General features: G+C 42.0%; 91 protein-coding genes, 2 tRNA genes, 2 other RNA genes and 2 pseudogenes (1 of these 97 cut by a window edge). 60 read left to right on the top strand and 37 right to left on the bottom strand.

What is annotated here, in order from left to right; genetic code table 11:
• The 3 genes from rpsD to FWE23_01020 all read left to right on the top strand — a co-directional run.
• Positions 1 to 558 carry the 3' portion of a 30S ribosomal protein S4 gene (rpsD, locus tag FWE23_01030; GenBank protein MCL2844025.1) on the top strand. It extends 54 nt beyond the left edge of the window, so the window shows 558 of its 612 coding nt (coding positions 55-612); its start codon lies off the left edge, out of view; the stop codon is at positions 556 to 558.
• A 70-nt stretch (positions 559 to 628) separates the two neighbouring features.
• Positions 629 to 1,007, top strand: an RNA gene (rnpB, locus tag FWE23_01025) — RNase P RNA component class A.
• Between the two features lie 585 nt (positions 1,008 to 1,592).
• The gene (locus FWE23_01020) at positions 1,593 to 1,916 is read left to right on the top strand and encodes a hypothetical protein (GenBank protein ID MCL2844024.1); all 324 of its coding nucleotides are present in this window, start codon (positions 1,593 to 1,595) and stop codon (positions 1,914 to 1,916) included.
• 247 nt (positions 1,917 to 2,163) lie between these two features.
• On the opposite strand, the gene FWE23_01015 is transcribed toward FWE23_01020, so the two are convergent.
• The gene (locus tag FWE23_01015; GenBank protein MCL2844023.1) at positions 2,164 to 2,874 is read right to left on the bottom strand and encodes a 1-acyl-sn-glycerol-3-phosphate acyltransferase; all 711 of its coding nucleotides are present in this window, start codon (positions 2,872 to 2,874) and stop codon (positions 2,164 to 2,166) included.
• 217 nt (positions 2,875 to 3,091) lie between these two features.
• Between FWE23_01015 and FWE23_01010 the strand changes: the two genes are divergently transcribed.
• Positions 3,092 to 3,781 (top strand): hypothetical protein, encoded by a 690-nt coding sequence (locus FWE23_01010; protein MCL2844022.1) that lies wholly within the window; start codon positions 3,092 to 3,094, stop codon positions 3,779 to 3,781.
• Between the two features lie 178 nt (positions 3,782 to 3,959).
• Entirely contained in the window at positions 3,960 to 4,658 is a 699-nt protein-coding gene (locus FWE23_01005; GenBank protein MCL2844021.1) for a hypothetical protein, read from the top strand.
• A gap of 107 nt (positions 4,659 to 4,765) precedes the next feature.
• On the opposite strand, the gene FWE23_01000 is transcribed toward FWE23_01005, so the two are convergent.
• A complete protein-coding gene (locus tag FWE23_01000; GenBank protein ID MCL2844020.1) occupies positions 4,766 to 5,731 on the bottom strand; it encodes a PAC2 family protein in 966 nt (321 codons plus the stop codon).
• 199 nt (positions 5,732 to 5,930) lie between these two features.
• Here FWE23_01000 and FWE23_00995 point away from each other — a divergent pair, with 199 nt between their 5' ends.
• The 8 genes from FWE23_00995 (at position 5,931) to rsmA (ending at position 12,156) form a co-directional block, all read left to right on the top strand.
• The gene (locus tag FWE23_00995; protein MCL2844019.1) at positions 5,931 to 6,578 is read left to right on the top strand and encodes a redox-sensing transcriptional repressor Rex; all 648 of its coding nucleotides are present in this window, start codon (positions 5,931 to 5,933) and stop codon (positions 6,576 to 6,578) included.
• Positions 6,579 to 6,611: 33 nt separating this feature from the next.
• Positions 6,612 to 7,706: a 3-phosphoserine/phosphohydroxythreonine transaminase gene (gene serC / locus FWE23_00990; GenBank protein ID MCL2844018.1), complete on the top strand. Its 1,095-nt coding sequence runs from the start codon at positions 6,612 to 6,614 to the stop codon at positions 7,704 to 7,706.
• Between the two features lie 135 nt (positions 7,707 to 7,841).
• On the top strand, positions 7,842 to 9,008 hold the full coding sequence (locus FWE23_00985) for a phosphoglycerate dehydrogenase (protein MCL2844017.1): 1,167 nt from the start codon (positions 7,842 to 7,844) through the stop codon (positions 9,006 to 9,008).
• Between the two features lie 188 nt (positions 9,009 to 9,196).
• Positions 9,197 to 9,287, top strand: a tRNA-Ser gene (locus FWE23_00980).
• A gap of 7 nt (positions 9,288 to 9,294) precedes the next feature.
• An RNA gene (gene ffs, locus FWE23_00975) (signal recognition particle sRNA small type) lies at positions 9,295 to 9,393 on the top strand.
• Positions 9,394 to 9,414: 21 nt separating this feature from the next.
• Positions 9,415 to 9,876, top strand: coding sequence for a L,D-transpeptidase (locus FWE23_00970; GenBank protein ID MCL2844016.1), 462 nt, complete (start codon positions 9,415 to 9,417; stop codon positions 9,874 to 9,876).
• Positions 9,860 to 11,356 (top strand): Mur ligase family protein, encoded by a 1,497-nt coding sequence (locus FWE23_00965; protein ID MCL2844015.1) that lies wholly within the window; start codon positions 9,860 to 9,862, stop codon positions 11,354 to 11,356. The genes FWE23_00970 and FWE23_00965 overlap by 17 nt, the downstream gene beginning before the upstream one ends.
• 2 nt (positions 11,357 to 11,358) lie before the next feature.
• A complete protein-coding gene (gene rsmA / locus FWE23_00960) occupies positions 11,359 to 12,156 on the top strand; it encodes a 16S rRNA (adenine(1518)-N(6)/adenine(1519)-N(6))-dimethyltransferase RsmA (GenBank protein ID MCL2844014.1) in 798 nt (265 codons plus the stop codon).
• A 135-nt stretch (positions 12,157 to 12,291) separates the two neighbouring features.
• Here the strand turns inward: rsmA and FWE23_00955 are convergent, their stop codons facing one another.
• Positions 12,292 to 15,012, bottom strand: coding sequence for a valine--tRNA ligase (locus tag FWE23_00955; protein ID MCL2844013.1), 2,721 nt, complete (start codon positions 15,010 to 15,012; stop codon positions 12,292 to 12,294).
• A 213-nt stretch (positions 15,013 to 15,225) separates the two neighbouring features.
• Between FWE23_00955 and FWE23_00950 the strand changes: the two genes are divergently transcribed.
• From FWE23_00950 to FWE23_00930, 5 genes are read left to right on the top strand one after another with little or no spacing between them, the layout of a single operon-like run.
• Positions 15,226 to 15,705, top strand: coding sequence for a ribosome maturation factor RimP (locus FWE23_00950; GenBank protein ID MCL2844012.1), 480 nt, complete (start codon positions 15,226 to 15,228; stop codon positions 15,703 to 15,705).
• Between the two features lie 12 nt (positions 15,706 to 15,717).
• Complete coding sequence (gene nusA, locus FWE23_00945) at positions 15,718 to 17,022, top strand: transcription termination factor NusA (protein MCL2844011.1); 1,305 nt, start codon at positions 15,718 to 15,720, stop codon at positions 17,020 to 17,022.
• Between the two features lie 23 nt (positions 17,023 to 17,045).
• Complete coding sequence (gene infB, locus FWE23_00940; GenBank protein MCL2844010.1) at positions 17,046 to 19,901, top strand: translation initiation factor IF-2; 2,856 nt, start codon at positions 17,046 to 17,048, stop codon at positions 19,899 to 19,901.
• 1 nt (position 19,902) lies between these two features.
• Positions 19,903 to 20,265, top strand: a complete 363-nt coding sequence (gene rbfA, locus FWE23_00935) for a 30S ribosome-binding factor RbfA (GenBank protein MCL2844009.1) — start codon at positions 19,903 to 19,905, stop codon at positions 20,263 to 20,265.
• A complete protein-coding gene (locus FWE23_00930; protein ID MCL2844008.1) occupies positions 20,252 to 21,217 on the top strand; it encodes a bifunctional oligoribonuclease/PAP phosphatase NrnA in 966 nt (321 codons plus the stop codon). Before rbfA ends, FWE23_00930 begins: the two co-directional genes overlap by 14 nt.
• Here FWE23_00930 and FWE23_00925 read toward each other — a convergent pair.
• Positions 21,165 to 21,902 carry a 1-acyl-sn-glycerol-3-phosphate acyltransferase gene (locus FWE23_00925; GenBank protein MCL2844007.1) on the bottom strand — a complete coding sequence of 246 codons (738 nt, stop codon included), beginning with the start codon at positions 21,900 to 21,902 and terminating at the stop codon, positions 21,165 to 21,167. The two genes, FWE23_00930 and FWE23_00925, sit on opposite strands and share 53 nt — an antisense overlap.
• Before the next feature lie 160 nt (positions 21,903 to 22,062).
• On the opposite strand from FWE23_00925, the gene FWE23_00920 reads away from it, so the two are divergent.
• The 3 genes from FWE23_00920 to FWE23_00910 all read left to right on the top strand — a co-directional run bounded on the left by FWE23_00920 (position 22,063) and on the right by FWE23_00910 (position 27,977).
• Positions 22,063 to 22,139: transfer RNA gene (locus tag FWE23_00920), tRNA-Pro, on the top strand.
• 32 nt (positions 22,140 to 22,171) lie between these two features.
• Positions 22,172 to 25,477, top strand: coding sequence for a translocation/assembly module TamB (locus tag FWE23_00915; GenBank protein MCL2844006.1), 3,306 nt, complete (start codon positions 22,172 to 22,174; stop codon positions 25,475 to 25,477).
• Between the two features lies 1 nt (position 25,478).
• Positions 25,479 to 27,977: a BamA/TamA family outer membrane protein gene (locus FWE23_00910; protein ID MCL2844005.1), complete on the top strand. Its 2,499-nt coding sequence runs from the start codon at positions 25,479 to 25,481 to the stop codon at positions 27,975 to 27,977.
• Here the strand turns inward: FWE23_00910 and FWE23_00905 are convergent.
• The 3 genes from FWE23_00905 to FWE23_00895 form a co-directional block, all read right to left on the bottom strand.
• A complete protein-coding gene (locus FWE23_00905) occupies positions 27,974 to 29,671 on the bottom strand; it encodes an ATP-binding protein (GenBank protein MCL2844004.1) in 1,698 nt (565 codons plus the stop codon). The two genes, FWE23_00910 and FWE23_00905, sit on opposite strands and share 4 nt — an antisense overlap.
• A gap of 170 nt (positions 29,672 to 29,841) precedes the next feature.
• The gene (locus tag FWE23_00900; protein MCL2844003.1) at positions 29,842 to 32,772 is read right to left on the bottom strand and encodes a T9SS type A sorting domain-containing protein; all 2,931 of its coding nucleotides are present in this window, start codon (positions 32,770 to 32,772) and stop codon (positions 29,842 to 29,844) included.
• 235 nt (positions 32,773 to 33,007) lie between these two features.
• On the bottom strand, positions 33,008 to 33,616 hold the full coding sequence (locus FWE23_00895) for a recombinase family protein (GenBank protein MCL2844002.1): 609 nt from the start codon (positions 33,614 to 33,616) through the stop codon (positions 33,008 to 33,010).
• 294 nt (positions 33,617 to 33,910) lie between these two features.
• On the opposite strand from FWE23_00895, the pseudogene FWE23_00890 reads away from it, so the two are divergent.
• The 5 genes and pseudogenes from FWE23_00890 to FWE23_00870 all read left to right on the top strand — a co-directional run bounded on the left by FWE23_00890 (position 33,911) and on the right by FWE23_00870 (position 37,809).
• Positions 33,911 to 34,324 (top strand): annotated as a pseudogene (locus FWE23_00890) (OmpA family protein).
• Positions 34,325 to 34,550: 226 nt separating this feature from the next.
• The gene (locus tag FWE23_00885) at positions 34,551 to 35,180 is read left to right on the top strand and encodes a tetratricopeptide repeat protein (GenBank protein MCL2844001.1); all 630 of its coding nucleotides are present in this window, start codon (positions 34,551 to 34,553) and stop codon (positions 35,178 to 35,180) included.
• The gene (gene murB, locus FWE23_00880; GenBank protein MCL2844000.1) at positions 35,180 to 36,148 is read left to right on the top strand and encodes a UDP-N-acetylmuramate dehydrogenase; all 969 of its coding nucleotides are present in this window, start codon (positions 35,180 to 35,182) and stop codon (positions 36,146 to 36,148) included. The genes FWE23_00885 and murB overlap by 1 nt, the downstream gene beginning before the upstream one ends.
• 74 nt (positions 36,149 to 36,222) lie before the next feature.
• Complete coding sequence (locus FWE23_00875) at positions 36,223 to 36,846, top strand: MBL fold metallo-hydrolase (protein MCL2843999.1); 624 nt, start codon at positions 36,223 to 36,225, stop codon at positions 36,844 to 36,846.
• Between the two features lie 15 nt (positions 36,847 to 36,861).
• Positions 36,862 to 37,809, top strand: a complete 948-nt coding sequence (locus FWE23_00870) for a tyrosine recombinase XerD (GenBank protein ID MCL2843998.1) — start codon at positions 36,862 to 36,864, stop codon at positions 37,807 to 37,809.
• A 3-nt stretch (positions 37,810 to 37,812) separates the two neighbouring features.
• Here FWE23_00870 and FWE23_00865 read toward each other — a convergent pair whose 3' ends face one another.
• The 3 genes from FWE23_00865 to FWE23_00855 form a co-directional block, all read right to left on the bottom strand.
• Positions 37,813 to 38,952 (bottom strand): MFS transporter, encoded by a 1,140-nt coding sequence (locus FWE23_00865; GenBank protein ID MCL2843997.1) that lies wholly within the window; start codon positions 38,950 to 38,952, stop codon positions 37,813 to 37,815.
• A 116-nt stretch (positions 38,953 to 39,068) separates the two neighbouring features.
• Entirely contained in the window at positions 39,069 to 40,022 is a 954-nt protein-coding gene (gene bamD / locus FWE23_00860) for an outer membrane protein assembly factor BamD (GenBank protein ID MCL2843996.1), read from the bottom strand.
• Between the two features lie 102 nt (positions 40,023 to 40,124).
• The gene (locus FWE23_00855; GenBank protein MCL2843995.1) at positions 40,125 to 41,414 is read right to left on the bottom strand and encodes an ATP-binding protein; all 1,290 of its coding nucleotides are present in this window, start codon (positions 41,412 to 41,414) and stop codon (positions 40,125 to 40,127) included.
• Positions 41,415 to 41,691: 277 nt separating this feature from the next.
• Between FWE23_00855 and FWE23_00850 the strand changes: the two genes are divergently transcribed.
• Genes FWE23_00850 through FWE23_00825 form a run of 6 tightly spaced genes read left to right on the top strand, consistent with a single transcriptional unit; the run spans position 41,692 to position 47,025 of the window.
• Positions 41,692 to 42,585: a decaprenyl-phosphate phosphoribosyltransferase gene (locus FWE23_00850; GenBank protein ID MCL2843994.1), complete on the top strand. Its 894-nt coding sequence runs from the start codon at positions 41,692 to 41,694 to the stop codon at positions 42,583 to 42,585.
• 1 nt (position 42,586) lies between these two features.
• Complete coding sequence (locus FWE23_00845; GenBank protein MCL2843993.1) at positions 42,587 to 42,943, top strand: EamA family transporter; 357 nt, start codon at positions 42,587 to 42,589, stop codon at positions 42,941 to 42,943.
• A gap of 12 nt (positions 42,944 to 42,955) precedes the next feature.
• A complete protein-coding gene (locus FWE23_00840) occupies positions 42,956 to 43,702 on the top strand; it encodes a class I SAM-dependent methyltransferase (GenBank protein MCL2843992.1) in 747 nt (248 codons plus the stop codon).
• Positions 43,703 to 43,704: 2 nt separating this feature from the next.
• Positions 43,705 to 44,679, top strand: a complete 975-nt coding sequence (locus FWE23_00835) for an NAD(P)-dependent oxidoreductase (protein ID MCL2843991.1) — start codon at positions 43,705 to 43,707, stop codon at positions 44,677 to 44,679.
• Complete coding sequence (locus FWE23_00830; GenBank protein MCL2843990.1) at positions 44,676 to 45,281, top strand: HAD-IB family hydrolase; 606 nt, start codon at positions 44,676 to 44,678, stop codon at positions 45,279 to 45,281. The genes FWE23_00835 and FWE23_00830 overlap by 4 nt, the downstream gene beginning before the upstream one ends.
• A gap of 43 nt (positions 45,282 to 45,324) precedes the next feature.
• A complete protein-coding gene (locus FWE23_00825) occupies positions 45,325 to 47,025 on the top strand; it encodes a glucosyltransferase domain-containing protein (GenBank protein ID MCL2843989.1) in 1,701 nt (566 codons plus the stop codon).
• A 187-nt stretch (positions 47,026 to 47,212) separates the two neighbouring features.
• Here the strand turns inward: FWE23_00825 and fusA are convergent, their stop codons facing one another.
• The 5 genes from fusA to FWE23_00800 form a co-directional block, all read right to left on the bottom strand.
• Positions 47,213 to 49,333: an elongation factor G gene (gene fusA, locus FWE23_00820; protein ID MCL2843988.1), complete on the bottom strand. Its 2,121-nt coding sequence runs from the start codon at positions 49,331 to 49,333 to the stop codon at positions 47,213 to 47,215.
• Between the two features lie 131 nt (positions 49,334 to 49,464).
• Positions 49,465 to 50,256 carry a sugar phosphate isomerase/epimerase gene (locus FWE23_00815; protein ID MCL2843987.1) on the bottom strand — a complete coding sequence of 264 codons (792 nt, stop codon included), beginning with the start codon at positions 50,254 to 50,256 and terminating at the stop codon, positions 49,465 to 49,467.
• A 72-nt stretch (positions 50,257 to 50,328) separates the two neighbouring features.
• Positions 50,329 to 52,557 (bottom strand): InlB B-repeat-containing protein, encoded by a 2,229-nt coding sequence (locus tag FWE23_00810; GenBank protein ID MCL2843986.1) that lies wholly within the window; start codon positions 52,555 to 52,557, stop codon positions 50,329 to 50,331.
• A 33-nt stretch (positions 52,558 to 52,590) separates the two neighbouring features.
• On the bottom strand, positions 52,591 to 52,794 hold the full coding sequence (locus FWE23_00805; protein ID MCL2843985.1) for a SlyX family protein: 204 nt from the start codon (positions 52,792 to 52,794) through the stop codon (positions 52,591 to 52,593).
• A gap of 12 nt (positions 52,795 to 52,806) precedes the next feature.
• Positions 52,807 to 53,994 (bottom strand): LysM peptidoglycan-binding domain-containing protein, encoded by a 1,188-nt coding sequence (locus FWE23_00800; protein ID MCL2843984.1) that lies wholly within the window; start codon positions 53,992 to 53,994, stop codon positions 52,807 to 52,809.
• 123 nt (positions 53,995 to 54,117) lie between these two features.
• On the opposite strand from FWE23_00800, the gene argJ reads away from it, so the two are divergent.
• Positions 54,118 to 55,332, top strand: coding sequence for a bifunctional glutamate N-acetyltransferase/amino-acid acetyltransferase ArgJ (argJ, locus tag FWE23_00795; protein ID MCL2843983.1), 1,215 nt, complete (start codon positions 54,118 to 54,120; stop codon positions 55,330 to 55,332).
• A gap of 289 nt (positions 55,333 to 55,621) precedes the next feature.
• Here argJ and FWE23_00790 read toward each other — a convergent pair whose 3' ends face one another.
• From FWE23_00790 to FWE23_00765, 6 genes are read right to left on the bottom strand one after another with little or no spacing between them, the layout of a single operon-like run.
• Positions 55,622 to 56,536 carry a glycosyltransferase gene (locus tag FWE23_00790; protein ID MCL2843982.1) on the bottom strand — a complete coding sequence of 305 codons (915 nt, stop codon included), beginning with the start codon at positions 56,534 to 56,536 and terminating at the stop codon, positions 55,622 to 55,624.
• 11 nt (positions 56,537 to 56,547) lie between these two features.
• Positions 56,548 to 57,675 (bottom strand): glycosyltransferase family 61 protein, encoded by a 1,128-nt coding sequence (locus FWE23_00785; GenBank protein ID MCL2843981.1) that lies wholly within the window; start codon positions 57,673 to 57,675, stop codon positions 56,548 to 56,550.
• A gap of 15 nt (positions 57,676 to 57,690) precedes the next feature.
• Complete coding sequence (locus FWE23_00780; GenBank protein MCL2843980.1) at positions 57,691 to 58,689, bottom strand: hypothetical protein; 999 nt, start codon at positions 58,687 to 58,689, stop codon at positions 57,691 to 57,693.
• A complete protein-coding gene (locus FWE23_00775; GenBank protein MCL2843979.1) occupies positions 58,686 to 59,645 on the bottom strand; it encodes a capsular polysaccharide synthesis protein in 960 nt (319 codons plus the stop codon). The genes FWE23_00780 and FWE23_00775 overlap by 4 nt, the downstream gene beginning before the upstream one ends.
• A gap of 13 nt (positions 59,646 to 59,658) precedes the next feature.
• The gene (locus tag FWE23_00770) at positions 59,659 to 60,435 is read right to left on the bottom strand and encodes a glycosyltransferase (GenBank protein MCL2843978.1); all 777 of its coding nucleotides are present in this window, start codon (positions 60,433 to 60,435) and stop codon (positions 59,659 to 59,661) included.
• Positions 60,432 to 61,613 carry a winged helix-turn-helix transcriptional regulator gene (locus FWE23_00765; protein ID MCL2843977.1) on the bottom strand — a complete coding sequence of 394 codons (1,182 nt, stop codon included), beginning with the start codon at positions 61,611 to 61,613 and terminating at the stop codon, positions 60,432 to 60,434. The genes FWE23_00770 and FWE23_00765 overlap by 4 nt, the downstream gene beginning before the upstream one ends.
• Before the next feature lie 142 nt (positions 61,614 to 61,755).
• On the opposite strand from FWE23_00765, the gene FWE23_00760 reads away from it, so the two are divergent.
• The 7 genes from FWE23_00760 (at position 61,756) to FWE23_00730 (ending at position 69,113) form a co-directional block, all read left to right on the top strand.
• Positions 61,756 to 62,694, top strand: a complete 939-nt coding sequence (locus FWE23_00760) for an FkbM family methyltransferase (GenBank protein MCL2843976.1) — start codon at positions 61,756 to 61,758, stop codon at positions 62,692 to 62,694.
• Positions 62,695 to 62,697: 3 nt separating this feature from the next.
• Positions 62,698 to 63,597 (top strand): DUF268 domain-containing protein, encoded by a 900-nt coding sequence (locus FWE23_00755; protein ID MCL2843975.1) that lies wholly within the window; start codon positions 62,698 to 62,700, stop codon positions 63,595 to 63,597.
• Complete coding sequence (locus tag FWE23_00750; GenBank protein MCL2843974.1) at positions 63,590 to 64,963, top strand: hypothetical protein; 1,374 nt, start codon at positions 63,590 to 63,592, stop codon at positions 64,961 to 64,963. Before FWE23_00755 ends, FWE23_00750 begins: the two co-directional genes overlap by 8 nt.
• 66 nt (positions 64,964 to 65,029) lie before the next feature.
• Positions 65,030 to 66,163: a dTDP-4-amino-4,6-dideoxygalactose transaminase gene (gene rffA / locus FWE23_00745; protein MCL2843973.1), complete on the top strand. Its 1,134-nt coding sequence runs from the start codon at positions 65,030 to 65,032 to the stop codon at positions 66,161 to 66,163.
• Positions 66,164 to 66,676, top strand: a complete 513-nt coding sequence (pseH, locus tag FWE23_00740) for a UDP-4-amino-4,6-dideoxy-N-acetyl-beta-L-altrosamine N-acetyltransferase (protein ID MCL2843972.1) — start codon at positions 66,164 to 66,166, stop codon at positions 66,674 to 66,676.
• A 1-nt stretch (position 66,677) separates the two neighbouring features.
• Positions 66,678 to 68,018, top strand: a complete 1,341-nt coding sequence (locus FWE23_00735; protein ID MCL2843971.1) for a hypothetical protein — start codon at positions 66,678 to 66,680, stop codon at positions 68,016 to 68,018.
• 12 nt (positions 68,019 to 68,030) lie between these two features.
• Positions 68,031 to 69,113 carry a glycoside hydrolase family 99-like domain-containing protein gene (locus FWE23_00730; protein MCL2843970.1) on the top strand — a complete coding sequence of 361 codons (1,083 nt, stop codon included), beginning with the start codon at positions 68,031 to 68,033 and terminating at the stop codon, positions 69,111 to 69,113.
• 8 nt (positions 69,114 to 69,121) lie between these two features.
• Here the strand turns inward: FWE23_00730 and FWE23_00725 are convergent, their stop codons facing one another.
• The 5 genes from FWE23_00725 to typA form a co-directional block, all read right to left on the bottom strand.
• Positions 69,122 to 70,039, bottom strand: coding sequence for a capsular polysaccharide synthesis protein (locus FWE23_00725; GenBank protein MCL2843969.1), 918 nt, complete (start codon positions 70,037 to 70,039; stop codon positions 69,122 to 69,124).
• 8 nt (positions 70,040 to 70,047) lie between these two features.
• Positions 70,048 to 70,920, bottom strand: coding sequence for a DUF4422 domain-containing protein (locus FWE23_00720; GenBank protein MCL2843968.1), 873 nt, complete (start codon positions 70,918 to 70,920; stop codon positions 70,048 to 70,050).
• 30 nt (positions 70,921 to 70,950) lie between these two features.
• Positions 70,951 to 71,790 carry a hypothetical protein gene (locus FWE23_00715; GenBank protein MCL2843967.1) on the bottom strand — a complete coding sequence of 280 codons (840 nt, stop codon included), beginning with the start codon at positions 71,788 to 71,790 and terminating at the stop codon, positions 70,951 to 70,953.
• A 164-nt stretch (positions 71,791 to 71,954) separates the two neighbouring features.
• On the bottom strand, positions 71,955 to 72,797 hold the full coding sequence (locus FWE23_00710) for a glycosyltransferase family 2 protein (GenBank protein MCL2843966.1): 843 nt from the start codon (positions 72,795 to 72,797) through the stop codon (positions 71,955 to 71,957).
• A gap of 579 nt (positions 72,798 to 73,376) precedes the next feature.
• Positions 73,377 to 75,173 (bottom strand): translational GTPase TypA, encoded by a 1,797-nt coding sequence (gene typA / locus FWE23_00705; GenBank protein MCL2843965.1) that lies wholly within the window; start codon positions 75,171 to 75,173, stop codon positions 73,377 to 73,379.
• A 174-nt stretch (positions 75,174 to 75,347) separates the two neighbouring features.
• On the opposite strand from typA, the gene FWE23_00700 reads away from it, so the two are divergent.
• Entirely contained in the window at positions 75,348 to 77,282 is a 1,935-nt protein-coding gene (locus FWE23_00700) for a hypothetical protein (GenBank protein MCL2843964.1), read from the top strand.
• A 39-nt stretch (positions 77,283 to 77,321) separates the two neighbouring features.
• On the opposite strand, the gene FWE23_00695 is transcribed toward FWE23_00700, so the two are convergent.
• On the bottom strand, positions 77,322 to 77,825 hold the full coding sequence (locus FWE23_00695) for a TonB family protein (GenBank protein MCL2843963.1): 504 nt from the start codon (positions 77,823 to 77,825) through the stop codon (positions 77,322 to 77,324).
• 175 nt (positions 77,826 to 78,000) lie between these two features.
• Here FWE23_00695 and rpmB point away from each other — a divergent pair, with 175 nt between their 5' ends.
• The 4 genes from rpmB to FWE23_00675 all read left to right on the top strand — a co-directional run bounded on the left by rpmB (position 78,001) and on the right by FWE23_00675 (position 80,775).
• Entirely contained in the window at positions 78,001 to 78,183 is a 183-nt protein-coding gene (gene rpmB / locus FWE23_00690) for a 50S ribosomal protein L28 (protein MCL2843962.1), read from the top strand.
• A 21-nt stretch (positions 78,184 to 78,204) separates the two neighbouring features.
• The gene (locus FWE23_00685; protein ID MCL2843961.1) at positions 78,205 to 79,086 is read left to right on the top strand and encodes a metal ABC transporter substrate-binding protein; all 882 of its coding nucleotides are present in this window, start codon (positions 78,205 to 78,207) and stop codon (positions 79,084 to 79,086) included.
• 151 nt (positions 79,087 to 79,237) lie between these two features.
• On the top strand, positions 79,238 to 79,558 hold the full coding sequence (locus FWE23_00680) for a helix-turn-helix domain-containing protein (GenBank protein MCL2843960.1): 321 nt from the start codon (positions 79,238 to 79,240) through the stop codon (positions 79,556 to 79,558).
• Positions 79,555 to 80,775: a type II toxin-antitoxin system HipA family toxin gene (locus tag FWE23_00675; GenBank protein ID MCL2843959.1), complete on the top strand. Its 1,221-nt coding sequence runs from the start codon at positions 79,555 to 79,557 to the stop codon at positions 80,773 to 80,775. The genes FWE23_00680 and FWE23_00675 overlap by 4 nt, the downstream gene beginning before the upstream one ends.
• Positions 80,776 to 80,902: 127 nt before the next feature.
• Here FWE23_00675 and topA read toward each other — a convergent pair whose 3' ends face one another.
• The 3 genes and pseudogenes from topA to FWE23_00660 all read right to left on the bottom strand — a co-directional run bounded on the left by topA (position 80,903) and on the right by FWE23_00660 (position 84,594).
• Positions 80,903 to 83,260: a type I DNA topoisomerase gene (gene topA / locus FWE23_00670; protein MCL2843958.1), complete on the bottom strand. Its 2,358-nt coding sequence runs from the start codon at positions 83,258 to 83,260 to the stop codon at positions 80,903 to 80,905.
• Between the two features lie 27 nt (positions 83,261 to 83,287).
• Positions 83,288 to 83,863, bottom strand: a pseudogene (purH, locus tag FWE23_00665) (bifunctional phosphoribosylaminoimidazolecarboxamide formyltransferase/IMP cyclohydrolase).
• Complete coding sequence (locus FWE23_00660; GenBank protein ID MCL2843957.1) at positions 83,863 to 84,594, bottom strand: hypothetical protein; 732 nt, start codon at positions 84,592 to 84,594, stop codon at positions 83,863 to 83,865. Before FWE23_00660 ends, purH begins: the two are co-directional and overlap by 1 nt.
• 155 nt (positions 84,595 to 84,749) lie before the next feature.
• Here FWE23_00660 and FWE23_00655 point away from each other — a divergent pair, with 155 nt between their 5' ends.
• Complete coding sequence (locus FWE23_00655) at positions 84,750 to 85,913, top strand: hypothetical protein (protein ID MCL2843956.1); 1,164 nt, start codon at positions 84,750 to 84,752, stop codon at positions 85,911 to 85,913.
• A 4-nt stretch (positions 85,914 to 85,917) separates the two neighbouring features.
• Positions 85,918 to 89,730, top strand: a complete 3,813-nt coding sequence (locus FWE23_00650; GenBank protein ID MCL2843955.1) for a hypothetical protein — start codon at positions 85,918 to 85,920, stop codon at positions 89,728 to 89,730.
• A gap of 10 nt (positions 89,731 to 89,740) precedes the next feature.
• On the opposite strand, the gene FWE23_00645 is transcribed toward FWE23_00650, so the two are convergent.
• Genes FWE23_00645 through FWE23_00630 form a run of 4 tightly spaced genes read right to left on the bottom strand, consistent with a single transcriptional unit; the run spans position 89,741 to position 92,073 of the window.
• Positions 89,741 to 90,940, bottom strand: a complete 1,200-nt coding sequence (locus tag FWE23_00645) for a S41 family peptidase (protein ID MCL2843954.1) — start codon at positions 90,938 to 90,940, stop codon at positions 89,741 to 89,743.
• Complete coding sequence (locus FWE23_00640; protein ID MCL2843953.1) at positions 90,937 to 91,680, bottom strand: outer membrane beta-barrel protein; 744 nt, start codon at positions 91,678 to 91,680, stop codon at positions 90,937 to 90,939. The genes FWE23_00645 and FWE23_00640 overlap by 4 nt, the downstream gene beginning before the upstream one ends.
• A gap of 10 nt (positions 91,681 to 91,690) precedes the next feature.
• Complete coding sequence (locus FWE23_00635) at positions 91,691 to 91,840, bottom strand: hypothetical protein (GenBank protein MCL2843952.1); 150 nt, start codon at positions 91,838 to 91,840, stop codon at positions 91,691 to 91,693.
• The gene (locus tag FWE23_00630) at positions 91,840 to 92,073 is read right to left on the bottom strand and encodes a hypothetical protein (protein ID MCL2843951.1); all 234 of its coding nucleotides are present in this window, start codon (positions 92,071 to 92,073) and stop codon (positions 91,840 to 91,842) included. Before FWE23_00630 ends, FWE23_00635 begins: the two co-directional genes overlap by 1 nt.
• 603 nt (positions 92,074 to 92,676) lie before the next feature.
• Here FWE23_00630 and FWE23_00625 point away from each other — a divergent pair.
• From FWE23_00625 to FWE23_00605, 5 genes are all read left to right on the top strand, one after another.
• Positions 92,677 to 94,086 carry a polysaccharide deacetylase family protein gene (locus FWE23_00625; protein ID MCL2843950.1) on the top strand — a complete coding sequence of 470 codons (1,410 nt, stop codon included), beginning with the start codon at positions 92,677 to 92,679 and terminating at the stop codon, positions 94,084 to 94,086.
• Positions 94,073 to 95,050 carry a hypothetical protein gene (locus FWE23_00620; GenBank protein ID MCL2843949.1) on the top strand — a complete coding sequence of 326 codons (978 nt, stop codon included), beginning with the start codon at positions 94,073 to 94,075 and terminating at the stop codon, positions 95,048 to 95,050. The genes FWE23_00625 and FWE23_00620 overlap by 14 nt, the downstream gene beginning before the upstream one ends.
• Positions 95,034 to 95,888, top strand: coding sequence for a hypothetical protein (locus FWE23_00615; GenBank protein MCL2843948.1), 855 nt, complete (start codon positions 95,034 to 95,036; stop codon positions 95,886 to 95,888). Before FWE23_00620 ends, FWE23_00615 begins: the two co-directional genes overlap by 17 nt.
• A 140-nt stretch (positions 95,889 to 96,028) precedes the next feature.
• On the top strand, positions 96,029 to 97,096 hold the full coding sequence (locus tag FWE23_00610; GenBank protein ID MCL2843947.1) for a type IV pilus twitching motility protein PilT: 1,068 nt from the start codon (positions 96,029 to 96,031) through the stop codon (positions 97,094 to 97,096).
• A 2-nt stretch (positions 97,097 to 97,098) separates the two neighbouring features.
• Complete coding sequence (locus FWE23_00605; protein ID MCL2843946.1) at positions 97,099 to 98,301, top strand: type II secretion system F family protein; 1,203 nt, start codon at positions 97,099 to 97,101, stop codon at positions 98,299 to 98,301.
• 69 nt (positions 98,302 to 98,370) lie between these two features.
• Here FWE23_00605 and tadA read toward each other — a convergent pair whose 3' ends face one another.
• Positions 98,371 to 100,272, bottom strand: a complete 1,902-nt coding sequence (gene tadA, locus FWE23_00600; GenBank protein MCL2843945.1) for a Flp pilus assembly complex ATPase component TadA — start codon at positions 100,270 to 100,272, stop codon at positions 98,371 to 98,373.
• A gap of 105 nt (positions 100,273 to 100,377) precedes the next feature.
• Between tadA and FWE23_00595 the strand changes: the two genes are divergently transcribed.
• The 6 genes from FWE23_00595 (at position 100,378) to FWE23_00570 (ending at position 109,045) form a co-directional block, all read left to right on the top strand.
• Positions 100,378 to 102,612: a patatin-like phospholipase family protein gene (locus FWE23_00595; GenBank protein ID MCL2843944.1), complete on the top strand. Its 2,235-nt coding sequence runs from the start codon at positions 100,378 to 100,380 to the stop codon at positions 102,610 to 102,612.
• Between the two features lie 167 nt (positions 102,613 to 102,779).
• On the top strand, positions 102,780 to 103,700 hold the full coding sequence (locus tag FWE23_00590) for a helix-turn-helix domain-containing protein (protein ID MCL2843943.1): 921 nt from the start codon (positions 102,780 to 102,782) through the stop codon (positions 103,698 to 103,700).
• Positions 103,664 to 104,476: a TatD family hydrolase gene (locus tag FWE23_00585; GenBank protein ID MCL2843942.1), complete on the top strand. Its 813-nt coding sequence runs from the start codon at positions 103,664 to 103,666 to the stop codon at positions 104,474 to 104,476. Before FWE23_00590 ends, FWE23_00585 begins: the two co-directional genes overlap by 37 nt.
• Positions 104,477 to 104,493: 17 nt before the next feature.
• A complete protein-coding gene (gene ftsH / locus FWE23_00580; GenBank protein ID MCL2843941.1) occupies positions 104,494 to 106,917 on the top strand; it encodes an ATP-dependent zinc metalloprotease FtsH in 2,424 nt (807 codons plus the stop codon).
• Entirely contained in the window at positions 106,914 to 107,741 is an 828-nt protein-coding gene (folP, locus tag FWE23_00575; GenBank protein MCL2843940.1) for a dihydropteroate synthase, read from the top strand. Before ftsH ends, folP begins: the two co-directional genes overlap by 4 nt.
• A complete protein-coding gene (locus FWE23_00570; GenBank protein MCL2843939.1) occupies positions 107,738 to 109,045 on the top strand; it encodes a DUF1576 domain-containing protein in 1,308 nt (435 codons plus the stop codon). The genes folP and FWE23_00570 overlap by 4 nt, the downstream gene beginning before the upstream one ends.
• On the opposite strand, the gene FWE23_00565 is transcribed toward FWE23_00570, so the two are convergent.
• Entirely contained in the window at positions 109,037 to 111,529 is a 2,493-nt protein-coding gene (locus FWE23_00565; protein MCL2843938.1) for a hypothetical protein, read from the bottom strand. The two genes, FWE23_00570 and FWE23_00565, sit on opposite strands and share 9 nt — an antisense overlap.
• A gap of 120 nt (positions 111,530 to 111,649) precedes the next feature.
• On the opposite strand from FWE23_00565, the gene FWE23_00560 reads away from it, so the two are divergent.
• Positions 111,650 to 112,909: an MFS transporter gene (locus FWE23_00560; GenBank protein ID MCL2843937.1), complete on the top strand. Its 1,260-nt coding sequence runs from the start codon at positions 111,650 to 111,652 to the stop codon at positions 112,907 to 112,909.
• Positions 112,910 to 112,972: 63 nt separating this feature from the next.
• Here the strand turns inward: FWE23_00560 and FWE23_00555 are convergent, their stop codons facing one another.
• On the bottom strand, positions 112,973 to 113,839 hold the full coding sequence (locus FWE23_00555) for an RNA polymerase sigma factor RpoD/SigA (protein MCL2843936.1): 867 nt from the start codon (positions 113,837 to 113,839) through the stop codon (positions 112,973 to 112,975).
• A 163-nt stretch (positions 113,840 to 114,002) separates the two neighbouring features.
• Here FWE23_00555 and FWE23_00550 point away from each other — a divergent pair, with 163 nt between their 5' ends.
• Complete coding sequence (locus tag FWE23_00550) at positions 114,003 to 115,340, top strand: LPP20 family lipoprotein (GenBank protein ID MCL2843935.1); 1,338 nt, start codon at positions 114,003 to 114,005, stop codon at positions 115,338 to 115,340.
• Positions 115,341 to 115,343 lie beyond the last annotated feature (3 nt).

Below are 115,343 nucleotides of genomic sequence, written 5' to 3'. Positions count from 1 at the left end.
ATCTTCGGTAATGAAAAATTTCAACGTCTTTTGGATAAAAGACCAAACCCACCCGGACCGCTGAAACAACATAGAGGTCGTTTGAGCGAATACGGTATTCAGATGCGCGAAAGACAGAAATTGCGTTTTGCTTACGGACTTACCGAAAAACAATTCCGCAATACTTTCTTGAAAGCAAAACAAATGCAAGGCGTTACAGGGGACAACCTGCTTATCCTTTTGGAACGTCGTTTGGACAACGTAATCTTCGCAATGGGATTTGCAAAATCGCGCGCGCAAGCAAGACAAATTGTAAACCACGCTCACATCAGAGTAAACGACAAAAAGGTTGATATTCCGTCTTACAAAGTGTCTGTAGGCGACAAAATCACTATTGCGGCAGGCGACGACAGAAAGAAATTTTTGCACGCACTTGTAGCGGATAACACAAGAAGCGTACCCGAATGGTTAGAATTTTCAAAAGTGGATTTGAAAGGCGAGGTAAGACGCCTCCCCGAGAAACACGATATAGAAGTAATCGCAGACGTTCAACTTGTTGTGGAACTCTACTCCAAGTAATAGTTGCGAATATTTTTTACATAAATGGGGTCTTGAGAATAAAAATTTCCGAGACCTTATTTTTTTGAGGAAAGAGAAACGGACAGTCGCGCTTGCGTTTTTGCAGGTGAGGAAAGTCCGAGCAACAAAGAACAGGACGCCGAGCGAAAGGTCGGAAATGAAATTTTAGTTTTGTTAGCGAGCAAAGTTCGCAAATAAATCTAAGTTTCGTTATGGATAGTGTCGCAGAGAACAGTCCGCTCTCATTTAGTTGGGGGTGAGTGGTGAAAAGGCGGTGTAAGAGACCGCCGTTTTGTTTGGCAACAAGCAAAAAAGAAAAACCCCGTCCGTTGCAAGACCAAACAGAAATTGAGTTGTTCGCTCTATAATTTCAGGTAGGTCGCTTAGATAAATGGCTGTCAAGGGTGGAAACATCTGAACAAAACTCGGCTTACAGTTTCTCTTTTCTCTTTGTTTTACTCTTATAAACATCGCCCTTCCATTCAAATTTGGCAAAAATTCCGCAGATTACCGAATAAATCGTTATGAATAAATTCAGCGGTGAAGTCCAGATTATATGTGGCAGGAGATTTTTTTCGTCGAAAATTGCCAATCCCCTGCGCATAAAAAACAGTTCGCCGATAATTTTTACGATAAAAAGAATGGGAAAGACAAATATAAAGCAATAAAACATGAAAATAACAGCGAGGATTGCCGTTTGTTTCGGCAAATAAAAGCGCGTTTCCGAGCCCCATTTTTTGCGCTGATTTATTAGATTTTTCCACGAATATTCGGGTTGTGTTTCTACGATTGAGTTTGCGTTGAAATGTATTTTTTTGCCGCTTTCCCATATTTTTTGCATTAAAAGACCGTCGTCGCCGCCTACAGCTTGAGTTAGATTTCCGTAGCCGCCCGATGTTTCGTAGTCTTTTTTGCGAAAGGCGAAATTGTTGGCATTTGCGTTAAGCGGAATGTTTTTTCCGATACTCGCGGCGGCTACAATTCCGTGAGAAAGAAAGTCGAAGTTTTGGTAAACTTTAAGAATTGGCGAAATTTTGTTGCCTTTGTCAAAGCGATATTTTACAATTCCTTGCGAAAGTGCAATTTTTTCATTAGCGAAAGGCGCAACAGATTTTTCTATCCAGTCGTTCGGAACAATGCTATCTGCGTCGGTTTGCAAAATAATTTCGCCGACGGCAATTTTTATTGCTTGCTCGAACGCGTATTTTTTTGGAGAAAAGCCCTCCCCTGTTCGTGTAATTCGGATAAGCGAGAGATTTTTTAATTTTTCTTTGAAAGACAAAACTATTTCGGCGGTGTTGTCGGTGGAACGGTCGTCGGCGACTATAATTTGCAGTAATTCGGGTGAATATGTTTGAGAAAGCAAGCAGTTAAGAAGATGTGAAATGTTTTTTTCTTCGTTTCGCGCGCAGATTATTATGCTTACTGCAGTGGTGGCTTCGACAGGCTCAGCCACCGAATTAGCGAATGAAGACGGTAGCTTATGTCGCGATGGCTCAGTCTCGGTGGCTGAGCCTGTCGAAGCCACATTCTTAAGCCCACGCGACAAATAAAAGCAAACTGCTAAATAAAGCGAAGAAACAACTGCGCCGACTGTAGCAAAAATCATTGTTTTTTCGCCGCCGAAACTATAATTGAGCGGATTTTTGCGGCTATTTCTACAGTTTCCATATCGGCTATTTCGCTAAATTCGATTCTGGGATGAACGACGACAGATACAATTTTTGATTTATTCCGACCCTCCACAATTCCGCTTCCGTTGATGCTTACAGGAACTATGGGAACTTGGGCTTTTATCACGAGTTTTAATGCGCCTGCCTTAAAATCCGCAATTTCGCCGTTTTTACTGCGCGTGCCTTCAGGGAAAATTGCCATCGGATGTCCGCTTTGCAACTGCTTTGCGGCTTTGCCGAATACACCGACGGCTTTTCGGGCGCTTTTTCTGTCTAAAAAGATACAGCCGAGCGCAATCATCCAAACATTTAATACAGGAAGGTAGCGCAATTCTTTTTTGGTGATAAACCCTAAAGTCCAAGGGGAAATGCGCATTAAAATCGGAATATCGAGCATTCCCTGATGGTTGGCGACAATACAATAAATGTTGTCTTTGGGAACATTTTCTACGCCCGTAAACTTAACTTTTGCACCCGAAGAAAAAAGGCAGAAACGAGAGCAAAACCACTGAACAAAATAAGCCAAGCGCTGTTGTTGCTTGTTCAGTACAGGAAGAAACATAATAGTGTATGGAATGAGCATTACAAAGCAAAACACCACAAAAAAACCAAGAGACAAACACACCAAAATCCTGTTAAACATAATTTTTCCTTTCTTTTTTTGGTAAAAATACGTTATCGCCGAATTGATTTCGGATAAATATAATACAAAATTCAACAAAATGCTCAAATATTTACTTTTTTTACAAATTTTTCTCTTTTTTGTTTCGGCAAATAGTAATTTTTCGCCGAATTTTTTTAATGGTTATCTGTTTTTATTAACGTAAAACGTCGGTGTTTCCGACAAAAAGGAGTGTTTTATGAAAAAGGTTATCAGTTTATTGCTTGCAGGTTTGGTATGTGTTGCTTGGGCTCATCCGTTTGCAACATCAACAGCTGAATTGGTCGGAAACGACGAAATCGAAATCGAAACTTCCATCGGGACTGGTTTTGTTGATAGTTCTCGCATTGGTATCGGCTCACATATTACTTATGGAATAGGTGAAAGATTTAACATCGGTATCGGCAACAATTGGACAATAAACAATGTCAACGAAAAAGACCGTGGTTTTGAAGCGCCTGAATTTAGCTTGAAATTCGGATTGATACCCAATGTTCTTGCTATAGAAACTTTTGGCACTCTCAGCACCTTTGGCGAATACGGCGCATCTTTAATTTACACTTGGGAGCTTAATTCCGGAATGCAAATGAATTACAATGTAGGTTTTGCAAGCAATCCGGATTACTATGAGACCGGAAATGCGTTTGCTTGGGGATATTCTGTAGTTAAGCCGATTGGCTCAATGTTTGTAGGTGCTGAAATTTTCGGACACGTTTTTGACGGAATGAGCGACGCTGACCTTAGCGGAGATTACACATTCTGGAACTTTGGTTTTGGCTACGAATTAGGCAACTCGTCTGTTATATCTCTCGGTTTCGGCGGCAACTTTGAAACCAACGACGCATTGAATATGTCTCTCGGATTTACTTTCACTCTCGGCGGAAGATAATCTAAGATAATATTTCAGACAGTAAAAATAAAAAGAGAGGTGTGAAAACGCCTCTCTTTTTTGTTTTAAGAAGCAATATTTTCAACATTCTTACACACTTTACTTGCGGCAAATAATATTTTCCGCGCAATTATTTAATTATTACTCAAAATCTGAGGTTGCTCAGTGAAAGGTTTTTATGAAAAAGATTATTTTTGCATTATTATTTGCAGGGATTGTATGCGCAACGCAAGCGGGCGGCACCAGACATCCGTTTCAAACGCAAGACGCGCAAACGCTCAAAGGCGGTTCAATCGCTGTTGACGCAAGATTTGGGATGTCTCATCTCGGCGGTCCCGGAGACGTGGTGTTAAGTTTGTCTAATATTGCCGCTTATTACGGCATAAACGACAGATTAGAGGTCGGACTTTCTGTCTTGGGTTGGGGTATTCCTACCGACGACGACGACAAAATATGGTTTAAACCGATGGAGCTTCACGCAAAACTCGGGATTATTTCCGACTTATTGGCGCTTGAATTGAATATGCCGTGGAACTTTACAAGTAGCAGACGCGCAGACAAAGACAGAGGTTTTGAACTTGACGGGCGCGCAATTCTTTCTATTATGATGTTTAACGCAAATATCGGTTTTGACGTAATGAACCTTGGCGAAACTTCCGGTAATTTCATTTATGGCTTGGGAGTAGTTCCGTCTGTCGGTCCCGCTTTTGTCGGCGCTGAATTTACAGGAAACAGTTCGGGCGACTACGGCTGGGGAATAGGCGCAGGTATTGACGTCAGAATCCTTCGACTTTCTTTAGGCTTTGGCGGTAATTTTGAAACTAACGAAGCTTTGGGCTGGTCTCTCGGTCTCAGAGTAGCTTTCGGCGGTAAATAATTTGCGAAATCAGCGTAAGGGCGGGTTTGAAACCCGCCCCTACAGATGGCGACGATATTTGGGCGAATGATTATTCGCCCTATTTTATTTATTTGCACTCTTATTATTTATTTAAACAACTGTAAAAACCTGTCTTCGTAGAGTTCGAATATGTTCCATCTGTCCAGCTCTTTTTTTAGAGAATTCGCCTTACCGCGGTCTCCCTGCGCATCCTGAAACATACGCTCTATTTTCTCCATAATCGTCTGCGGAATAGTGTCTGTGTTTGGCGCGCCGTCCGATTGAACTCCCCACAAACCGTCCCCCGCAGGATTAAAAGGAAGCCCCGACATTTGCTCCAAATTCCCGAAGATTGAGCCCGAAAATTGACGAATTCGCTCTTCGATTGCGCTGAATTGACTGTCGGTTATCGAAATACTTTCGTTGATTTCGGTTTTGTCGATGTCTATATTCAGTAAATCTTCCACCAATTCTATAATCTTCAGCGAAGTTTTCGGGTAATTTAAGTTCGTCGCAAAAAGCGGAATTGTTCCCAAAAGGCAACCCGCCTCTATTGAGTGCGACTTGGCAATCCCCAAAAGCACGCCGTTAAGCCCTGCGATATATCCCTCGGTCATAGATTGCACGCCTAACGACTGAAATTCCGCCAAAAGATCATTGCTTGTGAATGCGCCGTAAATATGCGCGGCGGTTTTGTGCGAAATATTCTGCGGAAGCGCCGCGGTTGTGTAAGCGCGCCCTACGCCGACGTCCGCGGCAAATCTCATAAGCGATTTTGTTATGGCAAGCCCTTCTTTCCCCATTATCTGCGCGTCCGACTCAAAAATAAGCAAATCGGGACGCTGGCAGTAATAAATTCGGGAGGTCGGCAATCTCGGAAGTTCGGCAATTCCGTTGCGCACCATAATCGCGTCGGGTATAAAATACGGCGCCATATCAATTTCGGCGATTGGCTGCGCGCCCATTTTGCTTCTTAAATAGTTGGTTGCGATAAGTCCCACGTTTCCCATCCCGGGCCACGAAGCAATAAGTGTAGGCGGAGTTTCAAATTTTACATTCTGAAATATTCTCATAAATTCTCCTTATTACATAATAAATATAATATCCGCGAATTGCCGAGTGCGCATTTCAGGAAAAATTTACAAAATTTCAGCAATTTATACAAAATTTCCCCACTTTAATTTCGCAAATATTATATTCTGTGAAAAAAAATGCTCGCGCAGTAAATTTCACTGCGAAAGAGTGTGAAAAAAAACACATGAAAGGTGAGGGATGATACCGAAAGCGACTATTGAACGGCTTTGTGTTATACATAATTTGCTTGAACAAATAATGCTCAACGGCGACAATGGTGTGTGCATATCGCACGTTTCATCAACCAGAATAGGCGAGATTATCGGCGTTCCGTCGCATACGGTTCGCAAAGACATCAATTTTCTGGAAGGTATAGGACAGCTCGGAAAAGGGTATTCGGTTAAAGAATTGCGAGCGCTTATCGCTGAAAAGCTTGGGCTTAAAAAACGGAAAGCGGCGGTTATCGGGCTTGGAAAAGTCGGCACTGCCATTATGGAATACGAAAAATTCTTGTCGGCGGACATAGAAATCGTAGCGGGATTTGACTCTACAAACAAAATTGACACGACAAAATCTGCAATTCCGCTTTTCCCGTCGCTCGAAATCAGCGAAATTGTTAAGCAAAAAGGCATAGAAATCGCGTTTTTGACATCGTCGCCCGAATCGGCAAAGACCTGTTTTGAGCGGCTTGAGACGGGCGGGGTTAAGTCGATTTTGAACTTTACGCCTACTTTTTTAACGAGCGAAAAAATCCATATCCGCAATATAGATTTGGTTTTGGAAAGCACGATTTTGTCGGCTATGATGGGGCTTGACGAACTCGAATTAAGCAATAAACAACAATAAAACAAACATAAAACTTTTGAAAGGAGTTTTACAATGGCAAGAGTATTGAATTTTTCGGCGGGACCGGCGCAGTTGCCGCTTGCAGTTCTCGAAAGAGCGGCAAAAGAGATGACGGATTACGGCAACACAGGCACTTCGGTTATGGAGATGAGCCACCGTTCCAAGGCGTTTGAGGGCATTCTTCACAAATCAAAAGACGATTTGCGCAAACTTATGGCTATCCCCGAAAATTACGACATTTTGTATATGCAGGGCGGCGCTTCCACACAATTTGCGGCTGTTCCGCTTAACCTTTTGGGCGACAAAACCGCGGCGGATTACGCTGACACGGGCGCGTGGTCGGACAAAGCGATAAAAGAGGCGAAAAAATATTGCGACGTTAACGTTGTAGCGAGTTCCAAGGCGGAAATTTACAACCACATTCCCGATTTGGACAAGAGCAAATTTAATCCCGAAGCGGCGTATTTTCATTTCACTTGCAACAACACAATTTACGGAACAAAGTGGACAAACTTGCCCGAAGTCGGAAACGTGCCGCTTATAACCGATATGTCGTCGAGTATTTTGAGCGAGCCTGTTGACGTGTCGAAATACGGCGTAATTTATGCTGGCGCGCAGAAAAATATCGGACCTGCAGGGCTTGTTATCGTTATTATCCGCAAAGATTTGCTTGAATTGAGCAAAGAAAAAGCGAAAAAGATGACCCCGACAATGCTCAGATACGACATTTGCGCCGAAAACGACTCTATGTATAACACGCCCCCAACCTATTCCATATATATAGCGGGATTGGTTTTTGAATATTTGCTCGGATTGGGCGGTTTGGACGAAATGAAAAAGCGCAACGTTGCAAAAGCCGACTTGCTTTACGGTTTCTTGGACAACTCCAAGATGTTTAAGGCGACCGTTCGCCCGCAAGACCGTTCTTTGATGAACGTTCCGTTTATAACAGGAAACGAAGAATTGGACGACAAATGCGTAAAAGCGGCGACTGCGGCGGGAATGATTAACCTTAAAGGACACAGAAGCGTAGGCGGATTGCGCGCGTCGATTTACAACGCAATTGATTTGGACGGCGTAAAAACACTCGTTAATTTCCTCGAAAAATTCGAGAAAGAAAACGCATAATTTGTATCTGTAGGGGCAGGTTTCAAACCTGCCCAAATAAAGGCAACGTAAATGGGAATAGTTGGGCGGGTTTGAAACCCGCACCCTACATAAAATAAACAGGTGAAGAAAACACCGAAAGAAAGGGCTAGAAAAATGTATAAAATTCAAACGTTGAACAAGATTTCAACAATTGGTCTTGAAAAACTCCCTCGCGAAAACTACGAGGTTGCGGGCGAAATGGCAAATCCCGACGGAATAATTCTGAGAAGCTTCAAAATGCACGATATGGAAATGCCGAAATCGCTTAAAGCGGTGGCTCGCGCGGGCGCGGGTGTAAACAATATTCCAATCGAAAAATGCACGGAAAAGGGAATTGTGGTTTTCAATACTCCGGGAGCAAACGCAAACGGCGTTAAAGAACTTTGTATTGCGGGAATGCTCATTGCCTCGCGCGACATTGTCGGCGGCGTAAACTGGGTGCATACCCTTAACGGCAAAGGCGAAGAAGTGCCGAATATCGTGGAAAAAGAAAAAGCAAACTTCGGCGGCTACGAAATTCAAGGCAAAACTTTGGGCGTAATCGGACTTGGCGCAATCGGCGTTTTAACGGCAAATGCCGCCGCTAACTTGGGAATGAACGTTATCGGCTACGACCCTTACATCTCGGTGGAAGCGGCTTGGAATTTGTCGTCCAACGTTAAAAGAGCGAACGCGCTCGAAACACTTTTGCGCGAATCTGATTTTATTTCGCTTCATATTCCTTTCATAAACGAAACAAAAGGAATGTTTAACGCCGAAAAATTGTCGCTTTGCAAAGACGGCGTAAAAATTATAAATATGGCGCGCGGCGGACTTGTTGTAAACAAGGATATGAAAGCGGCGCTCGAAAGCGGAAAAGTGGCAAAATACGTCACCGATTTCCCCGACGAAGAAGTGATTACCTACAAAAACGTAATTCCGCTTCCTCACATCGGCGCTTCCACAGAGGAGTCGGAAGACAACTGCGCAATTATGGCGGCAAATCAACTTCGCGACTACTTGGAAAACGGAAACATCAAAAATTCCGTAAATTTCCCAGCAGTTTCGGTTGACAGAAACCCTGCAAACACGCGTATTACCATAGCAAACAAAGACGTTCCGAATATGGTCGGACAAATTTCGACCACGCTTGCCGCGGCGGGAATAAATATCTGCGAAATGGTAAACAAAAACCGCGACGGTATTGCATACAACATTATCGACACCAATTCCAAAGTCGGCGACGATATTGTAGCAAAAATTTCGGCAATCGACGGAGTTATTGCGGTCAGAGTGATTTAAAGCCTATCGCCGTAGGGGCAGGTTTCAAACCTGCCCTTACAAAAATCACAAATCGAAAAACAGATAATTTAAGTTAAAAAAGAGTGGGAATTTCTCGCTCTTTTTTTATTGCCAAACATCATTTTTCGACAAAATTAAAAAAAATGGCTGGCGACCGTCGCCCAAATAGTATTTTACCCACGATTTTTGGAGAGATGTCCGAGTTGGTCGAAGGAGCACGCCTGGAAAGTGTGTGTATGGGCAACTGTACCAAGGGTTCGAATCCCTTTCTCTCCGCCACTTTTAGAGTTGGGTCCCGCGCAATTGAATCTTGTGAACCCCGCCAGATTCGGAAGGAAGCAACGGTAAGCAATGTATTTGGTGTGCCGCGGATAACTCAGCTCTTTTTTAGGAAAATTATAAATTTATGAAAAATAAAAACTTAGCAACAATTTCTTTCGATGATTTTTCGTTGGTTTTGCTTAAGAACGGCGAAAAGTTTGCTTTCCCTATATCTTGCGCAAAAAAAGGACGAGGCGAAAAGAGCGGCTCCAATAAAACCCCGCGCGGAATGTTTGAAATTCACAAAAAAATCGGCAAAGGAGCCGAAATCGGCGCGGTATTCAAGTCCCGCAAACAAACAGGCGAGGTCTGGAAAAGCGGCGACATATACAAAGAAAATGCAATCACAAGCAGAATTTTATGGCTTTCGGGGCTCGAAAAACACAACGAAAACACGCAATCGCGATACGTATATATTCACGGCACGGACAAAGAAAACGAGGTCGGCAAAAGTCATTTTTCGCACGGCTGTATCGTAATGAAAAACGAAGATGTAATAAAACTTTTTGATTTAATGAAAGCGGGTGATTATGTCTTTATTTATTGACGAAAAAGAGATAAATTCCTTTCATTTCGTCGGAATTTTGGGCATAGGAATGAGCGCGATTGCCCAATACTTGGTAAAAGACTGCGTAATCAGCGGAAGCGACAGGTCTGTGAATGGCAACAGCGAAGACGAAATCATACTGAAATCACAGGGAATTTCGCTGTTCTTGCAAGACGGAAGTGGAATTTCACCTAAAACTCAAGCGCTTGTAGTTTCGACGGCAATAGAAAACGATAATCCCGACATAAAAAAAGCAAACGAACTGAATATCCCGATTCTTCACAGAAGCGAAGTTTTGGCGGCGATTGTAAAAAAACACCGCACAATTTCGATTACGGGAACGAGCGGAAAAAGCTCGGTCTCGGCAATGATTTTTCACATTTTGGACTTTGCGGGTAAAAAACCGTCGTTTATCGGTGGCGCAAACCTACACTCTCTGCGAGGAACAACTGTAGGGGCGTATTGCATACGCCCAAAAACCGCTGCCAATGGGCGTATGCAATACGCCCCTACATTAGGCAACGCGTTCAGAGGCGACGGTGAATTTTTGGTGATTGAAGCCGACGAAAGCGACGGAACGGTTGTGCGATATTTCCCCGAAATTTCGGTTTTGCTGAATATTTCCCGCGACCACAAAGAAGTCGGCGAAGTTGTAGATTTGCTGAAAACCGCTTCCGCTCAATCAAAACTAACGATTTTCAATAAAGATGACGAGCATTTTACAGATTTTAACGGTAAAACATTCGGATTTTCGCGAGAAGCGGATTATTTTCCGATAAGATACAGTTGCGCTGAGAATTCTTCGACGTTTACATATTGCGATTGCGGTAAGGGTGGGTTTAAAACCCACCCCTACGGAGATGGTGCAAGTACGGGCGAAAAATGTTTCGCCCCTACGCAAAACACAACATTTGTGCTAAATTTTACGGGGGAACATACCATAAAAAACGCACTTGCGGCGCTTGCTGTTTGCAAAGAATTGGGAATTGACGAAAAAACTATCGCCGAAGCGCTTGCGACTTACAGTGGAATTGCCAGAAGATTTGACAAATACCCTGCTTCAAAAAACATACTCGTAATTGACGATTATGCGCACAATCCCGACAAAATATCGGCGGCAATATCAGCCGCCAAGATGCGGAAAACGCCGCTTTCGGTGGTGTTTCAGCCGCACGGTTTTGGACCGCTTAAATTTATGTTCGACGACTTAAAAACAATGTTTTCCGAATATATCGGCGAAAATGACAAACTGTATTTGCTTCCCACATTTTATGCAGGCGGAACAGCTGATACAAGCACAGACAGCGACAAACTCGCCGACGAATTAGGCGATAAAAACCGCTTTGTTTTTGTCGAAAATCGCGAAAAATTAACTGAAATACTGAAAAAAGAAGTAAAAGAAAACGAAACTATTTTAATATGCGGCGCGCGCGACAATTCGCTTGCCGTTTTTGCGAAAGACTTAGCGGAAAGTTTGTAAAAATGTCAGTCGCGCCAAAAAAACAATTCGGACAGAATTTCTTAATTTCGCAATTTCATATCGACAAAATCATTGAAGCTGTCGAAGCTAAAGCAGGCGATACGCTTATCGAAATCGGTCCCGGAAAAGGCGCGCTGTCTAAAAAACTTATCGACAAAAACTTCAACTTTATTATGATTGACGCAGACCGTGATATGGTTGAGCATATAAAAACCGAATTTGGCGAGCGTGAAAACTACAAAATTTTCAACGCCGACGCGGTAAAATTCGATTATTCGCAAATAGACGGCGATTTTTTTGTCGTGGGAAATTTGCCGTATAATGTCGGCAATCTGATAATTAAACGCCTGCTTTTTGAAAGTCCGCGATTAAAGTCGATTGTTTGTATGCTTCAAAAAGAAGTAGCCGACAGAATTTGCGCCACACCAAAGGGAAAAGACATTGGCTTTTTGTCGATTTTGTGCCAATATTTCGCCGATATAAAAAAAGTGTGCGTTGTTCCGCCCGGCGCGTTTTTCCCTGCGCCGAAAATACAGTCCGCCGTAATAAAATTAGATATAAATCCGCAGAAAACTTCCCGTATTCCTCGCGACAAATGGGAGAATTTCTTCGCATTTGTAAGTTTGGGCTATTCGCAGAGACGTAAAAAACTGCTCAATGTTATTTCCGATGAATTTTCGTCCAAAGAAGTGGCAAAAGTCGCTTTTGAAAAGCAAGGTTTTGACGAAAATATTCGCGCAGAAGAGTTGAGTGATGAGGATTGGGTTGGGTTGTATGGCGCGAAGAAGATTGGTTTGTAGCAATGTGTGTGGAAAACAATATTACCTCACAAGGCAGAACAATGGACTTTGCAATAGAAAACCTGAAAGAAGCGTTGGCATTGTATTATGAAGATTAAAAACAGGCAAACCTATAAAGATTTGCCTGTTTTAATTTTATCCCAAATTCGCCCGCAGTTTCTCCAAGGTCTCCAACACATTCGCATACTTCGCCTTTTCCGCTTCTATCACTTTCGGCGGGGCTTTTTGGGTGAACTCTTCGTTGTTCAGGCGGGCTTCAAAACCTTTGGCGGCGTTTTCGAGGCGGGTGATTTCTTTGGCAATTTTTTCTTTTTCGGCTTCCAAGTCCACCAAGCCATCCAAAATTACGTAAATTTCGGTTTTGTTTATTACGTTTTGTCCTGCAAAAGACGGTTTTTGCGCTTTTCGCGAAATGATAAGATTATCTGTTTTAACGAAGTATTTTATCAAATGGTCGCACGACTTTAAAAAATTTTCTTTGAGGTCGTCAAACGGAATGATTACCACCGAGACCTTTTTTTCGGGCGGAACGTTGTTTTCGCTCCTTATTGTTCGCAACCCTGTAATTATTTCTCGCAAAAAATCAAGAAAACCACCTTCCTCTTGAGGAAGTATTCGTAGATCATTATCATCAAATATTGGAAATTTCTCAAGCATAATCGAATTGCCATTAATTTCGCTGTTTTGCACTTTTTCGCGCAAATGTTGCCAAATTTCTTCGGTTACAAACGGCATAAAGGGGTGCAGAAGTTTTAGGATTACCGAAAGCGTGTAAGAAGCACAGTTAAAAGCATTTTCTCTAATTTCGTCTCTTTCAACCGTAAAAGGCTTGCCGTTGGGAATGTAAGGCTCAGGTCTATAAAAATCATCTTTTTTCGCCTCAATATACCAATCGCAAAAATCTTTCCATATAAAGTCATAAAGAATATGGCTCGCTTCGTTAAAACGATATTTGTCGAGTGCACTACGCACGTTTATAACTGTTATAATGAGACGACTGATTATCCAGTTGTCTTCTGGTTTTAACCGCTCTTTTGGCGGCAAATTATCGAATTTTAACGGATTTTCAATATTCGAAATCAAAAATCTTGAGGCGTTCCACAATTTATTTGCGAAATTTCGTCCGATGTCGAAACTGTCTTCTCCTATGAATATGTCTGTTCCTGCGGCAGTGTTCATCATCATTGAAAAACGAAGCGAATCCGCGCCGTGAGAGGCGATTATTTTGAGCGGGTCGATTATGTTTCCGAGTGATTTGCTCATTTTTCTGCCTGTTTTGTCGCGCACCATTCCGTGCAAAATAACGTCGCTGAACGGGACTTCTTTTGTGAAATACAAACTTGCCATAACCATTCTTGCAACCCAGAAAAACAAGATGTCGTATGCGGTCGCCAAGACACTCGTCGGAAAGAATTTCTTCAAGTCGTCCGTGTTCATATCTCCGCCCCAGCCCATTGTCGTAAAGGGCCAAAGCCACGACGAAAACCAAGTGTCCAAAACGTCGTTTTCTTGATTTAGTTTTGCGCTTTTGCACTTCGGACAGTCCGTCGGGTCGGTTTCGCTTACGATAATTTCGCCGCAATCTTGGCAATACCAAACGGGAATGCGATGTCCCCACCAAATTTGGCGCGAAATACACCAATCGCGAATGTTTTCCATCCAATCGGCATAGATTTTTTTCCAGCGGTCGGGGTGAAATTTTACGTCTTCCTTAAGCGCGGCTTCAAGCGATTTTTCGGCGAGCGGCTTCATTTTTACGAACCATTGGTCGCTGTAATACGGCTCGATAACGGTGTCGCAACGATAGCAATGTCCGACTTTATTTTCGTGTTTTTCTATTTTTTCGAGCAAGCCAAGTTCCTCAAATTTTTCTACGATTTTTTTGCGCGCTTCAAATCTGTCGAGCCCGATGTATTCCGCGGGAATTTCGCCCGACATTTTTCCGCCCTCGTCCATAATTACAACGGGAACAAAATTGTGCCGAAGCCCCATCTGAAAGTCGTTTGGGTCGTGCGCAGGAGTGATTTTTACCGCGCCCGTTCCGAATTCTTTTTTAACGTAATCGTCCGAAATCAGCGGAATTTCGCGGTTTTGTATGGGCAACATCAGTTTTTTGCCGATTAAATCCTTGTATCGCTCGTCTTTGGGATTGACCGCAACGGCAACGTCCCCGAGCATTGTTTCGGGACGGGTGGTCGCGACAACAACATATTCTGCGCTTCGGTCGTTGAGCGGAGCCGAAACGGCAAATGGATACCTAAAATACCACAAATTGCCCTCTTTATCTTGGTGTTCTACCTCGTCGTCGGCGAGGGCGGTGCGGCATCTGGGGCACCAGTTTACGATGTATTTTCCGCGATAAATCATTTTGTCTTCGTATAATTTAACGAAAACTTTGCGGACGGCTTTCGACAAGCCCTCGTCCATTGTAAATCTTTCGCGCGACCAATCGCAGGAACTTCCGAGTTTGCGAAGTTGCGTTGTTATGGTTTTGTGATATTCTTCTTTCCACTCCCAGACCTTTTCGACAAATTTTTCTCGCCCGATTTTATGACGACTGCTGCCCTCTTTGGAAAGTTTCTTTTCGACGACGTTTTGCGTGGCAATGCCTGCGTGGTCGGTGCCGGGTATCCAGAGCGTTTCAAAACCGTCCATTCGTTTGTAGCGGGTCAAAATATCCTGAATTGTGTTGTTCAGAGCGTGTCCCATGTGCAAAATCCCTGTGACATTCGGCGGCGGAATAACTATTGAAAACGCAGGTTTATTTGATTGAGCATTTGCGATAAAATACCCGTTTTTTTCCCATTCTTCGTAAATTCTCTGCTCGACGTTTATCGGCGAATATTGTTTTTCCATTTTGATAACTCCTTAATTAGGGCGCATACTTTGGTTTTCGATTTATTTTCTGAGGGAAAATACTATTTGGCGAGCAAAAATCGAGGTTAATACGCCAATTTCCTGTAATATAAAATTTTTTCTTTAACTTTTTTCAAAAAATCACAGAAAATTCCGCCAAACGCTTATAGCAAATAGTATATTCACGACATAATTTTTGCAAATCGGGTAGAAATGCCCGATTTTTTGTATCTTAATTCGGGGCAAATGATGAAACTTGACGAAAAAGTTATTGAGGAAATTGAAAAAATCGTAGTAGGTTGCAACGCGGAACTCTTCGATATTAAATACTTTTTTTCGGGAAAAACGGCAATTTTGCGAATTTTTGCCGACACTCCTAACCGCATAACGCTTGACGAATGCTCCGAAATCAGCAGAAAAGTCTCGGATTATCTCGACGAAATCGATTTCTCAAACGGCGCATATACGCTCGAAGTTTCGTCGCCGGGGATTACGCGAGTACTCGAAAGCGTAAAGGATTTTGAGCGGGTAATCGGCAAAGATGTTAGCGTTCGATACAAAGACGACGACAAAAAATCGCGGAAAAAAGTGGGCGTATTAAAATCGGCAAGCGCGGAAAAACTTGTGTTTGAGGACGGCGAAGAAGTAAAATTCGGCGCAATATTAAACGGAAAATTAACAATAAATATATAAAAGGAGCGTGTTTTGGCAAAGAAAGACAAAGAACTTAAAAAAGGTATTGAACTTGCCACATTTTTGGCGGAGTTGGGAAAGGATACAAAGGCGTTTAACCCCGATAAGGGTGCGAGTTTGAGCCGCGTGTTGGAACTGCTTGAAGAATCGTTGGCGACAGTGGTGCAGAAATCTCTCGAAGACAAGCCTGCCGTTTCCGTCAAAATTAACAAAAACACGGGCGAAATTGTCGCTTATTCTTATTTGACCGTTGTCGGCGACGAGGATATGACCGACCCGTACACCCAAATTACCGTAAGCGAAGCAAAAGAAGAATACGACAGCGCCGCCGAAGTAGGCGACGAAGTTATTTTGGACGACGATTTGGATGTAAGCCAATTCGGAAGAATGGCGATGTTGCACACCAAACAGCTCCTTTCGCAAAAGGTTAAAGACAGCGAACGCGAAAAAATCAAAGAAGAATTTTCGACAAGAATGGGCGAATTGGTTTCGGGCGACGTTCGGGCTATCGAAAAAGGCAACATTGTTATCGACCTCGGAAAAACAGACGCGATACTGCCGAGAAATCAGCAGATTAAGGGCGACAGATACTCGCAGGGCGACAGAGTTAAGGCGGTTATTCACGACGTAAAAGACAGCACAAAAGGCGCGCAGGTTATCCTTTCGCGCACAACGCCGACGTTCTTACAACGCCTTTTGGAAGTGGAAATTCCCGAAATTTACCAAAAGACAATTCGTATCGTGAAAATAGAAAGAAATCCCGGTTTCAGAGCAAAAGTTGCGCTCGAAACAAGCGATTCGCGAGTTGACCCCGTGGGCGCGTGTTTGGGTATGCGCGGAAGCCGTATTCAGACCATCGTTCGCGAACTTGCAAACGAGAGAATTGACGTTTTTGTCTGGGAAGACGACGTTGTAAAACTCGCAAGAAAAGTGCTTGCTTCGGCAAAAATTTCAAATGTAATGCCTGTAGGCGAAAAGAAAGTGGTTTTGGTTGTTCCCGACGAAGAACTTGCAAAAGCTATCGGAAAAGACGGTTCTAACATTAAACTTACCTCAAGATTTTTGGACAGAGAAGTGCTTATTTACGGCGAGGACGAATTTGACGACTTGAGCGAAGAAGAAAGAGCAAAAATTCTCTCGCCAAGAGGAGACGACATTGAAATGGTTGACGCCGACGACGTTATTTTTAACGAAAATTCGGACAACGACGAAACTCACGAGACAGGTGTTGCAAACAATGACGAAAATTCGCTCGGCGCGCAACTCGTGGAAAACGGTGCGGCAAAAGCGCTTGACGACTTAGCCGCCGAAAAATGAGAAAAGAAAGATGAGAAAATTATATGGCAATAGTAAAAGTGTCTCAATTGGCAAAAGAAATGGGTTTGCATACCGATGCAGCCATTTCTATGCTACATAAACTCGGACACGCAGAAATTAAGGCGCACAATTCGACTATCGACGACTCCGTAAAGTCCCAAATTTTGGAAAAAATGAAAGAAGGCGCGGAAATAGCGAAGCAGAGATTTGCTAATTTTGAAAGCCGCGCCGAAAAAAGAAAAGCGTTTATACCGCCCGCAGGCGAAAAAAGCGCCAATTCGTCAACAAAACCGTCGGAAGGCGGCGCTCGTCCTCCGAAACAGCAAGAAGACGGCGAAAATCGTGCGCTGAAATTATTTCAAGGCGGAGGTTTCGGCAACGAGGTTAATCGCGACCGAAACAGAAATCGAGGCGGCGAAAATCGTGGACGCGGACAAGGCGAAAACAGAGGCGAAAGAAATGACAGGGGCGACAGAGGCGGCGAAAAAAGAGATTTCGGAGACAGAAAACCATTTGGAGACCGTCCTTTCGGCGACAGGCAAGGCGCTCCCCGCGGAGACAGACCACACTTCGGCGGACAAGGCGAAAACAGAGACGGTCGCCCTCCGCGTCAGTTTGGCGACAGACCCGACAGACCACAAGGAGACAGACCATATCAACCGCGTGGCGACAGACCGTTTGGCGGCGCGCCAAGAGAAGGCGGAAATTCATTCGGCGGTCAAAGAGACGGCGGCGGACGCGGAGGTTTCGGAAATCGCGACGGACAAGGCGGCGGTCAGCGCACAAACTTCGGAGACAGAAAACCTTTTGGAGACAGAGGTGAAAGAAGAGATTTCGGCGCGCCAAGAGACAGTGGCAACAACGTAATCGACGCGGCGCTCGCAAAAGAATTAGCGGACAAACAAGCGCTTCTGCAAACCAACGAAGACAGCGGCAACAGAAAAAAGAAAAGCAACAACAAAAAAAGTTCCGCAAAAGACAAATTCGAGAGACGCAAAGAGCAAGAAATCGAAATGAAAGCAAATGTCCGCAAAATCACCAATAAAATAGACAGCGGAAGCAAAGGCAAAAAGAAATACAAAAAAGAACGTAGCGAAGACGGCGAACTCGAAGAAGAAAGCAACATAATTCAAGTCAGCGAATTCATAACAGTGGCGGACTTTGCGAAAGAAGTAGATGAAGAACCATCTACAGTCATTGCAAAATGTATAGATTTAGGGCTTTGGGTCACAGTAAATCAGCGGATTGACTTTTCGACCATCCAACTTTTAGCGGAAGAATTTGGCTTTGAAGCGCAATTGTCGGAAGAATTTGAAGAGCAAGAAAGCGAAGAAAGTGAAGAAAATCAATACGAAGCGCACCCCTGCCCGCCGGTCGTTACGGTTATGGGACACGTTGACCACGGGAAAACCTCGCTTTTGGACTACATTCGTAAAACAAACATAATACAAGGCGAATCGGGCGGAATTACTCAGCATATAGCGGCGTATTCGGTAAAAACAAAACACGGCTATGTTACATTTTTGGACACTCCCGGACACGAAGCGTTTGCGGCAATGCGCGCTCGCGGCTCGCAGATTACCGACGTTGTGGTGCTCGTTGTAGCGGCGGACTCAAGCGTTATGCCGCAGACAAAAGAGGCGATTGACCACGCAAAAGCGGCGGGAGTTCCGATAGTTGTAGCTATAAACAAAATTGACCTTCCCACGGCAAACCCCGACAAAATAAAAGGCGAGCTTGCAAATTACGGCGTTTTGGTGGAAAGCTACGGCGGACAGGTGCAAAGCGTAGAAATCTCCGCAAAAAAAGGACAAGGCGTAGATGATTTGCTCGACCTTTTGGCATTAGAAACAGGAATGCTCGACCTTAAAGCGCCCATTGAAGGAAACGCAAAAGGCGTCGTTATAGAATCCGAACTCGACAAAGGAAAAGGCGCGCTTGCGACCGTTCTTATTCAGTCGGGAACGCTCAGAAAAGGCGATGTGTTTTACACGGGCGTTCACAGCGGAAAAGTGCGCGAAATGCTCAACGAACAAGGGCAGAAAATCAAGGAAGTAAAACCGGGACACCCCGCGGTGGTCCTTGGACTTTCGGGAACTCCGCAGGCGGGCGACAACTTCAGAGTGTGCAAAACCGAAAAAGAAGCGCGCGAAATTGCGGCGAAACGTCGTCTTGCGGAAAAAGAGCGCGAACTGAGAAATATGCAGAACGTGGTATCTTTGGCAAACCTTTCGCAGAAAATTAAAGACGGGAAAATGCTTGCGCTTAACCTCATAGTTCGCGGCGACGTGGACGGTTCGGTGGAAGTGGTTGCGGGTGAATTGCAGAAACTTTCGACCGATGAAATTAAGGTTAATATAATCCTTAAAGGCGTTGGCGGAATTAAGGAAACCGACATTATGCTTGCGCGCGCTTCGGGTGCGATAATAATAGGATTTAACATAAATCCCAACCCGAAAATTAAGGCGAGCGCAGACAATTCGGGCGTTGAAATTAAGACGTTCCGCGTAATTTACGAGCTCATAGACCAAGTAAGAGCGGCAATGATAGGAATGCTTGCGCCCGACATAAAAGAAGAGGTTATCGGACAAGTGGAAATTCGCGAAGTGTTCAAAATTCCCAAAATCGGAATTGTGGCGGGTTGCTACGTTCTGGAAGGAAAAATCGAGCGCGGCGCATTGGCGCGGCAAATTCGCGACGACATCGAAATTTCTCACACTAAAATCGACACGCTTCAGCGATTTAAAGACCAAGTTAAGGACGTTGCGGCAGGATTTGACTGCGGCTTAACGCTTACAAAAGTGTCCGATTATCGAATTGGCGACCGAATTGAAGTGTATAAGAACGTAGAAATTAAACGTAAGAGCTTGGAGCGGTAAAATGCCTCAGAATTCTTGGTACGGAGAGCGAACGAGCGAAAATTTAAGACGCGAGATTTTGTGGGTCGTTGCAAATGAAATGAACGACCCGCGACTTGCGGCGGCTATGATAACCATTCCAAGCATAAATCTTGCCAAGGATAACCGAAACGCCACTGTTTTTGTATCGATTATGACAAGCGACGTCGAACGGAATGCGATAATAAAAGCTTTGAATTACGCGGCGGGATTCATTCAGACCACTGCCGCCAAAAGAGTGAAAATGCGCCATTTCCCGAAACTGTTTTTTAAGTTGGACAAATCATTTGAACACAGCAGTAAAATAGACGAAATTTTGGAGAGGGTAAAAGATGACTTGGAGTGATTTAACGCAAATCGTCGAGCAAAACCATTCTTTTTTGATTTGCGCGCACGAAAATCCCGACGGCGACAGCATAGGCTCGCAGTTGGCGTTTTACAAATATCTGAAAAATCTCGGCAAAGAAACGGTTATCTGCAATAAAGACAAAACGCCGAAAAAACTTTCCTTTTTGCCGAATTCCGATACTATATCCAATAAATTACCGAAAAAGAAATTTGACGTTTTGCTTATTTTGGATTGTTCTAATCAGCATAGACCGAATATTGAAAACCTTACAAGTTTTGCGCCGAAACTTGTAAATATCGACCACCACCGCGACAATAAAAGTTATGGCGACCTTAATTTTGTTGACGGAAACAGTGCGGCGACCTGCCTTATTTTATACGAATATTTTAAGCAAACAGACGTAAATATAGACGCCGATAGGGCAAATTGTCTGCTGGCGGGAATTTTGACTGACACAGGCAGATTTGAATTCAACAACGCCGACGGTTCGCTTTATTTGGTCGCCAATGATTTGGTGAAATTCGGCGCCGACAACGGAAAACTTTTCAAAAAAATATACGCCGAAAGCAGTCCTGCCGACCTTAAAGTTCGCGCAAAAGTTTGGGGAACGCTTGAATTTTTCGCAAACGGCAAAATAAGCGTTATTTCGATGCACAAAAAACTAATAACCGATTTAGGCGCAGACACTTCGGCAACCGAAGGACTTTCAAACGAAGTTATGGGTTGCGAGGGCGTGGAAGTCGGAATTTTTGCTAAATACGACAAGCAAGAAGTGCGCTTTTCGCTTCGTTCCGCAGGTAAAATTGACGTCGGCGAAATTGCGGCGGAATATCCTGTCGGCGGCGGGCATAAGTTTGCGGCGGGTTGCACTGCCAAAAAGGTAGGTCTCAGAGAAGCTATTGACGCAATTGTTGATAAGATTTCTCTACGGTTTCCTGCGATTTCGTAAGTAATCTTCCGGTTGTCTCGAAATCTTTAGGACAAATCGCGGGCAAAATACTGATTTTCACATCGACTTTTTCGCTAAACTTAAAACTTTCGCCGCTTTTGCTCATAATCGGTTTTGAATAATGAATTACAAGCGGAAGTATTGCGGTATCCGTATCTTTTGCGATTTTGAACGCAAGAGATTGAAATTTTTTGATTTTGCCGTCTAAACTTCGCGTGCCTTCGGGAAAAACGCAGATAGTTTCGCCGCGCTCAATCAATTTGCGGATTTTTTTGTCCGCCTCCGCAACGCCTTTTGTCGTAGGCTTTAAACTTACAAAATCAAAAAGTAATGCTACCCAAGTAAAAAGCGGATTAAATTTATACGACGACTTTATCAGCGGAATGCTCGGAATATGTCCCATAACAATAAATCCGTCGAAAAAACTTTGGTGGTTAGAAATAAGAATGGCATTTTTTCGGATATTTTCAAGTCCTGTGATTTGAGTAATTTCGAGAACGCCGAAAAATTTAAGCGCGTCGCTCACCGCCCATTTCATATATTTGGAAAGTTGCGCGGAAAAAACTTTTTTATGCTTTCCGAAAGGCAAAAACAGCAAAGAAACAGGAACGGCGAAGAGCAAAAAAATCCCGCCTGTAAAAATGTATGCCAAAAGTATAAAAAGTGATTTGAGTATTCCGAACATTTCGTTTTCTCCGTTTTTTAAGCTTAATATAATTTATTTCTGCCCGTCAATTTGCGAATTCCGAAAAATTTAAGAAAAAACACAAAAAAATCCCATTCGGCAACGGGAAAATATTATTTTAGCCTCGCATATATTTCTTAATATGCTTATTCAAAATTATCGGAGTGTAGCGCAGCCTGGTAGCGCACCACGTTCGGGACGTGGGGGTCGGAGGTTCAAATCCTCTCACTCCGACCATAAATAAACAACTGTAATTATAGCGGGAAAAAGTGAAAACTGTAAAAATTATTTTTGTAATTATCATATTTATCGCGCTTACAGTAATTACCGCGACGTGTTTTTTATTGTTTTCGAGTTTTGGACAACAGAAAATCATTTCTATTGTCAATACAAAAATAGACGGAGAAATCGCCGTTGAAAAATTGTCGCTGAACTTTTTTGAATTTTCCGTCAAAATAAAAAACGCGAGTTTTTCTATGCCCGAAAACGGAATGTTCGCCTCGCTTGAAAGCCTTAGAGCCGCCGTAGATTTTAACGCTCTTGTAAGAAACAGAAAAATAATTGTTAAGTATTTGGAAATTGACAACCCCGCGCTAAATTTAGAATTACACGACAACGAAGAAGAAAAAAACGACGACTTTGATTTGGAAGATTTTCTTAATACGGGAGTTTTCGACTTATTGGCAAAAAGAGTAGAAATAAAAAACGCCCAAATTACGCTTAAAAAAGAAGAGGAACTTTCGCTTTTTGCCTCCGAACTTAATTTACTTGCCCAAAACATTGATTTACGGGAATTATCGCTCGACTTGCAAGTTAATTCCAACAAAATCTTACTGAAAACGGATACGCTGAATGTTGCTTTAGACGCGCTTTCGCTTAAAATAAGCGGCTCGCCCAAAAGCATAAACCTGAAAGAAATTTTTGTCGTAAGTTCCGTCAAAGATACGATACAGCTTTCGGGAAGCGTTGAAAATCCGATAAAACTCGAAAATTTTAAGCTCGATTTAGCGCTAAACTCCTCGCTTAAATCTTTGTCGGAGTATAACCTGCAACTTTTGCCGAAAGAAAATACTTTGAACTTGCGCGCAAAAGTAAATTTAAGCGGCTCGCTTGCAAAACCTACGGCTAATGTCGTAATTGACGTGGACAATATAAGAATTTTCGATGTCTCGGCGAAAGATTTAAGGGCGCAAATTATTCTCGACAGAGAAATATTAAGAATAGACTCTTTGAATGTTCGGGACATAAGCGCCCAAAATTTTGTCGGAGATATTTTTTTGAAAACTCTGATAAACGTCCCGCAGATAGACGATTTTAACGATTTTTCCATTGATAAACTTTCGGGAGTAATCGAAACAAAAGTAAAAGTTAAAGAAACAACAACAAACGAATTATTAAATTTGGCGGCAAAAGCGCAACTCAAAAACTCCGTTGTAAACTTGGATTTTCTTAAAGTAAACGCAAGAAATCTCGATTTGCTCGAAGTCAGGGGAAAATATAACATAGAAAAAGAAATTGTCGCGGCTAATGTTCGGGTTTTTCCGCAAAATATAAACGATTTCAGCGATTTTTTTGAAACGCCTCTTGAAAGCGCGATAATATCCGCCGATATTGCGGTTGCGGGAAGCATAAATTCCCCAAAACTTGACTTTTCGGCGGTCGCGGAAAAAATTAAATTTGAAGATTTTTTTGTGGACAGAATTGAAGTTGCGGGAAATTATTCGGGAACTCTCGGCGCAGGAAGCGGAAATATTTCCGTGAAATCGGACGCTTTGGAAAATCCGTTTCAAAGTATTTCGCAGTTTTTGGCGGAAATTTCGATTAAAGACAGCCTTATAAATCTGGAGAACTTGTCTTTCTTTATTACACCCGACGATATTGTGCAAATTTCGGGAAGCTATAATCTCAACGGCGAATATTCCGTTTTTCTGAGAATTCCCAATCTGAATTTAGAGGAGATTGCGGCAATTTCCGAGCTTGAAGTATCGGGGGTCGGAAAAATTGAGATTTCGGCGGCGGGCAACATAAACGAAGAAATTCCGCTTCCGAAAACCGCAAATATCGCGCTGGAATTTAACGCCTTAAATTATCAGAATTTTAGCGAATTCGGATTTGGAAATTCGCAAAATATTTACGCCGAAATCAAAAACAATAAAATTTTTTTGGCGGCAAACGGTATTATTACAATGAAAAACGACAGCCTTAACAAAATCACTTTTAATGAAAACGGCGAAATAAAACTTTACGATTTTCCCGTAATTTTAATAGAGGAGTGGAAAATAAATCTTTCGGGAGGCGGAAATTTTCTTACGAACGAGTTTTCGTTAAGCGCCAAAACGGAAATTCCACTGAAAAGATTTTCGCCGATGGTCGAGGAGTTTTTGGACTCTTTGGACGGAACGGCGAACATTAACGCCAACGTCGAAATCAGCGCAGACAGAGAAATTCCTAAAATAGAAGCCTTTGTTTTTCTGCAAAATATTTCGGGAAATATAGCTTATTTAGAGCAAAAACTGCATAGTTTTTCAGGAAAAATCACGTATAAAGACGATATTGCAAAAATTGAAGACCTGAGCGGAATGATTGACAACGGCAGGTTTTCGATTGCGGGCATTGTAAATTTGGAGGATATGCAAAACCCTCGCGGAAACATTGACGTTATAATCGAAAGAATACTTGCGAATTATCAGGATATGGGAAGCATTACGGTGGACGGCAAAATTTCGGCGGCGCTTTCGCAAAATTCGGCGAGTGTTAGCGGAAATATCGATATTCTCGACGCAATTTTCTTTCAGGACGTAAACACCAATATTTTTAACGTTTCGGGTATCGCCAACCAAAGAACGGCGTTTGGAAACGTGCGGGAAGAAGCTTCTTTGAGGGCTCGGCAACAATCGAATTTTCCTATAGACCTGAACTTAACCATTCGCCAGCGAGGGGACATTATCGTCGATAACAACTTGGCGTATATGTCGTTGGTTCCCGACATACTTATAGGCGGCACGGCGCAGTTTCCAAGCGTTAGCGGGCGCTTAACCGTTGAAGACGGGGAAATCCATTTTAACAGAAACACATTCCAGATAAGTCAGGGAATTATTGACTTTACCGACCCTTTTTCGGTGCGCCCCGAATTAGACATCGTCGCCGAAACGGAGATAGACGACTACGAAATAACTATGCGAATTTCGGGCGACCCGCAGTCCGAGCTGTTTTTTGAGTTTTCGTCGCAACCCGCGTTGGACGACAACGATATTTTGTCGCTTATATTATTCGGACGGATAGGATTTGAAATGCGCGACGAAATAGCAAACGTTCTTTTGGACAACTTAATGGGCAGAACGGACAGTCGAGACCTCCGAATTTCGTACAGAGACGGCGATATTTCTATGGCGATGACAAGAAATCTGTCGCGAAGACTGTCGCTTGAATATTCGGCGCAAACGGTTGGCGGCGAAGCGGTACAAACGGGAACTGCGACGTTCAGATTGTCGGATTTTCTCAGGTTAAAGGCGTACTCTTCGACTAACGATCAGGCGGGAGTTCAATTGGAGGCGGCGTTTGAAAGGAGAAGGTAGAATGATTAAGTTTTGTTTTGTTGTTTTTTTGCTTTGCTTTTCGGCTTTGGCAGAAGATTACGCACCCGAATTTTGGGTTGTGGAAAGCGTTCGTTTTAAGGGAATTTTCCCGCTTTTTATTTCGGATATAGAACGTCCGCTGAACATCAGGCGCGGCTCGCTTATTAACGACAGCATAATCGAAATCAGGGTTGGGGAACTGAGGCAAATTATGGAAAATCTCGGGCTGAAAAACGTCGAATGCCGCATAGAAGCAGAGAAAAATCCCGAAACGGGAAGCGTAAGCTTAACAATAATTAAAGACCACTCCGAAAACAATATAGTAAGGGCGATACGCTTTGAGGGAAACAGGTATTTCAGCGACCGTCAATTATTTCGCGCTTTTAACGGAAGAAAATACAGAAACCGCCGATTAAACAGGGTGGAACTTCCAAGCGACATAAGAAATTTGCGCGAAAAATATCTTGAACACAATTTCGCGGACGTGGCAATAAGGGATACCGTCGTCCAAACCATAGACGGGCGCAGTGAAATTATTATAAGTGTGGACGAGGGAAGAAAATATAGTTTATCGATAGAAAACAGAGGCGTTTTGAGAAGAGGAGTTATCAGAAACGAATTGGATTTTTCAAATTCCAACCGAAACGACAGAATAATAAGGACGGGCAGAAGAAACCTCGAAAACAAGCTTTTGGGAATGGGATATTACAGCGGAAAACTGGAAATTTCGGATACTACAATAAGCAAAAGAAGGCGCGACGAACGCAGAGTTTCCGTTTGGGTTAAAGCGGGAGACCGGATTTCTTTGGACGAAATAAATTTTAGCGGAAACGAATTTTTTACGGACGAAGAATTATTGCAGATTATGCAATCCGAAGTTAAAGGCAAAAGAATTGCAAGAAGCGGAGAAGGCTCTTTTGTCGCAAGAGTTGTAAGAAACGACGGAGTTTTAATTGAAAACAGGTATTTTGAAAACGGCTTTTTGAACGCCGAAGTAAAAACAACATATCGGCGCGCGGAAAACTCGGCGGTCGTAAACATATCGATAACGGAGGGCGTGCGAACCATAATAAGCAACGCGCCTTTCCCCGATACGCCGTTTAATCCGTCCGCGGTGGATAGTAGCGTTCAGAACAAACGAAACGCTTTGATTGAAGACGGTTTTGCAAACGCCAAAGTAAGCGCGAACCTTGAATTTAGCGCGGATAGTTCGGAGGTGGAAATAAATTTTGACGTCGATAAAGGCGAGCGTATTTTCTTCGGAAACATAGAATTTATCGGAAATTTCAAGACCCGAGACGAATACATAAACAGGTTTTTCAGGATTGAAGAGGGCGACGTTTTTTCTAACAGGGCGCTGTTTGACAACTTAAGGCAAACGCGCAAAATTAACGCGTTTCGCTCGGTTTATTCGATAACGACTCCAAACGGCGATACTAACGATATATCGCTGTTTTTTGAGGAAGTTTATCCGTTTTTGCTGAATTTTTCGGTAGGATACAACAACGAACAACGCGTTTATTCGAGAGTAAAACTAACCAATCGCAATTTTCTGGGATTAAACAAGACATTGTCGGTCGGGGCGGGAATATCGGTAAAAGAATATTATGGAGAAGTGAATTTTACAGACCCGTTTTTCTTCAACGAAAAGCTTTCGTTTAACGCGGATTTATATTCCCGATGGAACGAGGTTATGGAGCGAAAATTTTGGTCGCGGGCAATCGGAAGCGGTTGCGGAATTTCGTTTTCTCCAAACAGCAAGCTTAATTTTGGAATGGGACTAAACTACGAAACAAGATATTTGTACCCGTTCAAAAACTACGCCTACAACGAATTCGATACAAGCGACGTCGTCGATCTTTCGCTTATTAACGAACTGCGGCACGTAGTTTTGATAAGTCCCAACGCAAGCTTTGATTTTCGCGACTCAAAAATCCGTCCGAGAATTGGCGGCGTAATATCGACGCAATTTACCGCTTCGCACGGATTTAATTCGCTTCAGGACGATTTTGTTAAGGCGGAAGCCGACGTGCGATTTTTTCTGCCCGTATCGAAATTTACGACTTTGGCGCTGCGAGGCGCGGGCGGAAAAGCAATGCCCTACGGAAAAAACGACAAGGTTGCAATGGACAGATTATTCAGCATAGGCGGAACAAGAACAGTCCGAGGCTTTCGCGAGGGCGAGTTGTGGCTAACAAACGACGGCTATCCGATTTTGGGATATTCGGCGCTCTATTATTCGGCGGAACTGCGAAGCGCTTTAGGAAACATCGAAATCCCGATTTTCGCCGACTTCGGAACAATAACCGACAAAAACAACGCCGATTTTAAGCCGATAAAATACTCCGTCGGAGGCGGAATAAACTACATCACCCCTATCGGTCCCATAGGGTTATCTTACGCAGTCCCCATAGATAACGAAAGCCGAAAAAGAAACAGCGAAGCAAACAGAACGGGAATACCGGGAGTTATCCATTTTTCGATTGGGTATTCGTTTTAGTTCTCCCTCGCCTCGAAATTCCCTTTTCCTGCAAACACAATAGCAATAAATTTAATGTCGTTTCTGCCGACAAAACGAGGGTCTTTTTTGTATTCCTCTAGTTGAGCAAACGCTTCTGCGAACTTTGCTTCTTTTTCTTTTTCAGCCGTATCGGTTTTTACGTATTTCAACTCAAAAATATACTCGTATTCAACATCGGAAACAGCGTGGTGTCTTTGCAGATAAATATCGCAATATCCGTCCATATTTTCATTTTCGGAAATCGGATGATACAAACTACTGCCAAACAAAATTGCAAGCATCATAACCTTAATATATTTTTCGTCAAAAACCATAAGGTCTCTGTTTGAAAGGCGTTTTAGGTAATTTTCAACGAAATAATTCAAAAACGAATTGTAATCGCCGTCGTAAGCCATACCCTTGCTTGCTTTTGTTATTTCGGAAAAGTCCGTTTCTTTTTGCTCCAAACTCTGAATATAAGAAATCAGATACTCCCAGAAAAGCGTTTTTACGGAATAATTAGGGATTTTGAGCCAAATTTCGCCTCTTTCAAATCCGCCTATCGTCAGCATTCCCAAATAAAACAGCAATGAAATAAAATACTCTTCTTTTTCGAGCTCGTTTTGCGAAAAACGTCCGACTACACTTCCAAAAATCCCGCCGTCCAAAGCGATTGACAGTAATTTTTTTCTGTTGTTTTCGTTTCCTGCAAGCCGTCGCAACCGTCCGTAATCGGTTTTCAGATTTGCATCAACGATTTCTTCCGGTTGCTCACCTGTCATTTTAATCTGGTTAAAAACAAACAAGATCATTTGAGAATTGTAAACTTTACTTTCACCTTTTTGGTTAAATAAATAGCCGTTGTAATAAGCCTCCATATCAACTTTTTTTATCAAATTTCTGTCGATTCCTGTTTCATTTATCAGCCAATTGACTTCTTCGTGCGTAAAACCGAACATTTCGTTGTATTTGGGGGACAGGCTATAGTTTATCGCCATATTAAAACCACTTGTTAAATCCGTTGCCATCATCGGGCTTATGCCTGTTATAAATATTCGCTTAATCGAAGAAGTTGTTCCTTTTTTTAAGGTCTCGTAAAAAGTGCGCACAGACCCGTCGCTCCCCATTTCGTTTTTGTACGCGTCGCCTATCGCAATAAGATTATTGGCAAAACTGTCGTATTCGTCGATAATTACAAAGACAGGAATGTTGTGTTTGTAGGCAACATTACACAATAACGACACGGCGTCAGTTCCAAGATTTTCGCTGACTAACCTTTTCATTATATCCTTTGCGTCGGGAAAAACATTTTGGTACAAGTCAAAAAAGCTACGGATTGTCTCCTGCACATTATTTGAAAAAGATACTTTGAACTCATCGTGATTATCTGTTTTTACTCCTGAAAAATCAAATCGGACAACCGCGTATTTTCCTTGTTCGGAAGTAGGATGTTTGCCGATATAAAAATCGCCGAACGTGCTTTCAAATTTATCTTTTTTGTTAAAATCGTAGTAGTTTTCCATAACCGACAAAAATAAACTTTTACCAAAACGTCGCGGACGGACAAAAAATTGATAACGGCAACTTTCTTTTTCCAAAAATTCTACAAATCGCGTTTTATCGACATAAGCATAATTACTTTCAACCAAATCGGCAAAATTCGACATTCCGTACGGTAAATCTTTGTAAACCATAAAACCCTCCGCTTTACTACAAATATACCGCAAAAATACTATTTGCACACGATATGTTTCGAGGATTTCATTTTATTTCGGCGATTTGGTGTTTTTGGGGAGAAACAAAAAAAGGCAGACGATTGGGACGTCTGCCTTTTTTCTTTTATGCGAAATAATAAACGAAATGTTTATCTTAACATAAATCTGTGTTGCAATACTGATGCGCCTTGAGCGTCTCTTACTTGCAATATTAACAAGCCTCTTGCAAGGTGGTCTGTTCTGAGACCCGTTGCATTTACGCCGTTTAATGCGTTAATATTTGCACTGCCTATCATTCTTCCTTGCAGATTAAAGAGTTGCACGGTATAGTTTCCTGACTGCAAATTCAAGTTGATTTGTCCGTTTCTGATACCTGCGAACTGTGCACGAGGAGCTACACGATTCATTGTTCTGCCGTTAGTAATTCCTGCAGGAATAAATTCGCCGGGGTTTTCGTTAAATACGATGTCCTGACCATGCCAGTCGCCGTCTCTGATAAGAAGCGCGGAATGGTTAGCAGTTCTGAACGGATTTATTGACACCGACCAGATTTGCGCACCTTGACCTGCAACCCAATCCATTGGTCTGGGTCTTCTTCTCGGCGAATTCAAGTCGCTTGTGTTTGTCGTAGTTCCGTCGTAAGATACCCCAAGGCTTTGAACATGTGTTCCGAGATTAACGATAACGCTGATTTCTTCGCGATGGATTTCATCAACAGCACTTGCCGCTTGCGCAGAAGTAGGCGTAAGTCTGACAGTCCAGTTTAGACCTTCTTCCGTAAGATTTGCATCCGTATTGAACGCATTTCTGGTCATACGATATTTTACCGCCTCTGATGGTGTAAACACGGTCAAATGTCTTTGGTCAATGAGGTTTGCGACGTGAGTGAAGTGCTCTTCCATCTGTCTTACGGTAATACCGCCCCACCAGCCACCTGTGCGCTGTCCTTGCCACATTTGTGTGTTAACGGGCCACAATTCATCAGGCAAGCTTTCGTCAAACCAAGGTATGGTGCTGACTACTTGTCCACCGCCTTGACTGAAACCGGGACCGTCGGTATGAATTGATACCGAGTGCAACTCGCGGATCATAAAGCCGTTTGCCTCAACGATGTCGTCAACCATTTCGTTGATACCCAAAAGAACGTGCGCATTGTGCGGCACTTTAAATTGAGGTAAGTGGCTGTTATCGGCTCTCCAAGTGCTGTTGTTTATAAAGAACGCGTCAAAGTCAATACGGAACGGGTGGAAGAAGTCTCCTGACATCGGCTGACCCGATTTCGCACCGCCGCGCGCACCTACAAATCTGTTAGTTACTTGCTGATTTACACCGTTATACAAATACATCAACAAATTTTCGTCGTAAATGTCAAACGGGAAGCCGTAAAACTCACTTCGTCTGCCTCTTGCGAAATGTTCGCCCGCTGTTGTGATGTTTTCAAAAATATTTCTGTTAATAATGTAGTTCGCAGTATCGATGTTTCTTGCTCTCATCGCAGGGTTCCACGCTTCTGATACAAAGAGTTTTGCCGCAAAACCCGGACGTCCGAGGTCTCTTGTGGAAACAAACCAGCCCGGTTGTCCTGCTGTGGGGCAACCGCTTTGTGTGCAACCCGGTGAATTCCAGTCTGTTTGAATACGCGCTCCGTTGAAGAAGTGAGGATAGTTAGTCTCAAGATTTTCAAACCATTGAGCCCCTGTCGCTGCTATATAACCTGTTTGATGTCCTGTAAACTGATCTGCATCGTAGTTAAACGGCTCCGAATATGCAACAAACACTCTTTGTCCGCCTGCAAGTGTCACCGTTTGAATCGGATGTCCTCTAAAAAACCCGGTCGGATTCGGAGTTATTATTATGCGCGGGTCATCCCAACGAGCGTTTGTCGCAGGGTCGTATCCTGTCCAGTATGCAGGGTATTGAATTGTCACCATATCGCTTTCAGCAAAAATTGTAAAAGGATGACCGCCTGTGCCATTGGGAGCATTGTCAATCCAGAGAGAGCCGTTAGGCATATGAGTTGCGGGATTTCCGAAACTTGAAGCGTTGGTGGTTGCGGCTTGCGCAGCTGTCCAGTTAAAACTTGTTGCGTGCGACGACCCCGGAGCCCAACGACCGCCATCCGCATCAGGACCGAAGTTAAAAGGCTCCAGACCCGCAGGCGGCGTAGTTGCTGTTCCACCCGGCATTGTTCTGCCTCCGCTTCCTACCCAAACACCTTGTGCCGAACGTGCAAAAACTCTCCAAGTTCCGACAACTTCAAGTCCGCGAATTGATGGCGGAACAGCAGGGTCGGTTTCCGATACGTTCTGCCCCGGGAAAAATATTTGCCAACCATCAGCCGCAGAAGTGTGGTCAATGGAGTGGTTAAACATTTCGTGTCCGTAGCGAGCCACCATTTCGATTGCGTGTGTCCAGTCATTATCGTCCATTAAGCCAACGTGAATACCCCAAGCCATTTTAATTTCTCTGAAAGTTGGGTTTGTGTGATATCTAAGCAAATCCCAAGCCGGACGAACAGATAAGTCAAACGGCATTGAACCGATGTCATCAAGTGTAATAGCATACGCACCGCAAGCGCCGTCTCTCCAAGTCGGCACTCTTGCTTGACCTGCGGGGATATTTCTGATTGCAGGAATAGTGGTTCTGTTGCCGTGCCAAGTTGCCGCCTGAAAGTTCGGACGACCATTGTTGCTTAACGCTGACGCCGAGTTTATTAAAACCCAAGGCGGTGTTCCACCTTCGCGAGCCATTTCTCCGGGAACAGCTGTACTGTCAGCGGCAAATCTTGCCCACCAATAGAGGCGCTGTCCGTTAAAAGTCCCGTGCCATACAGTATCACCTTCGCCCCGAATATGACTGCCTTGATACTGAATATCCCGACTCCACGCTGCAGGACTTCTGTAGCCGCCCGATCTTGGACCGCGACCACCGAATTCACTAATTAGTTCACCGTCGGGACCTGTTTGTCGTCCCATTATTACCGACCTGCTGTTGGCGCTCGGTAAGTGCGCAAACGATACTGTCGCTAAAACCATTGTAATTATGGCAACCATAGCCACACTACATTTTTTGAAGTTCATAACTTCACTCCTTTCATTAAATAACACAATTTATTTTTCTGTTTTTTTCTACTTCTCTAAATTTTCTGCTAAGGCAATACAAAATAAACGACCGTTTTTTATTGCATTTACATAGACATAGTAATTATAGTACAACAATGTTATTTTTGCTCATTTTTTTTGCTTTATTGTTCATTTTTTTTGTTCATCGGCAAATTTTGTCTTTGTTTTTAGCTCGAAGATATTTTTTATAACCTTATTTGTTTTCCGAAATAACATAATCTTTAATAAATCGCCTTACCGTGCTTCTGTCCACTTTTAAAATATTCGCTATTTGTACGATAGGAACTTTGTCTTTTCTCCAATCAATTATTCTTTGCTCTTTGCCTTTCAGCTTAACATTCTTGTTTTTAGCGCCTGTCGGACGCCCGAGCTTTACGCCTTCCGCTTTTTTGCGGGCGAGCGCGTCTTTTGTTCTTTGTGAAATAAACTCTCTTTCCAGTTCCGATGAAATACTGTAAGCCATTGCAAATATCTTTGAGTGCAGGCTGTTTTCCAAGCGGTAATTGCCTTTTACGCCTATGATTTTTACACCTTTGCAGGCGCATTCGTTCAAAATTCCCATAACCATAAGCATATCTCGCCCCAAACGCGAAATTTCTGAGCAAATAAGCGTGTCGCCTTTTCTCAATTTAGCCATTAAGCCGCCAAGCAATCGCTTTTTTGCAACAATTTTACCCGAAACGCTTTCGTCTATCCATTTGTTTACCGAAAGCGAGTTTTGTTTGCAGTATTCTTCTATGGCAAACCTTTGATTTTCGACCGATTGCGCATCGGTACTTACGCGAATGTAAGCGTATAACATAAACCTTTCTCCTTAATTTAAAGTTTCTATATAAAAAAAACGCACAAAAATACATAAAAAACGCAGTAGAAAAACGGGCAAAAAAAGGCGAACGTTTCGGCGTTCGCCTTTTTATTTTCGACAACATCAAGAAGCGACGTTTGAAATGCGACGTTTTGAAGAAAAAATACAGCGCAAATTCAAAAAATACACAATTTTTCATTTTTTCTCATTTTTTACTTTTGCGAAAAATTATTTTTAGGCGGATAATTTTTGAATTTATACATTAACCAATAAATGAAGGAGAAGGAACTAATGAGAAACTTGAAAAGATTTCTGACTATTTCCGCGGCAATTTTGTGCCTTGCCTTGGTGGGTTGTGCAAGACAAACGCCACCAACAGTTGAAACACCCCCACCACCCCCACCGCCACCGCCGCCACCGGCACAGGTTTGGGAGCCCGACACTACTGCGTTTACACCCGTAGTAGATTTGTCAGCCGAAATTGCAAGAAACTTGCAAACAGTATTCTTCGGATTTGACAGACACGATTTGACACCTGAAGCAATTCGTCAAATCCAGACTGCCGCAACATTCTTGAATGCGCACACACAAATCAGAGTTCGTTTGGACGGTCATACGGACGACAGAGGAACAGTTGAATACAACTTGGCTCTCGGCGAAAGAAGAGCGAGAGCTGTAAGAGACGCCCTTGTTCGTTTCGGCGTTGCAACAAATCGCCTCGAGATGACATCTTTCGGTAAAGAAAGACCCGCAAGACATAACTGCGGTACCAACGAGGATTGCCATCAAGCGAACAGAAGAGTAGAATACACGGTAATTGCAAGGTAATATAATCGTGATAATAATACGCTTCTTGTTTTTGATTTTTTTGTGCCTCTTTCTTGTTTCCTGCGCCAAAATGACTGTTTTGCGAACACGGGAGCTTGTAGAGGTGCAAAACCGCGTTGATATTCTGCGTAGCGAATTAGCGGCTATGGAAGAAAAACGAGAAGGAGAAAATCGGACGGCTGCCCTCCACAGGGTAGCCGTTGAAATTGCGCTCGACAGGCTAAATGAAATGCTTTTTCAACTATCGGGAAATGTTGCCGAAAGTCAGAACAGAATTTTTGAAATGACGCGGATAACCGACCTGATAGCAATGCAAATGGCGGAAAGAGCAAGACAGGACTCACTCGTAGTCGCAGTAGCAGAGCAAGAACGCATAGAATTATTTAATTTAGCAAGAAGTAATTTCGATAACGGAAATTTTGCTCTTGCCATAAGTGATTTCAGCGATTTTCTGGAAAGATACCCCGAAAGCGAAGACGCTTCCACTGCCCTATTCTGGAAAGCAGAGGCATTTTTTGCAATAGATTCACTCGAAACCGCAAAAACGCATTTTCAGAATTTTTACAGAGAAAATAGAGAAGGCGACCTTGCGTGTTCGGCATTGCACAGGCTCGGACTTATTTTCCACAGACAAGGGCAGGGACGAAACAGAGATAGTATGTGGAACCAGCTTCTGAGACAGTGTCCCGACAGTCCGCAAGCACGAATTGTAGAAGAAAATCGCAGGCGATAATGCAAGCACAAAAAGCGGAGGATAATTTGTCGGAGGAAAAACTACAGGAAAATCAGAGCATCGATGCACAAATTCCTGAAATTCAGGAAAACGTGATAATGGCAGACAAAACAAAAAACGGCTACGGAATTGGTGGCGCCGCTGATTATTTTGTCGCTGTTCGCTGTGCAAAAGACATAGAATATTCCTTAAATTTCGCACAGAAAAAAAATATCCCCTACACAATTTTAGGGAACGGCACAAATTTTCTTATAAGCGACAAAGGATTTCGCGGACTTGTAATAAACACACAACGTATGGACGGAATTATACCTTTATCAAAAAATTCGATAAGAGTTGAAGCAGGTGTAAACATAAGCGCGCTAATCCGAGAAGCTATTCAAGCAAAACTACCGGGACTGGAAGAATTGTCGGGAATACCCGGCACAATCGGCGGCGCGGTTGCTATGAACGCAGGCGCATACTCACAAACTATTTCAGATAATATTACACAAATTTGTATTTACGATTGCAATTTGGACAAAGAAGTAATTATACCGAAACACAAGGCAAGATTTGCTTATCGAGACAGTACTTTCAAAGAAAAAAACTGCATAATTCTTTGGGTGGATTTTGAGTTTTCTATGGAAATAAAGTTCGGAGTTTTGCTTGCCCGTCAAGGTGATGTTATAAAAAAACGCAAAGCAGACCAACCGATTGAGGGGCGTTGTTGCGGCTCGATTTTCAAAAACCCCAAGGATGGATATAGCGCGTGGAAGTTAATTGACGACGCAGGCTTGCGCGGTTTTTCCATAGGCGGCGCACAAATCAGCGAAAAACACACTAATTTCATTGTAAACACAGGAAACGCAACTGCCGAAGATGTTCGCAAGATTATTGCCGAAGTGCGAAAAAGAGTAAATGAAAAATTCCATATTTTACTTGAAACGGAAGTCGTGTTTTTAGGAGAATTTGATACACAAATCTAAAAATACAACGGAAGTCGTGTTTTTTAGGAAAGTTTGATACAAATACATAAGAAACAATAATAAAGGAGAAAAAAATGTATAAAGTCGAAACATTTCAGTCAGGCAGAATTTCTACAAACACATACTTGATAATCGACGGCGAAAGAGCTGTAATAATAGACCCCGCTCCCGAGCCGATTGACCTTATTGAAAAAATAAAGGCGGACAATCTTAAAATAGACGCAATTTTACTGACGCACGCGCATTTCGACCACTTTTTGGGAATGTATGAAATTTGGGAGACGATAGACAAAAATATTCCGCTTTATTTCAGCCCGTTAGAAGAATTTCTGATTAAAGACGCATATCTTAATGGTGCGCTTATGTTTAACAAAGACCGCGCTATATATGAGGGACATTATAACCCGATAAACGAAGGAAAATTTGAAGTCGGCAACTTTAAATTTGACGTTTTCCACACTCCCGGGCACACACCGGGCGGACATTGCTTTTACTCTGACGGTAATCTGTTTTCGGGCGACGCGCTTTTTGCGGGAACTATCGGCAGAAGCGACTGGGGATACAGCGACGGCGAAGCGCTCATAAAAAGCATTGAAGAAAAACTTTTCGTACTTCCCGACAATACAAATGTACTTCCGGGACACGGTTATTCTTCCACAATCGGCAAAGAAAAGGCGACAAATCGCTTTTTTCAATAAAAAAACGAGCAAAAAATGAGCCGCATTGCCCCAATTTCCGAAAACCCTGTGCAACTTTCGCAGGATATGAAAACGTTTCTTGGTTGGATTTCGACCGAGAGAGGACTTGCAGACAATACAAGAACGTCGTATTCGTTTGATTTATTGCGCCTTTGCGAGTATTTATCCGACAAAAAAATAGACGAAAAAAACGTGAGAGCGCAAGACTTGCAAAAATACACAGAAACACTTTACGATTTGGGATTTGAGGCGACTTCCGTTCAGAGAAACATTTCGTCAATACGCGGATATTACAGATTTCTGCTCGACGAAGAACAGATAAAGAGCGACCCGAGCGAAAATATTGAAATGCCCAAATCCATAAAACGCCTCCCCACAACCCTGCATCCCGAAGACGTCTTCGCCGTTTTGGAGAACGCGTCCGCGCCAAGCGAAAGAACACCGCTGAGAAATCGCGCCGTTTTGGAAATGCTTTATTCTACTGGAATGCGGGTTTCAGAATGCGCAAACATAACCACCGAGCAATTTTTGGCAAACAAGGATTTTATGTTCATTGTCGGTAAAGGCAACAAGGAGCGATTAGTTCCTATCGGCGATGTGGCGCGCGAGTGGGTTTTGAAATACTTGGAAAAAGAGCGTCCTAAACTTGTAAAACCCGAAAGCGCAAATTTTCTTTTTTTAAATCAAGGACGAGGAATTGGTCGCGGCAGACCGCTTACAAGAATGTCGATTTACACTATTATTAAAGAAGCGGCTGACCGCGCAGGAATTTTTGCTAATATTTCGCCGCACGTAATGCGACATTCGTTCGCCACACATTTGCTTGAAGGTGGCTGTGATTTACGTATTGTGCAGGAATTTTTAGGACATTCGAGCATTACTACAACAGAAATTTACACCCACGTTTCAACAACTTTTTTGGTGGATACGCACAGGCATTATCACCCGCGGCAGAAGAAATAAAAATCATCGCAATTTATGTTTCAAAAAATGCTTCGCTCCAAAAAGAACAAAAAATGTCGCGCCGACAAACGAGGTAGCCGCCGCAGTTAAATACGCCGCCGACATTCCCGACTTTTCCATAATGATACCGCCCAAAATCAGCCCCGAGCCAAGTCCGATATCCCAGTTTGTGAGGTAGGTTGAGCTTGCCGCCGCGCGTCGATTATCGGGCGCAAGATTTACAAAAAGCGTGTTGAAGGCAGGGAAAATCATTCCGTAGCCAAGCCCGAACATAAAGCCTACAATATAAAATGCCGTACTTTTTACAGCAGTATTCTCGACGCCGAAATATCCGAGCATTGCAAAAAACAGCAAAGACAAGGAAATGAAAAACGCCGCCCATTTTATTACGTTAGTGAGCTTGCCTCTGTCCACGAGTTTTCCCGAAGTTATCCTCGAAAAAACAAGCCCAACCGACATCGACACGAAAAACAGTCCGACATTTTTGTCAATCCCCAACTCTGTTGCGTAAAGCGGCGCAAACGACAATATAAGCCCATACGGAAAAGACAGCAAAAGCAAAGAAAGTCCCGCAAAAACTCCTTTTACCTGATAAATTTTATCAAATGAAAATTTTTTATCTTGCGGCATTTTCTGCTTTGGGTGAGCGTTTGTTAATTTTACCTGAAGTATGCACAAAAAGCCTACAGCTCCCATTAAAAACGCCGAAATGAATACCCAATAGAAGTCGATTTCGAGGATTTGGTAAATGTAAAGCCCTGCCGTTGTTCCTATTGCCATTCCCAGATTGTTTGAAATTCCGAAAAAACCAAAACCCTCGCCACGCCGTTTTTCGTTTACTATGTCTATAAGTGCGGCATTTCCGCTGACCGACACCGCGCCAAACGCCGCACCGTGAATTATTCGCAAAAATACAAAAAACACTACCCCGCCGACAAGGAGAGTGTAGGGCAAAAATAAAGCGGAAAAAAGTAGCATAACCGCGCAATAAATGATTTTTCTGTTGTATAAATCGGAAAGATAGGCGAAAAACAGCCGTGAAATCATTGCCGAAAACGTGAAAGTTGCAATTATAATTCCCGTTTTTGAGCCCGAAATTCCTAAATCGTTAATCAATAACATCGGAAAAACGGGTAAAACCATACAAAAACCAAAATAACTGAGGAAATTGCCCACGCAAGCAAAGATATAACTGCGAGTCCAAAGAGGTGGTTTTTCCGTTCTCATATAAACCGAAGAGATTTTCTCGTTGTTAAATTTTATTCGCCTGCTTCAACATCGACAACTGTTGTCGGCTCATCGACAGCGGCTTGCGCGGCGGCGTCAGCAATGGCTCGCATATTGCGCATCATAACAATTTCAAGAATTGCCTCGTTCGCAGGAACAACCCACTCGCTTGCAGGAAAGCGATGTATAAGACGTCTGAATTCGTTAAACGCCATATCCAATTCGCCCATATTTCTGTAAGAAAGCGCTATTTTATACTGCGCGTCGTCCTGTTTTGACGAACCGGAAAAGCCCAAAACGTTCTCGTAATATGTTAGTGCGCTCGTGTAATTTCGTTCCATAAAATAGGCTTCGGCTATCCAAAAATTCGCTCTATCCGTAAATTTTCCTTGCGGAAAACGTTGTATGGTCAGCCGCAAAACTTGGCGGGCTTCTGCGTAAAATCTTCTGCGAAACGCCTCAAGCCCACGACTGAAATCGGCAAATTCGTCGCCGCTCAAATTTATGGTAGCGTCCGAAACGGTAAAGCCTCTCGGACGAACAGGCGTTCTTTGCGTTTGCTGAATTATAGGAAGAAGTTGAATTGCCGCCACTCGCGAATACAAGTCCTGAAACGCTTCCGTAAGGTATGCAAGCTGTATCTCGCTTTCTTCGAGGCGGGCGGGGGACATAGTGTGCAGAGTTGCCGCCATTCGTCTTTGGGTGTGCTGAATGTTTCGTTGCGCTTCTTGGATTTGGTTCAACGCTCTGTTTAACGCGGCTATTTCTTCCAATGCTAAATCCGCGGTTGCTTGGGCTTGCGCAATACGCCTTTGGTTTGTTTCCCACCTCGCTCTTATGCCTCTGGGCATAGTGTTGGTATCTCTTACTTGAAGCGCGTGATATTCGGCAATCGGCATCGACACAACAACAAAGCCCAAGGGCTCATCGCTTGCAAAACCATACGTAAATATTAAAGCCAAACACAAAACAACTATTTTTTTCATAATGCTCTCCCTGAAATTTGCGGAAAAATCTTTATCTATATCGGTAAAATACCATTTTTATTGAGAGGAGAGGGGATTTTTGTCAGGCAAAACAACATTTTTTCAGATTATTTCCTCAAATTGCCCGATGGAGTAAAGCGGAATGTCAATTAAATCCCCTTTTTTAGCATAATCCGAAAGAGAAGCGCGCAACGCAATTTGCGGATTGTATTTTTCCATATACACGCCCAAACTCTTCGCTTTTGTATTTTCGCCGCTTTTTACTTCCAAAGGCAAAATTTTGTCTTCGTATTGAATTACAAAATCTACTTCGGCTTTTCCTGTGCTGTTTGTCCAAAAACAGATAGGATAATTTTTCGGTTTCAGCTCCTGCAAAACAAACTGCTCCGCCATTGCGCCCTTAAATTCTCTGAATATATCGTGCTCGGCGCTGAAAAAAGTTTTAATATCCAGTTTTGCCGACGCTCCGAGAAGCCCGACATCGTGCATATAAATTTTGAAATTTTCCCGTTCTTCATAAGAGATAAGCGGTATTTTTGCCTCCTGAGTATTGGAAACTTTATACACAAGCCCCGTATTTATCAGCCAATCCAAAGCGTTCTCGAACTCCGCCGCTCTGCCGCCCTGCTTTAGTTCCTTATAAACAAATTTCTTTTTTTCTTTTGCCAAATGAACAGGAACAGAGTCCCACAACATACGCACTTTGGAAATGTCATTACTTTTTATATGCTTAAAAAAATCTTCCTTGTAATTAGATAAAATATTCTCTTGAATTTGTCTCGTAAGCATTAAATCGCCTGTTTTGGCATAAGTCTTTACCGCCTCGGGCATTCCGCCGACATAAAAATATTGCTTTAATTTTTCCGTCGCCAAAATGTGCATAGCGGGATTTGAAAATTTATCGTTTTCTAAACTTTTCAGCAAAATATCGTTGTTTGTTGCCTTTAAAAACTCAAAAAACGAAAGCGGATAAAGCGTTAATCTATCAACTTGTCCGACAGGAAATTTACCGCTTGCTATACCTAAAAAACTGCCCGCCGCCGCAATATGATACTCGGGAGCGTCTTCGTTAAAATATTTAAGAGCGTCCTTTGCTCTTTGGCATTCTTGAATTTCGTCGAAAATAAGAAGCGTGTCGGCGGCGTTGATTTCTTGTTTGAATAGAGCTTTCAACGAGCCGATTATTTGTTTTGGCGAAATGTCGTTTGCAAAATAATTGTGCAATTCTTTGTTTGTGTCAAAGTTTAAATACAAAACATTTTTGTATTCATTCTTGCCGAACTCCTTTAATATGTAGGTTTTTCCGACTTGTCGCGCTCCGTAGAGAACAAGCGGTTTCCTGTCTTTGGAGTTTTTCCAAGCAAGCAGAGATGTATAAATATTTCTTTTCATAAGAGATAAAATAATATACGCCAACACTTATTGGCGACAAAAAGTGTGAGTTTTCGCATTTATTGCCGACAAAAAGTGTAAAATATTACATTTATTGGCGGTAAAAAATAATGATTTGACCAACAGAAACCGCCGTCGTGCATGCATTTTTCAACAATTTTCTCCAAAACCAAAATACTCCCGAAACTCACCGCAAAAATAACGTATTTTCCCTACGTTGTGAAAAATCTTGAATATTTAATTTTGCCGTAAAATAACGGTGGGAAGGTTGTTTTTTATGGGAGAAAAACTGCAGAATGTTTTCAAACTTCTGCGCCCAGAACAATGGACAAAGAATTTATTTGTCTTTTTGCCTATGTTCTTTGCTGGACAAATGTTTGACGCTGATATATTGCTATCGTGCATAATTATATTTGTCGCATTTTCATTTGCGGCAAGTTCGGTCTATTGTTTTAATGACATTTTCGATGCAGAAGCCGATAAAAAACACCCAGAAAAATGCAAAAGCCCAATTGCCTCGGGCGTAATTTCAAAAAAAGTCGCCTATGCAATGATGGCTGTCTGTTTTTTGCTTTCTTTGTCTGTTATTTATCTTTTCTGCGAAAATGTTATGCCATTAATTGCACTTATCGTGTTTTATTATATAATGAACATTGCCTATTGCGTAAAACTTAAACAGTATAACATTATCGATGTAATAATTATTGCCGTTGGTTTTGTGTTAAGAATTTTGGTCGGAGGGGTCGCTTCCGGCATTACGCCGTCGGAATGGATTATTATTATGACATTTTTGCTTGCGCTCTTTCTTGCATTTGCAAAACGGCGCGACGATGTAATTTTATACAAAAATACAGGCGTTGCTCACAGAAAAAACACAAATCGCTACAATCTGGAATTTATGAATCAGGTAATAACCGTCATCGGAACCATTACCATAGTTGCCTACATTATGTACACGCTTTCACAAGATGTGATTGAACGCCTTAACAGCAACAACATTTATCTTACCTCAATTTTTGTGTTAATGGGAATTATACGATATTTGCAAGTAACAATAGTTGATACGAGAAGCGGTAATCCTGCAAAAATTTTGCTAAAAGACAGGTTTATACAGTGTTGCATTATTGGGTGGATTGGAATGTTTATTGTAATTATTTACGGAAGGTTTTAGAATGAATATTGTATTGATAATAACAAGCATTCTGCTTAATTCGGCGGCACAACTTTTTATACGAAAAGGAATGTTGATGGTTGGAAATGTGGGTGCTTACAATGCAGTGCAATCGTTCGTTCCAATGGCGACAAATCCGTTCCTTTGGGCGGCAATGTTCTGCTATGCAATAGGTATTTTCGTCTGGATGGCAGCTCTTTCAAGGGTCGAAGTAAGTTATGCGCTTCCGTTTCAAAGTTTAGGATTTGTTGTCGTGGCGGTAGCGGGATATTTTCTGTTCAATGAAAATGTAAGTTTGTTGCGCACAATAGGAATTTTGGTAGTGTGCATAGGTGTTTATTTAATTTCGAGGAGTTAGAAAGGGGTTGTTATGGCGAAAGAAAAAGCGGAGTTTGACAAATTTGTAGAGGACTACAACGAAACAATTGTGCAAGATTTGGGAAAATTCGGCAAATACAGAGATACTGCGTTTGTTTACAAAGCGAATTATTTGAAAAATCTTTTGAAAATTGCACCCAAAACTATTTTAGATTTCGGTTGCGGTATTGGGTCGCTTATACCGTATTTACATGAAAAATTCAAAGAAACTAAATTGCATGGCTGTGATATTTCTTCCGATTCAATAGAAACAGCAAAAAAAAGTCATCCTTATTGCGATTTTATGGTTGTGGAAAATACAACCGATTTGCAAAAATACGGAAAAATAGATTGTATAATCATAAATACGGTTATGCACCATATTCCGCAAGACGAACACGAAACGTGGTTAAACGGTTTATATAATATTTTGTCGGAAGACGGAATGCTTGTCATATTTGAGCACAATATGAAAAATCCGATAACAAACCAGTTTGTTAAAAGAACTAAAATAGACGAAAACGCTACAATGCTCAGTTCAAAATATTGCAAACGCATATTGTTAAATAGGTTTTACGAAACAAGCGTCAAAGACAAAGATATAGTGCTAAACAAAGATAGTGTTAGCTTAAGATATACATATTTTTCGCCTTTGAGAAATAAATTTGTTGAGTTTATTGAGTGCTTTTTATTTTGGTTGCCATTAGGCGCGCAATATGTGGTTATCGCTCAAAAAACTAAAAATAAAGGAGAGAGCTAAATATGAAACATTACATTTTTGGCGGAAACGGTTTTGTTGGACAATATTTAGCTAACGAATTATTAACGTTAGATAAAAAAGTAGTCGTTTGCGATTTGCAAGAAAAACTTAACAATGCAATAAATGCTTCTTGCGAGTATTGTCAAGTGGACATTCGACGCATTGAAAACATTCAAAAATTGTCCATATCAAAGGAAGATGTCGTTATAAATTTAGCGGCAAACCAATATCACACAAAAGTTCCTCGCAACAGGAAAGAATATTTTTTTAGTGTAAATGCGGTCGGAACAGAAAATATTTTGGAGACAATATACGAAAAAGGTTGTCGGAATTTTTTAATCTTTACTACCGATATGACTTACGGCAAACCGCTTTATTTGCCTGTTAATACTCAACACCCGCAACTTCCATTTGGTCCTTATGGGCAAAGTAAAAAAGCAGCGGAAGAAATCTGCCGAAAATACAGAGAAAAAGGAATGAATATTACAATTATGCGACCGAGAATGATTAATGGTCCCGGGCGTTTAGGCATTCTTGTGAAATTATTCAAACTCATCGATATGGGATTGCCCGTTCCCACAATAGGAAGCGGAAAAAATCATTATCAAATGATTTCCGTATTTGACTGTGTTTCGGCGGCAATTTGCGCTTTAGACAGGAATTTGCCGAACAAGGAATACAATCTCGGCTCCAAAGAATCGCCTAACGTTAAAGATTTGCTAAAATCAGTTATTGGCTCGGCTGGCTCAAAATCAATCGTAATTCCCACACCCGAAAAATTGGTTAAATTTGCGTTAAGCATATTCGACGCTGTCGGATTGACAATTATGTATAAAGAGCAATTTATGATAGCCGACGAAGAATACGTTCTTGATATTTCCGATACCGAAAAAGATTTGAATTGGACGCCAAAGTTCAATGATGCGGATATGATAAAACAGGCATATCACATATATAAAAAGGGTGTGAGTATATGAAAAAAGAAACTATTGCCGCCTTTGATTTTGATGGCACTATTACCCGAAAAGACACTTTGCTTGAATTTATTAAGTTCACAAAAGGACATTTTGGGTTTTACTTCGTTATGTTTCTTTTTTCGCCTTTACTTGTCGCAATGAAGTTAAAATTATTGCCGAATCGGAAAGTAAAACAGACCTTGTTTTCATATCTGTATAAAGGCATTCATATCGAAAAATTTAATGAATGGTGCGCCGAGTTTTGCGCGATTGCAGACAAAATATTATATCCCGAAGCAACCGAAGCCATAATTTCACACAAAAAATGCGGCGATACAATCATAATTATCAGCGCGTCTGTTGAAAACTGGATAAAACCTTGGGCGAACAAAATGGGAATTGACATAGTTTTGGCAACAAAAATAGAAACAGGCAAAAACGGACTACTCTCTGGAAAATTTCTGACAAAAAATTGCTATGGACAAGAAAAAGTAAATCGTTTTTTGGAAAAATTCCCTCAAAGAGGCGATTACAAACTAATTGCTTACGGCGACAGTCGAGGCGATAAAGAGTTGTTAGAATTCGCAGACGATGGATTCTACAAAAAATTTAATCGGAATTGAAGATTTATTGAATGGTTTTTCTTATAAATGAAAGGAAAGAAAAATGAAACGTAAAGAAGTGACCGCAGTCAAACTTTTCGACTTGGAAAATGTAAGTATTGCAGGATTTTGCAATTTCTGCAAAAACAATTTGCCGCTGATTATTGCCGTAACTTTCGCCCTGTTTTTTACTTACGGAGCAAAGTTGTTTTGGTATAATATCGGCATTGACACCGAAGCAGTTTTAGTAAACAGAGAAGGAGTATTCAGGTTTTGTGTCGGAATAGGACGATTTGGCTTAGTTTTTTTGTCAAATATTTGGAATTTCAACGAATTTAATCCTTTTACCGGTTTTTTTGTAGGATTTTGTTTGATATGGTTTTTCGCAATTTCGTGGTCTTATATCATTGCTATTTTCGACGGAAACACAGGTAGAAACAATAAACTAATTCCATTTGCTCTTGTTCTTATGACTATGCCTGTTTGGGCGGAGCAATTTTATTTTGTGTTCCAAGCGGCAGAAAATGCACTTATTGTTGCTTTGTGCCCGTATGTTATTTACTTTTTTTACAAGGGATTTCTTAATAACGAAAAACGCTTAATTGTCAGCGCTTTTGTTTTACTTATCTTTATGACTTCCGTATATCAGGCGATAGTTCCGCTATTTTGCGGCGGAGTATTTGCTTTCTTTTTGCTTTTGCAGGAGCGATCAAACTATGAGCCAAAGGTCTATCGAAATTTGTGCATAAAGTTCTTTGCCGTATTGGTCGCTGCAATGGCGGTTTATTCGCTTATTGACAGAATTGTTATCCCTATCGCTTTCGGCATAGAAAAAGCAGATTACTTCGATAATATGAACCAATGGGGCAGGAAACCTATTACCACGAATATTATGGCTGTTTTAATTTGGACTTATGATGTTTTTGTCGGTCATACTACTGTTTTACAACGGATTGTTCCTCCGTCTGTCATTGCTCCTTTTTTTAGAACAGGCATACAGGGTGCGGAAATTTTTCTATCACCTGAAAATACACCTGTAGCAGTTAGAACTTTCCTCTTATTACCGCTTACTGTGCTTTTTCTTGTAAAAGCTATTGAGGTTATGCGAAAAGCAATTCCAAATGGGCGAAAGTTTTTGTATGTACTTGCAGGCATAGGCGTCCCTTTAAGCATAATATTATTGACAATTATGGGAGGTAATCCTCCCGTAACCAGAGCATTGTATGCTTTACCGTTTGCATATGCATTTATGTTTTTCTATCTTATAAGATCTCACAAAAAACCTTTCGCCGCCATTATTATCAGTTTTGCTTTGATTGCCGCTCTTTATCAAGCACAAACAACTTCTCGGCTATTTTTTTCCGACCACGTGCGCTATAACGACGATGTCCGCCTCGCGAATAAACTCAACGACCTTATTATACAAATTCAGCCGGAAGAAAAAAGTCTCCCAGTCGTTCTAGTCGGCAGATACCAAACCGCATTACGATTTCCACAGAGAAGTTTTTTGCAAGGAGAAACAATGGGACATTCTCTGTTTGAATGGGATTTTTTGTTTAACGGCACAGCGATTCGCGGATTAGGTTTTATGAGTTCTTTGGGCTTCCATTTCAACCGTCCAAGCCAAGAACAGATAGTTCAAGCACGTGAAATAGCGGCGTTTATGCCTGCTTATCCTAAGCAAGGATTTATGAAACGCGCACAGGACTTTATTGTAGTTAAATTGTCGGACGATATTTGGATAGACCCGAAACTATCGGAGTGAGATAAAAAATCAGTTTCACCAAAATTTATAGGAACGACTCATCAGAGTCGTTCCTTTTTGCTGTCGGCAAAACGTATTTTAACATAAAAGTAGCAAAACACAAACGTTTTTTTATATACAATAAGCAAAAATCACCAAGGCAAAATAATGTAATGGCGGGTTTCAAACCCGCCATTACGATTAAAAATCACTTATTTCTCGCCGCTCTCTCTTCCTGATACTTCTTCTTCAAGTCGTCAACAATGTTGTTCGGAACGGGACCGTATTTTGCGAACTCCATTGTGAACTCTGCTTTACCTTGCGTTTGCGAACGAATGTCTGTTGAGTATCCGAACATTGCAGAAAGCGGGACTTCCGCGTCAACTGAGCAATATTTAGTATCGCCTTCTTCGTTTGTTCCCAAGATAACGCCTCTTCTTTGGTTAAGCGAGCCGATGATTGCTCCTTGGAACTCCGTCGGACCTTCAACGGTTACTTTCATAATCGGCTCAAGAACTTGCTTTTTAATTTTGTCGTATGCTTCACGGAACGCGCCGATAGCCGCTGTGCGGAACGCTTGGTCAGACGAGTCAACCGCGTGATACGAACCGTCGTTAATCATCATTTTTACATTTACAACGGGCGCGCCAATCATTGTACCTTCTCTCATCGCCTCTTGGAAACCTTTATCGACAGATGAAATATATTCGGTCGGAATTGCGCCGCCTTTGATATTGTTTTCAAAGAAGTAAATCAAATCTTCGCCGGTTTTGGGATCTTTTTCCGAACCGGGTTCCAAGAAACTCATTGTTCCCGCAACGCGTCCGAACTGACCCGCACCACCTGTTTGCTTTTTGTGCGTGTAGTTGAAATCTACGTTGCCGATAATGGTTTCGCGATAAGCAACTTGCGGCGGGCTTTGAACGAGTTCTACGGAATATTCGCGTTTCATTCTCTCAACGTAAACTTCCAAGTGCAACTCACCCATACCGCGAATAATTGTCTCGCCCGATTCCTCGTCCATATATGTTTGGAAAGTAGGGTCTTCTTTCGTAAAGCGGTTGAGCGCCTTCGACAAATTGTCTTGCGATTTGTTGTCTTTCGGCTTAATCGCTATAGAAATAACCGGCTCCGGAACGTGCATTGAAGCCATAGAAATATCTGTGCCGGGAACGCAGAAAGTATCGCCCGAAGCGCAATCCACGCCGAAAAGCGCAACGATGTCGCCTGTGTGCGCCTTTTCGCAATCTTCCATTTTATCGGCGTGCATTCTTACAAAACGTCCGACTTTCACCTTTTTGCCTGTCCGCATATTTTCTACTTCAGCGCCTTTTTCGAGTTCGCCTTGATAAATACGAACGTAAGTCAATTGACCGAATTTGTCTTGCGTAAGTTTGAAAGCATACATAACAAGCGGCTTTGCAGAGTCTGACGGAACAACGATTTCTTCGCCTGTACTTGCTTTAATACCTTTGTTTACGATGTCGAGCGGCGAGGGCAAATAGTATTCTACCGCGTCAAGAAGTTTTTGAACACCTTTGTTTTTGTATGCCGAACCGCACAAAACGGGCACTAATTTAAGCGACAAAACGCCTTTGCGAATAGCCGCGCGAACTTTGTCTATCGGCAATTCTTTGCCTTCCAAGTGCATTTCCATAAGTTCGTCGTCGAACATACATACTTCTTCGAGCATTTTTTCACGGAATTCTTCTGCTTGTTTGAGCATATCGGCAGGGATTTCGACTTCTTTTACGATTTCGCCGTTGTCGCCTTCGTTAATATAGCCTTTCATTGTAATCAAATCCACTGTGCCTTTGAGTTTGTCTTCGAGCCCGATGGGAAGCGCAATCATAACCGCGTTAAGCCCCAATTTTTCGCGAAGTTGTCCGCAAACTTTAATTGGATTTGCGCCGCTTCTGTCGTTTTTATTAACGAATGCCAAACGTGGAACGCCGTATCTTTTCATTTGTCTGTCAACGGTAATCGACTGCGATTGAACGCCAGCAACCGAGCACAAAACCAAAATTGCGCCGTCCAAAACACGAAGCGAACGCTCTACTTCAACAGTAAAATCCACGTGTCCGGGAGTGTCGATAAGGTTAACGGGATTGCCGTTCCACTGAACGCGAGTCGCCGCCGACTGAATGGTAATTCCGCGCTCTCTTTCCAAGTCCATAGAGTCCATAGTTGCGCCGACGCCGTCTTTACCTTTTACGTCGTGAATAGCGTGAATACGTCCGCCGTAAAACAAAATTCTCTCGGAAAGAGTTGTCTTTCCCGAGTCAATGTGCGCCGAAATACCGATGTTGCGCACTTTTTTCAAATCAATAGCCATAACAAAAACCTCTTTTTACTGAAATTATTACATTTTTTCGGGGGAAAAATACTATCCGCCAACAGGAAAAACCGAATTTTCTCTGTATTTGGCGCAAAATAATTGCAAATCAATATTTATCTGATTTATTTGCTTGCCAAAGGCATATTTTTATATTTGTTAAGAACTGCGATACTTTCGTCGATAAAATCGGTGCTTTCGTATTCCAAAACAAGGTTTTCCACAAAAACGCCCGACTTTTTTATGAAGTCGAAAATATCTATCCAGCCGACAATTCCTCTGCCGATTGCACACCAATCCTCTCTTTTTTGCTGAGGAGAAACGGAATCTATCGCGTGAATTATTATTTTTTGTCGCGCAAATTTTTGAATAAGCAACTCCGACAAAAGAATGGGGTGAAAATTCGTAAATTGCTCAATAAACATTCGCGGAAAATCGAGGACGGGCAACACGGAAATATTTTGGGTGTGAATTCTGTCGAAAAACGCCAGAAACTTTTCTATATTCGCAACCAAACCGTGCCTGCTTTTATCCATATAAAAGTTTTCTACACAAGGAATAATTCCGAATTCGACAAGTTTTTTGCAGTCCAGTACCATTAAATCAACGTCGCAATTTTCGTCAAAGTGGAAAATGCAGTATTTGTCCGCGCCATCAGGGAAAATTGAGACGAGCGCCTCGCAGTGGGTGGTGTCGGCAGAGGCGTTTCCGAGCATTAAGGGCGAATGGCACAACATTTTAATTGATTTTTTCGCGCATAAATCACGAACTTTTTCTATTTGCGATTTATCTTTCTGCAAATTTTCGCTCATATAAAACTGAACTGCCGAAATATTCTTTTCTTCGGCGTAAGAAATCGTCAAAAACGGGTCAAATTTATTTTCCGCAAATATCGATGTGGCAACTGCTATGTTCATAAAACGCCCCTTTTTTTATAGTCAAAAAGCCAACCTGAAAATACAGATTGGCTTTTATTGACTTGTTTTAATTTAACGACTTTTCTTTATCTTCTCAAACAAATTTTGTATAAACGACGACTTGCCGCTTTCTTCATTGCCGATAACTTGCCGCGGTGCGCGTGCTGTCTGCGGATTTGCGTTTCTGTTTTCAAGCAATCTTTGCCTGAAAGCACTTTCCGTTTGTCTTGCACTGCGGGTTTGTTGCGGATATTCGGGAGCCGCCCAGACCGCCCAACCAGACCCCGATACAACTATATTGTTTGTTCTGTTAAATACATGCCCATCAATTACTATTCTGTCGTAGTTGATTACCGAATAACTCATCTGATCCGTCATACCCAAAAAAGACAAAGACAAAATATTATTGTTAATTGTATGCCAAGTACCTTCAAATCTGAAACCTTCATCATTGTCAGTCCAAACATTCGGACTTGTCTCAAAAATCACCACAAATGTACCGTTTTGTCTGAAAATTATTCCCTCTCGGTCGCCAAGAAACCCCTCTTCAACCCACGCTTCGTTATCGAAAAAGTTTACCAATGTGACGTCTCGAGGACCGGGGTCGCTACCACCGCCGCCGCCGCCGATTACTACATTGCTTGTCCTCAGCAAGGTTTCGCCTTGAAAGCTCAAAGTATTATTATTATTTGAAAGATTGAAAGTGCCTGACCCCGAATAATAGCCGCTACCTGTTAAGGTTAAGGTGTTTCCGCTTGTGTGCCACGTGCCGCTTCCGTTTGATTGCCAAGTTCCGCCAAAATCACTTACGGCAGTATATGTACCGTCAGCGCGAAGAATAAATCCGTCGCGGTTGCCAGCAGAATAGGTGTCTATCCACGCTTCGTTGGCGGCAATGTTAACCAACCTGCTGTCTTGGCTACCTCCTCCTCCACCACTACCACCGCCACCGATTACTACATTACTTGTTCTGTTAAATACATCTCCATCAATTACTATTCTGTCGTTGTTGATTACCGAATAACTCATCTGATCCGTAATCTCCATACCCAAAAGAGACAACGACAAAGACAAAACATTGTTGTTAATTGTATGCCAAGTACCTTCAAGTCTAATACCTTCATAACTATCAGTCCAAACATTTGGGCTTATCTCAAAAATCGCCACAAATGTACCGTTTTGTCTGAAAATCATTCCCTCACGGTCGCCAACAAGTCCCCCTCCAATCCACGCTTCGTTGGTCGATGTGTTTATCAATCGGCTGTCTCGATTTCCAATATCACCACCACCACCACTGCCACCGCCTTGAGTCCATTGAGCGTGCATAGTTAAAGTTCTTGTAATAGTAAAACTTGCTCCGCCGCCACCAAAACGGGTGCCGCCTTGCGCTTCGCTAAACCAACCGTCAAACGAATGATTGTTTCTGGTCGGGGTCGGTAAAGTTATTTGCGAGCCCGCCGCACCCGTTATCGGAGAATGCGAAGAGCCGCCCTGCGAATTAAAACTTATTGTATAAGTTGTGCCTCCGCCACCACCGCCGCCGATTACTACATTGCTTGTTCTGTTAAATACATATTCGCCGTCCATTACTATTCTGTTATTGTTGGCTACCGAATAATTTACTTGTCGCGTAATACCCAAAAGAGAAAGAGATAAAGACAAAACATTGTTGTTAATTGTATGCCAAGTACCTTCAAGCCTAATACCTTCATAACTGTCAGTCCAAACATTTGGACCTATCTCATAAATCGACGTAAATGTGCCGTTTTGTCTGAAAATCATTCCATCACGGTCGCCAACAAGTCCCTCTTCAATCCACGCTTCGTTGGTTGCTGTGTTTATCAATCGGCTGTCTCGATTTCCAATATCTCCGCCGCCGCCACCACCGCCGCCGATAAATACACCGCTCATTCTGTTGAATATATTGTCGCTGTGCACTATTCTGTCGTTGTTTATTACTGTATAACTCGCAGACACCGATACACCGAAAGCAGTCGTAGTCAGCATATTGTTGTTAGCCTCCCAAGTACCATTAATACCGACAGCCCAATTATTTGCGCTCGTCTCTTGAATCCACGAAATCGTACCGTCTGCTCTTAAAATAAATCCGCTACGCTCACCGACAGAAGCAGTATTAACCCACGCCTCATTCGCGGCATTAATCAATACGTCCCTGCCACCACCTCCGCCTCCTCCTCCGCCGCCTCCGCCGCTACCACCGCCGCCGAAGCAACCGAATAAAAGAAAGCTCACGACAACCAAAATCGCCGACACGCCAATAGATTTTAATAATTTATCCATAAAAATAACCCTTTCACTTGTTTTTTGTTTATATCACCAATGTGGAGGCGGAGTTTCGTCTTTTGCGTCTTTTAGTGCTGTGTCTCCGCTTGTTTTTTGAAATAATTCGAGCGAGGCGACTTTTTGCTGTAAAACAGCTATTTCTTTATGCTGTTCGTAGATTACGCCGCTTAACTCATCAACGGTTTTTTCGTAGAATGCTATTCTCTCCTCAATTGCAACAATTCTTTCTTTCATAATCAGAACAAACTAGTCTCTCGCAACTACTCTGCCTATTCTTACACCGTTAAACATATCGGCGGTTGTCATAGCGGAAATGCTTGTAATTCTTACCGTCGCACTTCCATCCTCTACCCCTACTACCAAGCCCTCCAAAGTTGCGGGCTCAAAAAAGCGTCTTCTTGAGACAGAACGCCGTGTAGGCTCGCTTACTAAAACTATGTGGTCGCCCATAACAATCCCGTCGCGGGCTCCCTTATTTATAAACATTGCCTCAAACGGTTTTATGGGTGCGCTCGGTCTTAATCTTGCGGCAACTTGAATTTTAAGCGAGTCCGAAAGCGGTCTGTACGTCAGCGACGTGCTTATTGAATAAAAATCGCGGACGGGAGCAAGTATTGCACCGCGAGAAAGTTTTCCCCACACTTGTTCTGTAAAAATCGTCGCTGAATTGCCGTCTGTTTCTCTGACCGTTCCCAATGCGACGGGAACAACAATAACGCCGTTTTTGCAACGAATGTCATATCTCGGCACAAAAAAACCGAGTTCTTCGCCGACTTTCACAAGTTCCTGCGCCTCTCTTTCGCTTATTGTAAGTTTTACATTAGCATTCTGATGTTGCCTTACAAGCGGTCGTCCGTCGTTGATTACCACTTTTCCCAAACTGCGAATTGCGCCGTTTTCACTCCTGAACAGAGAGTTTCTGCGAGCTCTGCCTACGTGTTTGCCTTTGCGGTTAAACTCATAAACAAACGGCTGTTGTATTTGCGCTTCAAGCGATATGTGATAACGGAACATTTCAAACAAAGACAAAAACTCGGCGTTTCTTGAATTAACCCTGTTTTGGCGTTCAAGTTCGTTGCTAATCTGAGGAAGCGTTGCCGCGGTATCGAAAAGCGTAATTTCGGCGGCGGGAACAATTGTCTGCTCTGCAACGGAAGCAGTCGCAATGCCGGGGATAAAAAGCATATTTCCGGGGAAAATCCAGTGCGGGTCGGCTATCCATCGGTTAAATTCCCAAATTCTGCGCCACATAAACGGGTCGCCCAGATGGGTCGTAGCCAAATCCCAAAGATTATCGCCTCTGATAACAGTATAATTAGGCGCATTGTTTTGCCCAAGCGCTAAATTCGCTTCGGGTTGCTGTGTACCGACTTGCGCAAATGCAAATATTCCGAATACAAATATAATAATAAGCGACACTATGTGTTTTCTCATACATTTCCTCAACAAATAACGATTTTTCATAGTAAATATAATACAAGTTCGCCGACAATGTATTATTTTATGTGAAAATAATGTAATTTTATACAAAATTTACGCAAAAAACGGAGGATTGCTTTGACAAATCCAAAATTTACGGCAGTATCAGAGGGTGTTTGTGCCGCAAAAAACTTTTACGCCTGCGGAACTACGGCAGGAATTAAGAAATCGGGAAATTCCGACTTGGGAATTATTTACAGTGATATTGACTGTGTTGCGGCAGGAACTTTTACCACAAACCGCGTTAAAGCCGCTTGCGTTTTGCAAAACTCAGGAATGCTTCCCGCAAAGAACATTCGCGCCGTTATCTGCAACAGCGGAAACGCCAATGCCTGCACTGGACAACGCGGAATTGACGACGCAAAAACGGTCGCAAAAAATGTAGAAACCGCGTTTAATTTGGAAGCCGAAAGCGTCCTGACCGCCTCCACAGGGATTATCGGCGAATTTCTTCCCGTCGAAAAAATTACCGCCGCCATACCCGCGCTTGAAAAAAATTTATCGAGAAACGGCGCGCATTCTTTCGCAACGGCAATTATGACAACCGACACCAAACAAAAGGAGTGCGCGTATGAAATCGAACTTTCGAGCGGAACATTCACCATCGGCGGCTGTTGCAAAGGTGCGGGAATGATTGCTCCGAATATGGCAACTATGCTCGGATTTATCACCACCGATTTGAATTTAGACCAAGACGCACTAAACACTCTCCACAAAAAAACCGTTAACGCCACATTCAATAACGTAACAGTTGACGGCGACACCTCCACAAACGATATGGTTATAGTAATGGCAAACGGCGCAAGCAAAACTTCTGCAAAAACCGACGAAGACAAAAAACTTGTGGAAGAAGCGTTTTTCACGGTTTACAACGAATTGTGCGCAAAAATCGCCGAAGACGGAGAGGGCGCAACCAAGAGAGTGGAAATTCGCGTTTCAAACGGCAAAAACTTTACCGACTGCAAACTCGCGGCAAAATCCGTAGCAAATTCCAACCTTACAAAATGCGCAATGTTCGGAAACGACCCGAATTGGGGCAGAATTTTGTGCGCAACAGGATATTCGGGCGCGGAACTCGACCCCGCAAAAATCGTAGTAAAACTATGCGGCACGCCCGTGTTTGAATACGGCTCCCCCGCAAAATTCAACGCCGCAGAATTAAGCGCAAAAATGAAATCAAAATTAGTGCTGATAGAAATCGACCTCGGCTTTGCAAACGGCTCCTTTGCCGTTGCACACACCTGCGATTTCAGTTATGATTATGTGAAAATCAATGCGGAGTATAGTACTTAAGTTTAGGATTTCGGCAATTTTTCGTTAACAATAACATCCGCAAACGAATTTTTTATAAGTCCCTTTTTTCTCGCCCAATGAAGCGATAATTTGTGTACGTTCCATCGTGCAGATATTTCGTCGTATAATTTCGGATTAACGGGTCAAAATTCGTGAAATATTTCAGGTCTTTCGGCGGAACTTCGCCGCGTTGAAGCGCAAAAAAGTCCATTTGCAGATATTTTTCTTCGATTGGCGCCGTTAAAAAATTCGGGTATTTCTCTTAAATATTTTATCATTTTTTCTCCTTTTAATCCTTCGTTATTGCGGTTGGCTCAATTTTTTTTAAGGCTTCCTTAATCTGCGGATAGTATTCAACAACCGCCTTGAATTGAACATCGTTTCCATCTTGGTGAACGTTGTAGTTTTCTAATGCATTTTCGTTTGCCTCTTGACTAGTATCGACATTTCGTAATTTTATAGAATAACCGTTTTCAATAACAATATGCGGATATTCTTCACCGAAATACTCTTTGTTAATAATCGCCATCGCCCAATACCAAATATCGTCGGCAAAGGGGGCAAGTTTTTTGAATAATTCTTTGTTGTTAATATCTTTGTGAAAACACTTCGGAGGATACAATATGCCGCCGACACCCGTGGGAAATAAATTTTTCAGATTAGTTTGTCCGTTGCAATTATTCCATTGACAATAAGGCAGAAGATTGTTGTTTTTATCTACTTTTATTCCGTGTGCGCGATGACAAATGATTTTTGTAGGATTTTCCTTGTGCTTGTTCAGCAATTTTTCAAGCCAATTTTTCGGATAATAAATATCGTCGTCAGCTGTGATAATATAATCATCCGGAAACATTTCAAGCGCGGGAAGAAGTTTGGTGTATGCTCTTATGTCTTCGCAAAAACGAATTTCGAGACCTTTTTTCGTTAAGGACTTCATTGTTTTGGAAATATTTTCTTTATCTTTATGTCCTACCCATAAAACAACCTTATCAGGTCTTACTCTTTGGTTCAAAAGTGTAATAATTGCGTAAGGTGCTACATCTTTTAATCGTTTTCCGTAAGAAGTCAGAGAAACGATATATCGCGGCGAATCTTTTTTGCTTTCCAATGGCTTAACAAACGGAATTATTACAAATTTCTTAAATTTGCGCCATTGTTCGTGCAGGGCTCTTTTCTTCTTTTTGAAGCGTTTCCATAAAGTCATAGTTTTCTCCTTTATCCGTTAATTTGTTTCCAGAAATTTTTATTGTGAGTAATGAGTTTTTTGAATATTTTCTTTAAGTTTTTCTCCGTGCGCTTTTGTTCATTAGAAAAATGCCATTCTATGTAATTTATTAAATCCTGAAACTTAGGTTTTAACTCTTGTGCGTCATATACAAATTTATTATTATCAAAAAAATCAATCAAATCTTTTGTTGCGCCTAAAATTCCTCTAAATCCTTTTTCGCCCAAAGGTTGAACGTTTGTTCGCAAATATATATGCTTAATTGCTTTTTGCATTTTATTTATATAAACTTGTCTATATACAGGTTTTTTGCCTCTTGTCATAACAATCAATGTTGCTCCGTCTTTCATAAACAAACTGTGATGTTCGAGCGTTCCTGCAATACAAGCGTAAAAGTTAGCGTTAGCAACAAGTTTAATTTGTTCTTCTAACGGCAATTGTTCGGGGTAAAATATTTTATAGCCGTTCTGTTCAAACACACGCTCTATCTTGTTTTCATTCATAAGAGTTAAAAAGGGATGTAGTTTGGAGCGAGAAAAATATACTTTGTCGGGATAATCTCCGTCTTCTTTATAAAATTTCTTTGCAATTGCACGGAATGTATCAATAAATTCTTCACTTATTCTGTATGGACCTTTGCCGTTTCGCGGCATCCACGTCGCAGAAAACGACTGTTTTACCACAACAACGCTTTTAAGTTGAATGTATTCTTTTATTGTAATAACGTTATTTCTATTTACTCCCAAATATCCAAGCAATGTTAAAGTAGGCTCACTTGGCTCTTCGTCAATAAATACTATTTTGTGATTTTTGTAATCGCTATTCAAAAGAATATAAGCAACCGCCATTGTCCCAACCAAAGTATGCCCGAAATGATTTTGAGGTCTGCCGAAATAAATCGCGTCGTCGTCAATATATTTTATCGCGGTTTTGGATAAATTTATGCGAGACGGAGATAAAACGTCTTGTTCCATAATAACCGTTCTGCTTTGACGTATGGGACATCCTTTATCGTCAAGAACGCCCGCCGAAAAAAAACTTGTACGAAAAATCCTTTCGCTTTTACCAAAAGACGGCTGTATTATTCCTTTTTCAATTATCATTGGTTTTAACGCCATTAGTTTTCTCCTTTTTTAACGACGATTTTTCATATCGTTAATCATTCTTTTTATTTTATTCCAAAGTTCAGCAACAATAAGCGCCAAAAAAAACGGGGACTTATTATCGGTTTTAATAATCTTTTGACTAAGAGCAGTATTTATTAAATATTCGGCAATTTTATCTGTCGTTAAATGCTCTTTTGTGAAATTTCTGATTTGCTCGCAATATTCATTCAACAATTCATGGTTGCACACACCTGCTTTATTGGAAATTTCATCAAAAACATTGTTAGTTTTCAGAATAAGTTCTTTGGGAAAAGAGGTCATTATTTCTTTGGGGCAATCCGATAAATCCGGAAACCAAGGAATACAGCCGTTAGCCATTATTTCGTAATGTCGGAAGCAATCCCAGCCTGATTTTTTTGTAGTTTTGCCAAAATAAGATATTGCATAATCATGGTAATAATCACTTTCGTTTTCATAAATATACGTAGAAACATCTCCGGGTATAATATGTGCAAGCATTTTTTCTTTTGGCTTTATCTCGTTTATTATTTTCTCTTTGGGAATAGCGAAAGAAATCGGAAATATGCCTTTGTGATTATCAATCAATTCTCTTTTAAAATGGAGTGTTTTATTGGCAAAAAAACTATGAATATAAGTTTGATCTTTGCCATCGATAGATATTATCCTTTCTTTGGGATAAAAAATAGAAATCAAATCAAAGTGTTTTTGGCAACGCCATATTGCGCCGTAAACAACAAGGTCAAAAAAACGCTGTTTAACTTTTTTTCGAACTTCACGTGTTGTGATGACGTTTCTTAATTTTGAGTCAAGCAATCCTGTTGTCGAAAACCCTTTTCCGTGCATTCTTTTCAGTTTTTGTTTTTGTTCTTCGGACATATCGTTGAACATAAACCAGTTATTAGAAATTTCATAAACGTCTCTTCCGTACAATGTTTTTAGCCCGTGAAACACGACATCACTTTGATAATCGACTTTTCTGTCGATGTTGATAAAAAGAATTTTCATTTTTCCTCCAATATTATTTTCCCATTAGCAATAACATCAAAAAAAGAGCTTACAGGAACTTGCTTAAATTTGTCAAATCTGTAAGTCAATTTATGGATATTGCTTTTTGCTTTAATTTCGTCAAAAACTTTTTGGTCAAAAATTTCAAGCGCTTTCATTTGCAATCTGTGGCAATCCGTATCGCCGATAATTTCGCAGTTTAAGTCTTTCCACTCGGAATTCTCCATCATTCGGTTAAATAAAATTTGAAAAAAGAAATAATGTCCCATTTTTTTCTCTTTTTTCCAGTATTCAAGCAAAATACTAAGCAGGTCGACGACAATTTTATTATTTGGTTTTGCAATCATAAAAGAATTCAGCATTCCTGCTTGAAATGTCGGTTTCCAAGAGAAATACAAAGGGTCGGCTTTAATAAAAACATCTGCGTCCGGCGGCGGTATCTTAGAGCGCTGAAACGCAAAAAAATCTTCATTCAACATTTTTTCGTCTATTGGCTTTGTCAAATAAATTGTTGCATCGAGCCAAACGCCGCCGTAAGCTGAGAGCAAATATAAACGCACAAGATTTGCCAATTTTGCAAAACTAAATCCGTTTTTTCCGAATTTTTCAAAGACAAAAGCGGGCAATTCAACATAATCCCACACAATTTTGTCGGTCAGCAAAATTATTTCGTAATCGTCGCAGTGTTTTTTCACGGAATTAAGACATTCGACAACCATTTTCGACGTATTTTCATTTACTCCCTGATGCCAATATTGCCAAAAAATCTTTTTTCCGACTAATTCGGGCTTTTTGGGAACAGCGGTAAATTTTTCTATTTTCCCGTCTAAAAAATCCGCGATATAATTGTCTAATTTTTTCGCAACTCTATTTTGTTTCGGAACGCTTGTTATCGCTCTTATTTTTTTAAGAGTTATACTTATTTTAGAAACTATTTTATATCTGACTTTCAACATTTTCTCTCCGATTTTAAGCAAAATGTTTTTTAATGTAATACAAATATCTATTTGGGCGCTTGATTTTATTTACTCGCATAAAATTTTTGAAAATACTTCGCGCTTTTTGTCTGTTTTCGCTTCTTTGTTTTTCTCGAACAGGGTCATACTTTTTGTTCAATATTGACGAATCCCGATTTTTGTAAAAATAAACGGCATTTGGACAAAGAACAACTTTGTTTGCATAATAAATCATAGGAATCATAACGGGTTTATCTTCCATCGGAACTAAATCGGGAAAAGAAAATTTTTGCTCGTTCCAAAAACTCCTTTTGATTAAATACCGCCAAGCCCAACCCTGAATCGCAACCTCTGTTTTTCCGATTTTATCGTTAGTTTCCGACAAAACTTCGCTTTTTTGAAACCAAATGCTTCTTTTCGGCTTTTTCTCATAAAAGACAGAGCACGCTACGACATCGGCATTTGTTTCTTCCGCAGCAATTATCATTGTTTCATAAAAATCAGGGCTAAGCAAATCATCGGAATCCATAAAATGAATATATTCGCCTGTTGCATTTTCAACACCCGAATTTCTTGCGGCGGGCAAACCGCTGTTTTTTGAATGCTCCACCAATTTTACACGGCTGTCAATCCGGGCGATTTCGTTGGCGATTTTAGCGGAATTATCAGTCGGACAATCCAAAACGCAAACGATTTCCAAATTTTCATATGTTTGAAAACGAATAGAATTTAATGTCGCCTTCAAATATTTCTCCGCGTTGTAAATCGGAATAATTACGCTGATTTTCATTTTTTCCCTCCGTTGGTAATTTTCCAATAACCCACTTTCCGACTTCCGATGCGTTCGATTAAACCCATATTTTTAAGTTTAGCGATATTTTCTTTCACTTTGCTTTCAACAATTTTTACCATTGCTGATAATTCTGTTATTGTAATCGCAGAATTATCAGCAATACATTTTAGTATCATCTGTTGGTTGGCAGATATTTTATTGTCCCCTTTATTGTCCCCTTTATTGTCCCCTTTATTCTGACCTTTTTTATTCACAATAACATCTGCCAATGAGCCGATGGGAATCTTCTTTCTTGTCCAGTAAAGTGTCAATTTATGCACGTTGCATCGAGCCGTTATTTCGTCGTATAACACTTGGTTGAAGCGGTCAAATCCCGCTATCAAAAATCTATGAAAATCGGCGTAGCAGACAATTTCGCAATTCTGTTTTTTCCATTCGTCGTGTTGCATCATTTGATTAAAGCAAATTTGAAAAAAGAAATAATGCCCTGTTTGCTCCTCTTTTTTCCAGTATTCAAGCAATATGGAAAGAAGGTCGTTTATAATTTTATTATTCGGCTTTGCAATCATATAGGAATTTTGCATTCTCACAAAAGATTTTTCAGACCAAGAAAGACCTATCGGGTCAAAATTTGTAAAATATTTCAGGTCGCTCGGAGGTGTTTCGCCGCGCTGAAGCGCGAAAAAGTCTTTTTGCAAGTATTTTTCTTCGATGGACGCAGTCAAATAAATTGTCGCGTCAAGCCAAACACCGCCGTAAGCAGAGAGCAAGTACAAGCGCACAAGATTTGCAAGTTTTTCGAGTTTGTAGCCGCCCGCGCCTAATCTTTTGAAAACAAATTCGGGTAATTCGAGAAATTCATTCATATTTTCGCTTGACAATACAATTACTTCGTAGTCGCTCATTTGTTTTTTAACGGAATCAAAGCAAGTGCGGACAAGTTTCGGCGTGTTTTCATCAATTCCCTGATACCAAAATTGCCAGATAATTTTTTTGCCGACGAGTTCGGGCTTTTTAGGAACAGCAGAAAATCGCTCTATTTTCCCGCTTAAAAAATTCGCAACGTAACTATCCAGTTTTTTGGCTATTGCAACTTGCACCGGAAGGTCTTTTTTGGCTTGTCGCGCTTTCTTCCACTGTTTATATATTTTTGAAACATTTATTAAAAGTCCCATTTTTTTCCTTTCTTACGCGCACAAAAATACTATATTGGCAAGCAGAAAATTTGAAAATATTAAATAAAGCAGTAATAACACATCATTTCTTCTTTGCCTAATATTATTTTATAAACAAAAAAAACAAGGGTGGTTAATTTTTATGAAAAATGTCGTAAGAAAAATAGGTGTTTTGTTTCGTGACGGAGTGAGCAAAAACTTAAAAGATTTGGAAAAATACAAACAAATAAAAAGCGATATAATTTGTTTGAATCAAAAAATAAATAATGCCAGAAATTATCTGCTTAGATTAAACCCAAATGAACAAAATGCTGAAACGACAGAAATAATTAAATTTGTTGAAAACAACAATTTGTACATGATGTATGCGCATGACTTCATAAAAGAATATAATCCGATAAACATAAATGTCCTTACAGATGAAGAGTGTAATATGAATTATGTTGTACACAACAATAAACGGTTGTATTTCCCACAAGCGTTTGATACGGAAAATTGCCGCAATTATTATTGCTCTCTGTGTGTAGAACAAGATCACAGGTCTCCGCACAGATATGATACTCCGGAATATTCACCCAAGATTGGCGATGTAATTGCCGACATTGGCGCGGCAGAGGGGGTTTGGGCTTTAGCACACGTAGAAACAGCCGGGAAAATATATTTGTTTGAATGCGAACAGGAATGGATAACCGCATTACAAAAAACATTTGAACCTTGGAAAGATAAGGTTGAGATTGTTAATAAATTTATTTCTGATACAACTAATGAGAAATGTATAACTTTTGACGATTTCATAAAAGACAAAGAAATCAATGTTATTAAAGCGGACATCGAAGGCGCAGAACAGGCAATGTTGCGCGGTTGTGCGCAAACGCTTTCACGGCGGGAAAAAGACGATTTGAAATTACTGTTATGCACATACCACAAAAGCGATGATGCGGAAAACATAAAATCAATTTTGGAAGAAAGCGGTTTTGCAACCGAATTTTCAAAAGGTTACTTGGTTGTGTACTGGGACGATAAAGAACCGTATTTACGAAAAGGAGTAATACGGGCGCAAAAAAAAAACAAATGGAGGTGAGTAATGATTAGAAAAATTAGAAGTTTTTTCAAGAAAAAAATATGTCCGCCGCGTAATATTCCGGTAGAATTAGAGAGCGAGTTTACTATGAACGGAAGAATTCCGGTTATTGATTATTATTTTGACGGTACAGTAAGTAATCCTGTAAAAATTACTCAACAAGCATATAAAGACGTATTTTCGCAGTTAGATGGTAAGCTGTTCAAATATTATGGCGATGACGTTTGGGCGTTCTATGATGCTTTTACGGATTATTCGCTTGAAAACAAAACGGTTTTAATTTTTGGTTTAACCGACCCTAATTGTGAAGCAATGGCAATATGGAAAAATGCAAAAAAAGTTTATGTGGTAGATTACAACAAACCAATCTGCGAACACGAAAAAATAGAAGTACTTACGCATAATGAACTTATAAAAACGGGGCTGAAATTTGATATAGGTATTTCGTTCTCTTCCTTTGAACACGACGGGCTCGGAAGATACGGCGATCCCATTTCGCCAAACGGTGATTTGAAAGCCATGCAATACACAAAATCATTGATTAAAGAAGATGGTTTGCTGTTTTTAGGCGTTCCAAATGGCAAAGATTGTCTGACTTGGAACGCGCATCGCATATATGGTGCGCTGAGATTTCCGATTTTGATTAAGGGTTATCTTTGCTTAGACGTTTATCATATAAAAAGCGCGGAAATATTTGACGGTGAATTGGGAACTTACGTACAACCGCTTGTTGTTTTGAAAAATGTTTCGGAAATCAAAGAACAAGATTTTACATCTCGTATAAATCACGCAAAAGAGTTGCAGAAACAAGAAAAAACCGGCACTCGTGACGGAGTGTTGCTGGAAATAGTTCTACAAATGCAAATAGCGGAAGAACAAAAGGGAAGTTTTTTTAATGAGTAACAGTAATAAACCTACGGTTATTTGTGTTTATGAGGGGCAAAAATACGGGCTCACAGACATTATAAGAGGGCTTGTCAGCATTTATAAGTTGTGCAAAAATCTTGAATTGCAGTTCAAAATAAACATTGTTGAGCCGATTAACTTGTCGGATTTTCTTTTGCCGAACAAATATAATTGGAAAATCTCGCAAGAAGAGATTGCTGTTGCAGAGCAAGAAAACAACAAAATAGACCTTACAGGTTATGATTCGGCGCAAGACGCGCTTCACAAAATTAAAGCAAAATGCGAAAATCACAACTACTTATTTGTCGTAAGCAATTCGGAATTCGCACAAAAAGAAGAATACGGCGAATTGTTTGAAGAATTATTTCGACCAACAGAAGAGTTGCGCAACGCTATTGATTTACATCTAAAGCGGATTGGCAACAATTTTGTTTCGGCAACTTTTAGATTTCAGCAATTATTAGGCGATTTTACAGATGATGGCGGAAATGACCCAATAGTGCTGACTTCGCCGAAAAGAGAGGTGTTTTTAAAACAATGCCTTAAACATTTAGACGAAATTCACAAAGAGAATTTAGAAAAAAAGGTATTTGTTGCTTCCGACAGCATTTCATTTCTTACTACTGTGCAAAAGTTAGATTATGTTTATGTTGTTCCCGGAGAAATTGCGCATGCGGGTAACGATTCACTGAAAAATATCGAAAAAAATGTTTGGACAAAATATTTTTTAGATTATTTTCTTCTGAAACATTCTCTACGAATTTATCAAATAATTGACGGTCTTATGTATAGAAGTGCAATTCCAAGAATCGCGGCTATGCACGGCAAGGTTGATTTCATTGTAAGAAACCATAATGAAATTGTTTTTAATAAAATTGTTCAACAACTTGGTCGAAGTTTTTCAGGCAATATAGCAAAAGAAATAAGAGAAAAGGAATCGTTGATACAACAAGCGTTGTCGCAACTTCGGCATCCTTATTACTTAAAAAATAGCGGTTTAGATGTTTATGAAAAACTGCAAGACGACAAATCGCGAATGATTTTCATAAAATTATTTTACCTTAACTATGTATCTAACAGCAATAAACATTTGCGTTTTTGCAGTAAATTTCAAAAATTTATTCGCAAATTATTTCCCTGTAAAACAAATTTTTTAAGTTTTACTTCTATAGTGGAAGCAAAAGAAACTATTCGCCGTTGTAAACCGGATTTAACCATTAACATTTATAGTAAGCAGGATATAGTAGAATTGCCGGCTTGCTTTTTACAGTTTGTGCCGGAATACAAGTTTTATATTCACGGTTATAATTTTTTCACAGGGAAAGGTGTATTGTGCGCCATAATTGACAAAAACTGCAAATAGTTTCCCTACTTCTTTGAGAAAAATATTATTTTATCTTACAAATATTCTCTGAAAGACTGAGGAAACGTGATTAACTTCAACGAAGCGCCTTTTTTAGGCAACGAGTTTGATTGCATAAAAGAAGCAATAGATTCAAAGCATATAAGCGGCGACGGTAAATACACCAAGCTCTGTAATAGCATTTTAGAAAAACAAACCGGTGCAAAGAAAGCGCTTTTAACAAGTTCTTGTACCGCTGCGCTGGAAATGAGCGCTTTAATGCTAAACTTAGAGCCCGGCGACGAAGTAATTTGTCCCAGTTTTACATTTGTCACAACTGCAAGCGCTTTTGCTTTGCGAGGAGCAAAAATCGTTTTTGCGGATATAAAAAATGATACATTGAATTTAGACGAAAGCTTACTGGAGCAAGCAATAACTTCCAAGACCAAAGCAATTATACCCGTGCATTACGCCGGTGTTTCGTGTGAAATGGATAAAATTTTAGAGATTGCAAAAAAATATAATCTTGCAGTAATAGAAGACGCAGCACAAGCAGTCGGCAGTTTTTACAAAGATAAACCTTGTGGTTCTATCGGAGATTTAGGGTGTTTTTCATTTCATGAAACAAAAAACATCTCTTGCGGAGAGGGCGGGGCATTACTTGTAAATAATGAAAACTTTATTGAACTTGCAGAAATAATAAGAGAAAAAGGCACCAATCGCAGTAAGTTTTTCAGAGGACAAGTGGATAAATACACTTGGGTGGAACTGGGAAGTTCTTATTTACCGAGCGATATGCTTGCGGCATATTTGTATCCGCAGCTTTCGAAATGTGAACAAATCAACGGCAAGCGAATTGAGCTTTGGAATAATTATCATAAAAATTTTGAAGAATTTGAGAAAAAAGGTGTAATAAATAGACCTTTTATTCCCGCGAATTGCAAACATAATGCGCATATGTATTATTTGCGGTTTAACGATATGGATACCAGAACAAAATTTATAAATTTTATGAAGCAAAGCGGTATTATGTGTGTATTTCATTATGTTCCGTTGCATTCAAGCCCTGCCGGACAAAAATACGGACGCGTTGCCGGTAAAATGGAAACCACAAACAATGTCGGCGAGACATTAGTCAGATTGCCTCTTTTTTATGGAATGGACTTTGAAACACAGAACAAAGTCATAGAAAAAGCAAATCAGTTTTTTAGAGGATTATAAATGGTTTCTTTACGAAAAATTACAGAAAGCGACACTCCGCTTATATTAAAGTGGAGAAATTCGGATTTTGTTATGAACAACTTTGTCATAAGAGAGCAATTTACCGAACAAGGTCATAAATATTGGCTTGAAAATGTTATTGCCAAAGGAAAAGCGGTTCAATATATAATACTGTGTGATAATATACCCATAGGTTCTGTTTACATAAGGGATATTGACAACACTCATAAAAAAGGAGAATTTGGAATTTTCATAGGAGAACAGGATTTTGTCGGGAAAGGGTTAAGTTATTTAGCAACAATAGAAATATTGAGAATAGCCTTTGAAGAATTAAACTTACACAGGATATATTTACGAGTATTTCCGGACAATATTCCAGCAATAAAAACTTATGAAAAAGCGGGATTTGTAAAAGAGGGTATTTTGAGAGATACGGTTTTTGTTGATGGGAAGTTCAGAGATATGCTTTTGATGGCAGTGGTAAATTCTAAAAAAAAAGTTAGAGGCTCGTAATATGGGTTTGAAAACTAAAATGAGGAAAACTTGGGGAAGAAAATTTTCTAAGTTTTATGCCCTTAAAGAAGAGTTTGTTGCAATAAATCCCATATTTGACACTCGTTATCTGGATAAAAAAATTGGCGACTATGCTTTATCTATTGTTCCGCGCCCCGCATCCGATACCGCTATAAACAAAAACAATGTAGCCTTTCTTGCATCTACGCTTGGTCGTACGGGAGGGCATACGGAGTTGTTGAAAAATTTTGCACAGGCATTGCCGAAAAAATATAAAAGCAATTTGTTTTTAACCAAAAAGACCGACACTGAAAAAAATGCTTCTTTAAAAGTGGCGGAAATTAAAAAATACTCTAAAATAAGCGGCGTCGATTTTGATTGGATGAATGAAAAAGGGTTGTTGAAAAAATTGATGAAAAAATTGATGAAGTTTTCTCCGAGCGTGTTGATAACATTTATTCACATGGACGACTCTTTTGCCGTTGGTTTGCTTGCCTTGCTGAATAAATATACTAAAATTAAAATTATTTTTTGCAATATAGGCTCGCAACATTCAAGTTTAGGGATGAGTTTTGCCCACTTAATTTGGGAAGGTATGCCTGCGACTGCCTATTTAACTCAAAAATACAGAGGATTTAAGAACACAAAAGTTTTAGGCTTATGTTATTTAACAAAAGACAATTTGCCGACTTTTAGCGAGCAAGAAATCGCAACGGTAAGACGAAATATGGGTATTCCCGAAAATGCAATTTGTACTATGACCGGTTGTTTGGCTTATAAGCTTTTCGAAAATGATACTTCTCCGTATTTGGAAATGATAAAAAAATTACTGGAAAAAAACGAAAATCTATGGCATGTACTAATTACCAGATTTGACAAAAAACAAAAAGAAATCTTTGATAAAAAAAATATGCCCAAGAGGTTTATACTTATGGATTTCAAAGATAACTTTAAGTTATATTTTAAGTGCGCCGACGTTTTTATAGATAGTATTCCGCATTCGAGCGCGCTTACTATGGTGGATTTAATGAGCTTACGAGTACCGATTGTGGCATTCAAAAACACCGATAATTTAGCATTTACATTTCACGAATATTTGCCCAAAAACTATGATTATCTTTTTGAAAATATTTCAGATATGCAAGCAGGAATCGAAAAGTTATATCAAAGTAAAGACGAGCAAGAACGAATCAAAAACATAAACTTTGAGCATTTTTTGGAAAAATTTGAAGGACATAACGTTGTTGAAAACGTATTAAATGCAAATACTTTTGATTTGGAAATAGACGACAAACAGTATGAGAACTTTAAGGAAATTAAATTAAAAAGTTGGCCTTTGTAAAAGGAGAAAACAATGAATAAAAAACTTCGCGCTTTAGGTGTTGTTCTTCCGCAATTTCACCCGATTCCCGAAAATGACGAATGGTGGGGTAAAGGTTTTACCGAATGGACAAATGTTGCAAAAGCAACTCCGCGCTTTAAGGGACATTATCAGCCGCATATTCCCGCTGATTTGGGATTTTACGATTTACGCTTGGAAGAAGCAAGAATTGCGCAAGCCGAATTGGCAAAAAAACACGATATTTACGGTTTTTGTTATTATCACTATTGGTTTCACGGCAAACAACTGTTGGAAAGACCGGTAAACGAGATTGTGGCAAGCGGCAAACCCGATTTTCCTTTTTGTTTGTGCTGGGCAAACGAATCTTGGGGCAGAAATTGGGGCGGAAATGAAAAATGCATTATTCAAGAGCAAAAATATAGCGACGAAGACCACCTAAATCACATCAATTATTTACTTAAAATGTTTAAGGATAAGCGCTATATAAAAGTTAACGGCAAACCTCTTTTTATTATATATAGGCAAAAAAACATTCCCAATGTCGAAGATATGATAAACAAGTGGAATGCAGAGGCAAAAAAAGCGGGTTTTGAAAACGGGCTTTATGTTTTATCGGCAACAGCATTTGGAGCCGATGGGTCTAAAGAGCCGCTTCCGACAGGATTTGACGCTTCTTGGAATTTTTTGCCGTTCATTTTTGCAAAGAAAAACGACTTCTTCAGAATAGCAAGAAAAATAAGAAGTTTTTTTAGTTCTAAAGATAAAGTAAATCCGTATAGCGGTGTAGTCGATACTGCTTTGAAAGAGTATAAACCCGTAAAAGAATGGAAAGAATATCCGACAGTGTATCCCGGTTGGGATAATTCTCCGCGAAGAAAGAAAAAAGCGTTGGTTTTACACAATTCTACTCCCGAACTTTATGAGAAATGGCTTGCCGACACTTGTGAAAAATTTGAGCCGTACAGCGAAGAAGAAAATTTTATATTTTTGAACGCTATGAACGAATGGGCGGAAGGTAATCATTTAGAGCCGGATTTGAAGTGGGGATTGAAATATCTGGAAGCAACAAAGAGTGTTTTAGAAAAATATAAATAGACTTACATTTACAAGTTTTCGTTGCACAGCATTGAGAAATAAGTATCGGAATAATCAGCCGAACAAGCGATTTCATTCCTTTTTATTTTATACCGCGTCTTTTGAAAAAAAGACGCTCCTTTGATTTGCGCCCACTCGTTTTCGTCAAATTTCCTTATCAAATTATCTCCGACAAGTTGATGCGTTTGGTCTTCGGATATATGCGGCATTTTTTCAAATAAATTCTTTGCGGTCGGATTGTTAAGAACTAACGCCTTAAACATTAACTGGTGCTGAAAATAGTCAAGAGTTTTCGTTTCTTTCTTCCAAAATTCGACACACATTTCATACCACGCTTCACATAAAAAATTGCCCTTTTTGCTTCGTATAAAACAATTTTGCATAAAAGAATACGGAAAATGCGTCAGATTTCCGGTCAAAAAAACGAAAAAATCTTCGTCCGCGATATATTGCGGCACAAAATTCGTCATATAAGCAGTTGCATCAAGCCAAATTCCGCCGTGGTTTTTCAGTAAATTCAGGCGCAACAAATCCGAAAAATGCGCATAATCTATATGTCCTTTTTTAAGTTTATCCAAAATATATCCGGGCAAATCCGAATAATTTTCTATTGTAGAATTATTCAGTATCTTATGCTCAAAATTACCCTTGAACTTTTTGACGGTTTCAAGCGACGACTTTACTATTTCGGGAGTTTTTTTTCCTGTCGGATTATCCCAAAACTGCCAAATTATTTCGGGGCTTTTTTCAACGGCAATTGCTTTTTGAGGCAGGTTTTCTATCGTTTTCAAGTGTTTCCGAGCAAAATAATTTACAAGCATTTCCCCTTTCAATGAATAGCATTCATTTTTGCTTTTGCCTGTTAAGCGCAAAAACAATACGGCTGTTTTTGTATAAAATTTGGTAATATTTTGCGAAACACTCATAAAAAACCCTAAACAGCAAACTGCACTCTGTGTTCTTTACTTCTGCGTTTTGGCGAATCAATCAAACCGTGAGGCGTACAATATCTAAGTATGCTTTCACAGAGCTTAACAATACCGTTTCTGTAATTAATGTTCGGGCTTATAAAATACAGCGGCTCGTATTGAACTCGCAGTTTATGATGCAATACATATACGCTAAGTAGCCTTTCGGCAAAAAATGCAAGGTATCTTTTCTCGTATCCGGTATGGGCAAAAAGTTCGGGGCGTTTTTCCGCTTCAAACAATATCCGAAACAGCCACGAAAAATAATCGTCAAACAGTTCGTATCTTGAAATAAAGATACAGTATAGCGATATTCCGTTGTTGTTTTCAAAAACAGCCCGAAATGCTTCGTCATATTCCGGACAAATTTCGTGCATAAATTCTTTGATGCATTGATAAACCGACCCGGGTGGTAAGTGTTGAGATTTTACATCACAGCTGAAGAAAGCCGGTTTGGGCAGAATAATATCCGCCGAAGAAAGTTTGTCAATGAATCGTTCTCCGTATCCGTTCATATTTGGTATTTTGGGTACGCGAAACACCGAGAACTCACTGGAAGGGTGCTCCAAGTCAAAGAAACGTCTGTAATGCGACAGTCCTATGTACTCCAAGTCAGGATAAAGTTTTTTGATGTTTTTCCACACCCAGTACCATACTGTAAATTCGCCAAACACTGCGTTTTTTTCACTGATATTGCATTCGGTATCGTCGCCTTGCATTTTCAGGTCGTATTTTGAAACCGCTTTTCCTGCTTGAATCGGCAAAAAAATGTCATTTTTAGGCAATTCCCAAGGTTGGTAGTAGCAAATCGGAATTTTTATTTTGCAATCATCTGTCAAAACACACCTCCATATTGATTATTGACGTCATTACGAATAATACCCTAAATCAAATAAATGTTTATATTCAAAATCACCTTCTTTCATAAGAAATACTCCGGTTGTGCCGGAAGTAACTCCGCCGACAAAACATTCACATTTCGATAAATTATAAATCGAACTTAGGTATGTTAATTCTAAATCATACTTACCGCTGTCTAAGTTAACATTAGCCAAAAATTCATTTTCATTAAGATTTAATCGGCGCGAATCAACTCTTTTTTGCTTGTTTGTTAATAGTTTGTCTGCAAATTTTTCTGAGAAAATTGTATAAATATAGTCGTCTTCCGTAGCCAAATAAACATAATCACAGTTGCACTCTCGCATTACTTTTTCGGACGTTTCCAAAATCAAATTCGGCTCGGGCTGAACTCTGTGACTCTTTGGCTTCTTCAAATAGTAATCTGTCCCTCTTGCCAGTACTCCCAAAACCCGACCATTGTTCTTAAATATTCTTTCATATTCCGAATCAAGATAATTCTTGGCTGTTTCACTAAATTTAATATATCGTTTGAAATCATTTTTATATTCTTGGAACAATGCAAAATCTTTATCGATACTGTAAATATCAAAAAAACTATACTTGCTTATACAGGAAAACGGGCGCTTCTTTTTTTTTTCATTGAGAGACAATATGTTTTTACTGTTTGAGATTTGTTTCAAATCAAAGCCAAAAGGTTGTTCAAAAAAATATTCCCAACCATTTTCTTTGCTTATTTTTGATGTATCCCAAAATTGACCTTTATCGCTTCGCATATCCACAACAAGATTAATATTGTGCTTTACGCAATAACGGAGAATCAGTAAAACCGTATTTACTATTGAAAACAAGCCTCCGCTGTTGCCGTGTATCGGAAAGACCAAGAATTTCTTGTCTTGATTTTCTACTCCGTAACTTTTGCAATAAAATTTTGGCAACGCCCGAATATCCGACATAAAATACTTTAACAGTCTGCTAAAACGTTTTAAGACAAACGTATAATTTTGTGTAGGCTTCATATCCCCATCTCCTTAAACCTCTCCGGAATTTTTACAATCCATCTCATACCGAGCATACTCGGTTTATTCCAAGCATAAATCGGGCGAAAAACCGTCTGAATTAAACGCGCAAGTCCGAAATTTTTATCGCCGTCCGTCGCTTTTTTGTTTGAAATAGTATCAATAACGCGAAATCTCGCTCGCTTGTAATGCTTTTGTTCGCCTCGTGCAATAATATCCTGCGAATTAAATTTTTCCATAAGCGCGTCATAGTCAATATTGCCGAAATGAAGAAGATACAAATTTTTGTCTATACGAAAATTATGCCCATTTACACGATGAAACCCCCGCCCCCAACGAACAGGTTTTGCAATAATGCTTGTCTTTGTAAAACGGGAATTTATCAGCGCAAAATTTCGTTGCTCCAAAACAGGTTTTGACTTGTCGAGAGGTAATTCTTTGGTTAAATGTTGCCCGACATCAATTCCGAGAGCGGAAACGCTTGTTTTTATTTTAATTTGCGACAAATATTCCGCCAAAGAAAGGTGCAAATTCGGCTCTACTATCAGAAATTCGTCGGCGTCGCAACCGATTACCAATTCGTAGCCGACAGAAAACAACTCGGTAGCTCTGTCCGACAAAAAATCAAGGCGGCGTTTTTCGGCGTCCACCACCTTTATCCCTTGCTTTTCCACGATTTTCACATTTGTTTTTCCCGCGCCGCTCGGAGCAACTTGGTCAATACCGTCCAAATATATATATAAGTTTTCTTCGCCGAAAATTTTGCCGTAATAAGCAACCCAACGGTTCAAAAAGAACTCATCGTTTCTTGCCATTGTTATTACGCAAATTTTTTTCATAGATACTAAAACCTCATATTTTGACTTTATTTTTGCTCCTTATGCCAAAAAATACTAAATGCCGCCGAATGCAAGTGATAATTTCATTTTTTTGAAACTGAAAATAAAATGTTCTTGGCTAAACACAATCGGAATTCGCCCCTTAAATCACAAAAACATAGCCATATACAGCGGATAATAAATAACGCCGTTGTCGCCCACCTCCGTATTGTATTTGCTCAGGACAATACGCTTGTTAAGTTTTCCCTGTATTTCGCCGACAATCAAAAATTCTCTGTAATTTTTTTAAACCCGTTCGTGCAAAAAATCGTCAAGCGGGTAGGTGTTTTCGTATGCCTCTCTCAATTTGTCAATAACGTCCGACGTTATATTTTTTGCCCACATTCGAGTAATTTATCCGTCATTTTTCTTTTTAGCATAAGAACCTCCTGTTTTAAGGAGAAAATACTATATCACCACAGCTTTTCGCAAGGGCAAAAAAACAAAAAACACAACTTTTCGCAATTGAAAATACGCCAAAACCTCAACTTTTCGCAATGCAAAACAGTGTGTTTTTCAACTTTTAGCAACGTTCTATTCTCACAAATTCGTTCCGTAGCCGTGCATTTTACGCATTCTTATGTTTTTAGGAGTAACTTCGACCATTTCTTCATCGCTAATCCAGTCTATGCAGTCTTCCAATCCCATAACTCTGTGCGGAGTTAATGCAACGGCGTCGTCGCTGCCAGAAGCGCGGTGATTGGTGAGTTTTTTGCCTTTTGCGGGATTTACTACAATATCGTTCTCACGGCAATGTTCGCCGATTATCATTCCCGCATAGCATTCTACTCCCGGTCCTATGAACAAGGTGCCGCGTTCTTGCAGGTTGTCGAGCGGGTATGCAAGAGATGTACAGTTTTCTTTTACAATCATTGCGCCTTTATGACGGTTTTTTATTTCGCCTGCAAAAGGCAGATAAGCGTGGAAAATGTAGTTCATAATTCCCATTCCGCGAGTGTCGGTCATAAATTCGCCGCGATAACCCAAAAGTCCGCGCGTGGGAATATGGTATATAAGACGCGTCATTCCGCCGTCGGTTGGCTCCATAGAAACCATTTGCCCTTTGCGCTCGCCCAACCTGCTGATTACCGCGCCTTGGTATTGCGGGTCAACGTCGATTGTAAGCTCTTCCCACGGCTCAAGCTTTCCGCCTTTTTCGCCTTCTTTGTAGATTACCTGCGGACGTGTCACTTGCAATTCGTATTTTTCGCGGCGCATTGTTTCTATCAAAATCGAAAGGTGTAATTCGCCTCTTCCCGAAACCTTAAAACCAACGCGATCGGTTAATTCTTCTACTTTAAGCGCAACGTCGGACAATGTTTCTTTTGCGAGACGGTCGCCGATGTGGCGCGATGTTACAAATTCGCCTTCTTTTCCCGCAAAACCCGAGTCATTAGGAACAAAATTCATAGAAATTGTCGGCGGGTCTATCTCAACTGGAGGAAGCGGGCGCGGATTTTGTGGGCAGGTGTAAGTAACGCCGACAGTAATGTCTTCGAGCCCTGCAACGGCAACAATTTCTCCGCAAATCGCCTCTGTTGTCGGCACTTTTTCGTTCTTTTCAAAACGGTAAATTTTTGAAATTCTCGCGGGTTTTGAGTTTCCGTCGCGGTCGATAACCACGATTGGCGCGTTAATGTTCATTTTGCCCGATGTGATTTTTCCGATACCCAAGCGTCCCAAAAACGGCGAATAGTCGAGCGAGCTTACAAGCATTTGAAGCGGTTCTGTAATTGACCCTTTCGGCATCGGAATTTTTTCGATAATCATATCCAAAAGCGGCTTCATATCGGTGCCTTCTTTTTTGTAATCGAGCGTTGCTATTCCTTTTTTTGCCGAAGTATAAATTATAGGAAAATCAAGCAGTTCGCTTGGAGCGTCCAATTTTACGAACAAGTCAAAAACCATATCCACGGCATAGTCGGGACGAGCCGCGGGTTTGTCTATTTTATTTACCACTACAATAATAGGCAAGCGGAATTGAAGCGCCTTTTTCAGCACGAAAAACGTCTGCGGCATAGGACCTTCCTGAGCGTCCACCACAAGCAAAACGCCGTCCGCCATTCGCAAAACGCGCTCGACCTGTCCGCCGAAATCCGCGTGCCCCGGAGTGTCGATAATATTTATGCAGTGGTCGCGATAGTGAAGCGTTCCGTTTTTAGCGGCAATCGTTATTCCGCGTTCTTTTTCGATGTCCATTGAGTCCATCATTCTGTCTTGTCGGGCTTCTCTTTCTCCAAACATACCGCCTTGTTCAAAAAGTTTATCTACAAGCGTGGTTTTTCCGTGGTCAACGTGAGCGATAATTGCGACGTTTCGTAAGTTTTTCTGTTCCATTTTTCTATATCCTCTGTAAAATTTCGAGGGGAAAATACTTTTTTTCTGCAGACAAAAGGGGTTTTTACGTTTTATTTCCATAAAAAACACACTTTTTAGTGCAAAACCCTGTGTAATTTATTATATTTGTTGCGGAAATTATATGATATAAATGTTTTTTCAAAGGAGTTTTTAATGAAGAAATTTTTAATGGTAGCATTGGCGGCGGTATCAATGGTATGGGCGAATACGCCAGAGCCAATTGAATTAATGGGTGATTCCAGAATTTTGTGGGGAGCAGCATCGTGGGATATGGACGCTATGGGCTCTACTTCCAGAATTGTAGACGATGTTCAGAACCCACTAAACGGTGTAATTGAATTGGCGCCATCACCGGCAGTCAATCCATGGGCGTCGATAACCACAGCATTAGGCAGTCAATCTGCCGGTTTTATCAATTTGACCGGGCTCGCAAGCATAGACATTATATACACGGCAACGGGAACGCTTCGCCTTACATTGATGTCTCCGATAGGGCAAAATGACGGTACAGGTTTCAGAAGAGAACTTCTTGCCGCGGAAAATCCAACGCCCGTAAATATTCCTTTGAATACGATTGTTCGTCCTGATTGGCAGGGTGTAGAGCAAATAGATGTTGCGACCGTGTTAGACCAAATTACAGGTTTCGGTTTGACTGTCCCTTTCGGAACGGGCGGCAGTTTTGTTGTTTCATCTCTCATATTAAATTTCGGCGAAGACAATCCCTTAGGGTTTGTTGCTGTAAGCAACATCACAGGCGTTCCGACAACAGCAACGGTAGGCACAGCTTTGCCTTTGACGGGAACGGTAGCTCCGGCAAACGCAACAAACAAAACGATTGCTTGGTCGATTTCGCCGACAAACACAACGGAAGGCGCGACAATTACAGGAAATTCATTGACTGCAACAACGGAAGGAACTGTAATAGTAAGAGCAACGATTATCAACGGAGAAACAGAAACAACAGACTACACGCAGGATTTCTCTATTACAGTTAATCCTGCGGCAGCACAACAATTTTTAATAACGCTGGCGGCAAATCCTGCTGACCACAGTATGGGCTGGGTTAACTCACCGACACTTCCTGAAGGTTGGGGCTCCGTGGACGGGAGCTCTCAGGTTATAGTAGCGGCAATTGCGGCGGACAGGCATAGATTTGTTCGTTGGGAAGGAATTGCATCCACCGATAATCCGCTTACTGTTATAGTAAACAGCGACACAACAATAACGGCTGTTTTTGAGCCTACGAATTATCTTCAACTTATCGATTGGGAATGGAACAGCTGGTCATCATTCACTGACAATTTTGGCGGCTCAAGAGTTGATTTCGACGGAGCTCCGATACCAAATCAGACGGGCTTGAAAGTTGACGGAGCTTTGGTTGCGGAATTGACTTTGGGAACACCTGAGGGAGACAACTGGCCCTTCCTTGGACTCGGAACGTGGCCCATGGATTTTGACGAACTTGTATCCGTTGAAATTACATATACTTCCAACCGTCCGCTTCTTCTCGGTATCGGCTTAAACAACACAGGTGCGCCAACATCCGTAAATTACAATGCAACTTTAGTTCCCGCTACCACCCCAACTCCTGTAATGTTGCAACTGAGCCAGTTTTTAAGACCTCCGCATCCCCCTACAGGCTTCGACCCCGAAAGTCCCGATAATCTTTGTTTGGCGGCGGTAGCGGGCAGAAGAGGCGATTTTGCAGGACTTACGTTCTCTCACTTGAACTACGGGCAAACCGTTGAGCTTGAAGTTATTTCGCTTAAACTGATTTTCGGAACAGCTCCCACAGATTGCGGAGGCGGCTCCAGCGGAATAATCTCCAATGCAAGAACGGCAAGAACGGCTAACAGAATTGCGGTAACGGGAATTTCCGCTGGAAACATTAACCTGAATGTTTCAACCGCAGGAAGCTATACCATCGGTATCTACAGCGTTGACGGCAGACGTCTTGCGCAGACAAAAGCAAATCTTGTTGCGGGCGCAAACTCATTGACAGTCGGAAACGATTTGGCAAGAGGTATTGCAATCGTTCGTGTTCAAGGTGCAAACGCATCTTTGGTAAGAAGAATTTCGATTAGATAATTTTTGTAGGGGCGACCGCCATCGGTCGCCCTTTTTTTTCTACATTCGGTCAAAAACAAACGGATATTCCACAATCGTTGTGTCATTTTCGACGTCTATTTGCGGGAATTGCCATCTTCTTATCGCATTTACTACGTTTTTCTGAAAAATTACGTGCTCTATATTGCTTTCTACAATTCTGCACTCAAATACGTTTCCCTGCGCGTCAATTTTGAAGCGGACTATCATTCCGCCCGAAAGAGTGTTGCCTGCAAGAATATGGTCGCGATATTCTCTGCGAACGGTATTGGAGTTTCTGTCAATAAAGCGCATAACGCTCGCGCGGCTTCTTGCGCCGGTTATGGTTTGTCCGCGAATGCCTTCAAGCGCCGCGACCTCTTCGGCGCTCATAAAATATTCAGGACATCTTTCGTCGGTTATTCCCGCCCTGCCTGTCGTGTCCTGTCTTGCTCTTTGTCCGCCTAAAATAAGTTCCATCTGCGCAAAAGCAGGTATTGAAATTAAAGCGACAAATATAATCGCGGTTTTTAAGAAATTATTCATATTTTCTCCTTTTGTTTTTAGTTTATGTGTACAAAATAAATCATTTTCCCCTCAACAAAGGAGTGAAAAACAAAAAATATGCAAATAATTTGTCATTTTCTTGTTTTTTGTTTGCGGCAAAAAATATTTTAGTGCTGATTTTCTACGAAAACAAAAAAATTTGGAGGATATATAAATGTCAAGATCTTGTGATGTTTGCGGAAGAGCGCCTGTTTCGGGCGGTTCGGTATCACACGCTCATAACGTGAGCAAAAGAATATTTAAACCTAATATTCGTAATGTGAAACTCGAAATCGACGGCGTCAACAAAAATGCAAAAATTTGTATGAGATGTCTAAAATCTTTGTCTAAGGTTTAATCTTTGGACGGACGGAGAACTATGAGGTTCTTTGCGGCGCTTTTACTTTTAACTTCAGCGGTTTTTTCCAACAAACCGCTTGTTGTTGTTTCTATTTATCCGATATACGATATGGTATCCGTTGTCGCCCAAAACGAGGTTGACCTTATACTTCTTGCAGGACCGGGGATAGACCCGCACTCTTTTAATCCGAAACCCAAAGACGTCGCCAATATAAGCGCGGCAAATTTATTTTTCTACATTTCCGCGGATTTTGAGCCGTGGGCGAGTAAATTTGCTCAAAGAGCGAAATCGTCCGTCTCTTTTGCCGCGGCGGGAGAGCTTCATATTTGCAATGACAACAACCACGACCACAGCCACGCTCAAAACAGCGCCGCCGACCCGCACATTTGGATAGATCCCGAAAGAATACCGCATATAATAGAAACAATCCGCGATAATTTAATCAAACTTTTGCCTAAAAACGCAGAGTTTTTTAATGAAAACGCACAAAATTTAATTAAGCTATTCAGTGATTTGGACTTGCGCTACAAAGAGCAGTTTGCAACAGTCAAACGACGCGAAGTATTTTTCGCAGGACACAATTCATTTTCATATTTTGCAAACAGGTACAATTTAGAATTCATACCCGTAATGCAAGGATTTACCTCATCGGTGGAGCCGTCGCCAAAACAAGTTGCGACGATTATCGACCAAATTCGCAAAAACGGAACAGAATACATCTTTTACGACGCCCTCGAAAGCAAAGCGCTCGCCCAAACAATAGCCAACGAAACAGGCGTGGAAATTCTTCCGCTTTACAGCGTTCATACAATAACTCAGCAAGATTTCGACCAAAGAACAAGTTTCTTTGAATTTATGCAAAGAAACTACGAGAATTTGTTTCGAGGGTTGCAGTTTTAGTTAATCTTCTTTCTTCGGTACATCCGCAACTTGGACAAGCACCTTCAACAGGTTTACTCCAAGCCATTTTTCAAAAATAAAACAAACTATCGCATACAATACGCGGCACAAAGTATATTATACTATGCTTTAACTGCAAAAGGAGCGAAAAATGTCGAAAGCGATAAATATCTATATTCCTGTAAAATTTGCCATAATCAAATTAGGGCAAGACATTGGCAACGCGCGAAAACGCAGGAGAATAACGACTGCTCTTATGGCGGAAAGAGCGGGAATATCGAAGATTACTCTCTCCAAAATAGAAAAGGGCGAGGCAAGCGTTTCTATGGCGGCGTATGCCTCTGTTTTGTTTTGTTTGGATATGATAGAGCGCCTGAAAGACATCGCCGATATAAAATATGATTTTACGGGAAAAGTCCTTGCAGACGAGCAACTTCCGAAGAGAATTCGGTCGCCGAGGAGTGAAAAATGAGCAACAGAAATATCGGCGTTTGGTTAAATTCGGACGGGCAAAACCACAAAATTGCAACTTTGTGGAGTAATTTTCGCAATGGACAGGAAACATTTTCTTTTGAATATTCACAGGAATGGCTCAACGACAAACGACGTTTTGCAATAGAGCCGCTGTTAAAATTATCGCAAGGGCAATTTCACAGAAACAAAGCCCCTTTCGGCGCTATTGGCGACACTATGCCTGACAGGTGGGGGCGAATTTTGATGAACAGAGCCGAGCAGTTGCACGCAAAAAACGAAAAACGCCCGCCGCAAACCTTAAGCGAATGTGATTATTTGTTGGGAGTTAATGACTTTGTTCGTCAAGGAGCGCTTAGATTTACGGAAAAAAACGACGAAATTTTTCTGCACAACTCTCAAAAAAATAGTATTCCGCCGCTGATTTTGCTTTCAAAATTGCTTTACGCCTCGCAAAAAATTATAGATAAATCCGAAAAAGAACAGGACTTGCAATTACTGCTCGAGCCCGGTTCGTCGCTTGGCGGCGCAAGACCAAAGTCGTCTATGATAGATATAAACGGGCATATTTCGATAGCAAAATTCCCGAAAAAAGACGACTTTTACAACGTTGTTTTATGGGAAGCGGTTGCATTAACGCTTGCGCAAAAAGCAGGCGTAAATGTTCCAAAGTTTCGCATTGAAACGGTCGATAAAAAGAATGTGTTAATTATAGAAAGGTTTGACAGGCTCGGCGAAAAAAGAATTCCGTTTATTTCGGCGATGACAATGTTAAACGCCAACGACAACGAAGAGCATAGTTATCTGGAAATTGCTTATTCTTTGGCGCAATACGGCTCAAATCCAAACGCCGATAAAATGGAATTATTCAAGCGAATAATTTTCTCGATACTGATTTCCAACACCGACGACCATTTGCGCAATCACGGATTTTTATACGAAAACAACGGGTGGCGACTTTCTCCTGTTTACGATATAAACCCAACTCCTCGCGACGTAAAAGCAAAAATTTTATCGACTAAAATTGACTACGACAACTATTCGGCAAACACGGATATTGCTTTATCGGTTTGCAACGAATTTTCGCTGTCGCTTGCACAAGCAAAAGAAATCACGGGAAATATCGAGGCAATCGTGAAAAAAGAATGGCGGAATGTTGCCCTGCGTTTTGGAATAAAGAAAAGCGAAATTGATTATATGGCTTCAGCGTTTGAGTGAGATTACAGCACATTATACAGTTTAAGTTATTGTAGGCGTATTGAATGCGCTCTAAGAAACCGTAATACCGTGGAATATAGCGTATGCGGTGCGCCTACAATAAGTTAAACTGCTATAATAGCGATTATTACTTAGACGCCTTCGTTGTTTTGGCAGTTGCGGATTTCTTTGTTGCAGTTTTGGTTTTCGCCGCGGGTTTCTCCTTTTTCGCGGCTACTTCTATTTTATTTCCCTGTAAATCCCACGCGGCATTGCAGAGCGGGCAGATGTGGATTGCGCCGTCTTTTTTGGTCTCTTTTTCGTTGGCGACCGTGCAACCGCAACTTGGGCAGGTATCTTCAACGGGTTTATTCCAAATTACAAAATCGCACTTTGGATATTGATTGCACGCAAAAAATGAGCCGCGCTTTCCGTTTCGCTCGACTAAGTCGCCTACTTTGCATTTAACGCATTTTATTCCCGTCGGTTTTGAAAGCGATTTGGTGTTTTCGCATTTCGGATATGCGCTACAACCTAAAAACTTGGTTTTTCCGCGCGTTATCATAAGCATTTTTGCGCCGCATTTTTCGCAGACTTCGTCTGTTTCTACGCGATTGTTGTTGCCGTCGAGCGACTCTATGTGTCGGCATTCGGGAAACTTGGGGCAGGCTAAAAACTTGCCGTTTTTGCTTGTTTTTACAAGAAGAAGCGAGCCGCAATTCGGACAAGGCTTATCGCTGACTTCCTGATTTTGTTTTTTCAATTCCTGAAGGTCGCCCATTACCGCGGCAAGATTTTTCTCGAACGGGTCGTAGAAATCCTTTAAGGTCTTTATCCAATCGGAGTTTCCGGCTTCGACTTCGTCGAGTTTTGTTTCCATATCCGCAGTAAATCCGACTGCGAAAATTTTATCGAAATTTTGCACCAAAATACCGTTTACCTTGAAGCCGATTTCGGTCGGGATAAAGCGTTTTTTCTCCATTTCGGCATATTTGCGCTTGCGAAGAACTTCGATAATAGAGGCGTAAGTCGATGGTCTGCCAATGCCTTGCTTTTCGAGTTCGCGCACAAGAGAGGCTTCCGAATATCGCGCGGGCGGCTTTGTAAAATGCTGTTTTTTGTCGATACTTTCGGGCAAAAGTTTCTGCTCTGTCGAAAGCGCGGGCAAAACGCCGTTTTCTCCGTTTTCGACGTCGGTATTTTCGTTTGTTTCTTCGTAAATCGCCAAAAATCCGTCAAATTTTATCACCGAGCCGTTTGCTCTGAAAACGCAATTTTCGACCGAAAAGTCAATTCTTGTCGCGTCCAAAACCGCGTCGGGCATTTGCGAGGCAACAAATCTTTTCCATATAAGTTCGTATAATTTTAATTGGTCTTTTGAAAGATAGCTTTGTATATTTTGCGGCGCGAAAGCCAAATCTATGTGCGCAGGGCGAATTGCTTCGTGAGCGTCCTGCGCGCTTCCCGATTTGCCGTAAAACCGCGGTTTTTCCAATTGATAACGCGCGTCATAAAGTTGCGAAATCAGGTTTTTTGCGGCAAAAAGCGCCTCTGCGGCGACCCTTGTGGAGTCCGTTCTCATATATGTAATAAGACCCACGCTACCTTTTTTTCCGAGTTCCACGCCCTCGTATAATTGCTGAGCGACCTGCATTGTTTTTGCCGACGAAAAACCGAATGCGCGCGCCGCGTCCTGTTGAAGCGACGACGTTATAAAAGGCGCGTACGGCTGACGTTTTTTCTCTTGACGAACGATGTCCGCCACTTTCATCGCTTTGTTTTTTATGCGCTCAAAAATCTCTGTCGCCGCGCCTTCGTTGCCTACAAAATAGCCCTTGCCGCTTTCGTCGGGAACTGTGATTTTTTTGCCGTCAACCTCGACCAGCCTTGCGGAAAAGTCTGTTTTTTGCTCGTGAAAATTTGCTGTTAGTTGCCAATGTTCTTTTGAATCGAATTTGCGGATTTCTTCTTCGCGCTCGCAGATAATTCTGAGCGCAACACTCTGAACTCGCCCTGCGGAAAGCCCTTTATAGAGCGTTTTCCACAAAATCGGGGAAACCTTAAAGCCGACAACTCTGTCCAAAATTCGGCGCGCTTGCTGAGCGTTTACCCTGTCCATATCTATATCGCGAGGGTTTTCTATAGCGTGAGTTATTGCTGATTTCGTAATTTCGTTAAACTGTATTCGTTTAATTTTCCCCGCGCCGCTTTCGCCCAAACAGTTGGCTATATGCCACGCAATCGCCTCTCCTTCGCGGTCGGGGTCAGGCGCCAAAAATATCTCGTCGCTTTTTGCGGCGTCTTTTTTTAATTCGGCGATAAAACTTTTTTTATCGGAAGATACGACATATTCGGGCTTAAAATTATTCTGAATGTCGATACCGAAACCTCTTTCGGGCAAATCGCAAACGTGTCCCATCGACGCTTTTACGATATAGCCCGCCCCCAAATAGTGCAGAATTGTTTTACATTTTGTCGGCGACTCTACGATCAGCAGTTTTGACATAATTTTTTACTCCGAATATTTCCGTGCAAGATATTTTGATATTTCCGTATCGTATTCGGCGGTGTGCTTGTACGCTTTCACAGCCAAATCGTTCCTTGTTTTTTGCGATACTTCGCCTGAGTTTTGGATTTCGTCCATTACTTTTTTGTAGTCGCTCGGCTCCACGACGACCGCTACGTATTTATGATTTTTCGCCGAACTTCTAATCATTGCGGGACCGCCGATGTCGATGTTTTCGATTGCTTCTTCGAGCGTACAGTCGGGCTTGGCAATGGTCTGCTTGAACGGATAAAGATTGACGACAACCAAGTCTATCGGGACTATTTTGTTGTCGTCCATATCCTTTTCGTGCGCTGAATTTTGGCGTATTGCAAGAATGCCGCCGTGAATTTTGGGATGAAGCGTTTTTACGCGCCCGTCCATAATTTCGGGATGTCCCGTATGCGAGTCCACGCTTTTTACGGCGACGCCCTTTTCTTTCAGCAATTTTGCCGTTCCGCCCGTCGAAAGAATTTCTACGCCTTTGTCTTGCAAAAAGCGAGCAAATTCTTCGACGCCTGTTTTATCGCTTACGCTTATTAGTGCGCGGCTTATCTTCATTATTATTGCACCCTTGTTATTTCAATGACCAAGTCAATTTGCTCGGGACGAAGTCCAATTAACTGCTGGCTTTGCGGACTAACCGGAATTCCCGCGCGGAAAGCAAAGTTGCCGCCTCTGGGTATGGCGATGTTTGCGCCGCCCGCGCCTGCTTGACGAACGTTAGCAAACGGCATTTCAAAAATCAATCTTTCCTGAAAATAAAATTTGATAGTGGCGTCAAAAGCCGTAATTGTGCGCGAGCCCAGATTGGTAAAAGAAAAATCCGAAACAAGCACGTCGGCGTTATTAACCATTTGTCTGTTCATTCCCGTAAGCATTCCACCGACAGGATAACGAAAAACTGCTACAGGAGCGGCTACCACTGGAGCAGGAGTAGCGGGCGCGGCAGATTGTTGAGCCAAAAGCGTTCTTAAATTTTCCGCACAAACTTCTCCTTGAGCGGCTTTCGGCGACAATTCGTCCACTCTTCTTTGAAGCGAGTCGGCTCTGCCTGTTGCACGCTGAGCTCTGTTTCTTTCCAATTCCAGCTCTGCGGGGCTTGTTGTTTGAGCGGCACGTCTTGCTGCTTCCAAATCGCGCGTCAAATTTTGATTGTCTTGTTTAAGTCGATTGTTTTCCATCCGCAAATCGCCGATTTGAGATTGCAATCCCTCTACAACTTGCCTCTGATTTTGTCCGAACGCTGTTGCCGCAAGCAACAAAACAATGATACCGATAACTGAAATTTTCATAACCAAATCCTCCGTTTTTTGAAAAAAATACAATAAATTTACCATAAAATAAATAATTGAAAGGTAAATATTGTGAAAAATTTGCACAAAAGTCAAAATTCTTGTGCGACAATTACGTATTTTACCCAAAAAACGATAAAAAACGGGAGTTTTCTATGAAAAATATAACAACGATAATCTTTGCACTAATGGCTTTCGCGCTCAGTTTTGCGGAAAACGTTGCGCCGGATAAGCTCGAAGTTCATTTTTTCGGCTCGAATACCTGTATGGAATGCCACGAATTAAAGCACCGTATTTTTGCCCCGCTCATTGCCTTGCACAGCGATTCCCTCGAATTTTCCAAATTTGACTTGGATAACCCGCAAAACATCGAAAAGCTTATGCAATACGACTATTATTTCGGCGTTCAAAATCCCTCTCCGATAACATTATTTTTCGCCGACACATTTTTGACGGGATTTGAAGACATCTCGCGGCTGTCTCATAAAATGATAACGGAACGTCTGGGCAATCGCGAGAAATGGCGACCGATAATCTTGGGTGAAACCGCCGACATCGAAGACCTGATACAGGCAAGAGTGGACGCGTTCGGATTTTGGGCGATAACATTTGCAGGGCTTGCAGACGGCATAAACCCTTGTGCAATAGCGACTATGATTTTTCTGATTTCGTTTTTGACCCTTAAAAAACGCAGAAAAACAGAGGTGCTTTTAATAGGTCTGCTGTACACGGCAACGGTTTTTATAACATATTTCAGTCTCGGGTTGGGCGCGTTTAAGTTGCTTAATCATTTGGGACGATTTACAATAGTTTCGCAAATAATAGGTTGGGCGGGCGTTGCATTTGCCACGCTTGTGGGACTTTTGTCTTTATTTGACGCAATAAAACACGCATTGGGCAAAAAGAGCGAAGAAATGACCCTGCAACTTCCAAAATCCGTAAAAAAGAGCATCCATAAAGTCATTTCCAAAAACCTTAATTCGCGACATCTTGTAATCGGAACAGTTATTACGGGATTTTTGGTGACGATTTTTGAAGCGGCTTGCACAGGACAAACTTATTTGCCGACAATAATTTTAATGACCCATCACGAAAGTTTCAGAACACAGGGGATAATGTGGCTTCTTTATTACAATTTCCTTTTCGTTCTTCCGCTTTTGTTTGTGATGGTGGCGGCGTATTTCGGACTGACGTGGGAACGTTTATCAACCATTACGCAAAAGCATTTGGCGCTTCTGAAAGTTATTGTGGGTTTGGTAATGCTCGGAATTGCCGCATATTTGGGATTGAGTTTAAAAAGCGCTTTGGGGATTGGTTAAGAATATGAAAGTGAAAATAAAAAACGCGATAATTTTTATGCTTTTTATTTCTGCGACGATTATTTTTTCGCAAACGACGCCGTCTGTAAATCTTCTTAATCTTCACTCCACACGAAATATGCGTTCAACAAGTGCGCCTTTCGGTCCGTTTAATTATAATTACGTACGCCTGCAAAGCGACAGAACATTAGACAGCGTGCTAATTCACGCAATTCGCATAGAATTTCGCCCCGACAGCGTTATAAACACTACCGGAAACGGACTTTTTATGCGCGCAGACACAACGGCGCACATAGCGGCGACAAACAGAATAACCGACTCGCTCGGCATTCCGAGAATGCCGCTTTCCCGCACGGACAGAAGAGAATTTGAATGGTACGCAACGGGAACATATCGATTTGACAACCTTCCGCACGACTCCATATATTTCGACTATCATCTTAAATCTTTGCGAAACTATTTTCTTGAAGCGTCGAACGGAAACGTTAGAATAGGACACCGAATATTTCCGAGCGGCGCCTTTGGAGCGTATCGTTTAGACCGAGAAATGGCGAGATTTTCACCCGGACTGAAGCGACGAGACGAAACCTACGACGAATTTAATATGAGATTGGCGCGCGAACTTATGCGATTTGTTTCGCAGTCGATTATGAGGGCAAACCACCACGCCGAAACCCCTTTTGCAGGTTTGCGAATAGACAACTCAAACGGAATGGTGGTAAATCAAGATAACATACCTGTCTTTTTCCTGCTTATTCACGCGGGCTCCTCCGCGCTGACCGACAATGACAACGACAGTCCGAGCGATTTGACGGCGAGTTTTATCGGCGAAGAATTATTCAGATATTTTAATTTGCCGCACGAAAACATTTTTGTTGACAGCGTTTTCGGCAGATTGGTCGAAACTCGGGAAGTCGCGGGACGAACAAGAACAGGCGCAAATGTTTCTACGGGTAATGACACTATTATAAGAGAAATAATTATCAGAGATTCCATAGGCGACATAATCACGGATACTATTATAATAGACACCATTATCAGAGAAAATTTTATTTTGGTTAATGAATTGATGATGGTAAGCGAAACTGCAAATCAAGATGGTCTTAATTGGGGAATTAACGGAATTTTGGTAAACCAATTCGCCCGACAAATCGGCATTCCCGACCTGTTTTCGACAATGAGCGGTACAACGGGTATCGGCGGTTTCTGCATTATGGATTTTGCAGGATATTCAGGGGCACAAGGCTTCATTCCTCCTCGTCCGAGCGCATTTGTCCGTTCGTTTATGGGATGGGAACCGCCTACTTTGGCTACCGATACCAACAGGCTCACCGTCGGCGGGAACAACCTCATTTTAGTTCCCATAAACAGTACCGAATACTACCTTATAGAAAATCGACAACGAAACTTAGTCCGCGACGTAGCGGGCAACCAAGTGCGTAATCTTTTTGTATTTGACCCAAACAATCCCGATTTTATTCAGGCGGGATTTCACGTAGAATTGGCAAATAATGTCGATAGCGTGTCAAATCGCCGCAGGGTTATAATGAGTGTGAAAAGCAGAGACATAGGAATTCCCGCTTCGGGCGCGCTTGTGTGGCACATAGACGAAAAACTCATCAGAAACCGCCTCGAACTCAATATGCTGAACAGCGATTCGGCGGATATGGCGGTGCGCCTTGTGGAAGCGGACGGCGTAAGGGATATAGGCATACAATTCAGCGATATTTTCGGAGGTGCGTCGTGGGACTACGGAACTGCCGGAGACGTTTTCCCGCACACAAACATATTTGACAGAGAGGCAAATCGTCCGTCATTTGTGATAAATACAATGTCGCCGACAACAGCCCCCGCAACCACCGCAAACGACGGCGGAAACACATTTTTGACGCTACAATTCAGAAATGCGGGAGACACAAACAGATTGCCGCGAGAAGAGTATCGTTCGCACAGAGGGTCGGGCAGATTTCAGAATTACACGATAAAAAATTTCAGCGACAGCACAATTATTTTAACCATTACCCACGAAAACGACACAAATTTCCTTTCGCCGCACCCGGAATTTCCCGTAAGAGTTGCAGGCAGAGGCTTTTTCCCACTTTTAACCGCAGATTTTTTTAACGAAAACGACATAATTGCACTCTCAAAAGACGGTTTTTTGAGCATAGTTTCGCAAGACGGCGTTTTAAATCCTTATGCCCCCATAAAAATAGAAAATCCTGTAAATATGCCGAGTTTTATAGGAAGAAATTTATTTGTTCCCGCTCTGAACAGGCTCTTGATTTACAGAAGCGTTTTTGACGGCAACGCAGGAAGAAGCATACAACCGCGCGAAATAAGCGTCAATGTTTCCACGTATGTAGTCGGACTTACCGAAAATTCTTGGGTTTTCGGCACAAGCGACGGACATTTGATGTTTGGAAGCAACGACGATACCACACACAGAGTTTCTGCGAGCAATCGAGCAATTTCAGCTATAGCAAAATTCGATGACGGAAGAGTGGCGGCTGTGGACGAAAGCGGAACGGTTTTTATAGCAACCCGGAACGAAATGATAAGACCCGAAGACCGTTTTTCGCTTCCGAGAAATAATCAGTCCATATTTGCGCCGTTCAAAATTGCCGTATCGGGCAACAACATATTTGTTGCCGACAACAGGCAGGGTTTGTGGTTTTTGATTTACTGCGAAGACGACGAAAAAATAAAACTCCACGAAAATTGGCGCGGCAGACGTGAACAGGCACAGCTTCCCATAGATTGGGCGGGAACTTTCAGAGAGCAGACAGGACGCGAAAACATTCCCGTAAATCACGGATTTTTGTCAATGGCGAATTTAGCGGCAAGAGGAGAGTTGCACTTGCTCCTCGGCGGCACAAACGGAATTTGGGCGTTTGACGAAAAAGGAAATTTGCTCGAAAACTACCCCGCAGTTTTAGACAGAGCGGAATGGTGGATAAGAGAATCCGTGCTCAGCACTCCGACAACCGCCAGAACACGAAACAACGAAACAATGGTGTTTTTCACGACAACAACGGGCGATACAAGAAATGTATATCAGGCAAAAATTACGAGAGCGGACTTAGACAGACGGATAATATGGTTTAACAACTTCCACGGCAACCCCGACTCTCTGATAGGGCTTTCGAGAGCTTTTATCGACACGCTTTTAACTATGAGCGACAGCACAATTCTGCTGAATTTCGCCCCGGGAGGACTTATTGACATCCGAGACGGACGAACGGGCAGACGACCCGATTTAACGGTTTCTAATCTGCTTACGGGAAACAGGCGAATTTATCCGTATTTAACAAGCATAGGCGACCCGCTGTCTCAAGGAGTTGTTATTGCGCCAAGCGGCAATACGCTTTTTATAACCGTAATTTCCGACAACGGAATGCTCCACAGATTTGGGCTTCCTCCGCGATTTCCGGCAGACGAAAGCAATATAGATATGACAGGCGGAAACGCTATGCGGCAGTTTAATTTTGCGCCGCTCGACAATTCTTCGCAACAAAGCGGCAATACTTTAGAATATTTTTACTCGTATCCCAATCCCGTAAGAATTCAGAGAGGACAAAACGGCTCGGCGACTTTCCGATACAGACTCGGCGCAAATGCAACGTCCGTGCGCTTAACCATCTATACAATTCAAGGACAGCGAATTTTCGACGACCGAAATCTGAGAAGCACAAAAGGCGTAAACGAATTTGTGTTAAACAACATAACTTTCGGCTCGGCGGTTTACAGAGCCCGTTTGTCGGTTATGTTCGGAAATGAAGAAAGAGTGCTGTTCTGGAAAATGGCGGTTTTGCGGTAAGATTTACCTATTACCGTCTCGTCCTGATAATCTCAATAGCCCGCTCAAGCCGAGCGTCTCTTCCGCTTAAAAATTCCGCTTCGTTGAACGGAACTGCGACATCGGGCGGAACGCCTCTGCCTTCCCAACTTTCTTGGTTTAAGTCGAGGATTTGTTTGGAAGGAGTGTAGGCAAGAGTAATGCCGAGGGTAGAAAATTGCCCTGCGTTCCATACCCAATTATTGATGAGCACTCCCAAGCCGCCGAATGTTCTTGAACCGACAACTGTGCCGTTGGCAAAAGAACGAACAAACAGCGCGCTTGATTCCGAAGAGGAAACCGACCAATTGTTTACCAAAAGTACTAACGGAGCATTCAAATTTCTTGCATTCGTCGGATGGCGGGGAATATTTATGGGAAGCAAAGGACCGAAATCCAAGCGACCGTCTCCTGTTTTTTGTTTGGAGTAGCCGATTTTATGCGAATGATAAGCAAACATTTGCCCCCAAATCAGTTGTAAATCGCTGACGTATCCTCCGGGATTGCTCCGCACATCGACAATAACGCCGCGAGTGTTCGGAGAATGCAGATTTTGAGAGAAATAGTCAAATATTTCGAGCAATGGGGCGCGATGCGGATTGTCCCAACCCATAATTCCCGTCCATTCGAAACTCGAAAAATAGAAATAGAGAATTTCGCCATCCGACGAATTTTGACTGAAAGGTATTTTACCGACAATCGCGGTAAATCCGTGAAATTCGCTTCCCTCCTCCAAAACATTGTAAGCCAAATTTTCCGTAAGATAATTTTGTATTACAATTCGCGGCAATTCCAAGCCTTCTATTCTTTCTGTCGGCGGCACTCGGTTTAGAGCGGGATATATATAGCCCAACGGGTCGCCTGTCAGAAGCATTGCAAAATGTCCGTCTATCAAGTCTTTTGTCAATTCTTCAAAAAGTTCTCTTGCGGCGGGAATATGCTCGAAAAAAAAGCCGTGGCGCCTGTCCAAATCTATGAATTTCGGACGAAAATCTCTGTAAATTTTGTCCCAATCGGTCGGGTCTATGTCCCAAAATACGTAATTGTTGTTCATTCCCGTCCAAAATCCCTCAAAGACGTTTTCCCAAGTTCGAGGATGATTGCGAAAATCTTCGGGCTCGGTAAGCTCCTCAAAACTTTGACATCCTAACATAAAAAAAGCGACTGCTATCAGCAAAAGTATTTTTTTCATCTCATTCTCCCAAATAAAAAGCCTGCGTTTACTGCGACGGCGTTGTTATATCTTGCGACTTGCCCGCGTTCCATATAGTTTTTTTGCAAATCGGTAAGCCCACGATGATACTGAACGCCGATAAAAGACGTAATTCCGCTTAAAACGTATCTAAATCCGAGCCCCGCAAAAAGCGATACCTGATAACGCCTGTCTCTTATCGAACAAAATTCGACGCTTTCGTCAAAAGAATACACGTTAAACAAGCCGAGCAGGGTGCCGCTTCTGTTGCTGTGAAGCCAATAATCGAAAGTTGCGCCCATTTCAAAATACGCTCGCCAAGAGTCTTGTCCGAGTGCAAAATCTACGTAAAGCGGAAATTGCAGAAAACCGTTTGTGTGGTCGGAATATATGGGAACATTTATCGGAAATCCGTAAATCGCCGCAAGATGTTCTCTTGGAATAGTGCGTCTAAAAGTATAGTTTTTTTGGATATATCGCACTCCTGTCCCCAAAGAAATATAGCTGTTCAGCGAGCCCGAGGGGTAGTTTATATGGTCTTCATTGGATGTAATAGGAATAAATATCGGAACCCCGACAAGAAACCCAGACCCTCTCTCGTATTCCGTCCAAATTCTGTAGCCCGTACTTGTGTTCAGACGATTGGCGACATAGCCGCCCTCAAGCCCAATCAAAAAAGGCAGAGCAGAAAAACATTTGCAAGCAAACAACAAAATAAATAAAACGGATATTTTTTTCATTTTTTTTCCTCTAAACCCTTGTTGCTAACTTTGCCGCTCTTTCTGCCTTAACTTCTTTCATTATTTCCCATTTACTCCAAACAGGTTCTGTTTGAATAATTATTGCCGCAATAACACCAAAAGCAACCAAAGGTATGCCTATCGTTTGAAGCGCATCCATTATTTACCACCTCTCGATAAAATAAAACCAACTAATAAACTTACTACCGTAAGCAAAAGACCAAGCCGAGTGTCCTCGTAATCACTTAAAACCATAGTTGCAAGAAAAACCAAGCCTGCATTTAGCAACAAACTGCTTAAAACTTCTTTACGCTCTGCAATAAACCACCACAAATTCGCAAAGAACTTCAATATAACTCGCACAATATCCGCACCTTTCTGCAAAATTTTCAAATTGTCATCTTATGCTAAAATACCTTTTTTACTTTTTACCACGCAAGGTTTTTTTTAATTTCACACAAAAACAAAATATTTCCCCCACTTCACCGTAAGCATAAATTATATTACTACTGCTCAAAATGTGATTACTAAGGATTTATCCTTATTTTTTGCTGTTTCTTTACATTTTTTTGTTTGCAACGAATAATCTTCTTCGGGTTGTTCTGCTTGTAGGTTGCGATTATTATTGTATAAGAAAATTCACATTTTGAGCGAAATTAAGAATTTTCGGCAGAACAGCCTTTGTTGCTTTATGCCTTAACTTATACTTTATTATGTGGAGGAGAAAAGAATGAAATTTGCACAAAAATGCCGAAATCCCTTGACAACAGCGAGAGGTCGAAATTTCTCTCTCTCTCTCTAGTACTCACCCATCCTTCAAAAAATCTATATACCTACGGTATATAGGGGCAGGCTGTATTATGTGGGCAAAATACAGGAATTCGTTTTTTCAATATATTTTTCAACATTTAAATAGAATTAACAAGATTATGATTATAGGCAGAAACAGCCATTCAGCTGTTTCTGCCTCAACTTTACAGAGGAGGGAATGGTATTTTGACTCGACTGATTTTTTGCAAAAAACCAATGGGTATTCTTACAATCGTAATGGTGCTTTTTGTTTTTTCACCTGTATTTTCAGATGAAAAAGAACAGGAAGCGGAAGAGCCCGCAAGCGAAGTACAGGAAATAGCTTCGCAACAAGAACAGGAAAACGAAGAAGTATCGCCGCAATTTGTGGTGTTTCGCGTAGAAGGCAACACGGAGCCGCAGAGTTTATCGTGGATTTTGAGCGCCGTAAACAAGCGCAGAAACGGCGACAATTCAAAAGCGAAAATTACGTTTTTCGCAAATGGTCTTAATTTGCAAAATTCGCGAAAAGTTTTGCGAAAAGCGTATCGTAAAGGACACGAAATCGGCAATCACACATTTTCGGGCTTTGTAGATACTGTGGGAGAAAGAATTGACGCGCGCTTTTTGGATGAAGCGGCTTGGTTTGAAGAAATCCATCAAAACGACTCATTGTTAAGAGCAAATCTGAGAATTCCAAAGAAGCGACTTGTCGGATTTTTGGCGCCGCGTTTAGAGTATAACGAGGGAGCATTCAGAGCAATAAGAAGACAGCAAAACATCATTTACGACGCCTCTATTCAGGAAGCGGATTTTGTCGCGCCTTTCGATTTGGAACACGGAAGCCGCACCGACAGTTTGTGGGCGCAGACACGAAGAAACGAGGGCTTCAGAACAGCAGGAAAGCACAAAGGTTTGTGGGTAATTCCGACTTTGCAATGGATAGTCCCGCACGATAGTTTAGCGGCAACTTACGGTTTTGAGGCGGGTTTGCGCCAAAGAAGTTTCGCGGCAGACAACACATTTGACACAATTTCGGGAAGAACGACAGGCACGGACTTGCGGCTTATAGGAACTTCGGCAATCGGCGGTTTTGATATGAAAGCAAACGAAGCCGCCGCAACAATAAAGCATAGTTTCCACGGTGCAATGGAGGCGGGCGTTCCGTTTTCGTTCCCTATAACAGCGTTTTTGTATGTTGCCAAGAACGACAGGTCGGCGGTTTTTGCAGGAAATCATCGCGAGCGCCGAAAAATGATTGAAGGCGTTATGGACTATATGCTTTCCTTTGAAAACGTTAGATTTGTGCGCGGAAAAGACCTTATACAAAAAATAAAAGCAACTCAGGGAATTGAAACAGAAGATTACGACTATTACGAAGAAATGTCGGACAAAGAATTGATGAAACTCGAAATTTCCGAAGAGCTTGAAGAAGTCGAAGAAACAATCGAAGAAACAATCGAAGAAACAATCGAAGTTGTACAAAATCCTGAAGAAAATCAAGAAGAAACCGTCGAAACAGAAACTTTAAACAAAGAAGAAACGAACGAGGAAAGCAACGAGACTGTGGAGAATACCGAAGAAGTGAAAGAAGAGGTGCAAAATGAAAACGATTAAAATTTTTGCGATTGTCGCAGTTTTAGCATTTGCTTCTGTTTTTGCGCGAACTCCCGCAATTCCCGCTCAACAGCGACTCCTTTTAGATACCCTTGAAACTGTGCGAGAAGAACTTTCGCAAACGCAGGCGCTTGCCGGTAGTTTGCAAACTTCGCTTTTGGAGGTCGTTGCTCAAAGAGACAGTATGTTTTTGGAAATGATAAATATGAGCAACACGAGCGAGGTCGATTCTTTGCGCGATATTGTGGAAAAAGCAACGCGTTTCAGAGAAACCGCAAGAGTAAAATTCGATTCGCTGAGAAATGAAAACACTGTTCTTCTCAGAGAATTGGAAAGCCAAAGAGTTGCTCGCGAAAGAGACAGATGGCTTGCGTCAAGAGCGGTTTTTATGCAAAGACAGCAAAATCTCGAAGAGTATAACAAAAACATTTTGGCAAACAAAAAGTTTTATTTGGGAGTGTGGGTAGGCGGCGGTACAGGTTTTGCCGATTACGAGGGAAGTTTTTCCAGAAAACCAAACGGCGGATTTTCGGCTTCTTGGCAAATCGGGAAAATTTTGGCATTACGAAGCGGCGTGGACTGGATACGCTCCGAATTTGTTCACGACATTAAGGGCTATCGCGGCGAAATCGCATTTGTGGAAGATACCGCAAGAACCTTGCAAATTCCCGTTCTTTTTGAGTGGGCGGTTCGCAGAGGAATGATTTCTACGCAACTTTACGGCGGCGTATATTTCGGCGGCAACTTGGATAACTCCGCTCCCGGAATGACCGCGGGATTAGACATCGGAGTAAAAGCGTGGAACGGCTATGCCTTTGTCGGTTTTCAGAGAGGAAGCGGAATAGTGGAATACGACGCATTTAATACAATAAAAATAGGATATTCGTTCGGACTTGCAACGAAAATGTCTTACAAACTGGGAAAAACAAAAAAAGCGGAGGTGCAAAATGCAAGGAATAAATAAAACATTTACGGTGATTTTTATTTTGGCGGCATTGTTTTTGTCGTCTTGTCAACTTAGAGACGCGCTTATAGCAAGTGTTGGAACCGACAGAAAGCCGACACAAATTCCCGATAAAGTCGAAGAACTTTTGACAGAACCGCGTGAGAATTATATAATTTTAGCTTGGCAAGGTCCGCCCGAAAGAGATTTTTTAGACGACGTAAGCGGAGGTATCGGAAGCCTTGCGGGCAACGAATTGAACAATTTTATTTATGAAGGCGTTTACGATCCGAGAGGCTATGAAATTTTCAGAAAAATCGACGGAGACCCAAGAGCCGAATGGAGAGAAATCGCAGTAGTTCTCGTGGAACAAACAAGAAATTCGGGCGGTTTGTTTGATATTATTATAGGCGAAGACAACAGAGACGAGTACACTTTCACAGACCGAAACGTATCGCAAGGGATTACCTACATTTATGCAATAGCCGCTTACAACGGAGCAGGTCCAAGCGAAAAAAGAATGAGTTTGCCGACAAGAACGCTGTTTAGCGGAAGAATATCTAACTTTTCAGCATCGAGAGGCGCAAACAACACTGTTGAGCTTTCGTGGAACGCGGCAGAAAACTGCACTTATGTTGTTCAGCGGGGAATTGCAAAACATTCTTTTGGATTTCAAGGCATAACTTCTGTAATTGAGTGGAATACCATAAGCCCCGCAAACTTTTCCGAAACGTCCTTTATCGACAACATTTCAGGCGTTTGGTCAGACGACGGAATTGTGCATTATCGCGTATATTTAGTTCATAATGAATACGGGCGCGGCGCATATTCGCAGGAGAGATCGGTGAGTATTTGGTGATTGTTGAGGTAAAACAAAGTTTTTTCGCTCTTTTTTTCTCGAAATTTAATTAAGTGTTGCTATGTTTCTTGGAAATATACTATATTTACTTTAATTTTTTGTAAAAGAGAATGCGCAAAACTCTAAAATAAGGATAAATGATGGCTAATATTCAAGAACTCCTCAGAAAAACTTCGGAAATGCGAGCGTCGGATTTGCACTTGACTGTTGGACTTCCGCCTATGTATCGCGTGGACGGAAATTTGACGCCGCTACCTGTCGATCGCCTAACAAGAGAGATGACCGAGCAGTTGGCTTACAGCGTTATGAACGAAAAGCAGAGAAAAATGTTCGAGCAAAACAAAGAAGTCGATTTTTCGTTTTCGGTAAAAGATGTCGGACGATTTCGTGCGAACGTTTATCTGCAAAAGGGTGCGGTATCGGTAGCATTGCGCTCTATTCCGACCGAAATTAAAAGTTTTGAAGACCTGAAACTGCCGAAAATTATTCGCGGACTTATGGACAAACCCAACGGGCTTATTTTGGTAACAGGACCCACGGGAAGCGGTAAATCCACAACGCTTGCGGCAATGATTGACTACCTTAACGTTAACAGAAAATCGCACATTTTAACTATAGAAGACCCCATAGAATTTGTCCATAAACACAAAGGCTGTATGGTAAATCAGCGCGAAGTCTTGCAAGATACAGACTCATTTTCTGCGGCGCTCAAAGTTGCGCTTCGCCAAGACCCCGATATTGTTTTGGTGGGAGAGTTGCGCGATTTGGAAACCATTCAGGCGGCGTTATCCATTGCGGAAACAGGACACTTAACATTCGGAACATTGCACACAAACTCGGCGGCAAAGTCGATTTCCCGTATTGTGGACGCGTTTCCCGCAAACCAAAAGGACACTATTCGCGCGCAGCTTTCTATGGTTTTGGTGGCGATAATTTCACAAACTCTCGTGCAGAAAATTTCGGGCGGGCGCACTTTGGCTACCGAAATTATGGTGGCGTCGGACGCTATTCGCGCACTTATTCGCGACGACAAAACACACCAGATTCCGGGTATGATGGAAATCAGCGCAAAAGAAGGAATGCACTCGATGAACAGCGATTTGGCGCGCCTCTACAACGACAGGCAAATAACGCTGAACGACGCAATATCCAAAAGTCCCAATCAGGAGGCGTTTAAACGGCTTCTGCAAGAACAAGGAAGGTTATAATTATGCCAATTTATATGTACGCAGGAACCGACAAAAGCGGAAATCAGGTGTCGGGCGAATTGAATGCAAAGGACAGAACTGTCGCCATAAACATACTTCGGTCAAAAAGAATTCGCACAACAATGATACGCCAAAAGCCGAAATCTTTGCAAATCCCGTTTCTTTCGGGCGGAGTAAAAGTCGATGATTTATCACGCTTCACTCGTCAGTTTTCGGCTATGGCTTCGGCGGGTCTGCCGCTTGTGCAGTGTATGGACATTTTGGCGGAGCAAACCGAAAACACTGTATTGCAAGAAGCGCTCAAAAAGGTTTCGATTGACATTCAGAGCGGTAATACTTTGGCGGATTCTTTGCGAAAACACCCCAAAATTTTCACCGAATTGTACTGCAATATGGTGTCGGCGGGTGAACAGTCGGGCGACTTGGACGGAATTTTAAATCGTTTGGCAACATATATGGAAAAAAGCAGTCGTTTACAAAGAAAAATCAAGGGCGCTATGGCTTATCCTCTCATTCTTTCAATAATCGCGGTCGGTGCAACTGCTGTTTTGCTTACTTTTGTAGTGCCGCAATTTGCAGGAATGTTTACCGATATGGGCGGCGCACTCCCCGCCCCCACGCGTATAGTTATGGATTTGTCGGACTTTTTGCAGAGTTATATTTTGCACATAATAGCAGGTATTGCAGTCGGTGCATTTCTTTTCCGCAGATGGTATAAAACTCCCCCCGGGCATTACGCAACCGACGCGGCGTTGCTTAAAGTCCCTGTTCTGGGCGATTTACTCAGAAAAACCGCCGTATCAAGATTTTCGGAAACGCTCGCAACGCTTCTTGCGGCAGGCGTAGGAATTTTGCAGGCGCTCGACATCACGGCAAGAACTTCGGGCAACAAGGTTATCGAAAAAGGACTTTTGGGCTCACTCGAAAAAATTACCGCGGGACACACAATCGCCGAGCCGCTTCAGCAGACAGGATTGTTTCCGCCTATGGTAACTCACATGATAAGCGTTGGCGAAAAAACAGGCGACATATCATCGATGCTCGAAAAAGTCGCGGCATTTTACGAAGAAGAAGTTGACGCCGCCGTTGATGCCGTAATGGCAATGATGGAGCCGATAATGATAGTGGTAATGGGCGCAGTAATCGGCGGCTTGCTTATTGCGATGTATTTGCCGATGTTCGATATGATAGGATTGGTCGGATAAAAAACCGTGAAATCAAAACAAAAAAGGGGATTTTACAATCCCCTTTTTTTTATCTTAAGATATTTTTTCTTACATATTTTCCTGAGTAGCGCCCAATACTTGCTCTAATGTAGTTTCGCCTTTCAGCGCTTTTATCAGCCCATCCCGACGAAGCGTCATAAAGTCGCCGCGTTTTACCATATAGTCTTTGATTTCGTCGCTTTCGGCTCTTCCTATAACCATTTTTTGCACTTGACGGTCGGGAAGAAGCAATTCAAAAATTCCCATTCTGCCTTTGTAGCCTGTGTTTTTGCAAGCGCGACAACCTTTGCCCTGATAGAGTTTTACACCCGCGCGAAGTCCTACGCTTTTGAGAAGTTCGGGGTCGGGAACCATTTCTTCTTTACACGCCGAACAAATTTTTCGCACAAGTCGTTGCGCCAATACTCCGCGGACGGTACTGCTCACCAAATACGACTGCACTCCCATATCCAAAAGACGAGTGAAAGCCGAAGCGGCGTCATTTGTGTGGAGTGTTGAGAACACCACGTGTCCCGTAAGCGCCGCCTGAACAGCCATTTCACCCGTTTCCGCGTCTCGCATTTCTCCGACCATAACTATGTCAGGGTCTTGACGAAGAATTGAACGCATACCGCTTGCGAAAGTGAAGCCCGCTTTTACGTTAATTTGACCTTGGGTAATTCCGTCCACATTGCTTTCGACGGGGTCTTCCATAGTTATTATGTTCTTCTTAAATTCGTAGTGGCGATTTATGAATTCCAACGACGCGTAAAGAGTCGATGATTTTCCGCTTCCCGTGGGACCTGTCACCAAAATAATTCCGTTGGGAATTTGTATAAGTTTCTCGAATTTGTCGTGCATATCGTCCGAAAAGCCGAGTTGCTTCAGCGTAAATTGCTTGCCTTGCGCGTCTATTATACGCATAACGATTTTTTCGGATTGCGCCTGACGAGTAAGCGCAGGAAAAGACGAAACCCGCAAATCCACAAGGCGACCTTGGTGGCGAATTTTTATGCGACCGTCCTGCGGCTTTCTTTTTTCGGCGATGTCCATCCCGCCCTGAATTTTCAGACGCGAAATTACCTGCGGACGAATAGTCTGCGGCAATTCCTGAACCGTTTGCAATGCGCCGTCTATACGGTAGCGCACTCTTATACCGTTGTCGGTAGGCTCCAAGTGTATGTCGGAAGCCTCTTTTTCGATTGCTTCGTGAATAATAAGGTTTACTATATTTACAATCTGCTGACCTTCGTCGTCCGAAATTACCTCTTGGTCTTCTTCGTCTTTTGCAACATCAAAAGAGGTATCGCCGCCGCCTTTTTCCTGCAGAATTTTACTCAGGTGCGCGTGCCTGTCTCCGTAAACTCGGTCTATGGCAGACAAAATTTGCTTTTCGTTCGCCATAACGGTATCGATTTCTTTTCCCGTTATAAACTTTATATGGTCAATAACCCGCAAGTTTGTCGGGTCGGTCATTGCTACCGTGAGGGTGTCGTCTTTTAAATATAACGGAATGATTTTATATTTTTTACAGGTATCTTCCGTTATCAGCATTGTTGTTTCGGCGCTGACTTTTATTCCGTCCAAAACAACGTACTGAACGTCTAATTGAGCGCTCAAAATGTCCACGAGCTTGTTTTCGGTTATAAAGCCAAGTGCAATAAGCGCTTCGCCGATTTTCTTTCCGAGCGTTTTTTGCTGTTTAAGACCTTCGTCCAGTTGCTCTTGCGTAATAATTCCTTGGTCTATGAGAATGTCGCCTAAGCGCTTTTTTCTGTCAACCTGAACCAATTCACCCAAAACCGCACTCATATCCTGCGCCGAAACCGCGCCCATCTCAATCAAAATATTGCCGAGGGTTTGCCCCGTCAGAGACTGTGTTCTGTATGCCTTGGTTAACTGTTCTTCGGTTATAAGACCTTGCGAAAGAAGTATTTCGCCGCATTTTCTGCTTCTACGTCGTATTGACATTTTCCCCCCTCGCATTGTCCGTTTTTTGGTTTTTCATCAAAATTATTCAACATAAAATAAATTTTTGCGCAACACAAAGGAGGAAAAATATTATTTTATTGTGTTATGAAAACGTTTTTTTTAATTTTCACCCTAACTTTTTTAGGTTTTGCCGACCGAAAACCGCTTGTTTTGTCGCTTTCCGGCGGCGGCGCAAGAGGAATTGCCCACATAGGCGTTCTTAAATTCTTTGAAGAAAAAGGTATTATCCCCGACACCATCGTCGGAACGAGTATGGGAGCAATCGTCGGAACTCTGTATGCCGCAGGACATTCTCCCGCAGAAATTCACAGAATTCTGAAACCGCTTTCCACAGGAAACCTCGTATATGGGAACGCAAACGCAAGGTCTGTTCGCAATAAAAAACAAAAAACATTAATAACGCTTCGCTTCGACAGAGGCTTAAACGTAATTTTACCCAAAGGCATTGCTTCTCCGCAACTGTTGGACGGAATTATAGGTTCAAGCGTTATTGCCGCACAAATAAGCAGCGACGGAGACTTCGACAGATTGCCGATACCTCTTCGTATCTGGACTACAAATCTTTCTCGCGGCGAAGCGCAAATGCACAGAGAAGGCGACATTTTGCAAATCGCAAAAGCGTCTGCGTCCGCTCCCGGATTTATGCCTCCCGTAAAAATCGACGAAGATTGGCACGTTGACGGCGGACTTCGGGCAAATATTCCGCTTCTGGACAGCGTAAGAAACGAAAACACATTCATATTCGCCGTGGACGTAACTTCCGAGAGAAACAAAACCAAACGCCTCCGTTCACTGGTGGACGTAATACAGTTTGCCGTTGCAATGGGAATGAAAGAAACCGAAGTGGCAAATGCAGAATTAGCGGACATTGTTATTACTCCGCTCGGCGACGATATAAAAAACACCGAATTTTTTCTTTTTGACCAACTTGTACAGGCAGGATACGACGCCGCAAAAGAAGCGTTTAAAAATTCTCCCGAACTTCAAATTTACAAAAACAGCGGCAGAGTTGTTATTACACCGCCTGACGAATTTTGGATAAACGTAATAGAATTGGACGGCTTGCAAAGAACAAGAGAATGGTATATGAACCGAATTCTGGATATGGATTTGGACAGACCGATGACCTCGCAAAGAATTGAGCGCATAACAAGAATTGCCGAAGCGACCGATTTTTTTGAAAGCTTTCACATAACAGGACACGGCGATACTCTGACCGCCGTCGTTTTAGAAAAAGAAAGGCGAAGTTTGGGCTTAGGCTTACGTTTTGACAACCGCAATCTTGCTGAAATTCTTGTCGCCCCGCGATACGACAACATTATGGGACACGGAGTTTCCATCGGCGGTATTTTTCAGATAGGCTATTTGCGAAAAAGAATTATGAGCGAATTATCTTGGACTGTTCCGATAAAACAAAGCTTCAACTGGTATGTCGATTTTAATGCGTATTTGTCTTCACAGCGGCTTGTTTCCCGTCAAATAGACGAATCAACATATATCGACAGAGTAGTTATCAATTATTCGGAATCCGATATAACAAAAAACGGAATAAATTTGATTTCGGGTTTTGAATTTGCAAATGCCATAACGATTTTCGGAGGATTGCGCAGTGAAATATACAAGTCCCTACAGTCAAGAGACGGCGATGTCGCCTTTAATTTCACAGAGGGCAACGACAGGTTCAGAATGCTGATAACAGGCGTAGAAACAGACTACCGAGACGACGCATATTTCCCGTCATCGGGCGGCAGGCACAGATTTTGGCTTGCAGGCGCGAGCAATGAATGGGGAAGCCGAGACCGCTTCTTTACAATTAACGGAAACTTATCATTCGTCGTTCCGATAAACAGATTGCACACGTTTATGCCGTCGGTTTTCGTCGCTTGGGCAGACCAAGAATTGCCGCCTACAATGCGCTATTACATAGGAGGCGGTCGTTTTGAAGATTTTACTTCGGCTTCAAATATTTTATACACAATTCCTTTTGCGGGAGTTGACAATCGCCGTCTTTTCGCCGACAACTTTTTTATGTTTGAATTTGCTTGGCGGTATCAGTTTACACAAAGACACCCATTTTATTTTACGCTTTTCGTTAACGGCGGAAACGTTTGGAACTACGAGCAATACGACGAGGGCGGCAGTATTTCGAGGGAGTTTTTCAAAGATATTCCCGTCGGCGTAGAGACCGAACTGGCAATGCGAACTCCCGTAGGTCCTTTACGCTTTTCGTGGAGTCGTCTGATTGCGGGAGAATTCAGAGAAAATTTCGGGATGGAGCGGAAAAACATCTTCAGATTTTCGGCAGGATTTGATTTTTAAAGGACAAAATCCAAGCAAATCCAATAAAAAAGCCCTTTTCGCTTTCAAATTTGCTGTAAAAAGACTATTTTTTACACATTTTTCTTTTTAGAGATATTTTGCTTGTGCGCAAAATAGTATTTTACTTCTTTATATTGTGAAACTCTAATGAAACACAGGAGAACTTTATGAGCGAAAAACTTGACGCATTGGCGGAAGAGACACCAAAAAGCGATAAAATTTCCATTGGCGGAACAATTCGCAAACAAAGAATATCGATGAATATATCGATAGATAAAATTTCAAGAGATTTGAAAATAAACAAAACTTACGTCCAAGCGATTGAAGACGACAAGCACGAACTTCTTCCTGCGCTTCCATACGTGCGCGGTTATATAAAAGCTATAGGAGAATATCTGTCTATAGACTCAACAAAACTGCTTAAGCAATTCTCGTCGGAAGAAGAAAACAACAGCAATGGCAACGGCAACGGCGCAAAATCGAATACATCCTCTGCAAAAGATAACAGAGACAGCGGAAAACAAGAAAGTGATAAAGACGAAACCATAAATGTAAGTATGTCGGAACAGAAAAAAGGCAAAAACTACAGTTTCCCGATTTTGCTTTTAGTTCTATTGGGAGTTTTGGCTTATTTTGCCGCAAATTTCGGAACATTCGGAGACGAAAATATTTACGACGAAGAGATTGTTTCGACCGAAAGCGAAGCATTAGTTCCACCCGATGAAAGCGACGAAAACGAATTCGGCGAAGGCGAAGAAGGAGCAGACGGCGCGGCGGTTGCGCAAACTCCGAGCATTGAACTTGTGGTTAATTTGGCAAGAGACAGTTCTGCAATAGAAGTAATCAACGACGGAGTGCTTACACGCAACAGAACTTTTTCAAGACCGTACAGATTTACGGAAACCGCAAGAGACACCCTTGCAATTCGCCTCGGCGCGCCTATGGCGGCAGAGCTTACGTTTAACGGAAACTCCGTTGCAAGAAGCGGAAGCAGACCGACAAACTGGCTTTTTACAAATGACGGGAATTTCAGAACCATAACTTTCAACGAATGGCAAAGATTAAGAGAAAGAGCGACTGCACCGTAATGTGGATTGATACGCACGCACATCTTTGTCAGACTAACGAAAGCGATTTTTTTGCGCAACTCGAAAGAGCAAAAGAAGCGGGAGTTTGCGGAATAATAAATATCGGAACCGATATTGAAGAAAGCAAAACCGCCATTCGGAGAGCAAAATTGCCGACGCCTTTAAAGACCTTTGCCGCAATCGGAATATGCGTTCCCGAAAGCGGCAATTTTTCAGATAATTTTGACTGGGTCGATGAATTGAGCGATTTGGCGAAATCTCCCGAAGTCGTCGCAATAGGCGAAACAGGGCTTGACGGCGCAGGAAAAGACGGTTATCCGTCGATTGATTTGCAACTTTCAGCGTTCAAAAAGCAAATAGAATTAGCGAAATTGCATAACTTGCCGCTTATCGTTCACTCGCGAATGCAAGACGAAAAGGTGCTTGAAATGTGCATTTCTTCTGGAATAAAAAAGGCGCTTTTTCATTGCTTTACGGGAACTGCCGAAAGTGCGAAAAAAATTACAGACGCGGGCTTTTACATATCATTTTCTGGCATAATAACATTTGCAAAAAGCGGCTTAAACGAAGTAATAAAAGCGGTGCCGACAGAGCAAATTTTGATAGAAACAGACGCGCCGTGGCTTGCCCCTGCACCTTTCAGAGGAAAGCCAAACGAACCGTCATATATTCGATTTGTCGGTGAAAAGGTCGCTGAAATTCGCGAAATTGATGAATATGCAATGGCGAAAATAATAAAAGAGAACACTCAGAATTTTTTTGATATTGTATTTTAAGAGAATGGGAAATTTTTATGCGGGAAGATAAAGAAATCGAGCAAAATTACAATAATGTCGGCGCCAAAATAGGCGCGGCGGCTCCCCAAAACAGCGAGCAACCTATAAAGGTTTCTATGCCATCTCGTTCGGGAAGACTGAAACGCGGCGGAGGCAATGACCCGTTCGGCGCAATTATAGTATGGATTATATCTATTGCTTTGATGTTTATGATTATGCGAACAATGTCGGATAACACAGGTCCCGCAATGCTCGAACACAGCCAATTTCAAGAACTTCTGCAAATAAAGCAAACCGAACAAAACTTCAATATTTCGGCGGAAATCAGACCTTTGGAAAACGGCGTTGCGCAACTCAGAGGATTATTAAGCGATTCAAACGTTATTTCGCAAATTGCGCAAGTCGCTTCTCCGAATGTCCATTTTTTTGTAAACATACCATTTCCGCTTGACCCACAAACCGTCGAATACTGGAATGAAGTAGGAATGTCCTATAGAATTTTAGGACAACAATTCGGATTTTGGCAATTTATCAGTAATAATTTGTGGCTTATAATATTATCGATTTTTCTGTTTATGATGTTCAGAGGAGCGCGCGGAGCGGCGAGCGGGATGTTCGGCTTCGGAAAAGCGCGGGCAAAACAGCTGATGGACAATAATACCAAAACCTTTGCCGACGTGGCAGGCGCGAAAGAAGCTAAAAACGAGCTGGCAGAAATTGTAGATTTCCTTAAATCGTCCGAAAAGTACAAAAAACTTGGCGGGAAAATTCCAAAAGGCGTATTGCTTCTCGGCTCACCGGGAACAGGAAAAACCCTACTTGCCAAAGCAGTTGCGGGAGAGGCAAAGGTGCCGTTTTTCTTTATGAGCGGAAGTGAATTTACGGAAATGTTTGTGGGCGTGGGTGCTTCTCGTGTTCGGGATTTGTTCGACACCGCAAAAAAACAAGCGCCCTGCATAATTTTCATAGACGAAATAGACGCGGTAGGTCGCAAACGCAGTTCTGAATTCAGAGGCGGAAACGGCGACGACCAAACACTGAACCAAATGCTCGTAGAAATGGACGGGTTTGAAGAAAATTCGGGCGTAATCGTAGTAGCCGCGACAAACAGACCCGACGTCTTAGACCCTGCGCTTCTTCGGGCAGGACGTTTCGACAGACAAGTTGTCGTAGATGTCCCCGACGTAAAAGGTCGCGAAGAAATTTTGCAGGTACATACCAAAAACCTGCCGCTTGCCGACGACGTTCATTTGGAAACAATAGCCAAAGGTACTCCCGGTTTTGTCGGCGCGGACTTGGCGAATTTAGTGAATGAGGCAGCTCTTCTTGCGGCGCGTTTTGAGGCGGAAAAAGTGAGTATGATTGATTTTGAAGAGGCAAAAGACAAAATCGCAATGGGAACCGAGCGAAAGAGTATGGTATTGTCCGAAAAGGAGCGGAAAATGACCGCTTATCACGAGGCAGGGCACGCCATTTGTACGCTTCATTGCGAAAACGCCGACCCGCTTCATAAAGTTACAATTATTCCGCGAGGCAGAGCGCTCGGCATTACATACTCCGTCCCCGAAGAAGACAAACATTCCTATTCCAAAGATTACCTTTTAGACAGAATTTGCGTAGCAATGGGCGGACGCGCCGCAGAAAAAATAGTTTTCGACAACTTTACGACAGGCGCCGCCAACGACATAAAAGTATCAACCGATTTAGTGCGAAAAATGGTTTGCGAATACGGAATGTCGGAAGCAGGTCCCATTGCTTTGGGCGCAAAAGAAGAAGAAGCGTACTTGGGATATGAGATGACATCGCGCAATTACTCCGAAAAAATGGCGGAAGAAATAGACCGCCTCGTTAAAGGAATAATACTGAAGCAAGAAGAGCGTTCCATAAAAATACTCACAGAACACCGCGCAAAACTCGACCTGCTTGCCGAAGCGCTTATTGAACACGAGCTTTTGGACAAAGAAGAAATAGACAAAATTATTTCGGGAACAGGCATTGAACGCGCCAAAAAGAGCCGTGATAAAGACCTCGCGCCCATAGATATGAGAGCGTGGGCAACGACCGACAAGGTCGAAATTTCGTCGGAGGGTGAAAACATATCGACTTCCCGCAAACATTTCGATGAAACAGCAAAGCAAAACGAGCAAATTATTGAAGGTTTTGAGAGAAGGATTGCCGAAGAAGAAGATATAATTTTAATTTTGGAAGCAAAAGTCGCCGAAGAAGAAAAGAAAACGCCGCCCGACAGAAAGAAAATAAAGTCCTTTCTGGAAAGCATTAAAAGCGTGCAGAAAAAAATAAAATTCTATCGCAAAAACATCAAAATTGCCGATGATATTATTTATCTTGCAGAAGGCGCATCATTGTTGCTTGAAGAAGCAAATGCCGCCGACCACGCAGAAGAAAAACCAAAAAAGGAAAAAGACGAGAATAAAGAATGAACATAGATTTTAAGGTAATGGGAATATTAAACATCACCCCCGATTCGTTTTCGGACGGGGGATTGTATTTTGGCGATTTAGGCAAAATAATCGACCGCGTCGCAAAAATGACGGAAGAAGGCGCGGATATAATAGACGTCGGCGGCGAAAGCACAAGACCGAATTCCGATGAAGTTCCCCTTGACGAAGAACTAAACCGAGTAATTCCTGCGGTCGAGGAAATCCGTAAAAGGTTTGATACGACTATTTCAATCGATACCCGAAAAAGCGAAGTTGCAGAACAGGCGTTAAACCTTGGTGCAAACTGGATAAACGATGTAAGCGCGGGAAGATTTGACCCGAAAATTCCAAAAATAATTGCGAAACACAACGCAACAGCAATCGTAATGCACAGCCGAGAATGCCCAAAAAAAATGCAGGATAACCCACATTACGACGATGTAATAACGGAAGTAAAAAACGAGTTGCAAAATTCGGTAAATTTGTTTATTTCTGCGGGCGTATCGAGAGATAAAATAATTATCGATCCCGGAATAGGCTTCGCGAAAAGATACGAAGATAACCTTGTTTTAACCGCAAATCTCGACAAAATCGCTTTTGATAACTACCCGATGCTTTACGCCGCTTCCCGCAAAAAATTTATTGCCCAAACAATCGAAAGTGAAACAAAAAATCGACTTTACGGCGGACTTGCGGCAATCGGACAGGCATATTTGAACGGTGCAAGAATTTTTCGCGTGCACGACGTCGCCGAGACCGTCGATTTTTTGAAAATGAGCGCAAAACTTGCTGTATTCAAATCTATTACAGGAGGTAAAAAATGAACCTTGCCACAACAACGCACGAACATAATAAAATCCCTGCCGACGATTATCTTATTTTTATAATCTGCATAATTTTTGCGGCATTCGCCTTTTATTTGGATTCGCCGAGCGACATACTCGCAGGACTGCACAGAATAAACACATCCCGAAGCGTTCTTATTACCGACTACGTTGCATTGGCAGGTATCGGCGCAACGCTTATAAATTCGGCAATTCAGGTGCTTCTCACGCTTGTCCTTGTTATGACCACCAAAACCAAGCTTACGGGAAGAGTAATCGCCGCGATATTTTTGACCGCGGGGTTTTCGCTTTTCGGCAAAAACATATTTAATACACTGCCGATAATCGGAGGCGTGTGGCTTTACGGAAAGGCGACAAAAACGGATTTTCGCTACCTTGTTTTGCAGGCAATGATTGCAGGAACAATCGCGCCGATAGTCAGTGAAATAGCGTTTTTCGGCGATTTTACAACCCCTCTCAAAATCCTCGCGGCTTATGCGGTCGGAATATTTGTCGGCTTCATTTTTCCGGTGGTTTTAGAAAAAACTGTCCCTATTCACAAAAATTATTGTCTCTACAAAGGCGGAATTGCGGGCGGTTTTATAGCTGTGATGTTTGCGGGACTTTTCAGAAGTTTCGGCTTTGAAATCAATCCCGAATACTATTGGGATATAACGCACACTTTACCTCTGTCGGTTCTTTCTTACACCATTGCGGGAGTGCTTATTCTGTTCGGTTTAATTGCGGATAATCCCCAGAACACTCTACGAAAATTTATGTCTCTTACAAGAGAAAGAGACACGAGCGACAGCGATTTTTTCAGGACGTACAAATACACCGCTTATGTAAATATCGGAATTTTGTGCGCGCTTGCAACAACCGTTATGCTACTTTTAGATAAACCCATTAACGGACCTATTTTGGGGGGAATTTTTACTATTTCGGGATTTGCCGCCGCAGGAAAAAGCCTCAGAAACGTCGTTCCTATTCTTGTAGGAAGCATATTCGCCGCGCACATAAACTTTTTGGACGTCGGCGACCCTCAAAACGCCCTTGCCATTCTTTTTTCCACGGGACTTGCGCCGATTGCAGGTAAATACGGCTGGCATTGGGGAATAATTACAGGCTTTGTGCACGTGTCAATCGCCATATTTGTGGGCGACATAAACGGCGGACTTAACCTTTATAACAACGGTTTTGCAGGCGCCTTTGTCGTGGTGATAATCATTCCGATTATAGGCTTTATTAACAGCACATTCGCCAAGACAAAGGCGCGAATAGAAGAAGAATTTCACTTAGGATAACTTCTTCTTCTCCCGTATTTTTTTCGCCGCCGCAATTCCCAAAACGACCAATACAAAGATGTATGCGGGAAGCGCGGCAAGTAATCCATAACGCATATAAAGCGAATCCACTTTCATTTCTATTGTGTGTGTTCCCGCGGGAATTTCCACCGCCATAAATGCAAGGTCGGAGTTTATAATCTGCGCCTTTTCACCGTTAACAAAAACTTCCCACGACGGATAAAAACTTTCGCTTATGCGCAAAAGCCCTTGCGTTTCAACTTGGACTTCCGCAATTCTGCGGTTTGGAGTATATTTTATCCAACGCGTAGTAATATTTGTATTGGCGCCATCTGTTTCTGCCGAGACAAATGAAGGCGTTTGCTCCAAAATTGCGGTTTTATGCGCAAGCCACGCGGGATTGTTTATGGTCTGCGAAATCTCTTGCCAATCGTCTTTTACAACAAAACTATTGGTAAATGCGAGGCGCGGCATTGCGTTTCTGTTCTCCAAAAACATAAGCTGGTCTGCCCTGCTTGCTCCTTGCGGAAAAAAGAAAACATAGCGCACACCTGCAAGATTAAGCGTATTTGAACCCTCTGCAACAGGGTCGGCAACACCCATTTGAGCACGTTGGAAAATCGGCGCAAAATAATTCATACCGCCGCGAGCGCGAAACTCACGGTAGCGCACAAGTTCGTTGTCGTGAAAGCCGTTTACGCCTTCAAGTCCCCAAAAACTCTCTATATTTTCGTTCCAAACTCGCTGAACTTCCGGGAAAACCATTGTGCGAGCGGGAGCGCCGCCTCTTTCGATATTAGTTCTCCGCAAAACTTCAGCAACGGCGGGAGGAGTATTTCTGTAAATCGCATTACTTTGGAAATTCACAAACTGCGTTCCGACGCGGAGCATATCGATTATTCCGAGAATAAAAATTATAGCAATCGCAATCTCTTTTTTGAGGTAGCCGCAAACTGTCGCCCAAACCGAAACCAAAATCGCCGTTGCAATTATCCACCAAATACCGAGCGCGGGAAGGAAGTTTTCGGTGAAATTCCTCTCCCATATTTGCACCCCGTTTCCTTGCTGATTACCCGCCAAATTCGCGCTGAACATATCGCTGAATGCAAAATTAAATCCTTTATCCGCAAAAGCAAGGCAAATAAGCGATATTACCCCGACCGAGGCGAGCAAGCCGATTTTGGTATTTTTGAGACGTTTGGGGCTGAAGTTTTTCCATTCTTCGTTCCAAATATCTTTTAATGCAACCGCGCTCAAAAGAATTATTGCGAACGCGGCGACAAATATAATCATTCCCATTGCACGGAATTGGTCAATCCCGGGGATAAAATTATATGCAAACATATAAAGCGAAATAACGTCCTGCGGGTTCGGACCAAAGCGTATTCCGGGAGAGTTCGCAGCAACAGCCAAAAGCATAATGAAAACAGAAAGCGCAAGCCAGAATATCCGCCATTTCGACGGCTTAAAAACAAACGCAAGCACTGCCAAAATCATAGCGGCGGCACCGATGTATTCCGTATTTAACTTAAAGAAGTTTTCGCCCCAGTAATATTGATACCAGCCGCTGAATTCCGCAATCCAGAGCGACATAATTTCCGCAAAATGCAAACTCCACGAAGTCGCCTTTGCAAAGTCGATTTCGCCGCGCACCGAATGAGCGTTCTGTATAAAAAACATAGAAACCAAGAACTGCGGCGCACCAATCATAAGACCCAAAAACACGCCGCCCCAAAAGAAAAGCGTGCCGTTTCGCAATAGTTTTATCTCGGATTTTCGTTCGTCGCCGATTTTATGCCTAATTTTTTGGAAAAGCAGAATGCCGTTAAAAAGCCAAACCGCTCCGATTGCCCAAAGCGCAAAATACACCATTTGCACGTGAACCGTAAGCAAAGAAAATCCTATAACTATACCCAAAAACACGAGTTTTTTGAGGTCGGGTCTGTCCAAGCCCGCTTTTACTATCCAAACCATAAGCGGAAGCATTGCAATAACCGCCATTTTTGCGTCGTGTCCGGGAGATACCGTCGAGAAAAACGCAGGGCTCAGCATATAAAAAACTCCCCCAATTCCTGCAATAAACACGGGGAATTTGAACGCCTTAAAAAGCATTAAATAGAAAAACAGTCCACCCAAAAACAGATGCAAAATCAGTTTTCCCTGCTGTCCTTGATACGCAGGCATAAGATAGTTAAACGGGAAAGTTATGGGGAGCAGGTAGTCGCCTATCATTGCGTCGCCCGTGGGCATTCCGCCCAAAAGCCCTCTGTTCCACTGAACGATTTGCCCGTCCTGCATTAACCCCTCGCGCATAATAGTTCGCGGTCCGAATTTGGCTACTCTGTCGCTTGCAATAAGCATTTTGTCGGGATTTGCCCACTCGTGAAACACGCCGATAATTATTGCCAGCATAAAAGCGATTATGGCAAAATGCGCCCATTTTGGGGTTTTTGCGCCTAATGTATTGCTGAGTTGTGTAGTCATTTGTTCTCCTTGGTTTTTTATTTTCGGAGACAAAAATACTATTTGTTTAACTTGTAATGCGCCCATATAGTATTTTAGTGCTGTTATTTTACTTATTTTCTCATAAACCAAAGGAAAAAAATGCTTACGGCGGTCGAAAATCCCGTTAATATAAAAAAAGAGCGACGTTATCTAAAATCGCTTTATTTTATAATGTTTTTGGCGTTTGGTTCAATACAACCGTTCGCTATGGCTTTTTACAAACGCATTTTAACTACCGAAGACGGCTCGCCCGATATGCTTTTAATAGGAATTATTGCCACAGCAAGTCCGGTTGTCGCCTTTTTTGCGAATTTATCCGTCGGAGTTCTTTGCGACAAATTTAATTTAAGTCAAAAACTCGTGAGCATTTTAGCTTTTATGGGAGCGGTTTTTGCAACAACAATAGGAATTTTAGGCGCACACACAAGCATAGCGCTTCCGAACTTTGCAATGCTTTTCATTATTGCCGTTTTATCTTACAGTTTTGTTATCGCCTCGCTCGGTCCTCTTGTGGACAGCGAAACATTGCACCATCTGAACAAGCATTCCGACCGCAAAAAATTCGGAAATTTCAGGATTTGGGGAACTTACGGCTGGGCTGTTTCGGCGCTGACGGTCGGCGTTCTTTTAACCTTTGTAAGCCTTAGCGAAACCGGAGAAAATTATCGACTGATATACTTTGTCGGCGCGGCAATGATGTTGTTTTTGGGAATTTTCGGAATAAAAGCGCGTCCCGTAATGGTCAAAAAACCAAAAATATCATACGCATACATCTTTAAAGATTTTCTGTTTATGCGCTTTTTAATCTTTGTTTTTATACAAGGGATAATAATGGCGAGCACAACCGAGTTGTATTTCAGTTTCTTTTGGGCGCAAGTGCTTTCGGGACCGCTTCAAATAGGAATGGTTTACGCTTTTTGGACAATTCCCGAAATATTTATAATGAAAAACAGCGACAAACTGCTCCATAAATTCGGAAGCAGAAATATACTTCTGTCAGGAATTTCCTTTATTGCGCTTCAACTGCTTTTGCTCTCGTTTCTTACGCCCGATATGCCGTTTATCTTGAAATTTATGCCCGCAATGCTTCACGGCGTGTCGTTTGCTCTGCACTTTATCGGCACAATAAACTATCTCGACTCTTACGCTCCGCAAAATATGAAAGCAACCTATTTAACAACAATGTACATAGCGCGCTCGGTATTTGCGGCGGTAATCGGCGGCGCAGTCGGCGCAACGGTAATTCACAATTTCGGAACAAGCATACTTATGCGCGGCGGCGCAGTCGGTATGATACTGATGGCAGTGTTCTTCGTAATGTTTGTGAAGAGACCGAAAGAGATGGCTGAACAGAATTGAAAACAAAAAAAGCGGATAGAAATACCCGCCTTTTTTTTATTTTATGACCGAAAAAGTCTTCACTTAATGCATCATTATATTCTTAATCAACTTCTGCGCTTTGTTTGAACGTCTTAATTTTATAAGTGCGCCGTCTTTCAGCTGTCTTACTCGTTCGCGGGTGATGTCCATTTGCTGACCGATTTCTTCGAGAGTGTAGTGCGTTTCCTCGCCTATGCCGTAATATTTACGGACGACAAGGTATTCGCGCTCGGTCAAAAAGTCGCGCATTATTCGGCACATTTCGGACGATACCGAGTTTTCGAGCGCTTTTGAGTCGGTGTCTTCTATGCTGTCGTTGGCGATGGTATCGAGCAATGCTCCGCCGTCGTCGTCGCGCAGAGGCGCGTCAAGCGAACGGTGGCGACCGCTGATTTTCAGTGAGTTTATTACGTCGTTTTCACCCATTCCCATTGCTTCGGCTATTTCGGCGTTAGTGGGATTTCGGGAATATTTTTGCATTAACTGCTCGCGAACCTTGCTCACTTCGTAAATTGTCGCAACTCTGTTAAGCGGAACTTTTACTATTCTTGAATGGTCGGCAAGTCCTTGCAAAATCGCCTGTCTTATCCACCAAACAGCATAAGAGATAAATTTGAAGCCCTTGGTTTCGTCAAAACGGCGCGCCGCTCTTATGAGACCGAGGTTTCCTTCATTTATTAAGTCGCTCAATGTAAGCCCTTGATTTTGGTAGCCGATGGCAACACCGACAACAAAGCGCAAATTCGCCTTTATAAGCATTTCTTCGGCTTTAGCGTCTCCGGCACGGATTTTCTTAGCTGTCTCTCTTTCTTGTTCCGGTGTTAGCGGATTATATTTTGTAATATCTTTGAGATATAGTTTTAAGCTTTCTTCTTCCGTAGAAATGCTGTATTTTTCCGAACCGGACATCTATGTACCCCTTTTTCGTAGATAGTTAGACGCAAAATACTATTTTCCACAAGCAAATTTCGGAATTTCCGTTAAATTTTATACTTTTTTTGAATTTTATATATTATATATGTACAAATAATAGTATTTTATGGGCAAAATTCCGAAACAGAAAGGTTTTTATATGAAAAAAATATCTTTATTTTTTATTTTATTGCTTGCAATAGCAAGTTTTGCGCAAAATACGGTGCCGGGACACGATTGGGTCGAAACAGGACAGATGCTCAGATATCCGAGCAACCGATTTTTTACGGCAGTCGGGATTGGAGCAAATGAAGCGACGGCAAGAGAAAACGCCATCGTTGAAGTCCGAAGACAGATTTCGGCGAGCATCGATTCGCGGACATTATTGACGGAAGTGCAAATCACCGAAAACAATCGAACGACGACAACTTCGCAATTCGACCAAACACACATAATGGCGGTTGCAGGCAACGTTGAAGGCGTGCAGATAATTGCGACGGAGGCGCGCGAAGGCAATTTTTTTGCATTTGCGGCGCTCGAAAAAGAAAGATTTATTTCACATCAAAGGATGAAAATTACCGAACTTCGCAACGCATTGATTGAAGCGAACAAGCAGGCGCAAAATGCAGAAAAAGACGGAAACATCGCCCTCGCACTTCAGATTTACAATTCGACTTTCGACAAAATTTCGGCGATAGAAGCCGAGCGAGCTCTGCTTTCTGCGGCGACTACCTTGAATACAGCCGACGGGGTTCCCATTTCGCGCTCTCAGATTTCCGCAAACATTGCGCGATTGGCGGCATCTCTGAGAATAACTGCGGCAAGCGAAGAAAGCCAAAGAGTTTTTATTGAAGATGTGGCGGAACTCGAATTTACGGTTTTGGTAAAATCAGACGGCAATGAAGCGGAAAACATACGCGTTTTGTTTTTTGACGCCAACGAAAGAAGAGTGGCAACCGCGCTTACCAACCACGAAGGTTTGGCGCATTTTATGCTTGGAGACAGCGCCCCGACAGCCCGCGGAACTCACAGATTTACGGCAAAAATTGACTGGAACGGCGAAACCATCGGCGAAGCGCGCTTTTCTTACACCGTGCAAACACGAGAACTTTCTGCGCGAATTTCGGTATCGGTATCGAACGACTTGCGAAACGGACGCGCCGAAATTGAACGCGCAGTACTACAAATGTTCTCGGAACACGGAATAACCAACAGCGCGACAAGTTGCGCAAGAATTACAGCCACTGTTTCCGACACGCCCGGTGAAACCGTGCAGGGAGTTTCGGCGGCAAGAACGTTTGTTCGCTCAACCGCCGAAGTGCTTATTTCGGTTTCCGACCAACGAGGCACGACTGTATTTTCGGCAGGCGCAAATCAGCTCGGAATGGCAAACCAAAGAACGGGCGCCGTCGCCGACGGGGTAAGAAAAATGCGTTTGGGCGCAAATCTTTCTCCGATGCAAGAAGCAATCCGAGCAGTTTTGGACGGTTGTCAGTAAATT

The organism is Chitinivibrionia bacterium (genome assembly GCA_009779925.1).
Lineage (GTDB): Bacteria > Fibrobacterota > Chitinivibrionia > Chitinivibrionales > Chitinivibrionaceae > WRFX01.
Note: the sequence above shows the minus strand (reverse complement) of the source record. Positions and strands in the feature narration are given on the sequence as shown.

What these genes read in the sequence shown, in the direction of transcription:
- FWE23_01015 (MCL2844023.1), bottom strand. Translation starts at nt 2,874, where the DNA reads ATGTTTAACAGGATTTTGGTGTGTTTGTCTCTTGGTTTTTTTGTGGTG.
- FWE23_01010 (MCL2844022.1), top strand. Translation starts at nt 3,092, where the DNA reads ATGAAAAAGGTTATCAGTTTATTGCTTGCAGGTTTGGTATGTGTTGCT.
- FWE23_01005 (MCL2844021.1), top strand. Translation starts at nt 3,960, where the DNA reads ATGAAAAAGATTATTTTTGCATTATTATTTGCAGGGATTGTATGCGCA.
- FWE23_01000 (MCL2844020.1), bottom strand. Translation starts at nt 5,731, where the DNA reads ATGAGAATATTTCAGAATGTAAAATTTGAAACTCCGCCTACACTTATT.
- FWE23_00995 (MCL2844019.1), top strand. Translation starts at nt 5,931, where the DNA reads ATGATACCGAAAGCGACTATTGAACGGCTTTGTGTTATACATAATTTG.
- serC (MCL2844018.1), top strand. Translation starts at nt 6,612, where the DNA reads ATGGCAAGAGTATTGAATTTTTCGGCGGGACCGGCGCAGTTGCCGCTT.
- FWE23_00985 (MCL2844017.1), top strand. Translation starts at nt 7,842, where the DNA reads ATGTATAAAATTCAAACGTTGAACAAGATTTCAACAATTGGTCTTGAA.
- FWE23_00970 (MCL2844016.1), top strand. Translation starts at nt 9,415, where the DNA reads ATGAAAAATAAAAACTTAGCAACAATTTCTTTCGATGATTTTTCGTTG.
- FWE23_00965 (MCL2844015.1), top strand. Translation starts at nt 9,860, where the DNA reads ATGTCTTTATTTATTGACGAAAAAGAGATAAATTCCTTTCATTTCGTC.
- rsmA (MCL2844014.1), top strand. Translation starts at nt 11,359, where the DNA reads ATGTCAGTCGCGCCAAAAAAACAATTCGGACAGAATTTCTTAATTTCG.
- FWE23_00955 (MCL2844013.1), bottom strand. Translation starts at nt 15,012, where the DNA reads ATGGAAAAACAATATTCGCCGATAAACGTCGAGCAGAGAATTTACGAA.
- FWE23_00950 (MCL2844012.1), top strand. Translation starts at nt 15,226, where the DNA reads ATGCCCGATTTTTTGTATCTTAATTCGGGGCAAATGATGAAACTTGAC.
- infB (MCL2844010.1), top strand. Translation starts at nt 17,046, where the DNA reads ATGGCAATAGTAAAAGTGTCTCAATTGGCAAAAGAAATGGGTTTGCAT.
- rbfA (MCL2844009.1), top strand. Translation starts at nt 19,903, where the DNA reads ATGCCTCAGAATTCTTGGTACGGAGAGCGAACGAGCGAAAATTTAAGA.
- FWE23_00930 (MCL2844008.1), top strand. Translation starts at nt 20,252, where the DNA reads ATGACTTGGAGTGATTTAACGCAAATCGTCGAGCAAAACCATTCTTTT.
- FWE23_00925 (MCL2844007.1), bottom strand. Translation starts at nt 21,902, where the DNA reads ATGTTCGGAATACTCAAATCACTTTTTATACTTTTGGCATACATTTTT.
- FWE23_00910 (MCL2844005.1), top strand. Translation starts at nt 25,479, where the DNA reads ATGATTAAGTTTTGTTTTGTTGTTTTTTTGCTTTGCTTTTCGGCTTTG.
- FWE23_00905 (MCL2844004.1), bottom strand. Translation starts at nt 29,671, where the DNA reads ATGGTTTACAAAGATTTACCGTACGGAATGTCGAATTTTGCCGATTTG.
- FWE23_00900 (MCL2844003.1), bottom strand. Translation starts at nt 32,772, where the DNA reads ATGAACTTCAAAAAATGTAGTGTGGCTATGGTTGCCATAATTACAATG.
- FWE23_00895 (MCL2844002.1), bottom strand. Translation starts at nt 33,616, where the DNA reads ATGTTATACGCTTACATTCGCGTAAGTACCGATGCGCAATCGGTCGAA.
- murB (MCL2844000.1), top strand. Translation starts at nt 35,180, where the DNA reads ATGCAAGCACAAAAAGCGGAGGATAATTTGTCGGAGGAAAAACTACAG.
- FWE23_00875 (MCL2843999.1), top strand. Translation starts at nt 36,223, where the DNA reads ATGTATAAAGTCGAAACATTTCAGTCAGGCAGAATTTCTACAAACACA.
- FWE23_00870 (MCL2843998.1), top strand. Translation starts at nt 36,862, where the DNA reads ATGAGCCGCATTGCCCCAATTTCCGAAAACCCTGTGCAACTTTCGCAG.
- FWE23_00865 (MCL2843997.1), bottom strand. Translation starts at nt 38,952, where the DNA reads ATGGTTTTACCCGTTTTTCCGATGTTATTGATTAACGATTTAGGAATT.
- bamD (MCL2843996.1), bottom strand. Translation starts at nt 40,022, where the DNA reads ATGAAAAAAATAGTTGTTTTGTGTTTGGCTTTAATATTTACGTATGGT.
- FWE23_00855 (MCL2843995.1), bottom strand. Translation starts at nt 41,414, where the DNA reads ATGAAAAGAAATATTTATACATCTCTGCTTGCTTGGAAAAACTCCAAA.
- FWE23_00850 (MCL2843994.1), top strand. Translation starts at nt 41,692, where the DNA reads ATGGGAGAAAAACTGCAGAATGTTTTCAAACTTCTGCGCCCAGAACAA.
- FWE23_00845 (MCL2843993.1), top strand. Translation starts at nt 42,587, where the DNA reads ATGAATATTGTATTGATAATAACAAGCATTCTGCTTAATTCGGCGGCA.
- FWE23_00840 (MCL2843992.1), top strand. Translation starts at nt 42,956, where the DNA reads ATGGCGAAAGAAAAAGCGGAGTTTGACAAATTTGTAGAGGACTACAAC.
- FWE23_00835 (MCL2843991.1), top strand. Translation starts at nt 43,705, where the DNA reads ATGAAACATTACATTTTTGGCGGAAACGGTTTTGTTGGACAATATTTA.
- FWE23_00830 (MCL2843990.1), top strand. Translation starts at nt 44,676, where the DNA reads ATGAAAAAAGAAACTATTGCCGCCTTTGATTTTGATGGCACTATTACC.
- FWE23_00825 (MCL2843989.1), top strand. Translation starts at nt 45,325, where the DNA reads ATGAAACGTAAAGAAGTGACCGCAGTCAAACTTTTCGACTTGGAAAAT.
- FWE23_00815 (MCL2843987.1), bottom strand. Translation starts at nt 50,256, where the DNA reads ATGAACATAGCAGTTGCCACATCGATATTTGCGGAAAATAAATTTGAC.
- FWE23_00810 (MCL2843986.1), bottom strand. Translation starts at nt 52,557, where the DNA reads ATGGATAAATTATTAAAATCTATTGGCGTGTCGGCGATTTTGGTTGTC.
- FWE23_00805 (MCL2843985.1), bottom strand. Translation starts at nt 52,794, where the DNA reads ATGAAAGAAAGAATTGTTGCAATTGAGGAGAGAATAGCATTCTACGAA.
- FWE23_00800 (MCL2843984.1), bottom strand. Translation starts at nt 53,994, where the DNA reads ATGAGAAAACACATAGTGTCGCTTATTATTATATTTGTATTCGGAATA.
- FWE23_00790 (MCL2843982.1), bottom strand. Translation starts at nt 56,536, where the DNA reads ATGACTTTATGGAAACGCTTCAAAAAGAAGAAAAGAGCCCTGCACGAA.
- FWE23_00785 (MCL2843981.1), bottom strand. Translation starts at nt 57,675, where the DNA reads ATGGCGTTAAAACCAATGATAATTGAAAAAGGAATAATACAGCCGTCT.
- FWE23_00780 (MCL2843980.1), bottom strand. Translation starts at nt 58,689, where the DNA reads ATGAAAATTCTTTTTATCAACATCGACAGAAAAGTCGATTATCAAAGT.
- FWE23_00775 (MCL2843979.1), bottom strand. Translation starts at nt 59,645, where the DNA reads ATGTTGAAAGTCAGATATAAAATAGTTTCTAAAATAAGTATAACTCTT.
- FWE23_00770 (MCL2843978.1), bottom strand. Translation starts at nt 60,435, where the DNA reads ATGAAAATCAGCGTAATTATTCCGATTTACAACGCGGAGAAATATTTG.
- FWE23_00765 (MCL2843977.1), bottom strand. Translation starts at nt 61,613, where the DNA reads ATGGGACTTTTAATAAATGTTTCAAAAATATATAAACAGTGGAAGAAA.
- FWE23_00760 (MCL2843976.1), top strand. Translation starts at nt 61,756, where the DNA reads ATGAAAAATGTCGTAAGAAAAATAGGTGTTTTGTTTCGTGACGGAGTG.
- FWE23_00755 (MCL2843975.1), top strand. Translation starts at nt 62,698, where the DNA reads ATGATTAGAAAAATTAGAAGTTTTTTCAAGAAAAAAATATGTCCGCCG.
- FWE23_00750 (MCL2843974.1), top strand. Translation starts at nt 63,590, where the DNA reads ATGAGTAACAGTAATAAACCTACGGTTATTTGTGTTTATGAGGGGCAA.
- pseH (MCL2843972.1), top strand. Translation starts at nt 66,164, where the DNA reads ATGGTTTCTTTACGAAAAATTACAGAAAGCGACACTCCGCTTATATTA.
- FWE23_00735 (MCL2843971.1), top strand. Translation starts at nt 66,678, where the DNA reads ATGGGTTTGAAAACTAAAATGAGGAAAACTTGGGGAAGAAAATTTTCT.
- FWE23_00730 (MCL2843970.1), top strand. Translation starts at nt 68,031, where the DNA reads ATGAATAAAAAACTTCGCGCTTTAGGTGTTGTTCTTCCGCAATTTCAC.
- FWE23_00725 (MCL2843969.1), bottom strand. Translation starts at nt 70,039, where the DNA reads ATGAGTGTTTCGCAAAATATTACCAAATTTTATACAAAAACAGCCGTA.
- FWE23_00710 (MCL2843966.1), bottom strand. Translation starts at nt 72,797, where the DNA reads ATGAAAAAAATTTGCGTAATAACAATGGCAAGAAACGATGAGTTCTTT.
- typA (MCL2843965.1), bottom strand. Translation starts at nt 75,173, where the DNA reads ATGGAACAGAAAAACTTACGAAACGTCGCAATTATCGCTCACGTTGAC.
- FWE23_00700 (MCL2843964.1), top strand. Translation starts at nt 75,348, where the DNA reads ATGAAGAAATTTTTAATGGTAGCATTGGCGGCGGTATCAATGGTATGG.
- FWE23_00695 (MCL2843963.1), bottom strand. Translation starts at nt 77,825, where the DNA reads ATGAATAATTTCTTAAAAACCGCGATTATATTTGTCGCTTTAATTTCA.
- rpmB (MCL2843962.1), top strand. Translation starts at nt 78,001, where the DNA reads ATGTCAAGATCTTGTGATGTTTGCGGAAGAGCGCCTGTTTCGGGCGGT.
- FWE23_00685 (MCL2843961.1), top strand. Translation starts at nt 78,205, where the DNA reads ATGAGGTTCTTTGCGGCGCTTTTACTTTTAACTTCAGCGGTTTTTTCC.
- FWE23_00680 (MCL2843960.1), top strand. Translation starts at nt 79,238, where the DNA reads ATGTCGAAAGCGATAAATATCTATATTCCTGTAAAATTTGCCATAATC.
- FWE23_00675 (MCL2843959.1), top strand. Translation starts at nt 79,555, where the DNA reads ATGAGCAACAGAAATATCGGCGTTTGGTTAAATTCGGACGGGCAAAAC.
- topA (MCL2843958.1), bottom strand. Translation starts at nt 83,260, where the DNA reads ATGTCAAAACTGCTGATCGTAGAGTCGCCGACAAAATGTAAAACAATT.
- FWE23_00660 (MCL2843957.1), bottom strand. Translation starts at nt 84,594, where the DNA reads ATGAAAATTTCAGTTATCGGTATCATTGTTTTGTTGCTTGCGGCAACA.
- FWE23_00655 (MCL2843956.1), top strand. Translation starts at nt 84,750, where the DNA reads ATGAAAAATATAACAACGATAATCTTTGCACTAATGGCTTTCGCGCTC.
- FWE23_00650 (MCL2843955.1), top strand. Translation starts at nt 85,918, where the DNA reads ATGAAAGTGAAAATAAAAAACGCGATAATTTTTATGCTTTTTATTTCT.
- FWE23_00645 (MCL2843954.1), bottom strand. Translation starts at nt 90,940, where the DNA reads ATGAAAAAAATACTTTTGCTGATAGCAGTCGCTTTTTTTATGTTAGGA.
- FWE23_00640 (MCL2843953.1), bottom strand. Translation starts at nt 91,680, where the DNA reads ATGAAAAAAATATCCGTTTTATTTATTTTGTTGTTTGCTTGCAAATGT.
- FWE23_00635 (MCL2843952.1), bottom strand. Translation starts at nt 91,840, where the DNA reads ATGGATGCGCTTCAAACGATAGGCATACCTTTGGTTGCTTTTGGTGTT.
- FWE23_00620 (MCL2843949.1), top strand. Translation starts at nt 94,073, where the DNA reads ATGAAAACGATTAAAATTTTTGCGATTGTCGCAGTTTTAGCATTTGCT.
- FWE23_00615 (MCL2843948.1), top strand. Translation starts at nt 95,034, where the DNA reads ATGCAAGGAATAAATAAAACATTTACGGTGATTTTTATTTTGGCGGCA.
- FWE23_00610 (MCL2843947.1), top strand. Translation starts at nt 96,029, where the DNA reads ATGGCTAATATTCAAGAACTCCTCAGAAAAACTTCGGAAATGCGAGCG.
- FWE23_00605 (MCL2843946.1), top strand. Translation starts at nt 97,099, where the DNA reads ATGCCAATTTATATGTACGCAGGAACCGACAAAAGCGGAAATCAGGTG.
- tadA (MCL2843945.1), bottom strand. Translation starts at nt 100,272, where the DNA reads ATGTCAATACGACGTAGAAGCAGAAAATGCGGCGAAATACTTCTTTCG.
- FWE23_00595 (MCL2843944.1), top strand. Translation starts at nt 100,378, where the DNA reads ATGAAAACGTTTTTTTTAATTTTCACCCTAACTTTTTTAGGTTTTGCC.
- FWE23_00590 (MCL2843943.1), top strand. Translation starts at nt 102,780, where the DNA reads ATGAGCGAAAAACTTGACGCATTGGCGGAAGAGACACCAAAAAGCGAT.
- FWE23_00585 (MCL2843942.1), top strand. Translation starts at nt 103,664, where the DNA reads ATGGCAAAGATTAAGAGAAAGAGCGACTGCACCGTAATGTGGATTGAT.
- ftsH (MCL2843941.1), top strand. Translation starts at nt 104,494, where the DNA reads ATGCGGGAAGATAAAGAAATCGAGCAAAATTACAATAATGTCGGCGCC.
- folP (MCL2843940.1), top strand. Translation starts at nt 106,914, where the DNA reads ATGAACATAGATTTTAAGGTAATGGGAATATTAAACATCACCCCCGAT.
- FWE23_00570 (MCL2843939.1), top strand. Translation starts at nt 107,738, where the DNA reads ATGAACCTTGCCACAACAACGCACGAACATAATAAAATCCCTGCCGAC.
- FWE23_00565 (MCL2843938.1), bottom strand. Translation starts at nt 111,529, where the DNA reads ATGACTACACAACTCAGCAATACATTAGGCGCAAAAACCCCAAAATGG.
- FWE23_00560 (MCL2843937.1), top strand. Translation starts at nt 111,650, where the DNA reads ATGCTTACGGCGGTCGAAAATCCCGTTAATATAAAAAAAGAGCGACGT.
- FWE23_00555 (MCL2843936.1), bottom strand. Translation starts at nt 113,839, where the DNA reads ATGTCCGGTTCGGAAAAATACAGCATTTCTACGGAAGAAGAAAGCTTA.
- FWE23_00550 (MCL2843935.1), top strand. Translation starts at nt 114,003, where the DNA reads ATGAAAAAAATATCTTTATTTTTTATTTTATTGCTTGCAATAGCAAGT.